105 protein-coding genes, 7 pseudogenes and 4 riboswitches (1 of these 116 running past the window's edge) are annotated in these 113,423 nt (G+C 63.3%); of the genes and pseudogenes, 58 read left to right on the top strand and 54 right to left on the bottom strand.

Features of this window, described 5'->3' with window-relative positions:
- Positions 1-184 precede the first annotated feature (184 nt).
- The gene (locus ABD884_RS00005) at positions 185-1,030 is read left to right on the top strand and encodes a YbdK family carboxylate-amine ligase (protein ID WP_345054306.1); all 846 of its coding nucleotides are present in this window, start codon (positions 185-187) and stop codon (positions 1,028-1,030) included.
- Between the two features lie 198 nt (positions 1,031-1,228).
- On the opposite strand, the gene ABD884_RS00010 is transcribed toward ABD884_RS00005, so the two are convergent.
- The 7 genes from ABD884_RS00010 to ABD884_RS00040 form a co-directional block, all read right to left on the bottom strand.
- Positions 1,229-2,437 (bottom strand): O-succinylhomoserine sulfhydrylase, encoded by a 1,209-nt coding sequence (locus tag ABD884_RS00010; protein WP_028267608.1) that lies wholly within the window; start codon positions 2,435-2,437, stop codon positions 1,229-1,231.
- Positions 2,438-2,857 (bottom strand): rhodanese-like domain-containing protein, encoded by a 420-nt coding sequence (locus ABD884_RS00015; RefSeq protein WP_345033241.1) that lies wholly within the window; start codon positions 2,855-2,857, stop codon positions 2,438-2,440.
- On the bottom strand, positions 2,854-3,111 hold the full coding sequence (locus ABD884_RS00020) for a DUF1737 domain-containing protein (protein ID WP_028267606.1): 258 nt from the start codon (positions 3,109-3,111) through the stop codon (positions 2,854-2,856). Before ABD884_RS00020 ends, ABD884_RS00015 begins: the two co-directional genes overlap by 4 nt.
- Positions 3,112-3,121: 10 nt before the next feature.
- Positions 3,122-3,234, bottom strand: a riboswitch (SAM riboswitch).
- A 165-nt stretch (positions 3,235-3,399) separates the two neighbouring features.
- On the bottom strand, positions 3,400-3,684 hold the full coding sequence (locus ABD884_RS00025) for a hypothetical protein (RefSeq protein WP_345033243.1): 285 nt from the start codon (positions 3,682-3,684) through the stop codon (positions 3,400-3,402).
- Positions 3,685-3,853: 169 nt separating this feature from the next.
- A complete protein-coding gene (locus ABD884_RS00030; protein ID WP_345033245.1) occupies positions 3,854-4,381 on the bottom strand; it encodes a cupin domain-containing protein in 528 nt (175 codons plus the stop codon).
- Positions 4,374-4,727 (bottom strand): PAS domain-containing protein, encoded by a 354-nt coding sequence (locus ABD884_RS00035; protein WP_345033247.1) that lies wholly within the window; start codon positions 4,725-4,727, stop codon positions 4,374-4,376. Before ABD884_RS00035 ends, ABD884_RS00030 begins: the two co-directional genes overlap by 8 nt.
- 46 nt (positions 4,728-4,773) lie before the next feature.
- A complete protein-coding gene (locus tag ABD884_RS00040; protein ID WP_345033249.1) occupies positions 4,774-5,805 on the bottom strand; it encodes a GMC oxidoreductase in 1,032 nt (343 codons plus the stop codon).
- On the opposite strand from ABD884_RS00040, the gene ABD884_RS00045 reads away from it, so the two are divergent.
- Both ABD884_RS00045 and ABD884_RS00050 read left to right on the top strand, forming a co-directional pair.
- Entirely contained in the window at positions 5,783-6,457 is a 675-nt protein-coding gene (locus ABD884_RS00045) for a hypothetical protein (RefSeq protein ID WP_345033251.1), read from the top strand. The genes ABD884_RS00040 and ABD884_RS00045 overlap by 23 nt on opposite strands.
- 247 nt (positions 6,458-6,704) lie before the next feature.
- Positions 6,705-7,079: a mycothiol transferase gene (locus tag ABD884_RS00050; protein ID WP_345033253.1), complete on the top strand. Its 375-nt coding sequence runs from the start codon at positions 6,705-6,707 to the stop codon at positions 7,077-7,079.
- On the opposite strand, the pseudogene ABD884_RS00055 reads toward ABD884_RS00050, so the two are convergent.
- A pseudogene (locus tag ABD884_RS00055) lies at positions 7,051-7,992 on the bottom strand (aminodeoxychorismate lyase). The gene ABD884_RS00050 and the pseudogene ABD884_RS00055 sit on opposite strands and share 29 nt — an antisense overlap.
- Positions 7,993-8,135: 143 nt before the next feature.
- Here ABD884_RS00055 and cls point away from each other — a divergent pair.
- A complete protein-coding gene (gene cls, locus ABD884_RS00060) occupies positions 8,136-9,584 on the top strand; it encodes a cardiolipin synthase (RefSeq protein ID WP_376955202.1) in 1,449 nt (482 codons plus the stop codon).
- Between the two features lie 3 nt (positions 9,585-9,587).
- Here the strand turns inward: cls and ABD884_RS00065 are convergent, their stop codons facing one another.
- The gene (locus ABD884_RS00065) at positions 9,588-10,037 is read right to left on the bottom strand and encodes a MarR family winged helix-turn-helix transcriptional regulator (protein WP_345033256.1); all 450 of its coding nucleotides are present in this window, start codon (positions 10,035-10,037) and stop codon (positions 9,588-9,590) included.
- Positions 10,038-10,161: 124 nt separating this feature from the next.
- Between ABD884_RS00065 and ABD884_RS00070 the strand changes: the two genes are divergently transcribed.
- From ABD884_RS00070 to ABD884_RS00085, 4 genes are all read left to right on the top strand, one after another.
- Positions 10,162-11,259 carry an FAD-dependent oxidoreductase gene (locus ABD884_RS00070; protein WP_345033257.1) on the top strand — a complete coding sequence of 366 codons (1,098 nt, stop codon included), beginning with the start codon at positions 10,162-10,164 and terminating at the stop codon, positions 11,257-11,259.
- A 233-nt stretch (positions 11,260-11,492) separates the two neighbouring features.
- Positions 11,493-11,675, top strand: coding sequence for a hypothetical protein (locus ABD884_RS00075; RefSeq protein WP_345033259.1), 183 nt, complete (start codon positions 11,493-11,495; stop codon positions 11,673-11,675).
- Positions 11,656-13,431 carry a trypsin-like serine protease gene (locus ABD884_RS00080; RefSeq protein WP_345033260.1) on the top strand — a complete coding sequence of 592 codons (1,776 nt, stop codon included), beginning with the start codon at positions 11,656-11,658 and terminating at the stop codon, positions 13,429-13,431. The genes ABD884_RS00075 and ABD884_RS00080 overlap by 20 nt, the downstream gene beginning before the upstream one ends.
- A gap of 216 nt (positions 13,432-13,647) precedes the next feature.
- Positions 13,648-15,228: an NCS1 family nucleobase:cation symporter-1 gene (locus ABD884_RS00085; protein ID WP_345033261.1), complete on the top strand. Its 1,581-nt coding sequence runs from the start codon at positions 13,648-13,650 to the stop codon at positions 15,226-15,228.
- Between the two features lie 4 nt (positions 15,229-15,232).
- Here the strand turns inward: ABD884_RS00085 and ABD884_RS00090 are convergent.
- From ABD884_RS00090 to uriH, 5 genes and pseudogenes are all read right to left on the bottom strand, one after another.
- A pseudogene (locus ABD884_RS00090) lies at positions 15,233-17,300 on the bottom strand (chorismate-binding protein).
- Positions 17,297-17,856, bottom strand: a pseudogene (locus ABD884_RS00095) (low molecular weight protein-tyrosine-phosphatase). Before ABD884_RS00095 ends, ABD884_RS00090 begins: the two co-directional pseudogenes overlap by 4 nt.
- A 180-nt stretch (positions 17,857-18,036) precedes the next feature.
- A pseudogene (locus tag ABD884_RS00100) lies at positions 18,037-18,980 on the bottom strand (ribokinase).
- Complete coding sequence (uriT, locus tag ABD884_RS00105) at positions 18,977-20,404, bottom strand: uridine transporter UriT (protein WP_345033262.1); 1,428 nt, start codon at positions 20,402-20,404, stop codon at positions 18,977-18,979. Before uriT ends, ABD884_RS00100 begins: the two are co-directional and overlap by 4 nt.
- Positions 20,405-21,469: a uridine-preferring nucleoside hydrolase UriH gene (gene uriH, locus ABD884_RS00110; RefSeq protein WP_345033263.1), complete on the bottom strand. Its 1,065-nt coding sequence runs from the start codon at positions 21,467-21,469 to the stop codon at positions 20,405-20,407.
- 162 nt (positions 21,470-21,631) lie between these two features.
- Here uriH and ABD884_RS00115 point away from each other — a divergent pair, with 162 nt between their 5' ends.
- A complete protein-coding gene (locus ABD884_RS00115; RefSeq protein WP_425548235.1) occupies positions 21,632-22,690 on the top strand; it encodes a LacI family DNA-binding transcriptional regulator in 1,059 nt (352 codons plus the stop codon).
- 54 nt (positions 22,691-22,744) lie between these two features.
- Positions 22,745-24,388: an HNH endonuclease gene (locus ABD884_RS00120; RefSeq protein ID WP_345033264.1), complete on the top strand. Its 1,644-nt coding sequence runs from the start codon at positions 22,745-22,747 to the stop codon at positions 24,386-24,388.
- A gap of 79 nt (positions 24,389-24,467) precedes the next feature.
- Here ABD884_RS00120 and ABD884_RS00125 read toward each other — a convergent pair.
- The 10 genes and pseudogenes from ABD884_RS00125 to ABD884_RS00170 all read right to left on the bottom strand — a co-directional run bounded on the left by ABD884_RS00125 (position 24,468) and on the right by ABD884_RS00170 (position 31,389).
- A pseudogene (locus tag ABD884_RS00125) lies at positions 24,468-25,093 on the bottom strand (LysE family transporter).
- Positions 25,094-25,145: 52 nt separating this feature from the next.
- Positions 25,146-25,544: a type II toxin-antitoxin system VapC family toxin gene (locus tag ABD884_RS00130; protein ID WP_345033266.1), complete on the bottom strand. Its 399-nt coding sequence runs from the start codon at positions 25,542-25,544 to the stop codon at positions 25,146-25,148.
- Complete coding sequence (locus tag ABD884_RS00135; RefSeq protein WP_345054314.1) at positions 25,505-25,846, bottom strand: type II toxin-antitoxin system Phd/YefM family antitoxin; 342 nt, start codon at positions 25,844-25,846, stop codon at positions 25,505-25,507. Before ABD884_RS00135 ends, ABD884_RS00130 begins: the two co-directional genes overlap by 40 nt.
- Positions 25,839-25,979: a hypothetical protein gene (locus ABD884_RS00140; protein ID WP_345033267.1), complete on the bottom strand. Its 141-nt coding sequence runs from the start codon at positions 25,977-25,979 to the stop codon at positions 25,839-25,841. The genes ABD884_RS00135 and ABD884_RS00140 overlap by 8 nt, the downstream gene beginning before the upstream one ends.
- A gap of 196 nt (positions 25,980-26,175) precedes the next feature.
- Positions 26,176-27,465: an RNA polymerase sigma factor gene (locus tag ABD884_RS00145; protein ID WP_425548306.1), complete on the bottom strand. Its 1,290-nt coding sequence runs from the start codon at positions 27,463-27,465 to the stop codon at positions 26,176-26,178.
- Positions 27,419-27,823 carry a YciI family protein gene (locus ABD884_RS00150; RefSeq protein WP_345033268.1) on the bottom strand — a complete coding sequence of 135 codons (405 nt, stop codon included), beginning with the start codon at positions 27,821-27,823 and terminating at the stop codon, positions 27,419-27,421. The genes ABD884_RS00145 and ABD884_RS00150 overlap by 47 nt, the downstream gene beginning before the upstream one ends.
- A 65-nt stretch (positions 27,824-27,888) precedes the next feature.
- Positions 27,889-28,704: a methyltransferase domain-containing protein gene (locus tag ABD884_RS00155; RefSeq protein WP_345033269.1), complete on the bottom strand. Its 816-nt coding sequence runs from the start codon at positions 28,702-28,704 to the stop codon at positions 27,889-27,891.
- 139 nt (positions 28,705-28,843) lie between these two features.
- Complete coding sequence (locus ABD884_RS00160; protein WP_345033270.1) at positions 28,844-30,076, bottom strand: pyridoxal phosphate-dependent aminotransferase; 1,233 nt, start codon at positions 30,074-30,076, stop codon at positions 28,844-28,846.
- A 68-nt stretch (positions 30,077-30,144) separates the two neighbouring features.
- Positions 30,145-30,807: a hypothetical protein gene (locus tag ABD884_RS00165; protein WP_345033271.1), complete on the bottom strand. Its 663-nt coding sequence runs from the start codon at positions 30,805-30,807 to the stop codon at positions 30,145-30,147.
- A 45-nt stretch (positions 30,808-30,852) separates the two neighbouring features.
- Entirely contained in the window at positions 30,853-31,389 is a 537-nt protein-coding gene (locus ABD884_RS00170) for a MarR family winged helix-turn-helix transcriptional regulator (RefSeq protein WP_345033273.1), read from the bottom strand.
- A gap of 102 nt (positions 31,390-31,491) precedes the next feature.
- On the opposite strand from ABD884_RS00170, the gene ABD884_RS00175 reads away from it, so the two are divergent.
- Complete coding sequence (locus ABD884_RS00175; RefSeq protein WP_376955197.1) at positions 31,492-33,672, top strand: MMPL family transporter; 2,181 nt, start codon at positions 31,492-31,494, stop codon at positions 33,670-33,672.
- Here ABD884_RS00175 and ABD884_RS00180 read toward each other — a convergent pair.
- Positions 33,648-34,583 (bottom strand): NAD-dependent epimerase/dehydratase family protein, encoded by a 936-nt coding sequence (locus tag ABD884_RS00180; protein ID WP_345033275.1) that lies wholly within the window; start codon positions 34,581-34,583, stop codon positions 33,648-33,650. The genes ABD884_RS00175 and ABD884_RS00180 overlap by 25 nt on opposite strands.
- A 134-nt stretch (positions 34,584-34,717) precedes the next feature.
- Here ABD884_RS00180 and ABD884_RS00185 point away from each other — a divergent pair, with 134 nt between their 5' ends.
- From ABD884_RS00185 to ABD884_RS00215, 7 genes and pseudogenes are all read left to right on the top strand, one after another.
- Positions 34,718-35,446 (top strand): TetR/AcrR family transcriptional regulator, encoded by a 729-nt coding sequence (locus ABD884_RS00185; RefSeq protein ID WP_345033276.1) that lies wholly within the window; start codon positions 34,718-34,720, stop codon positions 35,444-35,446.
- 51 nt (positions 35,447-35,497) lie between these two features.
- Positions 35,498-36,283 (top strand): oxygenase MpaB family protein, encoded by a 786-nt coding sequence (locus ABD884_RS00190; RefSeq protein ID WP_345033277.1) that lies wholly within the window; start codon positions 35,498-35,500, stop codon positions 36,281-36,283.
- On the top strand, positions 36,276-36,797 hold the full coding sequence (locus ABD884_RS00195; RefSeq protein ID WP_345033278.1) for a DUF817 family protein: 522 nt from the start codon (positions 36,276-36,278) through the stop codon (positions 36,795-36,797). The genes ABD884_RS00190 and ABD884_RS00195 overlap by 8 nt, the downstream gene beginning before the upstream one ends.
- A 160-nt stretch (positions 36,798-36,957) precedes the next feature.
- A complete protein-coding gene (gene dnaK, locus ABD884_RS00200; protein WP_028267564.1) occupies positions 36,958-38,829 on the top strand; it encodes a molecular chaperone DnaK in 1,872 nt (623 codons plus the stop codon).
- A 2-nt stretch (positions 38,830-38,831) separates the two neighbouring features.
- Positions 38,832-39,515, top strand: coding sequence for a nucleotide exchange factor GrpE (locus ABD884_RS00205; protein ID WP_345033279.1), 684 nt, complete (start codon positions 38,832-38,834; stop codon positions 39,513-39,515).
- 87 nt (positions 39,516-39,602) lie between these two features.
- Positions 39,603-40,567 (top strand): annotated as a pseudogene (locus ABD884_RS00210) (DnaJ C-terminal domain-containing protein).
- A 29-nt stretch (positions 40,568-40,596) separates the two neighbouring features.
- Positions 40,597-41,019, top strand: coding sequence for a heat shock protein transcriptional repressor HspR (locus tag ABD884_RS00215; RefSeq protein ID WP_345033281.1), 423 nt, complete (start codon positions 40,597-40,599; stop codon positions 41,017-41,019).
- Between the two features lie 4 nt (positions 41,020-41,023).
- Here the strand turns inward: ABD884_RS00215 and ABD884_RS00220 are convergent, their stop codons facing one another.
- Complete coding sequence (locus ABD884_RS00220) at positions 41,024-41,665, bottom strand: CG0192-related protein (RefSeq protein WP_345033283.1); 642 nt, start codon at positions 41,663-41,665, stop codon at positions 41,024-41,026.
- 47 nt (positions 41,666-41,712) lie between these two features.
- Positions 41,713-45,150: a DEAD/DEAH box helicase gene (locus tag ABD884_RS00225; RefSeq protein WP_345033284.1), complete on the bottom strand. Its 3,438-nt coding sequence runs from the start codon at positions 45,148-45,150 to the stop codon at positions 41,713-41,715.
- A gap of 167 nt (positions 45,151-45,317) precedes the next feature.
- On the opposite strand from ABD884_RS00225, the gene ABD884_RS00230 reads away from it, so the two are divergent.
- Positions 45,318-46,160 carry a DMP19 family protein gene (locus ABD884_RS00230; RefSeq protein ID WP_345033285.1) on the top strand — a complete coding sequence of 281 codons (843 nt, stop codon included), beginning with the start codon at positions 45,318-45,320 and terminating at the stop codon, positions 46,158-46,160.
- 144 nt (positions 46,161-46,304) lie between these two features.
- Here ABD884_RS00230 and ABD884_RS00235 read toward each other — a convergent pair whose 3' ends face one another.
- Positions 46,305-46,877 carry a COG4315 family predicted lipoprotein gene (locus tag ABD884_RS00235; RefSeq protein ID WP_345033286.1) on the bottom strand — a complete coding sequence of 191 codons (573 nt, stop codon included), beginning with the start codon at positions 46,875-46,877 and terminating at the stop codon, positions 46,305-46,307.
- Between the two features lie 155 nt (positions 46,878-47,032).
- On the opposite strand from ABD884_RS00235, the gene ABD884_RS00240 reads away from it, so the two are divergent.
- Together ABD884_RS00240 and ABD884_RS00245 are read left to right on the top strand one after the other, a co-directional pair.
- The gene (locus ABD884_RS00240; protein WP_345033288.1) at positions 47,033-47,533 is read left to right on the top strand and encodes a sigma-70 family RNA polymerase sigma factor; all 501 of its coding nucleotides are present in this window, start codon (positions 47,033-47,035) and stop codon (positions 47,531-47,533) included.
- A complete protein-coding gene (locus ABD884_RS00245; protein ID WP_345033289.1) occupies positions 47,530-48,273 on the top strand; it encodes an anti-sigma factor family protein in 744 nt (247 codons plus the stop codon). Before ABD884_RS00240 ends, ABD884_RS00245 begins: the two co-directional genes overlap by 4 nt.
- Positions 48,274-48,312: 39 nt before the next feature.
- Here the strand turns inward: ABD884_RS00245 and ABD884_RS00250 are convergent, their stop codons facing one another.
- From ABD884_RS00250 to trmB, 3 genes are all read right to left on the bottom strand, one after another.
- Complete coding sequence (locus ABD884_RS00250; protein WP_345033291.1) at positions 48,313-49,125, bottom strand: methylenetetrahydrofolate reductase; 813 nt, start codon at positions 49,123-49,125, stop codon at positions 48,313-48,315.
- A 17-nt stretch (positions 49,126-49,142) separates the two neighbouring features.
- The gene (gene lipA / locus ABD884_RS00255) at positions 49,143-50,177 is read right to left on the bottom strand and encodes a lipoyl synthase (RefSeq protein WP_345033293.1); all 1,035 of its coding nucleotides are present in this window, start codon (positions 50,175-50,177) and stop codon (positions 49,143-49,145) included.
- 49 nt (positions 50,178-50,226) lie between these two features.
- Positions 50,227-50,332, bottom strand: a riboswitch (glycine riboswitch).
- A 1-nt stretch (position 50,333) separates the two neighbouring features.
- A riboswitch (glycine riboswitch) is annotated at positions 50,334-50,431 on the bottom strand.
- 122 nt (positions 50,432-50,553) lie between these two features.
- Positions 50,554-51,489, bottom strand: a complete 936-nt coding sequence (gene trmB / locus ABD884_RS00260) for a tRNA (guanosine(46)-N7)-methyltransferase TrmB (RefSeq protein ID WP_345033296.1) — start codon at positions 51,487-51,489, stop codon at positions 50,554-50,556.
- 78 nt (positions 51,490-51,567) lie between these two features.
- On the opposite strand from trmB, the gene ABD884_RS00265 reads away from it, so the two are divergent.
- Positions 51,568-52,854: an MFS transporter gene (locus ABD884_RS00265; RefSeq protein ID WP_345033299.1), complete on the top strand. Its 1,287-nt coding sequence runs from the start codon at positions 51,568-51,570 to the stop codon at positions 52,852-52,854.
- 81 nt (positions 52,855-52,935) lie between these two features.
- Here ABD884_RS00265 and ABD884_RS00270 read toward each other — a convergent pair whose 3' ends face one another.
- Both ABD884_RS00270 and ABD884_RS00275 read right to left on the bottom strand, forming a co-directional pair.
- Positions 52,936-54,228, bottom strand: coding sequence for an MFS transporter (locus tag ABD884_RS00270; protein ID WP_345033300.1), 1,293 nt, complete (start codon positions 54,226-54,228; stop codon positions 52,936-52,938).
- Positions 54,229-54,255: 27 nt separating this feature from the next.
- On the bottom strand, positions 54,256-55,476 hold the full coding sequence (locus ABD884_RS00275) for a M20 metallopeptidase family protein (protein WP_345033301.1): 1,221 nt from the start codon (positions 55,474-55,476) through the stop codon (positions 54,256-54,258).
- A 143-nt stretch (positions 55,477-55,619) separates the two neighbouring features.
- Between ABD884_RS00275 and ABD884_RS00280 the strand changes: the two genes are divergently transcribed.
- The 13 genes from ABD884_RS00280 (at position 55,620) to ABD884_RS00340 (ending at position 66,470) form a co-directional block, all read left to right on the top strand.
- The gene (locus ABD884_RS00280; RefSeq protein WP_345033302.1) at positions 55,620-56,657 is read left to right on the top strand and encodes an Lrp/AsnC family transcriptional regulator; all 1,038 of its coding nucleotides are present in this window, start codon (positions 55,620-55,622) and stop codon (positions 56,655-56,657) included.
- A 205-nt stretch (positions 56,658-56,862) separates the two neighbouring features.
- On the top strand, positions 56,863-57,228 hold the full coding sequence (locus ABD884_RS00285) for a hypothetical protein (protein WP_345033306.1): 366 nt from the start codon (positions 56,863-56,865) through the stop codon (positions 57,226-57,228).
- The gene (locus tag ABD884_RS00290; RefSeq protein ID WP_345033308.1) at positions 57,225-58,151 is read left to right on the top strand and encodes a hypothetical protein; all 927 of its coding nucleotides are present in this window, start codon (positions 57,225-57,227) and stop codon (positions 58,149-58,151) included. The genes ABD884_RS00285 and ABD884_RS00290 overlap by 4 nt, the downstream gene beginning before the upstream one ends.
- Positions 58,138-59,466, top strand: a complete 1,329-nt coding sequence (locus ABD884_RS00295) for a V-type ATPase 116kDa subunit family protein (RefSeq protein WP_345033312.1) — start codon at positions 58,138-58,140, stop codon at positions 59,464-59,466. The genes ABD884_RS00290 and ABD884_RS00295 overlap by 14 nt, the downstream gene beginning before the upstream one ends.
- On the top strand, positions 59,463-59,711 hold the full coding sequence (locus ABD884_RS00300; RefSeq protein WP_345033313.1) for a hypothetical protein: 249 nt from the start codon (positions 59,463-59,465) through the stop codon (positions 59,709-59,711). The genes ABD884_RS00295 and ABD884_RS00300 overlap by 4 nt, the downstream gene beginning before the upstream one ends.
- Positions 59,648-59,905 carry an ATP synthase subunit C gene (locus tag ABD884_RS00305; RefSeq protein ID WP_345033314.1) on the top strand — a complete coding sequence of 86 codons (258 nt, stop codon included), beginning with the start codon at positions 59,648-59,650 and terminating at the stop codon, positions 59,903-59,905. The genes ABD884_RS00300 and ABD884_RS00305 overlap by 64 nt, the downstream gene beginning before the upstream one ends.
- A 16-nt stretch (positions 59,906-59,921) precedes the next feature.
- Entirely contained in the window at positions 59,922-60,146 is a 225-nt protein-coding gene (locus ABD884_RS00310) for a V-type ATP synthase subunit F (protein WP_345033316.1), read from the top strand.
- Positions 60,143-60,664: a hypothetical protein gene (locus ABD884_RS00315; RefSeq protein WP_345033323.1), complete on the top strand. Its 522-nt coding sequence runs from the start codon at positions 60,143-60,145 to the stop codon at positions 60,662-60,664. The genes ABD884_RS00310 and ABD884_RS00315 overlap by 4 nt, the downstream gene beginning before the upstream one ends.
- On the top strand, positions 60,652-62,400 hold the full coding sequence (locus tag ABD884_RS00320) for a V-type ATP synthase subunit A (RefSeq protein WP_345033330.1): 1,749 nt from the start codon (positions 60,652-60,654) through the stop codon (positions 62,398-62,400). The genes ABD884_RS00315 and ABD884_RS00320 overlap by 13 nt, the downstream gene beginning before the upstream one ends.
- On the top strand, positions 62,397-63,842 hold the full coding sequence (locus ABD884_RS00325) for a V-type ATP synthase subunit B (RefSeq protein WP_345033332.1): 1,446 nt from the start codon (positions 62,397-62,399) through the stop codon (positions 63,840-63,842). Before ABD884_RS00320 ends, ABD884_RS00325 begins: the two co-directional genes overlap by 4 nt.
- A complete protein-coding gene (locus ABD884_RS00330; RefSeq protein ID WP_345033334.1) occupies positions 63,839-64,477 on the top strand; it encodes a V-type ATP synthase subunit D in 639 nt (212 codons plus the stop codon). The genes ABD884_RS00325 and ABD884_RS00330 overlap by 4 nt, the downstream gene beginning before the upstream one ends.
- Complete coding sequence (locus ABD884_RS00335) at positions 64,474-64,914, top strand: universal stress protein (RefSeq protein ID WP_345033336.1); 441 nt, start codon at positions 64,474-64,476, stop codon at positions 64,912-64,914. Before ABD884_RS00330 ends, ABD884_RS00335 begins: the two co-directional genes overlap by 4 nt.
- Positions 64,915-65,024: 110 nt before the next feature.
- Positions 65,025-66,470, top strand: coding sequence for an MFS transporter (locus ABD884_RS00340; protein ID WP_345033340.1), 1,446 nt, complete (start codon positions 65,025-65,027; stop codon positions 66,468-66,470).
- 44 nt (positions 66,471-66,514) lie between these two features.
- On the opposite strand, the gene ABD884_RS00345 is transcribed toward ABD884_RS00340, so the two are convergent.
- Both ABD884_RS00345 and ABD884_RS00350 read right to left on the bottom strand, forming a co-directional pair.
- Positions 66,515-67,177 (bottom strand): DUF5134 domain-containing protein, encoded by a 663-nt coding sequence (locus tag ABD884_RS00345; RefSeq protein WP_345033343.1) that lies wholly within the window; start codon positions 67,175-67,177, stop codon positions 66,515-66,517.
- A gap of 161 nt (positions 67,178-67,338) precedes the next feature.
- The gene (locus tag ABD884_RS00350) at positions 67,339-69,279 is read right to left on the bottom strand and encodes a primary-amine oxidase (RefSeq protein ID WP_345033344.1); all 1,941 of its coding nucleotides are present in this window, start codon (positions 69,277-69,279) and stop codon (positions 67,339-67,341) included.
- A gap of 41 nt (positions 69,280-69,320) precedes the next feature.
- Between ABD884_RS00350 and ABD884_RS00355 the strand changes: the two genes are divergently transcribed.
- The 3 genes from ABD884_RS00355 (at position 69,321) to speB (ending at position 72,588) form a co-directional block, all read left to right on the top strand.
- Positions 69,321-69,563 carry a hypothetical protein gene (locus tag ABD884_RS00355; RefSeq protein WP_345033345.1) on the top strand — a complete coding sequence of 81 codons (243 nt, stop codon included), beginning with the start codon at positions 69,321-69,323 and terminating at the stop codon, positions 69,561-69,563.
- A gap of 505 nt (positions 69,564-70,068) precedes the next feature.
- On the top strand, positions 70,069-71,235 hold the full coding sequence (locus ABD884_RS00360; protein ID WP_345033350.1) for a HoxN/HupN/NixA family nickel/cobalt transporter: 1,167 nt from the start codon (positions 70,069-70,071) through the stop codon (positions 71,233-71,235).
- Positions 71,236-71,352: 117 nt separating this feature from the next.
- Complete coding sequence (gene speB, locus ABD884_RS00365; protein WP_345033351.1) at positions 71,353-72,588, top strand: agmatinase; 1,236 nt, start codon at positions 71,353-71,355, stop codon at positions 72,586-72,588.
- A 20-nt stretch (positions 72,589-72,608) separates the two neighbouring features.
- Here the strand turns inward: speB and ABD884_RS00370 are convergent, their stop codons facing one another.
- Complete coding sequence (locus ABD884_RS00370; protein ID WP_345033352.1) at positions 72,609-73,040, bottom strand: hypothetical protein; 432 nt, start codon at positions 73,038-73,040, stop codon at positions 72,609-72,611.
- Between ABD884_RS00370 and ABD884_RS00375 the strand changes: the two genes are divergently transcribed.
- Positions 73,034-74,497, top strand: coding sequence for a purine-cytosine permease family protein (locus tag ABD884_RS00375; RefSeq protein ID WP_345033355.1), 1,464 nt, complete (start codon positions 73,034-73,036; stop codon positions 74,495-74,497). The two genes, ABD884_RS00370 and ABD884_RS00375, sit on opposite strands and share 7 nt — an antisense overlap.
- Positions 74,498-74,571: 74 nt before the next feature.
- Here the strand turns inward: ABD884_RS00375 and ABD884_RS00380 are convergent, their stop codons facing one another.
- The 3 genes from ABD884_RS00380 to ABD884_RS00390 are packed head-to-tail and all read right to left on the bottom strand — an operon-like array spanning position 74,572 to position 76,225.
- On the bottom strand, positions 74,572-75,279 hold the full coding sequence (locus ABD884_RS00380; RefSeq protein ID WP_345033358.1) for a cache domain-containing protein: 708 nt from the start codon (positions 75,277-75,279) through the stop codon (positions 74,572-74,574).
- Positions 75,276-75,467, bottom strand: a complete 192-nt coding sequence (locus ABD884_RS00385; RefSeq protein WP_345033360.1) for a hypothetical protein — start codon at positions 75,465-75,467, stop codon at positions 75,276-75,278. The genes ABD884_RS00380 and ABD884_RS00385 overlap by 4 nt, the downstream gene beginning before the upstream one ends.
- Positions 75,464-76,225: a FadR/GntR family transcriptional regulator gene (locus ABD884_RS00390; RefSeq protein WP_345033361.1), complete on the bottom strand. Its 762-nt coding sequence runs from the start codon at positions 76,223-76,225 to the stop codon at positions 75,464-75,466. Before ABD884_RS00390 ends, ABD884_RS00385 begins: the two co-directional genes overlap by 4 nt.
- A 246-nt stretch (positions 76,226-76,471) precedes the next feature.
- Between ABD884_RS00390 and hxlB the strand changes: the two genes are divergently transcribed.
- The 6 genes from hxlB to ABD884_RS00420 all read left to right on the top strand — a co-directional run bounded on the left by hxlB (position 76,472) and on the right by ABD884_RS00420 (position 81,009).
- Entirely contained in the window at positions 76,472-77,071 is a 600-nt protein-coding gene (hxlB, locus tag ABD884_RS00395) for a 6-phospho-3-hexuloisomerase (protein ID WP_345033365.1), read from the top strand.
- Positions 77,072-77,190: 119 nt separating this feature from the next.
- Entirely contained in the window at positions 77,191-77,814 is a 624-nt protein-coding gene (gene hxlA / locus ABD884_RS00400) for a 3-hexulose-6-phosphate synthase (protein ID WP_345033371.1), read from the top strand.
- 74 nt (positions 77,815-77,888) lie between these two features.
- Positions 77,889-78,131, top strand: coding sequence for a hypothetical protein (locus ABD884_RS00405; protein WP_345033372.1), 243 nt, complete (start codon positions 77,889-77,891; stop codon positions 78,129-78,131).
- Positions 78,132-78,202: 71 nt separating this feature from the next.
- Positions 78,203-78,418, top strand: a complete 216-nt coding sequence (locus ABD884_RS00410) for a hypothetical protein (RefSeq protein ID WP_345033375.1) — start codon at positions 78,203-78,205, stop codon at positions 78,416-78,418.
- Between the two features lie 45 nt (positions 78,419-78,463).
- Positions 78,464-80,020: a glucose-6-phosphate dehydrogenase gene (gene zwf, locus ABD884_RS00415; RefSeq protein WP_345033383.1), complete on the top strand. Its 1,557-nt coding sequence runs from the start codon at positions 78,464-78,466 to the stop codon at positions 80,018-80,020.
- Positions 80,017-81,009, top strand: a complete 993-nt coding sequence (locus ABD884_RS00420; protein ID WP_345033393.1) for a glucose-6-phosphate dehydrogenase assembly protein OpcA — start codon at positions 80,017-80,019, stop codon at positions 81,007-81,009. The genes zwf and ABD884_RS00420 overlap by 4 nt, the downstream gene beginning before the upstream one ends.
- 209 nt (positions 81,010-81,218) lie before the next feature.
- Here ABD884_RS00420 and ABD884_RS00425 read toward each other — a convergent pair whose 3' ends face one another.
- A complete protein-coding gene (locus ABD884_RS00425; protein WP_345033394.1) occupies positions 81,219-81,962 on the bottom strand; it encodes an IclR family transcriptional regulator in 744 nt (247 codons plus the stop codon).
- The gene (locus ABD884_RS00430) at positions 81,959-83,431 is read right to left on the bottom strand and encodes an APC family permease (RefSeq protein ID WP_345033399.1); all 1,473 of its coding nucleotides are present in this window, start codon (positions 83,429-83,431) and stop codon (positions 81,959-81,961) included. The genes ABD884_RS00425 and ABD884_RS00430 overlap by 4 nt, the downstream gene beginning before the upstream one ends.
- 544 nt (positions 83,432-83,975) lie before the next feature.
- On the opposite strand from ABD884_RS00430, the gene ABD884_RS00435 reads away from it, so the two are divergent.
- The 5 genes and pseudogenes from ABD884_RS00435 to gnd all read left to right on the top strand — a co-directional run bounded on the left by ABD884_RS00435 (position 83,976) and on the right by gnd (position 91,859).
- Positions 83,976-85,916, top strand: a complete 1,941-nt coding sequence (locus tag ABD884_RS00435; protein ID WP_345033404.1) for a primary-amine oxidase — start codon at positions 83,976-83,978, stop codon at positions 85,914-85,916.
- The gene (locus tag ABD884_RS00440; RefSeq protein WP_345033409.1) at positions 85,913-87,565 is read left to right on the top strand and encodes an APC family permease; all 1,653 of its coding nucleotides are present in this window, start codon (positions 85,913-85,915) and stop codon (positions 87,563-87,565) included. Before ABD884_RS00435 ends, ABD884_RS00440 begins: the two co-directional genes overlap by 4 nt.
- A gap of 593 nt (positions 87,566-88,158) precedes the next feature.
- Positions 88,159-90,098, top strand: a pseudogene (locus ABD884_RS00445) (primary-amine oxidase).
- Positions 90,099-90,259: 161 nt separating this feature from the next.
- Positions 90,260-90,925 (top strand): DUF5134 domain-containing protein, encoded by a 666-nt coding sequence (locus tag ABD884_RS00450; protein WP_345033415.1) that lies wholly within the window; start codon positions 90,260-90,262, stop codon positions 90,923-90,925.
- A 49-nt stretch (positions 90,926-90,974) separates the two neighbouring features.
- Positions 90,975-91,859: a phosphogluconate dehydrogenase (NAD(+)-dependent, decarboxylating) gene (gene gnd / locus ABD884_RS00455; RefSeq protein ID WP_345033419.1), complete on the top strand. Its 885-nt coding sequence runs from the start codon at positions 90,975-90,977 to the stop codon at positions 91,857-91,859.
- A gap of 83 nt (positions 91,860-91,942) precedes the next feature.
- Here the strand turns inward: gnd and ABD884_RS00460 are convergent, their stop codons facing one another.
- A complete protein-coding gene (locus ABD884_RS00460) occupies positions 91,943-93,262 on the bottom strand; it encodes a helix-turn-helix transcriptional regulator (RefSeq protein ID WP_345033424.1) in 1,320 nt (439 codons plus the stop codon).
- A gap of 163 nt (positions 93,263-93,425) precedes the next feature.
- On the opposite strand from ABD884_RS00460, the gene tkt reads away from it, so the two are divergent.
- The 6 genes from tkt to ABD884_RS00490 all read left to right on the top strand — a co-directional run bounded on the left by tkt (position 93,426) and on the right by ABD884_RS00490 (position 100,252).
- Positions 93,426-95,582: a transketolase gene (tkt, locus tag ABD884_RS00465; protein WP_425548237.1), complete on the top strand. Its 2,157-nt coding sequence runs from the start codon at positions 93,426-93,428 to the stop codon at positions 95,580-95,582.
- 101 nt (positions 95,583-95,683) lie between these two features.
- Positions 95,684-96,805: a transaldolase gene (tal, locus tag ABD884_RS00470; protein ID WP_345033427.1), complete on the top strand. Its 1,122-nt coding sequence runs from the start codon at positions 95,684-95,686 to the stop codon at positions 96,803-96,805.
- Between the two features lie 117 nt (positions 96,806-96,922).
- A complete protein-coding gene (rpe, locus tag ABD884_RS00475) occupies positions 96,923-97,633 on the top strand; it encodes a ribulose-phosphate 3-epimerase (RefSeq protein WP_345033435.1) in 711 nt (236 codons plus the stop codon).
- Between the two features lie 10 nt (positions 97,634-97,643).
- A complete protein-coding gene (locus ABD884_RS00480; RefSeq protein ID WP_345033439.1) occupies positions 97,644-98,117 on the top strand; it encodes a ribose-5-phosphate isomerase in 474 nt (157 codons plus the stop codon).
- 40 nt (positions 98,118-98,157) lie between these two features.
- A complete protein-coding gene (gene fbaA / locus ABD884_RS00485; RefSeq protein ID WP_345054325.1) occupies positions 98,158-99,189 on the top strand; it encodes a class II fructose-bisphosphate aldolase in 1,032 nt (343 codons plus the stop codon).
- A 67-nt stretch (positions 99,190-99,256) separates the two neighbouring features.
- Positions 99,257-100,252 carry a Gfo/Idh/MocA family protein gene (locus ABD884_RS00490; protein WP_345033445.1) on the top strand — a complete coding sequence of 332 codons (996 nt, stop codon included), beginning with the start codon at positions 99,257-99,259 and terminating at the stop codon, positions 100,250-100,252.
- A 588-nt stretch (positions 100,253-100,840) separates the two neighbouring features.
- On the opposite strand, the gene ABD884_RS00495 is transcribed toward ABD884_RS00490, so the two are convergent.
- From ABD884_RS00495 to ABD884_RS00525, 7 genes are all read right to left on the bottom strand, one after another.
- Positions 100,841-101,440 carry a TetR/AcrR family transcriptional regulator gene (locus tag ABD884_RS00495; RefSeq protein ID WP_345033450.1) on the bottom strand — a complete coding sequence of 200 codons (600 nt, stop codon included), beginning with the start codon at positions 101,438-101,440 and terminating at the stop codon, positions 100,841-100,843.
- 97 nt (positions 101,441-101,537) lie between these two features.
- A complete protein-coding gene (locus tag ABD884_RS00500; protein WP_345033460.1) occupies positions 101,538-102,269 on the bottom strand; it encodes an ABC transporter ATP-binding protein in 732 nt (243 codons plus the stop codon).
- Positions 102,266-103,408, bottom strand: coding sequence for an ABC transporter permease (locus ABD884_RS00505; protein WP_345033469.1), 1,143 nt, complete (start codon positions 103,406-103,408; stop codon positions 102,266-102,268). The genes ABD884_RS00500 and ABD884_RS00505 overlap by 4 nt, the downstream gene beginning before the upstream one ends.
- A 250-nt stretch (positions 103,409-103,658) precedes the next feature.
- A complete protein-coding gene (locus ABD884_RS00510) occupies positions 103,659-103,916 on the bottom strand; it encodes a hypothetical protein (protein ID WP_345033472.1) in 258 nt (85 codons plus the stop codon).
- 168 nt (positions 103,917-104,084) lie between these two features.
- Positions 104,085-105,110 carry an ATP-dependent 6-phosphofructokinase gene (locus ABD884_RS00515; RefSeq protein WP_345033475.1) on the bottom strand — a complete coding sequence of 342 codons (1,026 nt, stop codon included), beginning with the start codon at positions 105,108-105,110 and terminating at the stop codon, positions 104,085-104,087.
- 72 nt (positions 105,111-105,182) lie between these two features.
- The gene (locus tag ABD884_RS00520) at positions 105,183-106,640 is read right to left on the bottom strand and encodes a glyceraldehyde-3-phosphate dehydrogenase (RefSeq protein ID WP_345054332.1); all 1,458 of its coding nucleotides are present in this window, start codon (positions 106,638-106,640) and stop codon (positions 105,183-105,185) included.
- Between the two features lie 277 nt (positions 106,641-106,917).
- Positions 106,918-107,589, bottom strand: coding sequence for an SAM-dependent methyltransferase (locus ABD884_RS00525; RefSeq protein WP_345033485.1), 672 nt, complete (start codon positions 107,587-107,589; stop codon positions 106,918-106,920).
- 400 nt (positions 107,590-107,989) lie between these two features.
- Here ABD884_RS00525 and ABD884_RS00530 point away from each other — a divergent pair, with 400 nt between their 5' ends.
- The gene (locus ABD884_RS00530; RefSeq protein ID WP_345033486.1) at positions 107,990-109,714 is read left to right on the top strand and encodes a DEAD/DEAH box helicase; all 1,725 of its coding nucleotides are present in this window, start codon (positions 107,990-107,992) and stop codon (positions 109,712-109,714) included.
- Between the two features lie 145 nt (positions 109,715-109,859).
- Here ABD884_RS00530 and ABD884_RS00535 read toward each other — a convergent pair whose 3' ends face one another.
- The 5 genes from ABD884_RS00535 to ABD884_RS00555 all read right to left on the bottom strand — a co-directional run bounded on the left by ABD884_RS00535 (position 109,860) and on the right by ABD884_RS00555 (position 113,174).
- Entirely contained in the window at positions 109,860-110,510 is a 651-nt protein-coding gene (locus ABD884_RS00535; protein ID WP_345033493.1) for an MBL fold metallo-hydrolase, read from the bottom strand.
- 34 nt (positions 110,511-110,544) lie between these two features.
- Positions 110,545-111,564: an aldo/keto reductase gene (locus ABD884_RS00540; protein WP_345033499.1), complete on the bottom strand. Its 1,020-nt coding sequence runs from the start codon at positions 111,562-111,564 to the stop codon at positions 110,545-110,547.
- A gap of 76 nt (positions 111,565-111,640) precedes the next feature.
- Positions 111,641-112,006 (bottom strand): DMT family transporter, encoded by a 366-nt coding sequence (locus ABD884_RS00545; RefSeq protein WP_345033506.1) that lies wholly within the window; start codon positions 112,004-112,006, stop codon positions 111,641-111,643.
- Between the two features lie 2 nt (positions 112,007-112,008).
- Positions 112,009-112,323: a DMT family transporter gene (locus ABD884_RS00550; RefSeq protein WP_028265531.1), complete on the bottom strand. Its 315-nt coding sequence runs from the start codon at positions 112,321-112,323 to the stop codon at positions 112,009-112,011.
- Positions 112,324-112,333: 10 nt separating this feature from the next.
- A riboswitch (guanidine-III (ykkC-III) riboswitch) is annotated at positions 112,334-112,398 on the bottom strand.
- Between the two features lie 146 nt (positions 112,399-112,544).
- Entirely contained in the window at positions 112,545-113,174 is a 630-nt protein-coding gene (locus ABD884_RS00555; protein WP_345033512.1) for a HutD/Ves family protein, read from the bottom strand.
- Between the two features lie 133 nt (positions 113,175-113,307).
- Between ABD884_RS00555 and ABD884_RS00560 the strand changes: the two genes are divergently transcribed.
- Positions 113,308-113,423, top strand: the 5' end (the start) of a protein-coding gene (locus tag ABD884_RS00560) for a phosphoribosylanthranilate isomerase (RefSeq protein ID WP_345033515.1). 481 nt of this gene lie beyond the right edge of the window; 116 of the gene's 597 nt are visible here — the first part of the coding sequence; it begins with the start codon at positions 113,308-113,310; the stop codon falls past the right edge of the window.

Consider the following 113,423-nt stretch of genomic DNA (forward strand, 5'->3'; position numbering starts at 1 on the left):
TTGGTGTGGAAGAGGAATTGCTGATTGTCGATCCCGTGGACCGGCGAGCCGCTCGCGCTTGCCGACGCGCTCCTTTCGGGCATCGCCGAAACGACCGGGCCCAGGATGAGCCCGGAACGGCTTCCAGCCCTGAGGAGATCGAGGGCCCGAGACCGGCCTCAGCCATGAACTCAAGCTCGAGCAGATCGAGACCCAACCCGGCCGTGCCGCAGCTACGGCGAGCTCTTGCATCAGATCCGCCGGGGCGCGGGGCCTCGCAAGCCACGCTGCGCGGCGCCACGGCGCGAGGATTGCCGCGTTGGCCACCTCGCCCGTGGACGCCGCTTTGCACACCACTCCGGATCCCCGGTATGCCATCATGCTCGAGCGTTTTGGCATCACGGCACACGAACAGCTCACCTGCGGATTCCACGTCCACACCTCCGTCGAGAGCCCCGAAGAAGGTGTGGTGGTCCTGGACCGGATCCGGGACAAGCTCGCTGTCTTCACCGCGATCAGCGCCAATTCTCCCTACTGGCGGGGACTGGCCACGGGTTTTGAGAGCTACCGGACGCAGGCGTGGAACCGATGGCCGTCGTCGGGGCCGTCGGCCATCTTCGGTTCCTTGGCCTCTTACCGGCGTGTTGTCAGGAGGCTCATCGAAACGGGGGTCTTGCTGGACGAGGGGATGGTCTACTTCGATGCCAGGCTGTCCAGGCACGTTCCGACGGTGGAGGTCCGGGTAGCCGATGTCTGCCTCCGAGCCGAGGACGCCGCGCTCATTGCGGTGCTGGTTAGGGCCTTGGTTGAGACTTCTGTACGTGAATACCATGCCGGAATAGAGCCTGCGGCCGTGCCTACGGTTATTCTTTACGGATGGCGTCTTGGCAGGCAAGCAATTTTGGACTGTGCACCGAACTGCTGGACTTCGGAACATTCCGCCCGGAGCCCGCCGCGGACGTCGTCTGGTCGTTGGTGGAGTACCTGGAACCTGTGCTCGCCGAACAGGGTGAATTCGACTTGGTCCAAACCGGCGTGGCAGCCATCCTGAGCCGCGGAACGGCGCCATCGAGCAGCGGGGTGTTGCCGAACGCTGGAGCCAGAACGGGAGCGCGCCCGACGCCGTCGGACTGGCCGCCGTCGTCGAGCACGCCGTTCAGATCACGATGCGCTCGGAGAAGGACGAGGGCGACACAAAGCCGCAGCCCGTCCTCACCTGGGTGCGCCAGGACTGGCGCGAAGCGCCGAGCTAGACCTGCTTGAGGGCCCGTTCCAGATCCCGGACGAGGTCGTCCACATCCTCCAGCCCCACTGAAAGCCGCACGACGCCGTCGCTCAGGCCGATGGCCGCGCGGCCTTCCGGACCCATGGCGCGGTGGGTGGTGGTGGCGGGGTGGGTGATGAGGGACTTGGAGTCGCCTAGGTTGTTCGAGATATCGATGATGGCGAGTCCGTCCAGCAACGCGAAAGCGGCCTCTTTGGCCGATCGCCCGGCGGAAGGGAGCAGCTCGAAGGTCAGGACCGTGCCGCCGGCTTTCATTTGCTTCGCGGCGAGCTCGTACTGGGGGTGGGACTTAAGCAGCGGATACTTGACCCAGCTGATGGCCGGTTGTTCCTCGAGCCATTCTGCGATCCGCAACGCCGACGCCGAGGAGTGGTTTACTCGCAGCGCCATGGTTTCCAGGCCCTTGGTCAGCACCCAGGCGTTGAACGCGGAAAGCGATGGTCCTGTGTGTCGCATGAGTTGCTTGACGGGACCTTCGATGAACTCCTTGGTGCCCAGGATCGCTCCGCCCAGGACCCGGCCTTGGCCATCGATGTGTTTGGTGCCCGAGTAGACAATCACGTCGGCGCCGAGTTCGCCACAACGCTGCAGCAGCGGAGTGGCAAAGACATTGTCGACGACGACGGTAGCGCCCGCGGCGTGGGCCAGCTCGCTCACGGCGGCGATGTCCACGATTTCCTGCATCGGGTTCGACGGCGACTCGAAAAACACTGCGGTGGTGGGTTCGGACAACGCGGCGCGCCACTGATCCAGGTCCGGTCCGTCAACGAAGACCGTCTCGACGCCCCAGCGGGGCAGGATCTCGTTGAGGATGACGAAGCAGGAACCGAACAGCGAACGCGCGGCAACCACACGGTCACCGGCGGCCAGCAACGCACCAAGCGCGGTGAAGACAGCGGACATGCCCGACGCCGTCGCGAAGCATGCTTCGGTGCCTTCGAGCAGGCGGAGCCGCTCCTGGAACGTTGCAACCGAGGGGTTGCCGTAACGAGAGTAGACGAAGCGCTCGTCTTCGCCCGTAAACGCGCGCTCGGCGGCTGCCGCGGATTCGTAGACGAAGCCGGAATTCAGGAAGACAGCTTCGGAGGTCTCCTGGAAATTGGTGCGGTCAAGGCCGCCGCGGACTGCCTGGGTCTCAGGGTTCCAGCCAGCGGCGTCAGGATTGAATGTCACTTAGATCTTCCCCAGATTCGTAGGAAGTCCACGGTTTTTCCAACCATTCACGGTTCGCTCGCCGTAGCGGTCCGGTTCGCCCTCAAAGCCTTCAAGGACGTTGTAGGCGGTGTAGCCGGCCTGTGTTGCGGCACTGGCGGCGGCGATTGATCGCTGTCCGGAACGGCAGAGGAAGACCAGTTCGGTGGCATCCGCCTCCGGGGCCTGTTGCTTGAGCTGCTCGATAAATCCCGAGTTGGGGATCCCGCCGGCAAGGTTCCACTGAATGAACAGGGGATCGTTTCCTTTGTTGTTCGCAGACGCGGTGTCCGGGATGCCGATGTGGGCCCACTCGCCTTCGGTGCGGACGTCCACCAGGATGGCGCCTTGCTCCAGTTTGGCCCAGGCGTCGTGCGGGCTCAGGTCGCCGGCGTAGCTCATGCGTGGCCCTCGCCGTCGAACTCTTCATCAAGCTGGTCCACCGCATTGGCAACCGCGGCATCCGCGCTGGCGATTGCCGCGGGGAGGACGATGGCCTGCGCCACGATCACGTCCGTGCCGTTGAATGTCGCGGCCGGGCTGCCGTGCAACACGTATCCCTCGGCAAGGGCGGTAGAGATCCGCTCACAGAATTCCTTGGTATCAGGACCCGTGATGAGACGGTAGGAGAGTTTTTCTTCAGTGGGTTCAGGCATTGGTGCTCCTCAGTCACGCTTGCAGTTCGAAAGTGTCGATACGCCGAGTAGTCACCTGAGGCACCCCGCCGGAGAGAGGGTTGCCGACCAGCAAGTCAGGGCTTCGCGCTGGTGCTCATTACTCAAGAAGAAAATAACATCCATGACGGCGGCCTGCATTACCGGCAGTCGTCATGTTCCGTAACCGGGCGGCAACGCCGGTGGGTGGTGGGGACTAGGCCTCGGTTTGGTTGGGCAGTTGTTCCAGGCTTGCTTGGAGCCGCTGCGGCAGGGCATCAGTCCGTGGCGCTACTCCCGTGGGGAGCGATGAAACGTGGAGCCTTGATGCTTCCGGATTTCGAGTAACTCGTGGACGGATATCCCGGTGGCTGTCGCCAGCGCGTGCAGCGAGAGGCTGTTGTGATGAGCCAAGGCAAAAACCACGCCGGACAGGGCCTCGAAACCTTCAGTTTCGTAGATTTCCTGCACCAGCTTGGACATGCCGTTCGCATCATCGATTGATCCCGCTGACGCGGCAGTCGCCATGGCGGTCAGCGACCATGCAGCAGAGTCGGGGCTGATGTAGATGCTCATGTCGATACCCTACGGACTCGGGCCCTCTGGGGGAATGGGCGGCGTCTTCCTCATTAACCCAACTGACTCGCAGTTGTTGTCGTTTTGAGCCCTCAGAACGACAACAACTGCGAGTTAGTTGGGGAAGAAGCCTGATGCGCCGGCCCCAGAACCGGCGCATCAGACGTTTCTATCCGGACGCCAAGCGCAGGATCAGCGCTGCATGCCCGGGGAACCTCGAAACGAGGGACTCGATGTCCTTTTCCGTTGGCTTCGCCGAGTCCGATCTCTCGTAACCGGGCGAGAGGCTGCAGCTGACCAAGGCGAACCCCGGACCGGCCAACTCCGCCCCGAACCACGTGGAATGCGGGGCAACTCCTTGCAAGGTCTCGCCGGCCTCCGGGTTGGGACCGAACAGGGTTTCGGAATAGCCGAGTTCGGAATAGCCATTGTCCGGCGAGAAGACATGCAGCCTGAGGGGCGTCCCCAAGTGGAAGAACCACAACTCGTCCTGCTTCAGGGTGTGCAGCTGGAGAATCTCCCCGGTCTGCAGCAGGTACCAGTTGGAACTGTAGAGCGGGTGATCGACGTCGAAGCGCGGAGGCAACGCCGAACCGGTTATGTCCTCGTTGCTTACCAGGGCGGACGCGAACCAGCCGCCCACACTAGCGGGGGACATGTCCAGCCGTTTGATCCAGTCCTCAGCGGATTCAGTCATTGACCGGGTCCTTCAGGGAGAAACAGACCGTGATGCCAATGATTTCCTTGCTGCCCAGGGCGCGCAACAACCCTTTTTGGGTCACGATGTCCACATTCACCATGCCGTCTTCTTTGCTGGGGACGGCGATCGTTTCGTGGAAGTTGAGCAGGGGCTTTCCGCTCGCCATCACTTCCTTGTCGTGGGCAACGTGTTCCGCGCGCGAGTCCTGGTGCCCGATCAGTTCCGCCTTGCTCATGCTCACTAGGTCCGCGAAGTTCTGGTTGACCCACAGGAAGACCGAGTTCGCGTCCTTGACTACCCAGTACACGCCGTCCTGCCGGTCCAGCACATCGGCGACGCTCATGGGCGGAACGGTGGGAAGGAGCGCCGGGTCCAGCGCGGGGCGAAGGTCACGGCGCTGCCGCCGTTCCGCCGTCGGCCGCTAGTCTTTCGGCGAGGTCCTGCGCCAGGGCCACCATGGTCATGGTGGGGTTCCAGGACCCGCCGGTGGGCCAGAGGCTGCCGCCGGTGACGAAGACGTTCTGCACGCCGTTGAGGCGGTAGTCGGTCCCGACGACGGCGTCCTCCTCTTCGCCGATTGGCAAGCTGGAGCTTTCGTGCACCAATCCCGGTACGCGGCGCTCGGGGATTGCGGGACGCTCGGCGCCCCAGCTCCCGGCATCGGGATCCCCGTGCCAGTATTCGACGCGCTCCGCACCGGAAGGGGACAGGACCCGCTCCAGCATTTGGAAGGTTCCCTCGTCCATGGTGTCCCACGTGTCGTCGTCAGTGGCGTTGGCCAGCACCTGCAAGGTGACGTTGCAAGTGGGGTCCGCGCTGCCGGACAAGCGCAAGTGGTTCTCCGGATTGCTCTCGTCCAGTTCGCCGAGGACGGCGCAGACGAACACCAAATAGTCCTCCGATGACCGCAGCTGTGCCAGCGAAGCCGTGGCGACGACGTCGGGGGCGTAGCGTTCGGACTTCTGGGCGTTCTTGTCCGGGAAACGGTCCGAGAGGACCGAGAGTTGCACGTGATACTGCATGCCGGCCGGGCTCTTGCCCGCCAAATAGATGGCCGCCAGTTCCAGCTCGCCGAGCTGTTCGCTGAAATCAAAATCCTTGCGCGGAACCCGGGCCACCACCGAGGTGATGAAGTGGGCGGCGAAGTGCCCCCCGGCCCCTTGAACCTGCGGGAAGGAATTGAGAACCAGGGTCGCCGGGGGAAGCGTGCCCATGGCCAGGACCAGGTTGGCATCGCCGACATTTACCACTCCGCGGTTGGTGTTCAACGCGGTGGCCCGTCCGTCCTGCTGGAGCACACTCAACACCGTGCAGTCCGTGACCACGCGAAGAGCCGCGCCCTTGCCTTGGGCCTCGAGCGCCGCCTGCCGGTCCGACAATTCCAGAAGGACCGCTGGCGTGGAGAACTTCGCGAAGTCCACACCTGAGCGTGCGCCCGTTGCCACAGCGAGCGGGGCCGGCATGCTGGCGGGTGGCGGAATCGATCTTATGCAGGCCTGCCCCGAGCCGTTCCTGGAGGGCTTTCTGCATGATTCCGTAGACGGGCCGGGTGTCGTTAATGAGATCGACGACATCGGCCGACCGTCCGACGTCGATCTGGTCCGCCGAAACCACGTTGAGCAGATCTTCCGCCGACGTGAAGTGCGACTTGGCGGCGTCCATCACCGCCCGCGGCCAGCCCCGCATTTCATCTTCCTCGGGGCGGGGGCACCACGCGCTCCACATGATGCTGCGTCCGCCGTAGAAAGGGACCATGCCGTGCTGCCAGGAAATCTTGCCTGGCGGCTGGTTGGCCGTGGCAGCCGCCAAGGTCCAGGGGAAGGTCTCCGAGAGCCCTCCCAGCGTCTCCTTGTACGGCAACGGCAGGTTCTGGAAATGCTGCGGCAAGAAAAAGGGACCCCGTTCAATGATCAGGATCCGTGCGTGCGGATTGACCGTCAGTGTCCGCTCAGCAAAGGCGTAGGCGCAGAACCCGCTGCCGATGACTATGTGGTCGAATTGTTCTTCTTCGCGGACTTTTTTCCATTCTCCCTCGGAGACGAAGAAGACATGATCCATCACCTTCTGGGGTGAGGGATCCTGGGGACCGGGCGTGGGAAAACCGTGATTGAAATTCTGGGACGAAGAAACTGCACTCACAATGATGCCTTCCATCGACTTGCTGATTCCACGGCACCGTGAAATCAGGTGCCCGCTGGGCCGAAAGGCAGATCACCTTTCCCCAACAAGGTTCACGGAAACTAGTTAACTACCGCGGCGACGGCGGCACAATAGACTTTGGCGGATTGCCGCCGGCCGAGAGACTTGGCATACTCCACGCGTGTCTTCTCTTCCTGTGACGTTTGCCGAGGACGTCATCAATCGGCCTATCAGGATCCAGTTCGAGGCATTCATTGACGAGCACCGCCGTGCGCTCAATGACTCTTTGAACGGGTTGACTGAGGAACAGGTCCGCCGGTCATTGGTGCCGTCCCGGACCACCCTGCTGGGCTTGGTGAAGCACGCGACCTCATCCTTGGGACTCGACGACTTGCTCAACGGCAACCGACGCGGACCGCTCCCGCTACGCTGGGTGTACCTTCACATGCTGCGCGAGCTTGCACAGCACTGCGGGCACGCTGACATCCTGCGGGAGCAGCTACTCAGCCAGGACCGCCGGCAAAGCCCTACTCAATCCCCGCGAACAACTCGTTAAGCTCGGCGGTGAGCTGCTTACGCATTGCCGGGGTGCCGATCTCCCTGCCGTCAACGTGGTTGACCGGAGCGATGAGCCGGATGCTCGAGATCAGCCACACGGCGTCGGCGTCGAACAGGTCCTCCGGGACCAGTGGGCCGTAGCCAAGCTCCCAGCCCGCCGCCTTCGCTTTCGTGAAAAGAGCGTCTTGGGACGTTCCCGGGAGGATGCCGCTGTCCAGTTGCGGAGTGATGAGGCGCTTGACCGAGCGCACGGAGCCGGTGCCGTCGTCGACCGTTTCAACATGCGCCAGCAACACGGTCGACGTCGGGCCCTCCAGGACGCGTCCGTCGGTGGAGGTGAAGATGGCGTCGTCGGCGCCCTGCTTGTGTGCGTACCGCAGCGCGGCCATGTTCACCGCGTAGGAGAGCGTTTTGGCTCCGAGCAGCAGCCAGGGGCGCGCGGTCGCCCGCCTCCGTGTCGAAGCCCCGGTCAAGGAGTACGACGTCGATGCCCGTCTCGCGCTGCCGGCGGCTGCCCGCGGGGGACGGCGAAGCCTGGATCCAGCACGTGGGAGCCGAAGCGCCTTCCACTCCGCGCGTCACCAAGAGCTTGACGACGACCTCGTCCTCGGCGGGGCTTGGCGCCGGGAAGGCGTCGCGGAATTCCTTGATGGCCGTGTCGATCGCGCGGCGCCAGACGTCCTGCTCGGGAATGTTGAGGTCCAGGGCGCGAGCCGAACTCTCAAGCCGGTTCAGGTGCGCTTGAACTTTCCGTGCCCGGCCCCCGACGGCGAGGAGCGACTCGAAGACGCCGTCACCCGGGTGGCGCCCAGGTCGGTTGCCATGAGTTGCGGCTGGCTGGAATCGGCGATGCGGCCGTTTTCGAACGCTGGATCCAGGAAGACGAGGATTGTCGAGGCAGGAAGAGTCATGCTTCCAGCTTAGTGTGGCCCCAGAGGGATGGTCAGGACGAGCGGTCGGGAGCGGTGCGCCAGATAGGCTGGGCTGACTGTTACTTCTTTGACTAGTTCTTTGACTGGGGGGTTGTCGAGTGCCGTTTCCTTTTCCGTTCGGGGTGGAGTGGACCTGGCTCCTCACCGCGTGGGCCATTTTCGAGATCATCTTGCGCATTGTGCTGCTGGGCGTCATCCCGGGAAACCGCCGTCCCACCACGGCCATGGCCTGGCTCCTGGCCGTCTTCCTCGTCCCGTCAGTGGGCTTCGTCTTGTTCCTGCTGTTCGGCAATTTCCGGTTGTCCCGCCGTCGTCGTGAACAGCAGGAGCAAGTCAACGAACGGGTGCGTGCCGGCACGTCGGCGCTCGCCGACGTCGTCAGCACCTACTCCGGTCCCGAATGGGTGACGTCGGCCGCTGAACTGAACCGGCGCCTCGGCTCCCTGCCGATGGTGGACGGCAACTCTGCGGAGTTGATCGCCGGCTATGAGGAATCGCTCAAGGCCATGGCGGAAGCGGTTCGGGGGGCCAAGAGCTTCGTCAATGCGGAGTTTTACATCATGAGCAGTGATTCGGTCACCGACGAGCTCCTCACTGAGTTGGAAAACGCTGCCGACCGGGGTGTCGACGTCCGGCTCCTGTTCGATCACATCGGCACGTTGCGGATCCCCGGTTACCGACGGCTGGTCCGCAGGCTGAAGCGCGGCGGGATCCAGTGGCGCCGCATGTTGCCTTTGCTGCCGATCCACGGCCAGTGGCGCCGCCCGGATCTGCGGAACCACCGGAAGATCCTGGTGATCGACGGCGAAATCGCGTTCACCGGCTCCCAGAACCTGATCGAGCCCTCCTACAACAACCCCAAGCACCGACGCGCCGGCCGCAAGTGGGTGGAACTCATGGTCCGTATGGAGGGGCCGATCGTTGCCACCCTCAACGTCGTCTTCGCCACCGACTGGCTGAGCGAGACCGATGAGTCTCTCGAATACCAGTTGCAGGTCTCCGACAGGGCCACCGCGGGGCCGATCACGGCCCAGGTGGTCCCGAGCGGTCCGGGGTTTGTCACGGAGAACAACCTGCGTCTGTTCAATACACTGATCTACTCGGCTCAGCACCGCATCTCGATCTGCAGTCCGTACTTCGTGCCCGACGATTCGCTGTTGTACGCCATTACGACGGCGGCACAGCGTGGCGTCGACGTGGAGCTTTTCGTCTCCGAGAAGGGCGATCAGTTCCTGGTCCACCACGCACAGCGCTCCTATTACGAAGCGCTCCTGGAGGCCGGGGTGCGGATCTATCTCTACCGCGCACCGTACGTGCTGCACGCGAAGCACTTCACGATCGATGAGGAAGTGGCGGTGCTCGGCTCCAGCAACATGGACATGCGCTCCTTCTCGCTCAACATGGAGGTGTCCGTGATGTTGCTGGGTGCTGAGGCGGTGGACAGCATGCGTTCGGTGGAGTCGGCGTACAGGGCCATGTGCCAAGAGCTGACGTTGAACGATTGGCTGGGCCGGCCGATGCTCGCCAAATACGTGGACAACGTGGCGCGGTTGACGGCCACCCTGCAATAAGGCTCAGTCCTCGGCGCAGGCTTCGTCCGCGGGTTCGGCGTGGATCCGCGAGAGGAGCCCATGAAGCTGCCGGATCTCCTCGGCGGAGAATCCAGCGAAGGCTTCCCGTTCGACGTCGGCCACGGCAATCTCGATCGAAGCGACGGCGCGCTTGCCTTCCGCAGTGATTTCAACGAAATGCCGACGGCGGTCTGCAGGGTCCCGGCGACGGTCGGCCAGCCCTCGGCGTTCGAGATCGTTCAAGACGGCCACGAGGGCGCTGGCGTCGATCGAGAGGATATCGATGAGGCCTTGCTGGCTGATGGGACCGGACTCGTCAAGTCGGCACAGGAGGACCGCATGCCTTGGGCTGAGTCCGGAGGAGTCCAGCGCCTGGCGGAGGCGGGTGTTCATGATGCGCCCGTGGCGCGCCAGGAGGAAACCCAGTTGCTTGCCTGCTGCTGACGGACTCATCGAGAAATCCTATCACTGAGGAAATTATCGGTCCTTAGGAATCGTTGTCATTCATAAACGATCTGCGCGGCGCGGAGCCGGGCAGCGTGAGCTTCTTCGGCCCATTCGATCCAAAGGAGTTGCCATGAATGACCACGCTTCGAACGCCTCTGTAGTAATTGTCGGTGGAGGCTACGGTGGTATCGCCGTAGCCAAAGCACTCGACGCACAGGCGGCCGTCACCTTGGTGGAGCCAAAGGACGCCTTCGTGCACAATATCGCGGCGCTGCGCTCCGTCGTCCAACCCGATTTCCTGCCGCGAATGTTTTTGCCGTATGACCGCCTTCTAGTGCACGGCACCGTGCTCCGGGACCGTGCCGTGAGGGTGGATGGACACACCGTCGAGCTGGCTTCCGGAACCCGGCTGACGCCCGATTACATCGTCTTGGCAAGCGGCTCAAGCTATCCGTTCCCGGCCAAGAGCGATCGTATGGTCACGACCGATGCCATCGCGCGCTACCAAGCCGCACATGATGACCTCAAGCGTGCCAGCAGGGTCATGCTCCTGGGCGCCGGGGCGGTGGGCCTTGAATTTGCCGGCGAGATTGCCGCCGCATGGCCGGACAAGGACGTGGTGCTGGTGGATCTGGCCCCGGACATCCTTCCCGGACCATACGATCCACGGCTGCGCGCCGAGGTCAATCGGCAGCTGGACGGCATCGGCATCCGGCGAATCATGGGCAGCCCCTTGGTGCAGTTGCCTTCGGTTCCCGCCGGGGAATTCGCGACATTCACGGTCAACACCGCAGGTGGCACTGCCATAGAGGCGGACATCTGGTTCCGCTGCTACGGGATAGCCCCGCAGACCGACTATGTTGCAGGGGAGCTGCTCGCCGCCCGGACCGCCGACGGCTATCTGCAAGTCACGCCCGAACTCCGGGTGGCGGGCTTCGAGAATGTCTATGCCCTGGGCGACATCTCGGCGATCGACGTGAATAAGGCCGGCGTCGCTGGACGCGAGGCTGCGGTGGTTGCCAAGAACATCCAGGCCCAATTGGACGGCTCCGCCGGCTTGGACGCCTATACGCCGTCGCGGCCGGTCATCATCCTTCCCTTGGGGCCCTCGGGTGGTTCGGGACAACTGCCCGACGGCGAAATCGCCAGCCCGGAGATGATCTCCCAGATCAAAGGGCAACACATGATGATCGATCGCTTTGTCGAGATGTTGAACCTGGGTTCCTGAGCGTACGTGAGCGGGCCGTCCGTCCGCCTCCGCGCCCCGGATACTGCACGCCATCGCAAACGCAACAATAAAGTCCTTCTTCTGCAGCGACCCCTCAAGGCTTTTACGCCAAGTTAACGCCGCATCTGGTCGAGTCGGACATGCCCCTAGCTAACTGCTGTGCGCCATCCGCGGGGGTAGCCGGCCCGCAGTACAGCCGGCTGGAGCTCTCACTATCGGAAGAAGAGAACACCATGACCCGAAGAAACAATCAGGCCTTGAAACGATGGTGGCCGAACGAGGCCGGGCCGTTAGAGACGATTCAGCCTATCGCGAAGAGCACGCGCGGGCTCCGGAAGCAACTAAGCCTGCTGCGAACGCCAGCCACGGAAATCGATTCCACACCCCGCAGCGTATATGGCGAATTCGTTCTCTAGTGGTGCTTGTCTTGCTCGGGCTCCTTGCCGTTTTGACGGGAGTTTCCCGGCGACGGCGCTCAAGGGGGGTTCTGAATCGACCCAGAAGTATCCGTTCATGGGTTCGTTCCAGCCAGCGTATCCCGCTCCTCCCCGGGCGGACGGGCATGGGTGCGGGGTGATGGTCCTCGCGCCGCAGTGGGTACTGACCGCCAGTCACTGCGCCGGCAAGAACCCCACCATGTCCAAGGCCGGTATCCCGCAAGGCTGGAAAGTACGGGTCGGGTCAGCAGACACCACTTCGGGCGGGGAAGTCGCCGAGGTGGATCACTTCTATCGGCTGGCGATCGAAAAGGGCGGTCTTTGGGGCCGGGACCTGGCCTTGCTCCATCTGAGCACCCCTGTGAAAGCACAACCCGTGAAGATCGCGTCCAACACACCAGCAGAGAATACGTCTACCCGTATCCTGGGCTGGGGCATGACCTGCGATGACAGTAACAACGCCTCGTGCTTTCCTTCACGGCTGAGGGAAGCCGACACCGCCATTCAACCACGTTCAGCCTGTTCGAAAGCTGCGCCCGGAGAATTATGCGTAGGCGCCCTCGATGGAAGCGTCGCGGCAACCAACATGGACTCGGGCGGACCGGCACTGGTCCAGGAGGGCGACCAGTGGGTTGTGGCCGGTGTCCTCAGCGGCCCGGGCGGGGATAACACACCCGTGCTGTATACCGACGTCAGCAAACACGCTGCTTGGATCAACGGAATCATTACCGGCACTAATGTCCCGGCCGATGACCCGGCACCCAACGTTGAGGGTGCCGCGGAATTGCCTGGTTGCGCGGGCTCGGTTGTGCGGGGTCCAGCGTCCCGTCCGGAGGATCCAGCAATGATGCTCACTAACGGCCACTGCGTGAAAGGAGACCGGCCCGCCCCAGGGAAAGCATTGACGGACCAACCCGCCGACTTCGACGTCCCTGTTGCCAACCCGCAAGGCTACCCGCAAGCCACGGCACGGGCCAACCGCCTGATCTACGCAACCATGACAGGCACGGACGTCGCGCTCTACCGGCTGGACAAAAGCTACGCACAACTAGCCCAGGAGAACGCGAAAGTCTTCGAACTCAGCTCCACACCCGCACGTGCAGGCGACTCACTGACCATCGCCTACACCAGCCGGCGATTCGCCTGCACAGCCGAGGCCGTGGTGACAAAGCTGCGAGAAGGCGGCTACGAACAAAACGACTCGATCCGCTACGCCCCCGGCAAGGACTGCAACCCGTACCCCGGAACTTCCGGCTCGGCACTGCTCGCCCCTGACGGTCTCACCGTCATGGGAATCAACAACACGCACAATCGTGACGGCGAACAATGCACCGAGAACAATCCCTGTGAAGTGGCCAACGATGGAACCGTTACAGCCGTGAAGGGCCGTGCCTACGGTCAGCAAATAAACACCGTCACGGCCTGCCTGACCTCGGGTTCCAAACTCGAGCTGACCGGGCAGGGCTGCACCCTCACCGGCGCGGCCACACTTACCCGGACCCGGCAAAGAACCCCACACCACCTGCTACGACCCCGCCACCTGCCCCGGGAACGCCACCTGCCCCGGGAACCGCCCCGGGAAGCAGCGTCACGAACCCCGCAGACCACACCGCATCACCGGCCTCGGAAACCACGCCGGACCCTAGCAAGTCCAGTTCCACCGCTGCGGTTGCGTCGACAGCGGACCAACGGCGTCAGGACCTTGCCGCCACAGGGTTCGAACGCGTCGGCCTGATCACAGCCGCACTGGGACTCCTCGCACTCGGGATCGTCCTCTGGGCCATCAAACGACCCCGCAGGCTCCAATAGAAGCTGCACGATTCGGATCAGACTCAAATGTCCGTAGCCTGCGGAGCCAAACTGTGCCCGCAGGATACGGGGCTTTCCTTCTAGCGGCAATGGGGCGATTCTGTAATTCCAAGCATGTTTGGAAGCGTTGTTCGGAGGCATCATGACGCGGAAGAACCAGTCCCCAGCGGTGCAATCACCGAGCGATCCGGGCGACGAATATCCTGAGAAGGTCCGGATCCTGGCCGAGGGACGATTGGTCAGCGATAGGCTGTGGAACGCCGACCTGGCGCCGGCCCGGCAAAGGAACTGGCGGGTACGCAGCCTCTTCGCCCTGTGGATGTGCGACGTCCACAGCATTGCCGGTTACACCTTCGCGGCCGGTCTCTTCATCACCGGGCTGGTGGGCTGGCAAGTCTTCCTGGCTTTGGTCCTTGGCATCACCTTGGTCTACTTCCTCATGAATTTCGCCGGGACAGCCGGGCAGAAGACCGGTGTCCCATACCCCGTCCTGGCGCGCATGTCCTTCGGCCTCTTCGGCGCCAACCTGGCCGCCCTGATCCGGGCTTTGATCGCCATTGCGTGGTACGGGATCCAGACCTGGCTCGCCTCCGAAGCTGTGCTGGTGCTGCTGTTCTCGGTGTGGCCCCGGCTGACCCCGCTTGACGGTCCCGATGTGCCTCACATCCTTGGCCTGACGCCGCTCGGTTGGGGCGCCTTCCTGGTCCTGTGGGCGGTCCAGTTGCTGGTCATCCGCCGGGGGATGGAGACGGTCCGGAAATTCCAGGACTGGGCAGGTCCTGCCATTTGGGTTGCCATGTTCGCGCTCGCGATCTACATCCTGACGCAAGCGGGCGACAAATTCAGCCTCTCGATCCCCGGCGTCGCGCCCTTGGATGGCCCGGCAGCCTGGACACAGTTCTTCTCGGCAATCGCCTTGACGGTCACCTATTTCGCGGCGTTGCTCCTGAATTTCTGCGATTTCTCCAGGTTCTCACCGGATCGCAAGACCATTCTGCGCGGCAACTTCTGGGGCCTGCCCGTGAACTTCATCGCCTTCGCCCTGGTGACAGTGGTGGTCACAGCGGGCGCAGCGTCCTACTTCACGGCAGAGCAATACCGCGGACAAGACATGTTCAAGGTCATCACGGATCCCGTGGCGATCGTTCAGGCCATCAACAATCCGTGGATCACCATCATCGCTGCGGTCACGTTCGTGGTGGCGACGATCGGCATCAACGTGGTCGCCAATTTCGTTTCGGCCTCCTACGACCTCGCCAACGTGGCCCCGCACCGCATCGACTTCCGCCGCGGCGGCCTCATCAGCGCGGTCATGGCAATCGTGATCCTGCCGTGGAACCTCTTCAGCAGCCCGGTGGTGATCGTGTACTTCCTGGGTGGCCTGGGGGCGCTCCTTGGTCCGCTGTTCGGGGTCATCTTCACGGACTTCTTCCGCATCCGGCACCAGCGCTGCAAGGTGTCGGACCTGTACCACGAAGACGAAAAGGGCCTCTACTTCTACACCAAGGGCTGGAACCTCAAAGCGATCGCCGCCCTGGTTCCGGCCGCCGTCGTCGCGGGTGTCCTGGCGCTGGTCCCGGCCCTGCAGACCTTCCTCCCGGGAGGCTCGGGCCTGGGCCCGTATTCATGGTTCGTAGGGGCGATCCTGGCCAGCACCATTTACTACGCGATCACCCGTAACGACGCGCGAACGGCCCGCGCACGCACCGAAGAGCACGACTGACCGCTTACCCTTCGGGGAACTCCGCCCCTAGGGCCGAGAGCACGCCGAAGGCCTTGGTCCGGACCTCCTCGTATTCCTCGCCGGCATTGGAGTCCGCCGTGATCGCGCCCCCGACGCCGAGACTGAGCGTGCGGCCGCCGTCGCCGTCTGAGCTCATCACCAAAGTCCGGATCACGACGGCGAGATCAGCCGCCGCGTTGAGCGAGAAGTAGCCGATCGCGCCGGAGTAGACCCCACGCGGGCCGGACTCCAGCCCGTCAAGGATGCCCATGGTGCTGATCTTCGGAGCGCCCGTCATGGATCCTGCCGGGAAGGCAGCCGCAACGGCCTCGGCCCGCGGCGCCCCCGGCCGTAGCCGCGCGTCGATAGTGCTCACCATCTGATGCACCGTGGCGTAGCTTTCCACCGCGCACAAGCGGCTGACGGTCATCGATCCGGGCACCGCGAAATGGCTGAGGTCGTTGCGGAGCAAATCCACGATCATGATGTTCTCGGCGCGGTCCTTGAGCGAAGATTCAAGGCCGCGCCGCAGGGCTTCGTCGATTCCGGGATCCGCCGCACGGCCCCTGGTGCCCTTGATCGGCTCAGCCTTCATGCCGCCGTCGGAGGTGATCCGCAGGAAGCGTTCCGGCGAGGTACTGGCGACCGTCAGCTCGCCGAACCGCAAGTAGCTCGCGAACGGCGCGGGGTTGCGCTTGCGCAGCGCAAGGTAGCTCTCCCATGGATCCAGACCGGGATCCGTAGCAGTCACTGTGGTGGTCAGGCAGACTTCGTAGGTATTGCCTTCGGCGATCTGCTCCTGGGCGATGGCGATCTTGCCCTTGTATTCGTCCTCGGTGTCGCGGCTGGAGAACTCAAGCGTTTGATGCCCGACGCCGGGGTCCCCGGCCGGGTGCGCCGGGCCGCCGCTTGCTTGGGGTGCGCCGGCTGCTTGGGCTACCGGGGCCGCGGATTGCACGGCCCCCGCGCGCGCCCGAGCCAATCATCGGCGTCGGGGGCTTCAACGGCGAGCAGCCAGACCGCGGCGTCACGGTGGTCGAGGACCACGGCCCGGCCCGCGAAGAGCAACGCCGCATCCGGAGTGCCGGCCCGGACGTCGCTGCCACCGGTCTCCCGTTTCAGTTCATAGCCGAGGTAGCCCAGCCAGCCGAGCGTGAATTCGCAGTCATAGCCGGCTGGTGGCCTCACGGCCTTCCTGCCCCACACGGTGTCCAGCCAACGGAAGAAGGGGCCGGTAGTCTCCACCGTGGCGCATCCGATGCTGAGCCTGGTGGCCCCGGAACTGTGCATGACCGACTGGCCGAACGAGCCGCCGTCGTCCGCCAGGATGCTGAAGCGGCTGCGCTCGGCAGCCGCGCCGCTGGCAACAGCGGCATTGGAAGAATCGAGCCAAACGGCGTTGGCGGACGTGGCGTAGAGCGCTTGGAACAGGGCCGCCGGGTCCGGCGCGGCAGCGATCCGTTCGGCCTTGAGCTGTAAGCCGCGGCGTGCCGAGAGCTCGGGGGACAGCACCGGGGAGAGCGAAGGGAGATAGTTCAGCGCCTGCAGGACGTCATCCGGGGCATTGCCGTCGGCACGGTTCAGCACCCTGATATCGGTGTGGCCCGGGACATCGTCCGTCTCCAGCCATTTGTCTTCCTGCGCCGCCCAGCCATCCCAGAACGGCTCGTAGCTGCTGCCGTCCCGGGCCATTGCACGGTGCCTGCGTTCGTCGTCGGGAGCGTCCACCCAGACCACGGCGTCCAGCATGGGCCGGGCGTCGCTGGCCGCGGCCCCGACGCCCTCCACGATGACGATTTCGGCGGGCAGGGTCACATTGCTGCGACCGTCGTAGTGCTTTTCAGTCCCAGTGACCACTCGGCGGCGTCACCTTTGCGCAGCGGTGCCAGGACAGTGGTGACGTAGCGCTCGATGCCGGCGGCGAGTCCGTTCCACCCCGGATAAATGTCCTCAAGATGGAACAGCGACACCTTGTGATGCATGCGGAGTCGGGCGGCAAGCTCGACGGCGAGGGTGGTCTTTCCCGCGCCGGAGCGGCCATCGATGGCGATGATCACGGGTGCTGGGGTCATGAAATAGAGCGTACCTGCTGTGGGCCGTAGTCCTGCCCCTGGTGCGCAGCAGCGAGGGCAGCCCGGTGTGGGCGACGATCCCGGGGACCGCAGCCATGATGAGGGTCCACGTGACGTCGAAATCGTGGTGGCCGCCGTACCAAGGGTCCTCGATGCCGAGGTCCAAAGTGCTCCGGCGCGCCACGGAGGGGTCGAAGCTGCGAAGCATCCTGATTTTGGCGAGCGTTTCCGAGTCCGGGGCAGCCTCATGGAGCCAGCCATAGTGGTCTACGTCGAGGGCCAGGATCAGGTCCCGCTCACGGAACCACTCCTGCCGCCAGCTCCTGGCTATGTGCTTCTCGGAAGGGATGCTGTGGGCCGACAGGACACGGGCGGCGCGCGGATCGATGGGGTGCCCGGCCTCGTATGACGTGGTTCCCGCGGAGTCCACAACAACCGCTCCGCCCAGCCCTCCGGCGTCGAACGCTTCGGTCAACATCAGCGCCGCCATGGGTGAGCGGCAGATGTTTCCCGTGCAGACGGTGATGATGCGGTATGGGCTCGACGCTGAGTACATGGAGCAAGCATGGGGGATGTCCCCGACTTGGCTAGTCAAAATTACAGAATTTGTAAAGTCGCTGATGGCGGGGTAAAAGTGCCTCAACTTCCTACCGTTTATGCCCGGAATCGCGGCCGTGGCTGCCGGGATTCCGCGGTCCGGATCCCGAAAACAGGTAGGAAGTTGAGGCAAGCTGAGTCAGGAAATCCGCAAGTGCTCCAGGACTTCCCCGGCGCCAGGGTAGGCGGCTTGAGTGCCCTTCTTGGTGGTGGCGAGCGCCGCGGCAACCGAAGCGAACGCCGCAGCCTCGGCCAGGGTTTCGCCTGCGGCAAGGCGGGCGGCAACGGCGCCGGTGAAAGCGTCCCCCGCGCCGGTGGTATCGACGGCGTTGACCTTGGTGGGTGCGATCCGGGAGATTTGTTCCCCGGAACGGCGAGCGAATCCAACACCACCGAGCCATGTGAGCCGAGGGTAACCAGGACCCGCTCCAAACCGCGCTCGGCGAACTGGCTCCGGACCGGTTCCCAAGCGCTTGCATGCGCGCCGGGGTGGGGCATCTCGGCCTCGCCAAGGAACATCGAAGCCTCGTGGGCGTTGACCAGCAGGACGTCGCTCAAGGCGGCCAAGCTCTGCGGGATTTCGGCGTAAGGCGAGAGGTTCAACAAAACCGTCGCACCGGCGTCGTGCGCTGTTTTGGCAGCCGCCTCTACGGTCTCCAGGCCGACCTCCAGGCAAAGGCAGAGCACCGCGGCGTCGTCGAAGACGTCCGCGGAAATGTCTGCGGGGGCGAGCGTCCCATTGGCCCCGGCCGAAATGATGATGTTGTTCTCGCCGTGAGCGTCCACCGCAATGACCGCGACGCCCGTAGCCACGTCCGAGGAACGGCGGACCCGGGAAACATCCACGCCCGCTCCTTCCGTCGAATCGAGGAGCATGGTGCCGTTCGGGTCATTTCCGACCGCGCCGATCAGGCTCACCGTACCGCCCAATCTGCTCGCTGCGACGGCCTGGTTGGCGCTCTTGCCACCGGGATTGACCGCAAAGCCGTTGCCGTGGACGGTCTCGCCCGGAAGCGGGAGCCGCTCGCAATAGATGGTCAGGTCCGCATTCAAGGACCCGACGACGACGATCCGGCGGGTCACTTTTCAACCTCGGCTTCGAGGGGCTTGGGAATGAGCAGCGACGCCGCGAAGGCGGCAACCGTGATGGCCAGACCGACGACGACGACCGTCAAGTAGGAGGATTTGGCGTCGCCGAGGGCGGAGGTCGCCACAAGGACGGCTGGAAGCACCAGGAAGCTCAGGCCGGCGCCGAGGTTGAATGCGCCGGCGTTCATGCCGGGCAGGAATCCGGGGTTTCCTGCGGGGGAGAGGACAACGCCGAGTCCGTTGAGCATGATGTTGACCGTACCGGCGTACATAATGCCGAGCAAGGCCGTTCCGGCGATCATGAGCGGCAGGCTGCTGAGGCCGAAGAAGGCGATGATGGCCAGGGCCGCGATGCTGCCTACCATGCCGATGCGCAGGACCTTGGTGTAGCCGAGGACGGGGGCGAGCCGGCCCGTGATGGGACCGAATACCCAGCCGAGGAGGGCATACGGGGTGAGGATCATGAGGGACATCTCGGTGGGGCCAACTCCGAATCCCGGTGCGGCGGCCTGGACGTAGGCGGGAACGATGCCGTTGATGACGGCGAAGATACCGGTCATGGCGAGGGTGGTGGTCAGGAGCGGTGCCCAGGTGGAGCGCTGGCGAAGGTGGATGGTTTCCACCATCGGCGCCTTGGAGCGCTTTTCCACCGTCCAGAAAGCCGCGAACGCGACGACGGCGACCACAATCAGCCCGATGGCCAGCATCAGGGTGCCGGACGAGAATGCGCCAACCAGCTTGGAGCCCTCATTGAGGGCCGTCAGGAGCGCGCCCACCGCGATCACGATGAAGAACACGCCGAGCCAGTCCATGGTGGTGCCGGCCGCAGGCTTGCTTTCGCCGGCCAAGAGGGCGATCAGTGCCGTGGCCACGACTGCCAGGCCAACCATGAGCCAGAAGATGCTGCGGAAGCCGAAGTGCTCGGCGAAGTAGCCGCCCACGAAGGAGTCGACGCCGGCCACTCCGCCATTGACTGCGGTGATGAGTCCCATCAAGGCCCCGTATTTGCGCGGGTTGTTGACCGCGGAGCGCAGCATGATGAGGCACAACGGGACGGTGGGTCCGCTGACGCCCTGGATGATGCGGCCCACGAAGAGCCACGTGACATCCGGGGCCATGGCCGCGATGACCGAGCCAACGGCCATCAGGAGCATCATCCCGAGCAGGATCTTCTTGCGTCCCACGATGTCGCTGAGCCGCGGCAGGAAGAGCGAAAACAACGCCGCGGCGGTGAAGAACCAGGTTTGGGAGAGGCCGATGACGGCCTGGTCCGTGTGGAGCTCGTTGCCCATGGTGACCAGGGCGGGGCTGAGCATTGAAGCGTTGAGCTGGAAGGCCACGCAGGCGGCCAGCAAGGCGACCATGAGGGCCGTGACGTTGCCGCGGCTGGTCTTGGTTTCGTTGATAAGGGTGGTCATTTACTTGGCCTCTCCTGCGATGCTGCCGGCTCCGGCGATGGCGGGCTCGTGCGGTTCGACGGCGGCGGGAGCGTGCGGTTCGACGGCGGCGGCCGCATTGCCGGGTTCGCCGATGCGGACCAGCGCGTCCGTGACGAGGTTCCAGAACTTCTCGTGGTCGAGGTCGACCGCGACGGAAGTGTTGCAGTCAGCGGGTGCGGGGGCGCGGAAATCGGCCACGGTCATGCCGAGGGTGAGCTTGCCCTGCAGTTCGATGTCGACGGGTACCTTGCGGGTGCTCACGACGCTCGGATCGATCACGTAGGCCACGGCGCAGGGATCGTGGACCGGTGGATAGTCGAAACCTTGGGCGTCCTTGTAGGTCTTGGTGAAGAACTCCATCAGTTCCATCACGAATTTGGCAGGCTTGGTGCCCACGGCAGCGATCTTCTCGACAACCTCCGGAGTGGCCAGCGCCTGGTGCGTGAGGTCCAGGCCGACCATGACCACGGGCCATTTTTCGTTGAACACGATGTGGGCGGCTTCGGGGTCGATGATGATGTTGAATTCGGCCACCGCGCTCCAATTTCCTACATGGTAGCCGCCGCCCATGAGGACCACTTCCTTGACGCGTTCAACGATGCGCGGTTCCTTGCGGGCCGCCATGGCGATGTTCGTGAGTCCCGCGGTGGGGACCAGGGTCACGGTGCCCGGTTCGTGCGCCATGATCGTCTCAATGATGAGGTCGACGGCGTGGCGCGGGTCGAGCTCGATCGTGGACTGGGGCTGTTCGGGGCCGTCCATGCCGGTTTCGCCGTGGATGTCCGGCGCAGTTTCGATGGACCGGACCAGGGGACGGTCGCAGCCGGCGGCAAAGGGAACGCCTGTGATGCCGGCGATGGTGCCTACCGACAGGGCGTTGCGGGTGACCTTTTCGAGGGTCTGGTTGCCAACCACCGTAGTGACGGCCAGCAGCTCGATGTCCGGGTTGCCGTGAGCCAACAGCAGGGCTACGGCATCGTCATGGCCGGGATCGCAATCCAGGATGATCTTCTTGCGTTCACGGGTCATGGTGTTGGGGTCCATGTTCATCTCCACGTCATTGGGGCCTGCGCAGGCAGGGCGCTAAAGCATTCAGAGAAATTCTGGCACTGGTGCAGGGGTTACGTCAAGCGCTTAACGTTCGTGGTGTCAAGCGCTTGATGCCTTGCCGCGGGGAAAGGTCCGATTCACCGCTACGATCGATGTATGGAATCCGCCAATCGAGTTCACCAAGCCCCAAACCGGGTTCAACGCGTCACCGCGGCGATGGTGGCCTCGCTGGCAGGGGTTTCCACGGCGACGGTTTCCCTGGTCGCCAACGGCAAAACCCAAGGCAGGGTCTCCGAAGACAACATTTCGCGCGTCCGCAAGGCCATTGCCGAGCTTGGCTACGTGGTAGATGGAATCGGCAGTTCCCTGGCCAAAGGCGTGAGCTCGATTGTGATCCTCGTGGCGCCGGATATCTCCAACCCGTTTTTCGCCAAGGTCATCGCCGGGGTCCGGGAATCGCTCGGCTCCGATTACCAGCTGCTGCTCTCCGTGACCGACGCCGGTGAGTTCCCCCGCGCTGACGATGTCCGGAGGCTCTTGGCCCTCCGCCCTGCCGGCCTCTTGGTGGATGCACCCAGCGCAGCCTTCCTGGAGGAGCTTTCCGTTGCCGGGCCGCTGGTCCTTCTCGATGCCCCGGGCCTCGAGTCCTACGCCCCGTCCGTCAATCTCGATGTCGCGCACGGTGCCCGTGAATTGGCAGCACATCTTGCCGACTCGGGGCACAAGCGGGTTGCCTACATGGACAGCGTGACCGGAACGGCAACGTTCGAGGTGCGCCGGGCGGCGTTCTTGGACGAGGCCCACGCGCGCGGGATTTCCGTGGCCGACGCGCACATCATCAGTACCACCATCGACGTCGGCGCTGCCGCGGCCGCCTTTGCCGCCTGGCCGGACTGGCAACGCGCCGGGGTCACCGCCGTCGTCTGCGGGACCGATACCCACGCCTACGGTGTGCTGCAGGAAGCCCGTGTGGCCGGCGTCCGGATTCCGGAGGAACTGGCAGTAGCCGGCTTCGACGACCTGCCATATTCGGCCACGAGCAACCCGAGCCTGACAGTGTGTGTGCATTTGCCGGCCACTCCACTCGGACTCAAAGCGGGCAAGCAACTGCGCGGGCTCATGGAAGGCCGCGAGTTGGAGCAGCCGCAATTGACGCTGGAGAGCTCGTTGGTGGTGCGGGGCTCCACTGGGGTAGGGAGCGGGCTGGTTTGGTGAGGTCCATCGAACTGCCGAGCTAAAAATGTCAGGGGTCCCTGAAATGCTTTAGTTATGGCCGGAAATCGGGAAATCCAGTGGGCGGGGAAGGCCGTGGCATCCGGCCGTGCGGTTCCGGATGACGTGGTTCCGGATGACGCGGTTTTGGATGACGCGGTTTTGGATGACGCGGTTTTGGATGACGCGGTTTTGGATGACGCGGTTTTGGATGACGCAGTCCCGTGCCTCCGTTTGCAGGATCTGATCCATGCCGTGAACTCACTCCGGCCAGGCCTGGCGAACGGCACGGCATCGGCCGGCAGTACCGAACTGACCGACCGCGCCGAATTGATCGACCGCGCCGAATTGACCGACCGCGCCGAATTGATCGACCAGCTGCGGGCCCTAGAGGATTTGAAGTCCGCTGTCGCGGGCGCGCAGGCCCGGATCACCGTCGCGTTCGATGCCGCCCAGCGCAGCGCGGAGTCAGATCTGGGTGTCCCGGTCGCAGAACAGGGGCGCGGCGTCGGAGCACAAATTGCCTTGGCCCGGCGGGAATCCCCGGCCCGCGGATCCCGGCTCCTGGGACTCGCGAAAGCCCTGGTGACCGAAATGCCCCGTACCCTGGCCGCACTGGACACCGGGCAGCTGAACGAGTGGCGCGCCACCCTGCTCGTGAAGGAAACAGCGTGCCTGGCCGCCGAAGACCGCTGCGCCGTGGACGAAGAGCTCGCCGCCGACACGGGGATCTTTGACGGCGCCGGAGACCGGGCCATCATCGCCGCGGCCCTGACCGCGGCCTACCGGCGGGACCCGCGCTCCGTCACGCAGCGCGCCAGCCACGCCGCCACCGAACGGCACGTCAGCCTGCGCCCGGCCCCGGACACCATGACCTACCTGACCGCCCTGCTTCCCGTCGCCCAAGGCGTGGCCGTGCACGCGGCCCTGAGCCGGCACGCCGACACCCTCCGCCCGGCAGGGGACACTCGCAGCCGCGGCCAGATCATGGCCGACGCCCTCGTCGAACGCACCACCGGCACCCCCGCGGGGATTTGCGGCGTCGAAGTCCAGCTCGTCATGACCGACCGCACCCTGTTCCAGGGCGACAGCGAACCCGCCCGTCTGCCCGGCTACGGCATCGTCCCCGCCGGTTGGGCAAGGACAATGCTCGCCGGGAACCACCAAGCCGGGCAGCACCGGGATCTGAAGGTCTGGCTCCGGCGTCTCTTCACCGCCCCCGGATCCGGGGAGCTTGTCGGCGTGGATTCCCGGGCACGCTTCTTCCCGGCGGGTTTGCGGCGCTTCATCCAAGCCCGCGACGACACCTGCCGTACCCCGTACTGCGACGCGCCCATCCGGCATTTCGACCACATCGTCCCCCGGCACGGCGGAGGACCCACCAGCCTGAGCAACGGGGCGGGCTTGTGCGAAGCCTGCAACCACACCAAAGAACTCAACGGCTGGGCAGCACGAACCGGCATGGGGAGACGGCATGTCTTCGACATCCGCACCCCCACCGGCCACCGCTACCAATCAACAGCCCCGCCACTTCCGGGTGCCCATCCGAAAGCCACCGACGAACCCGGCATTGACTTGCCCGGCGCCCAGCTGGCCGGGGCGTCCCAATCCGGAGGCCACCGACGCTGGCTCCGAGCACAAGCCAAAGCCCTTAAATACGGCCGCGCCATCGAACTCCGCACTAGGCTGAATGCCGCTTAGGTCTTAGGCCTGGACACCCTAGGATCGCCGCTGCTATCTGTCCCGCTGCTCGCAGCTGCTAGAACCTAAGAAACGCGCCCTAGTGGATGACGGCCAGCAGGACGCCCACCGACATGAACAGCACCCGAAAGTGCGGTTGAGGACCTTCTGGCCATGTTCGTTGTGCGTGAATCGTTGGAAGGAACGGGCTGCCAAAGCGAAGAAGAACCACATGACGCAGATGTCGATGAAGACGATCGTGGTGCTGAGGATCAGGTATTGCGGAATCAAAGGCTGCTCGGGGCGGGTGAACTGCGGCATGAAGGCCAGGAAGAAAACGATCGCCTTGGGGTTGAGCAGGTTCACCCAAACGCCACGCTGGAACATGGACCAAGCCGGCTCATTCCGCCGCGCCTCGACCTTTTCCTTGTCCAGGTCGGGCCGGTGCAGGAACTGCCGGATGCCCATGTAGACCAGATAGGCCGCTCCCGTGTAGCGGATTACGTTGTTGAAGACCACCGGCGAGCTGGAGACCAGAACGCCCACGCCGAGGGCCACGATCAGGATGTGGACGATCAATGCCGCCTGTTGTCCCAGAACTCCCCAGATGGAGCGGCGGAATCCCGAGGTGAGCGAATTGCTCATGGTGGAGATGGCGCCAGCGCCGGGAGTGAAACTGATCAGGGTGCCGGCGCCTACCAGGGCCAGCCAAAGTGAAATCTCCACCGATCCAGCTTATGCCCGTAGGATGCGGTGCCCGGATGCGCGGCTGGTGCGGCTACCAAAGCGTTTCGACCAGAGGAAACTTATGAAACTCCTGGTCGGCCGTTATGACCACCATGGATTCCACGATTGCCTGCGCAGCGATCAGCCTGTCGAACGGGTCCCGATGTTCCCAATCGAGGTATCCGGCCGCGAGCGCATGCACGCTTCGGATGGGCAGTTCCTCGTTGCACAGTTCGGCGACGTGCCGGGCGTAACCCAGAAGAAGTCCGTCAAGGCCCTGAAGCTTGCCCAATTTGTGTTTATAGCCGAGCTCGTAGGCGCTGGCTGACGACGCCAAGAGACGGTTGTCGAATGACTGAATAACGCGCCTCGCCTTGGACGAGAGCTTTCGAGGTTCGGTGAGGGCCCAGATCAGGGCGTGCGTGTCGAGGAGGTAAGGGGTGCTTCCCACAGCGCACGTTCCTCCTCATCCAGGGGCTCAAGAAAATTGTCCGGAAGTTGTCCTTTGACGAATCCGAGGCGGCGTGTGGTGGGACGCTCGATCATCACCAGCCGGGCAACGGGCGTACCGGCTTTGGCGATAACCACCTCTTCGCCCCGTTCAACCATGTGGAGGAGTTCAGACAGGCGGGTCTTTGCTTCCTGGACGTTGTATTGTGCCAGGTTGACCAAGTCTAGTTGGTCAACCTCAGTCTGGTAAGGCTCCGTGGCGCGGTGGACGCCCGCAACCCGTAGCCGGGGAAGCTCACTCACAATTGCCAAACTTCGAATGTACCCAGTGAGTCATGGTGTCCGGGAGATCATGTCCCGATGCATATTGGTCAAAGTAGGAGTGCGGCCCGGCGGACATGTAACCGGTTTCGTCGAGGCCAAAAGGGCCGATCATGTGGAGTCCTCGCTCTGCGGCTACCTCTGACAGAAGCTTCGCTTCCGATCACCACGAGCCTCGGGCAGAGCTTTCCTTCTTGGACGATAAGCGGACGGGCGAGAAGCTCAAGGTCAAAGCCTGCTTGAAAAATCATGTTTTGAGGCTATTCGCGGCCATGAACCGCAGACAGAGGCCACTTTGCCTATGTGGACAACTACCCCAGACTCGCCGCTTTCACCAAGAGGTACTGCCGCTCCTGGAGGCTCTTGGTCTTCTTTGCTGCGCCAAGGAAGCACTCCCGGGCCCGCATGCGATCCCCGGACATTTCGAGCAAGTGCCCGCGGACGGCGTCGAGCCTGTGCCAGTCTTTCAGCTCTGCCTCAAGGCCGTCCAGTAGCTCAAGGGCGGCCTGCGGCCCATCCACCATTGCCACGGCAACGGTGCGATTGAGTGTTACGACCGGGCTCGGGGCCATGGCCTCGAGAACCGTGTACAACGCCAGGATCTGCGGCCAATCGGTCTGGTCCGCGGTGGTCGCCTCGGCATGGACCGCGGCAATGGCGGCCTGTAATTGATAAGGCCCGGGATGCCCCACGCCGAGCACTGATGACAGAAGTTCCAAGCCCTCGGCAATCTGCGCCGAGTCCCACAACCTGCGATCCTGCTCCGCGAGCGGCACGAGCACCCCGTCCGGCAGGGATCTGGCCCGGCGTCGGGCATCAGTGAGAAGCATCAGAGCAAGCAGTCCGCCCACCTCGTGTTCGGCCGGGACCAGTCTCCGGAGGAGCCGCGCAAGGCGGATCGCCTCCCGGGTGAGCTCTTCGCGCTGCATGGATGGCCCGGAACTCGCCGCGTAGCCCTCGTTGAAGATCAGGTACAGGACATGGAGCACGACGCCGAGCCGCGCCTTTCGCTCCCCGGCTTCCGGGAGCTCGAAATGGGCTCCCGCCTTTCTGATGCTCTGCTTCGCCCTGCTGATCCTCTGCCCCATCGTGGCTTCCGGGACCAGGAACGCACTGGCGATTTCCGCCGTCGTGAGCCCTCCGACCGCCCTTAAAGTCAGTGCGAGCTGCGAGGGTGCTGAAAGAGCTGGGTGGCAGCACAGGAAAAGGAGGGCGAGGGTATCTTCTGCAAACCCGCCCGTGTCCCTCGTCGAATAAGGCGCTTCGCTGGGCGGCGGTTCCAACGCTGCCGCCCGCTTTTCGCGCTCTTGCCGGGAACTTTCGCTGCGCCAGTGGTCCACCAAACGGCGAGTGGCGACGGTGAGCAGCCACGCCCGGGGGTTGTCCGGAACGCCGGAATCGGGCCATTGCAATGCGGCCTCAAGCAGCGCTTCCTGGACGGCGTCCTCGCATTCGGCGAATTGGCCGTGCCTGCGCACGAGCACGCCGAGGACCTGCGGCGCGAGGGTGCAGCAGGCCCTCGAGCATGGACTCCCGGGAAGGCTTGGCCAAAGGCTAGACCTCCGGCGGCTCGTCCTGGACGCGGCGGAGCTCCACGACAGGCGCGTATTTCACGATGCTGGAGCAGATTTCCACTGCCCGTTCCTCGCTGGCCACGTCCACCACCCAGTAGCCGATGAGGGATTCCTTGGCCTCGGCGAAGGGCCCGTCGGTGGTGATGACACCGTTGTCCGTCTGCTTGACGAGTTTGGCGGTGCCAGGATCGGCCAGGCCCGCGTTGAAGACCATCTCGCCGGAATCGCTGAGATCCTTGTCGATCTGGATCATGAAGCCGATCATTTCCCTGATCCATTCGGGATCGGCGGTTTCCATCATGCCTTCCGCGGAACCAAACATCATGATCATGTATTTCATCTCGAACTCCTTATGTGGGCGCCCCGTGCGGACGCTTTCGTTCATGGGTCGGAACTGCATGACGCTTTTCGACATGGCTAAGGGAATTTCCCGCGGGTTTTTGGCAGGCGCTAGGCCCGCGCGATGACCTCTCCATTCGGAATCAGGAAAAAGCCATCATCCGTGGAGCCCCAGCGGTGCCAACCGGCGGCAATCCGGGCCAGATCTGCCTCGTTGGCGAGCCCGTATTCCAGCGCCTGCTCGGCAAAGGCGGAGTGCAGGACGCGTTCACTCCACACCCGCGATTGCCAGCGGCGCTGCTGGGCGGTCGCGTACAGCCAGTTGCTGCTGGAGGGCGCGACGTCGGTAAAGCCCGCCTGCTGCGCCCAGGACACGAGTCGCCGCCCGGCGTCGGGTTCTGCTCCGTTGCGTCGGGCGATCTTTTGGTAGAGCTCCATCCAGTCGTCGAGCTCGGGGACCTCCGGGTACCAGCTCATGCCGTGGAAATCGGCGTCGCGCACCGCAACGATGGCACCGGGCTTGGCTACGCGCCGCATTTCGCGCAATGCGGCCACGGGGTCGGTCAGGTGCTGCAGGACCTGGTGCGCATGGACGAGGTCGAAGGTCTCGTCCTCGAAGTCCAGATCGTAGATGTTGCCGGTCACGAATTCCACGTTTTCCACGCCGCGCCCGGACGCCAGCGACGCAGCCTGGGCCACGATCTCAGGGGACCGGTCCAGCCCGACTGCCTTTGCGGGGGCCACCAGCTCCGCGAAGTCGCACGTGATGCTCCCAGGTCCGCATCCGACGTCGAGCACTGATGTTCCGGCGGTGAGATGCGGGATGACGAACGCGGCAGAATTCTCGGCCGTCCGGGAGGCGTGGGCGCGTACGACGGATTCGTGATGGCCGTGTGTGTAGACGTCTTCGGGCTTCTGCTCGTTCATAGGGAAACGCTACCCCACAGACTCGAAAGCGGGCGGAACTGCCCAACTAGCTCGCATTTGTTGTCGCTATGAGGCGTCATAACGGCAACAAATGCGAGCTAGTTGGTGCCCGCGCCGCCAGGGTTCCTCGGCGTGGGGACTAGCTGGGGTCCTCAGGCCGGCTTCGATACGCGGCCAGGAACGTCGAAACCCTACGCACGGCTTCCTCGATTTCCCGGACCGACGGCAGGATGACGAAGCGGAAGTGGTCCGGGGTGGGCCAGTTGAAGGCCGTGCCGTGGGAGACCAGGATCTTCTGGTCCTGCAAGAGGTCCAGGACGAACTTCTCGTCGCTCTCGATCGGGTAAACCTCGGGATCCAGCCGTGGGAACAGGTACATGGCCCCGGCTGCGGGGACACAACTCACGCCGGGGATCGCAGTGAGGAGCTTCAAGGCAAGATCCCGTTGTTCGCGGAGCCGGCCCCCTGGCTTGATGAGTTCCTCGATGCTCTGGTAGCCGCCCAAACAGGTCTGGATGGCGTGCTGCGCAGGAACATTGGAACACAAACGGAGGGAGGCCAGGAGCTCCAGTGCTTCACGGTATTCGGCGGTGGCGGCATGCGGGCCGGTCAAGGCTACCCACCCGGCACGGTAGCCCGGCATGCGGTAGGCCTTGGAAAGGCCGCTGAAAGTCAGGACGCAAATGTCGTCCGCCACGGACGCGGTGTGGATGTGCTGGGCGTCCTCGTAGCGGATCTTTTCGTAGATCTCGTCTGAAAACAGGACAAGATCATGCTTGCGGGCTAATGCCGCGAACTGCTCCAGGATGTGGCGTGGGTAGACCGCGCCCGTGGGGTTGTTCGGGTTGATGATGACGATGGCCTTGGTGCGCTTGGTGATCTTCGCTTCGACGTCGGACATGTCCGGCCACCAGTTCTGGCCCTCATCGCAGAGGTAGTGCACGGGCTTGCCGCCCGTGAGGGTGACTGTTGCGGTCCACAGCGGATAGTCCGGCGCGGGAATCAGGACCTCGTCGCCGTTCTCCAAGAATGCCTGCAGCGTCATGGAGATCAGTTCGCTGACGCCGTTGCCGATGAAGATATCCTCGACGCCGATATTCATCAGGTTCTTGGTCTGGTAATACTGCGAAATCGCGGTCCGCGCCGTGAAGATCCCTTTCGAGTCGCTGTACCCCTGGGCACCGCGGATGTGGTGGATCATGTCCACCACAACCGACTCCGGCGCCTCCAGTCCGAACGGTGCGGTGTCCCCGAGATTCATCTTGAGGATGCGGTGCCCTTCGGCCTCCATTGTCTTGGCGGCTTGCAGGATGGGACCGCGGAGCTCGTAACGGACGTTCTGTAGTTTGCTGGAGTGCTGCATCGGGCGCATGGTTGATCATTTCATGTCTGGCGTCTGACCGCCCGGTGATGACGTTTTGCTGGAGTTTTGCTTCCTTTTCACTCCCACCGGATGATGACCGGCAGGCTGCTCGTGTTGGCTGGGACTTCACGCTCAGTGCCGCGGACCGCGACGACAAAGTGCTGGAGGTCGTCCGCCGAGGCAAGTACCTCGAAATGGCCCGTGGGATCGCTCACGACGGCGGTGGCTGACGAATGCGCTCGGATGTAGGCATCTGGGATGCCTTTGTTGTGGACATCGACCAGCCGGCCGTGGATCCGGCGGGACACCGTGGTGGTCGCGACGAGTGGTTTAGCGGCTGGAGGGTCGGAAGGCTCCTCGAAGCGGATCCCGACGGGAATGCGGACCAGGAAACCGAGGCCCTGGCGGATGCCTGCATCGTATTCGTCTGGCTGGAACTCGCCGCTGGAGACCACGGAGTACTGGTTGTGATGCTCGACGGCCAGAAGGAGCTTCTCCATGTTGTCCAATTGGGTGGGGCCATGGCATTCCACGGCTACCTTCAATTCAAGGTCCAGCAAGGGGCCTTCCCGCCGGGATCGGCCCACCCTGTTCATGGCGACGGTGTGGACGGTGACAGGTGCATCGGTGGGTTGGCTGGCGAGGGGTTCGGAGCCGTCGTCGAAGCGGACACGCTCTGGCGAAACGGCGTCGGAAAGTATCCCGAGGAGTTCGGTCAACGATGATCGCACAACACCCACGGTGTCACCCCACCAAGTGGTCCAGCACAGCCGATGTGGTCAAGGTTACTCTTGCACCGCCCTGTGAGTCACCGGAACATCGGGCGTAACTCCAGTCGATGGTTCATGGCTTGGCGTGACGTCTTTGCGGGCCGCCACGGTGGCCTCGATGACGCCCTGCAGGAAAGTCATCACGGTGTGAAGTTCTTCCGGTGAAAGTGCGCCGATGACCGGGCCGATGGCGCTTGCCAGGGGAGAGAACAGTTGACTTCCTGTGGCGCGTGCCGACTCCGTCATTTCCAGATGAACCTGTCGCCGGTCCTTTTCGCTGCGGTGGCGCGCGAGATGGCCCGCCCGGTCCAGCCGGTCCACGAGCGCAGTTGTTGCCGGCGAGCTCAGGTTGAGCGCTGTTCGGAGGGCGCCGGGGGTCATGGTCCTGCCTTCCCGGGCAGCGGCGACCATGGCAGCCAACGCATTCAGGTCTGTGCGATGGAGATCGTGACTGCTGCTGACGGCCTCTACGTAGCGATCGGTTTCGACCGTGAATTGTTGGAGTAGCCCGAGGAGCGCTGCAGCGGACGGAACGTGCTGATTGTCATCCATGAGGCCTCCTTCAGCCTCAAATTATCCCACTGATGTGCCATTGACCAATTATCTCCATCATAGATATATTTCATCGTGGAAGTAATTGGAAAGGGTGTGGGGATGATGGACAAAAAACCAGGAGCCGGCAATCGAGGCCGCTCGCGGTGGTGGATAGGAGTGGCTGTGCTTTCGCTGATCGCATGGATGGCGGTCGGTGGAATGGGCGGACCAACTTTTGGAAAGCTCAGCGAGGTATCCAGCAACGACCAAGCCTCGTTCCTGCCAGCCAGCGCTGAATCCACGGAAGCCCGTGAATGGCAAAGCAAATTCACTTCCGGCGGGAGCGTTCCAGCGGTGGTGTTGATCGAGTCGCCGGAGAAGCTCTCACCCCATCAACTGGCTGGCCTGGCGTCCCTTGGCGCCCAACTGACGGCTGTCAACGGAGTCAGCCCTTCGGCGTCGGTTGCTGGGCCGATTCCGTCCGCGGATGGGAACGCTGCGCAATTCATCGTCCCGGTTGAGCAAGGAAACGGAGTCAAAGGGAGTATCCAGTCGCTTCGAGCAAAGGTGGCAGGCTATGTGGCGGAGGCCGGTCTTCCCGCCGGGACGGCCACCTACGTGACGGGACCGGCAGGCTTCCTCGCGGACTTGGTCAACGCCTTTGGTGGCATCGACGGGATACTTCTCTTCGCGGCCTTGGGTGCAGTCCTGGTGATCCTGCTGGCCGTTTATCGATCCGTAGTGCTGCCCTTTGTGGTCCTGCTGACCGCTGTCTTCGCGCTGTGTGGCTCCATTCTGGTGGTCTTTGCCTTGGCGAAGGCAGGCGTGGTCCAGTTGACGGGCCAGAGCCAAGGGATCCTGTCCATCTTGGTGGTAGGTTCGGCTACCGACTACGCCCTTCTATTTGTGGCCCGATACCGGGAGGCCTTGGCCTACCTGCCCAACAAATGGTCGGCAGTAGGACGCGCGTACAAGGGTAGCTTCGAGGCCATCCTGGCATCGGGAACAACCGTCGCCTTGGCGTTGCTCTGCTTGCTCTTCTCGGAATTGAACTCGAACCGTGGGCTCGGGCCAATCGGCGCGATCGGAATCGGCTTTTCAATGTTGGCCAGCCTGACGCTGCTTCCTGCGGCCCTTGGCTTGCTTGGCAGGTCCGCCTTTTGGCCGCGTACACCGAGGAAGAATCCGGCCAACTCCGACATCCCGCGCGTCTGGAGGCTTTTGTCCAACACCATCAGCAAGCGGCCCAGGGCCGTGTGGGTGGGCGCGGCTGCCATTCTGGTGGTGTGCGCCTCGGGCCTCCTCCAACTCCAAGCCAGCGGGGTTCCGCAATCGGATCTCATCCTGAGCAAATCGGAAGCAGTGGACGGTCAGGCGGCGCTCGGCCGGCATTATCCCGCCGGGGCAGGAAGTCCGGTGGTGGTTGTCGCCGACGAAAAGGCTGCGGATGCGGTCCTTGCGGCTGTCGTAGGCCAGGAAGGCATCTCGGATGCCGCCATGGTGGGCGCTCAGGCCGGTGCGAGCCAGCGCCCGCCGGGCCAACCCCAGTCGAACAATGCGCCCTTGGTGCGGGACGGCCGGGTGCTGATCAACGCCACGCTGTCCTCGGAGGCGGATTCGGCGAAGGCTGAACAGACCATCGCAACGCTCCGGCAGAAACTGCATGACGTGGCGCCCGGGACGTTGGTGGGAGGAACGACGGCCACCGCGGCGGATACCAATGCCAGTGCGCAGGCCGACTTGTGGCGGATTATTCCGATCGTCCTGGCCGTCATCCTGTTGGTGCTGATGGCGTTGCTGCGGGCCGTTCTGGCGCCACTATTGCTGATCGGCACCGTTGTGCTTTCCTATGCGGCAGCGTTGGGGGTCTCGGCTTGGGTTTTCAACCATGTGTTTGGATTCCCCGGCGCGGATGCCTCGGTTCCCCTTTTTGGCTTTGTGTTCCTTGTGGCCCTTGGAGTTGACTACAACATCTTCCTCATGACCCGTGTCCGGGAAGAGTCGCTGGGGGCCGGAACCCGGCCCGGTATCTTGAAGGGGCTCGGTGCGACCGGCGGTGTGATTACTTCCGCGGGGATTGTCCTTGCCGCAACGTTTGCCGCCCTCGGGGTCATCCCGATCCTCTTCCTGGCGCAGATCTCCTTCATTGTGGCGTTCGGCGTGCTGCTCGACACCACCATCGTTCGCTCGCTCCTGGTGCCCGCCCTGTCTTATGACATCGGCCGGCGGATTTGGTGGCCCGGGCGTCTCGGCACGGTTCCCGCGGTAAAAGAGATTCAGCGGGCAACCGCGGCTTCCTGATCCCGCCACCAAGCGACCGTTGCCGCCATCGCGTCTGCAAACGGTGTCGGCTCCAGTTCCAGCATTGCCTGGCTCGCCGTGGAGTCCATGATGAACGGCCGCTCGAATTGATACAGCATTTCGGCCAGCTCGCGCATGTCGATCGAGAACAGGCCGAGGGTCCGGAGCAGCCAGCTCGGAACCACGCTCAGCTTCGGTTCTGGAGCGCCGGCCGAGCGGGCGACGTTTCGCGCGATGCCGCGCATCGTCATGGCCGGTCCCGTGGGGGCGTGCAGCACCGAGTTCCAGAGCTCCGGCTTGTGCGCGGCAGCGATCATGGCCGCGGCGAGATCCGGGACGTAGGTGAAGGAGTGGGGCTGGTCGGCGCTTGCGAGGACTTGGACGGTTTTGCCCCCAAGGACCAGCGGCACCATGCGCTCGCCGGCGTGCGCCATGCGGACCAGGGGTCCGAAGAAGTCGCCGGCCACCACGCTGACGGTGTTCGCCGCGTGGCCTTCGCGTGCCTTCAGCAGGGCGGAGCGGATCCCGCGTTTGCCTCCGGCAGCTTCGCGCGGGCTGCCTTCGGTCATGATCTTGTCCGGCTCGCTATAGGAGTAAAGGCTCTCGGGGAAGACGACGACGGCGCCTGCCGCCACAGCGGCGTCCATCACCACTTGCTCTGCTTGTGGAAGCTCGGCTGCCCAGGCTTTGGCGCGGTAGGCCGAGCCGTGGATGCAATGAAAAACGCCTGTGGCGCCCTCCAAGGCTTGAGCCACTTTGGCCGGATCCGAGACGTCCACACGGCGTTTCTCGATCAGCGCGTGCTCCGGGCCACTGCCGGAGCGCGTCAGGATGCGCACCCGCTCGCCGCGTTGGGCAAGTTGCTGGGCTATGGTCCATCCGACAGGTCCTGCTCCGGTGACGACGTACATGGTGGTGCTCGCTTTCTGCTGGGGAATCCATTCAGAGAGCAGTGCTCTCTGAATTCAGGATGAACCTTCCTGGACTGCATGTCAAGAGCGCTGCTCACATTTGTTGCCTATGCTCTCCCTTATGGCATTCTGGGGTGCATGAACCTCCCTCCCGCCGCAGAGGCCAAACGATCGACTCCCGGGAGCGTGCCCGGGCCCAAACCGTGGCTGACATCATCCGCTTGGGCCGTGAGCACCTTGCGCTGCACGGAGCGGCGGCACTGTCGCTGCGCGCCGTTGCGCGGGATCTTGGCGTGGTGTCTTCGGCTGTCTACCGCTACGTGGAGAGCCGTGACGAACTGCTGACCCTCCTGCTGATCGACGCCTATGGCGAGCTCGGCGACGAAGTGGATGCCGCCGTCGACGCCCTCCCGGCCGACGATTACCGCGGCAGGTTCCTGGCGCTCGGGCTGGCCGTTCGTCAGTGGGCCCTGCGCGAGCCAGCCAGCTATGCCCTCCTGTTCGGCAGCCCGGTGCCCGGATACCAAGCGCCCGCAGAGCGCACCGCCCAACCTGGAACTCGAGTGATCTACCGGATGGTGGGGATCTTCGACGCCGCCCACCGCGCAGGCGCCCTGGCCGCCGACGTGGCGCCCGCCGTCGTCGTACCTCCTGCCCTTGCGGCAGACTTTGCGGCCATCCGGGCCGAACTGGGCGTTGCCGTTCCGGACTCCACGCTGGCGCGGGGGGTGCTGGTATGGACGTCGGTTTTCGGCGCGGTCAGCTTCGAAGTGTTCGGCCAATACGGGGCCGACACCTTCGTTGCGCGGGACGAGTTATTTGAGCATCAACTTGAGGTCTTGCTGGGGATCGTGGGGCTGTAGCCGCTCCCGCAACACGCGTGAATGACAGTGCCCGAAAGGTACAGTGACCTCATGGCCCGTGGACTTGCTGACATTGGAGCGGAGGGCGTCTTGCTCGCCGGGGCAGGCCGCGCCATCCTGATGCAGATCGCGAATCCGGCGGTGGGGCACGGCGTCGCGGAGCACAGCAACTTCGCCGAGCGGCCCCTGGAGCGACTGCGGGCCACGATGACATACGTCTATGCGGTGGTCTACGGCTCGGAGGAGCAATTGGCCCAGGTACGGCGGTCCGTGAACCGTGCCCACGCCCCTGTCCGCCGGGCGGCGGACGACGCGTCCAAGGGGTACAACGCCTTCGACGCGCAATCCCAGCTCTGGGTCGTTGCAACCCTGTATGACACTGCCGTCACCGTCTACGAAAAGGTCCACGGAGCCCTCGACGACGACACTGCGGATCGCATCTATAGCGAGTATGCGCGGATCGGTACAGCCCTGCAGCTCCCTCCGGAACTTTGGCCCGCCGACCGCTCCGCGTTTGCGCGCTACTGGGACGAATCGTTGCGGAACCTGGAACCGGATGCCGCCGCTTTGCGGGTTGCCCGCGAGCTCTTGTATCCCACGGGCGGCCCGTTTTTATTGCGCCTCACCATGCCGTTGGCCCGGTTGCTCACGGCGGGTCTGCTGCCTTCGCAGCTCCGCGAGGGATTCGGACTGCCCTGGAACGCGCGGCATCGGCGCGGCTTTGACGGCACCATGCGTCTTCTGGCCGCGGCCTATCCGAAGCTGCCGCAGGGGGTCCGGCACTGGCCGAAGAATTACTATCTTGGCCAGCTCGGCGAGCGACGGGCCGATGCGTGAACTCACCGCGATAGAGGAACTTATCGACGGGAGCGCAGCCCGTTTCGTAGGCCATTCCCCTGCCCAAGGACTTCGATCCAGGCTCACTGAGTTCACCGTCTTCGGCCTCAAGCAGGCGTGGGCGTGCGTCTTCGGCGCTTCGCTCCTTGCCGTCATCTTTGCTGCCCACCTTTGGTATCCCGCCGACGCCGCCCTGGCCAGAAACGATTTCATGACGATCGCCGCCGTCGTCATCCAAATCGTGATGGTCGCCACGAAGCCGGTGCGTTATGTACTTTCGGGTGTTTCGGCGTCGGCTCCGGATGCCGCTGCTCCTGTCGTTCCAGCTGGATGGCTGGCGCTTGGTGTCGTCGGAACGCTGCGGGGTCGCCGGAACGCTGCGGGGTCGTCGGAGCCTTCCGGCGAGCCGGCACCGTTCCCACGAGTTCGACGCCGGCCGGCGTTCTCCCACGGCGAAATCGAGCAAAATTCCCAGGGTTTCCGCGGTTTCTCGACCCCAGATAGGCAAAGTTGAGCGTAACCGACTCAACTTTAGATTGACATTCGAGAGGGTCTGAGTACAGTTGAGTGCAGAACGCTCAACTAACCGAAGGTTGAGTGCTCCCCGGCTCCACACCCTCCACGGGGGTTGCCGGGTGAAATCTCGATCGTCGGCCATTGAAAGGAAGCAACATATGTCACGCGCTGTAGGTATCGACCTCGGAACCACTAACTCCGTCGTCTCTGTTCTCGAAGGTGGCGAGCCCACCGTCATTGCCAACGCCGAGGGTGGCCGCACCACGCCGTCGGTGGTTGCATTCTCCAAGTCCGGTGAAGTTCTGGTCGGTGAAATCGCCAAGCGCCAGGCCGTCAACAACATCGACCGCACCATCGCTTCCGTGAAGCGCCACATGGGCACCGACTGGTCGGTCGCCATTGACGACAAGAAGTACACGCCGCAGGAAATCTCCGCGCGCATCCTCATGAAGTTGAAGAACGACGCCGAGTCCTACTTGGGCGAAAAGGTCACCGACGCTGTCATCACCGTCCCGGCCTACTTCAACGACGCCGAGCGCCAGGCCACCAAGGAAGCCGGTGAAATCGCCGGCATGAACGTTCTTCGTATCGTCAACGAGCCCACGGCCGCTGCACTTGCCTACGGCCTTGACAAGGGCAAGGAAGACGAACTCATCCTGGTCTTCGACCTCGGCGGCGGAACGTTCGACGTCTCCCTGCTGGAAGTCGGCAAGGACGAAGACGGCTTCTCCACCATTCAGGTCCGCGCCACTGCCGGTGACAACCGCCTCGGCGGCGACGACTGGGACCAGCGCGTCGTTGACTACCTTCTGAACCAGCTCAAGGTCAAGGGCATCGATCTTTCCAAGGACAAGATCGCCCTGCAGCGCCTGCGCGAAGCTTCGGAGCAGGCCAAGAAGGAACTCTCCTCCTCCACCAGCACCAACGTTTCCCTCCAGTACCTCTCCGTCACCCCCGACGGCCCGGTCCACCTGGACGAGCAGCTGACCCGCGCCAAGTTCCAGGACCTCACCAAGGACCTGCTGGAGCGCACCAAGAAGCCGTTCCACGACGTCATCGCCGAGACCGGCATCAAGCTCTCCGAAATCGACCACATCGTACTGGTGGGCGGTTCCACCCGTATGCCTGCTGTCTACGACCTCGTCAAGGAACTCGCCGGTGGCAAGGAGCCCAACAAGGGCGTCAACCCGGACGAAGTTGTTGCCGTTGGTGCCGCACTCCAGGCTGGTGTGCTGAAGGGTGAGCGCAAGGACGTCCTACTGATCGACGTCACCCCGCTGTCCCTCGGCATCGAAACCAAGGGTGGTGTCATGACGCACCTGATCGAGCGCAACACGGCCATCCCCACCAAGCGTTCCGAGACCTTCACCACCGCTGACGACAACCAGCCGTCCGTGGCCATCCAGGTCTTCCAGGGCGAGCGTGAATTCACCCGCGACAACAAGCCGCTGGGCACGTTCGAACTGACCGGCATCGCTCCGGCACCGCGCGGCGTCCCCCAGGTCGAGGTCACCTTCGACATCGACGCCAACGGCATCGTCCACGTCTCTGCCAAGGACAAGGGCACCGGCAAGGAACAGTCGATGACCATCACCGGCGGTACCGCGCTCTCCAAAGAAGACATCGACCGCATGGTCCGTGAAGCCGAGGAGCACGCAGCCGAGGACAAGGCCCGCCGCGAGGCTACCGACACCCGCAACACTGCCGAGCAGCTCGCCTACTCCGTGGACAAGCTCATCGCCGAAAACGAAGACAAGCTGCCTGAAGAGGTCAAGACCGAGGTCAAGGCCGACGTCGACGCACTCAAGAAGGCCCTCGAAGGCGCCGACGACGCAGCAGTGAAGACCGCTTTCGAGAAGCTGCAGCACTCGCAGTCGAAGCTCGGCGAAGCGATCTACTCGCAGGCCGGTTCCCCGGATGGCGCAAGCAGCGCTGCCGGTGCTGAGGGAGCTCACGCTGGCGCCAAGGCTGGTTCTTCGGATGAAGATATCGTCGACGCCGAGATCATTGACGAAGACGAAAAGAAGTAACCATGCCTCACCACGGCAATGACGCAGAGCACTCACCTTCCAACAACGAGGGCAAGCACGACGAGCGTGAAGGAGCCGGTCAGCAGAAGCCAATTATTCGTGACAACCGCAAGGTTGACCCGGAGACCGGGGCCGCGCGGCACCCCCAAGGATCGGCAGCTGATTCCAACGCCGCTGCCGCCGGGGGCGACGCCCTGTCCCAAGCTGAGGAAATCCTCAACGGCGTACAGGTTCCGGCTGAAGAGTCGGTAGCCCCCGGTGCCGCTGCGGAAGCAGAGGCCGCGGAACTCCGCAATGACCTCTTGCGCCTGCAGGCTGAGTACGTCAACTACCGCAAGCGGGTCGAACGCGACCGCGCCGTCGCAGGGGAAATGGCCGTGATCGGCGTCCTGAATTCTCTGCTGCCGGTGCTCGACGACATCGACGCCGCCCGCCAGCACGGCGACCTCGTGGACGGCCCGTTCGCCGCGATCGCCGCCAAGCTGGAGACCGCGCTCAAGACGTACGGCCTGGAACGCATCGCGGAAACCGGAGTCGAGTTCGACCCCACGATCCACGAAGCACTCATCCAGCAACCGGGCGAAGACATCGACGTGGACACCGTCAGCCAAGTGCTGCGCTCCGGTTACCGTTCCGGCGGCCGCGTCCTGCGTGCCGCACAGGTAATCGTGGCTGTGCCTGCTTAGCATTCTTCGACATGGCAGTTCGCGGCAGTGATTCGCTAGGACATTGTCGCGAACTGCCATTGTGGTACACAACGAAAGGAAACGCCCTTGGCCAGCCAGGACTGGGTTGAGAAGGATTTTTACGCCATCCTTGGTGTCGCCAAGGACGCCCCTGACGCTGACATCAAGAAGGCGTACCGCAAGCTTGCGCGAAAGTACCATCCGGATACCAATTCCGGTGACGTTACCGCGGAGAAGAAATTCAAGGACATCTCCGAGGCCTATTCGGTGCTCTCGGATGCCGAGGAACGTCAGCAGTACGATGCCATTCGTGCCATGGGCGGGGCACGATTTGCCCCTGGTGCCGGCCGCGGCGGACCTGCCAATGGCGGGTTCGAGGACCTCTTTGGCGGGCTTTTCGGCGGCGGTGTACGTCAGCCGGCCGGAGCCGGTGGCATCCCTCCCGAGTTCGCTGACCTGTTCGGTGGCGGCTTCGGCGGCGGACAGACCGGCTTCCAGCGCGCCCCACAGAAAGGCAGCGACCGCACGGCATCCACTTCGATATCCTTCGCGGGATCCATCCATGGCACCACGGTGAGCTTGCGCGAAAGCAACGGCAACGTCATCGACGTCAAGATTCCCCGGGCATCAGGGACGGCCAGAAGGTACGTCAGCGCGGCAAAGGCAATCCCGGCACCGCGGGCAACGGAGACCTCATCATCACGGTGAACGTCAAGTCCCACGATTTCTTTCACCGCGACGGCGACAATATCCGCATCCACGTGCCGGTCACCTTCGCGGAGGCCGCCTTGGGTGCCAACATCCATGTGCCAACGCTCGACGGCGACACGGTCACCGTCCGCGTCCCGGCCGGCACCCCCTCGGGCCGCACGCTCCGAGTCAAGGGCCGCGGCGTCAAGACGTCGAAGGGCACCGGCGATCTGCTGGTGACGATCGACGTCGCCGTCCCGCAGAACCTCAACAAAGAGGCCGAGGAAGCTGTCAAGGCATTTGCCGCTGCCACTTCCGACGCCGATCCCCGTCACGACCTGGCCACCAAGGCCCGCTTGTAGCGGGAGCAGCACGCGGGAGGGACCTAGCCATGGGCATCGATACCAACGAGCCGATCTTCGTCATCTCCGTCGCGGCCGAACTGGCGGACATGCACCCGCAGACCCTGCGCCAATACGACCGCCTCGGCATCGTGTCGCCGAGCCGTGCCCCGGGCAAGTCCCGGCGCTACTCCCAGCGCGATATCGACCGCTTGCGCGAGGTTCAACGGCTCTCCCAAGAGGGCGTTTCCCTCGAAGGCATCAAGCGCATCCTCGAGCTCGAAAACCAAGTGGCAGCGCTGCAATTCCGCGTGGCGGAGCTGAACGAGGAACTAGAACGCCGGCGGAGCCCCATGGAGGCCCGCATTTTTGCGGCCGGAGCAGCGGGCGACGTCGTCAGCCTGGCCCGTGGGCAGCGGCCCCGGGCGCGGTCCCAAGCAGTGGTGGTGTGGCAGCCGCGTCCGGGGGAGTAGTCCCCTAAGCCAGTGACAGGGTCGCCAGAAGGACGGGGCTGCCTTGATCCGCCCAGGTACCGCTCAAAGTTTCCTTGCCGTTGAGAGGCCCGCGCTGGGCCCCTGGATCCAGAATGCGGTGCACCAGCAACGTGAGTTCGCCGGCGTCGATGCTGGTGATGCCGTCTTCGGTTCTCGGGACTGCCGGACTCAGGACCGGGACGTCGGTGCCGGATGCTCCACTGCCCTGGACCTTGACGGAGCTGGTGCGCGGCTCCAAAGCGCCGTCCACCTCCACAAACTGTTTGGCTTCCCGTTGGCCCGTAAGGATGGCGGTTGCCAAGGCAGCGACGTAAACGGGATCGGCGCAAGCGTCGTACACCCACCTCCTGCCCAGCACGGAGTGTTCCATGGTGCCCAGCAGCGAGTCTCCCGCGCCGACCAATTCCGAACCGCGGTAGCTCAGCGGAATCTGGTAGACCTTGCCGCCGTGGGAGAGCAGATGGGTTTCAAGTCCGACTTCGCCGTCCGGATCCTCGAACCTGTAGGCGCCGAGGAGCTCGGGCTGCGCGGAACCATCCTTGGTGAACCACGGCTGCTGGGGCAGGTACTTCTCGATGAGTTCCAGTTTGCTCGGACGCAGGGTTGCTCGATGGATAATAGCCATGCGGTCCAGCCTAAGCCACCTCGAAGCAGTTGCTTCAGGCACCCCCCCTACTCCGCGAACAAGCCCGCCAGGTCCTCCGCCGTCAGGGCGCCACCAGTCAGGGCATCGCCTTCCATGACGTCCGCGAACAACTGCGACTTCTTGGCCTTGAGCGCCATGACCTTTTCCTCGATGGTGTCCTTGGCCACGAGGCGGTAGACCATGACGTTCCTTGCCTGTCCGATCCTGTGGGTGCGGTCCACGGCCTGTGCCTCCGAGGCCGGGTTCCACCACGGATCAAGGAGGAACACGTAGTCGGCCTCGGTCAGGTTCAGGCCGAAGCCCCCGGCCTTCAAGGAAATGAGGAACAAAGGTGCCGCGCCGTTCTTGAATTCGCTGACGACGTCGGCCCGGTTCCGGGTGCTGCCATCGAGATAGCAGAACTCGGTACCCTCTTCCTCAAGACGCTGGCGGACCTTGCCCAGGAATCCCGTGAACTGGCTGAAAATGAGCGCCCTGTGCCCTTCGGCAACAATGTCTTCGAGCTGCTCGAACAGCACATCCAGCTTGGACGAACGCACCGCGGACAGGGACTCATCCACCAGTGAGACATCCAAGCTGAGCTGCCGCAAAAGCGTGAGCGATTGGAAGATGGTGAAGCGGTTTTTATTGACGTCGTCAATGAGTCCCAGGATCTTCTGCCGTTCACGTTGCAAGTGCGTCTGGTAAACCTTCTGATGCCGCGGATTGAGCACCACTTCGAGCACTTGCTCCTGCTTGGGCGGCAGGTCCTTGATGACTTGCTCTTTGGTGCGGCGCATCATGAGGGGACGGACCCGACGTCGGAGCTTGGCGAGCTGGGCCTTGTCGCCGTTCTTTTCGACCGGCTTCTGGTAGTACTCCGCGAAGCGCCGTGGGCTCGAGAACAGCCCGGGGGCCACGATCGAGGTCAACGCCCAGAACTCCATGAGGTTGTTCTCCAAGGGCGTTCCCGTGATGGCCAGCTTGAAGGATGCCGGGAGTTTCCGGGCGCATTGGTAGGCCTTGGACTGGTGGTTCTTCACGAACTGGGCCTCGTCCAGCATCAGCCCGGCCCATTCCTTGGCGGCGTAAGCCTCGTAGTCGATCCGGAACAAAGCATAGGAGGTGATGACGACGTCGGCCTCCGCCATCGCTTCGAGCGGATCCGCGCCGCTCTTGGCAAAAGTCTCGCCGATGGTCCTCACGGCCAGCCCGGGAGCGAAGCGCTGCACCTCGGCCGCCCAGTTTCCCACGACACTGGTGGGCGCCACTACTAGAAAAGGGGCATACGGGGCGTGGCGGTGCCCGGTGCCAGCGCCACCGGCGTCCCCGGCACTTGAAACGGCCTCCTTCGCGGCGCACATCAAGGCAATTGCCTGCACCGTCTTGCCGAGGCCCATGTCGTCTGCCAGGACCCCGCCCAGGCTATGCCGGTACAGGAAACTCAGCCAGTTGAAGCCCTCCAGCTGGTACGGGCGGAGCTCGGCGTTAAGCGAGCCCGGCAGCGGCAGCCCGGTCACGCCGTCGTCGAGCAAGCCGCCTACGGCCTCGCGCCATGCGGCAGCCTGCTCATCCACGATTCCCAATTGCGCGAGCTCGTCCCAGAGACCGGCCTGGAAACGGCTGATCTGCAAGGTGCCGTGCCGGTCCGGGTTGTCCTGCAGGGACCGCGCTTCGTCAATGAGCGCGCGGAGCTGGTGTAGCTCGGGCAGGTCCAGGGAGAAGTAGGCGCCGCTGGGCAGCAACATGCGGCTCTGACCTGCCGCGAGCGCAGAAAACACGGCAGCAAAGGACACCGGTTCGCCCTCGAGGGTGATGACGATGCCGAGATCGAACCAGTCGCGGCTGTCCGTGGCCTTGGTGGAAATGGAGACCACGGGAGCTTCGGTGGCTTCGCGGTAATCGGCGATGTCGCCGGAGGTCTCCACCACGACGTCGGCCAGCTCGCGGAGCCGGGGGAGGACCTCTTCAGTGAACGCCAGGGTGTCCAGGCCGTCGAGCTCCACCGAGTCGGCAAGTCGCGGGGCTCCCCATCCGCCGCTGGAGGATTCGCCGAGCGCCGGGACCACATCCCAAGGCCGGCCCAGGGACTCCAGGATCCGGGCTTCCTCGGCGTCGTCGCGGTAGCCGTGATCGTCAGGGTACCGCCAGAGGGGTTGGGCCGTCACGAGCTTGCCGGCCTTGTAGTGCCATTCCCAGTGCAACCGGACCCGGTGGTCGGCGCCGTAGTTCGCCAGCAGGGACAGCGTGGGCACAGCGAGGACCGGCAGCTCCACTGAATGGTCCGCTGCCGTGACCCGGGTGGACTGCTTAAGCTTCGGATAGAACGCCGTGAGGAATCGCTCTTCGTCCTTCGCCGGAATCTGGAGCCGGGACGCGCTCATAACGAAGTCCAGCAGTTCCTGGGACTCGCCGCCCTCCAAGGGGGCCAGGGTAATGAGGTTCCCGGGGGCCGGAACACCGGGCAGCGGACCCTCGTCGGGGCCAGTGAAGAACAAGCCATGCGCCGGGCGGCCGATCAAGCCCAAGGCGGCCGGATCGAGGGCGTCCCCGCCCAGGGTCACTGACGGCGCCAGCTGGAGTCCGTCGTCGGGCTGGCCACTGTTTGAAGGGTCGATGCCCAAGCGGCTGAGGTCAAGCCCGACGACGGCGGGCTCCGCGGCAATGCGGACCGGCTCGGTCCCGCCGGAGTGGATGAGCGATACCCCGATTTTCGAGGCCTCAGCCAGCAGGCTCCACAGGTTCTTGCCAGCGAATTCGTTGAGCAGCATCCACATGCTGGACGTGAGCTGCCGGTAGTCCGTGGTGGAATGCGCGGCGAGGAAGTTCTGCATCCACTCGATGTGGGCTTCGTTGAACTCGCGCTTGTAGCCGAGGTAGTTCAAGTTGGTCCAGGAGACATCGCCGCGGATCCACTTGCCTTTGGCGCCCATCATCACGGGGCGGGCTTTGAGTTGGCGCACGCTCCGGAGGGGATCCCGGCGGCCGGTGTAGGAGAAGTGCGCAGCCGGTTCTTCCACCTCGAAGGCCAGCGCCAAGGGCAGGCCTTGGCCCTGCGGGGTGTTTCCCGGAGTGGCGATGAGCTTGCTGAGGGTCTGCTCCCAGGCGGGCCGTTGCACGATTCCGCCGTGCTGGGCCGTCTGTCCGGCAGCAGGAGCGCTGAGTAGCTGCGCCCGCACTGTGGGAAGGTCTTCGGCGGCGAAGAGCAGGGCAGCAACATGTTTGCAGTCCTTGCGGACCGGACAGCTGCACACTCCGACGGTGCAACTCCAGCCACCGGGTTTACGGACCAGTTTGGCCGAGGTCGAATACGGTGACGGGCCGCTGCCCCGGACCTTCCCCATCATCAAGCCGGTGGAGGAGTCGAAGGTGACGCTGCCGACCCGGCTTCCCATGGCGTAGGCGAGTCCGGCCGCCAAGGAGCGGTCGTTGATGGCGGGTGTCTGAATCGCCAGTTCCCAAGAGTCGTCTGAGCGGGAAGGCATTCGTTGGGGCTACTTTCGGCAGGAGGCTATCTATGAATCCTAGCCAGCCGGGAGCGGCCCTGAAACTTTGCCGGACGTTCACCTCGGCCTAGCCTGCCCGGCTGCCGCCCCCGCGTACGTTGAAAGGGTCCGGAGCAGCACAAGCTTCTTAGCAGTGAGGAAATCCCATGACGAGCAATGAGACCATCTTCAGGAACGTGACAGTTCTGACGAAGGACAGCATCGACGCCGCCGACGCAGACGTTGTGGACGCGAACGTCACCGTGGTCAACGAGATGTACGAGGAGCTCCTCAACCATGAGGAAATCGCCACCAACGCGCTGCGCAGCTACTTTGTGGACTACTACCTGACCCAGGCACTCGCAGGCGGCTTCGCCCAGTACGTGTTCACTGTCCCGGAGCGCGAAGAGGTGGACGTGTTTGTCCGCGAAGGACTCGAAGGAATGGGCGCAACCGGCCACCTTGAGCTGTTCAACCGCACCGCTGCAGCCTTCGATTCCCTCTCCGAGGACGACGTCGAAACTTACTTGGATGGCGACCTTGACGAGTCCGAGGAGGCGCCGGAGGCCGTAGCCGAACTCGAGGCCCTCGACGGCGAGTTCGAGTCGCTCCTGGAAATCGAGGACATCATTGCCCTCAACGCGGCCTGGCTCCGCGGCCAGGACGGCGTGCTCTACCTGGACGAGGAGCAGCTCAAGGCCCACATCGCCGAGCGCGTGGCCCTCATTCCCAACCTTGAAGAGCGCCAGGCCGAGGCGGCCGAGGCCGAACTCGAGAACGCCCCTGAATTCGAGCTCATCATCCGTGAACTGTGCGACGTTGCAGGCTACACGCTGGAAAAGATCACCATGGGTGATCCCAACTACGAACACGACGGCGAGACCATCCTCGCCTGGCACTTCACCACCGACCAGGGCAAATTCATCATGATCGAGGAGGAAGAGGAAGCCTTCATGATCCACCCGGAGACAAAGGAAATCATCGCTGCTGTTGAGTTCGAAGACGCCTAAGACGCTCGCTCACCTATAGGCCTCCCCGGGCAGACGCTCGCTCACCTATAGGCCTCCCGGGCAAACGCTCCTTCAGATCTGCCGGCCGGCCCGGAAAGACCTGAAGGAGCGTTTGCCTTTTGGTGTGGAAAAGTGAGGGAGGGTTTAATAGCCCATGCTGCTGCTCGGGGTCACCATGGAGCCGGACGGGCTGACCAAGGACCAGACACCACCGACGCCCTGGCCCTTGATGTCGCCGGGAGCCTTGTCCTGCCCGAAGAAGTAGAGGGGCATGCCGTTAAGGGTGATCTGCATCTTGCCGTCTGCCGTGGGGATAGTGCCGAGAGTTCCGGTCACGTCCTCAGCCGCAGGCTTGCTCGAGGTCGTAGTCACGGCTGGCCACGAAGCGGCGCAACCGCCGGTGCAGGCACTCTTCCCGGAGTCCTTGACGTCCTTGGTGAAGACATACACGCTCATGCCGTTCGCAGCTACCACGATCTGGCCGGCGCTCGACGTCGCGGTCTCCAGATCATAGGCGGCGGAAGCGCTCGACGACGGTGCCGGGCTCATCGCCGTCGGGCTCGGAGCGCTTGAACTCGATGCCGCCGGGCTGGATGCAGTAGGACTGGGACTGGCGGCGCTTGAGGACGTGGAGGACGCGCCGGGGCTTCCTCCGCAGGCAGCCAGGGCGATGGCCAGAGCAAGGACGCCGAGACCGGTGCTGAGTTGTTTCTTCATGGGGTGCTCTCCTTTGCTGCGCCGGCCATGGACGTGCCGGAAACTAACCCCTACGACGCTGCGGGGTGAAGAATGGTTCACGGGGCTGAACCTTTTTCGTGGCGGGCACGTCGTATCGCAGGAGAAGGGGAAGCTGAAGCACACAGGAGGCGCCAATGCCGCTCGACGAGGACGTGGTGGCCGCAATCTACCGCGACCACGGCACAGCCTTGCGCCGCTTCGTGCTGAGCTGCACGCCCGACGCGCACTTGGCTGACGACGTGGTGCAGGAAACCATCCTCCGCGTGTGGCAGCACGCCCCGCAGATCACCGGGAGCCTGCGCAGCTACCTTTTCCGTACAGCCCGAAACGTCATCATCGACAACTACCGCAAGGCCCAGCGGCGCCCGGCCGAAGCCTCCGAACGCGACATGGCGGATCCGGAAGAAGCCACCGAACGCGTAGACGAGCTCCTCAACAGGGTCCTCATGGAAGAAGCGCTCCTGCGGCTCAGCACCGAACACCGGGAGGTCCTGGTAGCACTACACTACGAACGTTTCACGGTCAACGAAGCCGCACTCAGGCTCAACATCCCCAGCGGAACCGTGAAGTCGCGGGCCTTCTACGCCGTCAGGGCGCTTCGCACGATTCTGGATGAAATGGGGGTGCAGCGATGAACGAGACGGAACGTCACCAATTGCTGGGCGCCTACCTGCTCGGCGGCTTGGAGCCCTCCGAAGCCCGAGCCTTCGAGGCGCACCTGGAAGCCTGCACGGATTGCAGGGGCGAGCTGGCCGAGCTGGAGAGCCTCCCGGCGCTCCTCGATGCCGTCCCCGTGCCCGACGCCGTCGCGCTCGCCGCCGGGCGCAGCGCCCTCGAGCCCCCTGCCGCGGCGCAATCCGCTGCACAGCCCTCCTGGTCGACGCCGGCCCCCTCCGACGCTCGCTCACTTTTGGGGGCCTTTTCCGAAACGCTCCCGCAGCCGATCGTTCTGAAAATGGCCGCGCGACGCCGGAAATCCCGACGCCGGTGGATCGCCCTGGTGAGTGGGGTGGCCGCCGCGTGCCTTGGCTTGGGCATCCTGGCCGGGCCGGCGCTGAACCAGCCACCCAAGCCTGACGCCAGCTACTCCGTGCAGACCGACAACGGCTTGGAACTCTCAGTGGGGCTCGTCAGGAAATCGTGGGGAACCGAGTTGCAGCTGGAAGGCCGCAGCATGCCGTTGCAAGGCACGATGTACCTGTGGGTCAAGGGCCGCGATGGCACGGAGGAGATGGCTTGCGGCTGGACCGCGACGTCCAGCGGACACATCAAGGTGACGGGCGCGACGCCGGTCCAGCTCGCCGGGATCTCGGGTGTGGAACTCCGTGACGATGCCCAAAAGACGGTCGCCGTCATTTCGGTCCCGGGAAGCTAGGGGTTCCCGGGACCTGGTCGGCCGGCGGCTCCCAGCCGGCTACGAGGGTGCTGCTCCGCTGGCAGCCGGATCGGGCAGATCGCTTCGCTCCCAGGCGGGCATGTCCAGTCGGTTGAAGCTATAGAGATGGATTCCCGAGATACCTTCAGGCTGCGCCATGAGCTCGGAAACCAGGCTTCCCGGTGAGTACCTGTCCCCGCTCAGCAGCTTGCGGGCAAGAGTTCCTTTGCTGCTGAGGAACTTCAGGGAGGTCCCAACGCCGATCTGGGTTGCCAGGGCCAGCAGTTTGGTCCGCGGAACGGCTCCGGGCACCCCTGCCCACACCGGCAGTTTCACGCCCTCGCGACGCAAGAGTGCTGCGTAGTCGAGGATTTTCGGGGCGGAAAAGCACATCTGCGTGACCACGTGGGTGGCCAAGTGTTGTTTGGTCAACAAGGCATCCAGCAGGTCCAGCCCGCTCACTGAAGGGTGGCCCTCCGGGTAGCCGGCAATGCCCGCCGTGATCCTACCGCCGGAATGTTCCGCGATGTCCTCCAACAGGGGGAGGGAGGACGCATAAGGGCCGGCGCCTTGCTGTCCGTCTCCGCCGATGGCAAAGACCTCAGTGATCCCGGCAGCCTCGCAGTCCCGGAGGATGCCTGAAAGCTGAGCCCGGTCCACCAGCCGCCGTGCCGCGAGGTGCGGAATCACGTTGTAGCCGAGCAAACCGAGCCGGACCGCTGTCGCCATGGTCTGTGCGATCCCGTGATGGGGCAAGCACGTAATGGTGAGCGTTGTGGAAAGCGGCACCTCGGCCTGGACTTTCTCGACGATTCCGTCTGAGGGAATGATTTCAATCCGCGTGGGGAACATGCTGGGGTCCTTACGGATCAGGCCGTCGCATGGTGTGCGAGGAGGGTGCGGGCTTCCTGGCGGGTGGTGCCGGAGTCCTGGATGCCTTCGGCGATGTGGGCAATGTGCTCTAAGTGCACCGGGATCTCGCGGCCTTTCTTGCGCATCGCGGTGGCCCAGAGGCGGCCGGCGCGGTAGGAGGAGCGGACCAGGGGGCCGGACATGACGCCGAGGAAGCCGATTTCCTCGGCTTCGGTGGCGAGGTCGACGAATTCCTGGGGTTTGACCCAGCGGTCCACGGGCAGGTGCCGTTCGGAGGGGCGCAGGTATTGGGTGATGGTGATCAGGTCGCAGCCCGCGGCGTGCAGGTCTGCCAGGGCTTCGGAGATTTCTTCGCGGGTTTCGCCCATGCCCAGGATCAGGTTGGATTTGGTGACCATGCCGCGGGCCCGGCCCTGGGTGATGACGTCCAGGGAGCGGTCGTAGCGGAACGCGGGGCGGATGCGTTTGAAGATCCGGGGCACGGTTTCGACGTTGTGCGCGAAGACTTCCGGGTTCGAGTCGCAGATCGCGTTGATGTGTTCGGGTTTGCCGGAGAAGTCCGGAATGAGCAGTTCGACGCCGGTGCCGGGGTTCAGTTCGTGGATCTTGCGGACGGTTTCGGCGTAGAGCCAGACGCCTTCGTCGGCGAGGTCGTCGCGGGCCACGCCGGTCACGGTGGCGTAGCGCAGGGCCATGGACTGGACGGAGCGGGCGACCTTGGTGGGTTCGAACATGTCCACCGGTGAGGGTTTGCCGGTGTCGATCTGGCAGAAGTCGCAGCGGCGGGTGCATTCGGAGCCGCCGATCAGGAAGGTCGCTTCCTTGTCTTCCCAGCATTCGAAGATGTTAGGGCAGCCGGCTTCCTCGCAGACGGTGTGCAGGCCTTCCTTTTTCACGAGGTTCTTCAGGCCCACGAATTCCGGGCCCATCTGGACCTTGGCCTTGATCCATTCGGGCTTGCGTTCGACCGGGACGGCTTTATTGCGCTGTTCAACGCGCAGCAGCTTACGGCCTTCAGGTGCCAGGGTCATGAGGAACTCCATAATTCAGGTGGCGCGGACGCACCACGATGATTCGGTCCCTCCCCGCTCTGTCTTGGACCTGAGAGATTCCGCGTCCGCTGCTTTCGCAGCCGCCCGCTTGCACCGTCGGTGAGTCCGGTTGCCCGGCCTGCTTTCCAGAGTTGCCTTGCCGCGGCGGTACGTGGGCCTGAGAGATTCCTGGGGAGGATTTGCTCCTACGGCGCCTGCTGAACGTACCGGCAGGACTCTCCCGCCGCAGATCATAAGCACGTGCCACCCTTCGGTGACACGTCTCACATGGTATCCGGTGCCCGGACGGCACGCAATGAGGGGGACCGAGGGTGACCAGACTGCGTGCTCGCGACTAGCCCGCATCGTGTTGTGACTAGATCTTGCGGTAGCTGAGGTCGAAGATCATGCGTCCGGCCTCGTGGGCCTTGTTTTCGAAGCTGGTGCGGATCCGGCCATCGAAACGCGGAGCCCACCCACCCACGTGATCCACACCCTCATTGGGGCCCGTATGTTCGGTGCTGACCGGTGCGCGGCCTTCCTTGACGGGGGCCCCTCCCACCATGGATTCGACGCCGGATTCCCAGACCTGGGTAAGGGGGCTTTCCGCGCCGGTCCGCTCGCCGTCGTGCAGGTTCTCAAACTCAGTGGAGCCGGCGAGGACTTCGCGGACGTGAACGGCGTAGTTGGACCAGTCGGTGGCGATCCGCCACAGGCCACCCTTTTTGAGGGACCGTGCCGCGAGTTCGGCGAACGCCGGTTGGATGAGGCGGCGTTTGTGGTGCCGCGACTTGTGCCACGGGTCCGGGAAAAAGACCCACAGCTCGCTGACCGAGCCCGCCGGGAGCATGGTGGCCAGGACCTCCGGGGCGTTGGCTTCGACCACCCTCACGTTGCTGAGGCCACGGCTGTTGATCTTGATCATGGTGTTGGCTAGTCCGGGCGTGTAGACCTCCACGGCGAGGAAATCCTTGTCCGGGTTTTCCTCTGCTGCATGGCACACGGCGTCGCCAAGTCCCGAGCCGATTTCGACGATCAGCGGCGCCTCGCGCCCGAACTCCGCTTCGGCGTCGAACACGTAATCCGGGTGCACCGAGGTGTTGGCGACATGCCGTGGAACCTGGACGGCCCAGCGGTCCGAGTGCTCTTCCCACGCGGCCTGGCGGCGGCCCTGAAGGCGCGTCCCGCGGCGCACAAAACTGACCGGCCGGCCGCCATAGGTGCCGAAGGAGGCTTGGGTGCCAGGGGTCACAGGGCGCGAGGACTGCGGTGTTTCGTGGGAAGTTTCGGGGGAATCTGGGGTTTCACTCATCCACTCCAGAATACCGTCGCCGGGAGAAGGGCCGGCGGGCGGAACCTGCGTATGTGGACAAACTGCCAGAATGGGGTAGTGACCCCTGCTTCAAGCGCCCCCAAGAACACCAGCCAGCACTTCGGCGTCGCCGAGATCCTCGTCGACGCCGAGATTGACGATCTTCCCGCCGCGGAGCCCACCCGGGTCACGGCGCGCCGCGGACCGGTCCTCCTGGGCATCTGCCTCGTGCTCATCGGGTTGAACTTGCGGACGGTGTTTTCGAGCTTCTCGGCGGTCCTTCCGGAAGTCACTGCCGACGCCGGACTGCCGGGCTGGGCCGTGGTGGTCCTCACTACCGTACCGGTGACTTTGTTGGGGGTCTTCGCGCCGTTGGCTCCAATCCTGGCCCGTCGTTTCGGTGCCGAGAGGGTCTTGCTCGGTGCGATGGCCGTGCTGACCGGCGGGCTGCTCCTGCGTCCAGTGGACCTCGCCGGACTCGGGCATTTGCCGGCTCTGCTCGCGGGAACGGCCGCGTGCGGTGCTGCGATTTCCTTGTGCAACGTGTTGCTCCCCGGGGTGGTCAAACGCGATTTCCCGCACCGGCTGGGGCTCATGGGCGGCCTGTATACGACGGCGATCTGCGCTTCCGCCGCATTGGGCGCCGGTTTCACCTACCCCGTCTTCACGGCAGCCGGGCACTGGACCTCGGCGCTGTGGTTCTGGGCGCTGCCCGCCGTCGTCGTGCTTTTGCTTTTCCTGCCGCTGGCAATTCGCCAGCATCCCGTCCGGCACAACGCGGCCGACGGCGGTGCGAACGTCTGGCGTTCCGCCGTCGCCTGGCAGGTCACCGTCTTCATGGTGTTGCAGTCGATGATGTCCTTCAGCGTGTTTGCCTGGTTGGCGCCGATTCTGCGCGAACGCGGGATCGACGGCGGAACGGCCGGCCTGATTGTGTCCGTGTCGATCGTGCTGCAGATGCTGGGATCATTCATTGCCCCGGGGCTCGCGGCCCGGTTCAAGGATCAACGCGTCATCAACACTGTCGTGGCACTCATGACCGGTGGCGGCTTCGCCCTGAGCATCTTCGGCCCGACGCAACTGATCTGGGTGTGGACCGGTCTGTTGGGTCTGGGGCAGGGGAGTCTCACGGCCGCGGCGCTGACCATGATCATGCTGCGCACCCGCGATTCCCACACCGCGGCGCACCTTTCCGGGATGATGCAGGGCGTCGGTTACGGGCTGGGCTCCACTGGAACGCTGATGGTCGGCCAGTTGCACCAAGCGACGGGTGGCTTCGCCGCGGCCGGCATCCTGTTCCTCGTGGTGGGATCCTTGGCGGCCTTCTTCGGCTTCCGCGCCGGGCGGAACCGCTACGTCGGCTAGCCCAACTAGCTCGCAGTTGTTGTCGTTCTCCGGGCTCTAAACGACGTTAACTGCGAGTTAGTTGGGCCCGGGTCCGGGGAGTTAGTGGGTGAGGTCCTTGCCTTTGGTTTCCGGGATCATGAAGGCGAACGCGATTCCGATCGCCAGCAGGATCACGGCGTAGACGTTGAACATGTTCGCCTGGCCGATGCTGCCGAGCCATGTCTGCAGGTACGGAGCAGTCCCGCCGAAGACCGCTACGCAGATCGAGTACGGGACGCCGACACCCACGGTGCGGATCTTGGTCGGGAACAGCTCGGCGTACACGGCCGGGACAATCGCGGCGCTGCCGGCGATGAAGAACAACATTACGGACATCGATACGGCCAGCTGCCAGGGGGAGTCCTTCAGGAGCCACGTCATCGGGAAGTGCAGCAACGCCGCACCTGCGGAGCTAACGATCAGGACTGGCTTGCGGCCGATACGGTCGGACAGCTTGCCCCAGAACGGCAGCGAAGCGATGAACGCAATATTGCCGATGACGCCCGCCCACAGGGCTGCTCCGCGGTCCATCTTGAGGGTGGATGCCGCATAGCTCGGCGCCACGACGCCCCAGATGTAGTAGACAACGGTGAGGCCGACGGTCAGGCCGATCACTTGCAGGGCCTGCTTGCGGTACTTGACGATCTGCGGCCACATGGGCTCGCGCTTTTCCTTCGGCGCCTCGGCTTCGAATGCCTCGGTTTCCTTCATCTTGGCCCGCATGACCAAGGCGTAGATACCCAAGGCGCCGCCCACCAAGAACGGAACGCGCCAGCCCCAGGCGTTCATGTCGGCCTTGCTCAGCACTCCGGTGAGGATGGCGCCGAGCAGGGTTCCGGCGAGGATGCCGGCGGTGCCGGAAGTGTAGATGAGGGTGGCCCAGAAGCCGCGCTTTTCCTTGGGCGCCATTTCGGAGAGGTACGTTTGCGACGACGGCAGCTCGCCACCGTGGGCGAGGCCCTGGATGAGGCGGGCCACGAGGAGCATGACGGAAGCGAAGGCGCCGACGGCTTGGAAGGTGGGCGCGATGCCGATCAGCAGGCTGCCGACAGCTGCGAGGCCGACGGCGAAGGTCATGGACGTCTTGCGGCCGATCCTGTCGCCGATCCAGCCGAAGACAAAGCCGCCGAACGGCCGGGCGACGAATCCGACGGCGAAGATCGCCAGGGTGGAGAGGACCGCGGAGGTGGGGTCGGCGCTGCTGAAGAGGGCGCTGGCAATGAAGGGCGAGAACGTGGCGTAGATAGCCCAGTCGTACCATTCGACGGCGTTGCCGATGCCGGTGCCGATGAGTGTCCGCAGATGGGACTTGTGAATCTGAACGGTGGCTGAAGCGCCTACGGTAGCGGTCATGTCTTGCTCCAAGGTATGGGGTGGTGGTTAGTTGCCGGCGGCGAGCGTGGCGATGCGGGAGAGAGCGAGCTCGGCGTAGAGTGCCGCGCCGTCGGCCAGGACGCCGTCGTCGAAGGTGGCGTAGGGGGAGTGATTGAACGGTGAGGTGGCGTGGTCCACACCTCGTGGCACTGCGCTGAGGCCCACGAAGGTTCCGGGTACTTCGGCCAGGACGCGGGAGAAGTCTTCCGAGCCGCTGAGAGGCGTGGCCCAGCGGGAGAGCCTGGAATCGCCGACCATGCCCGAGATGACGTTCTCGGCCGTGTGCGTCTCGTCCTCGTCGGTAACAGTCATCGGGTATTCGGCGCGGTAATCGACGTCCACCTCGAGTCCGTGGGCTGCGGCGATGCCCTTGAGGAGCTGCGGAATCGAGGTCATCATCCGGTCGCGGGAGGCTTCGGAGAAGGTACGGATGGTTGCTTCGAAACGGGCAGATTCGGGAATGACATTCCGCTTGGTGCCGGCTTGCAGCACACCAACGGTCAGGACTACGGGATCGAACATGTTGAACTGCCGCGTGATCATGACCTGCAGTGCCGTGACCATTTCGGCGGCCGCCGTGACGGGGTCCTTGGCCGCATGCGGTGCCGAACCGTGGCCGCCGGCCCCCAGGATCGTCACGAAGAGACCATCCGAGGCGCTCATCATCACGCCCGGCTTGGTGCAGAACTGGCCATACGGTTCCAAGGACGAGAAGACGTGCATGCCATATGCGGCGTTCACGCGCCGGCCCGCGGCGTCCAGGACACCTTCGCGGATCATGTGGCCCGCGCCGTCGAAGCCTTCTTCGCCCGGCTGGAACATGAGGACGACGTCGCCGGCTAGCTGGTGGCGACGTTCGGCCAGGAGGGTTGCGGCTCCGGCGAGCATGGCGGTGTGGAGGTCGTGGCCGCAGGCGTGCATCGCGCCGTCGATCTTCGAGGAGAACCCGACGCCGGTGCGCTCCTGGACCGGGAGCCCGTCCATGTCGGCGCGCAGCAGCACCACGGGCTTGTCCGCCGAGGCGTAAGGGGCGCCCCCGCGCAAGACTGCGGTAACCGACGTCGTGCTCTCACCGAGGGTGATGTCGTAGGGAAGTCCGTCGAGCGCCTTGAGTACCTTTTCCTGGGTGCGTGGGAGGTCCAAGCCGATTTCCGGTTCCTGGTGAAGCTCGTGACGGAACCGGGCGATTTCTCCCTGCATCTCTTGGGCGTCTGCGGCGATCGACATCTGTTCTCCTGTTTCCTGAACGATTGGTAAGTATCCATAGCCATTGTGGAGTGATTCGACTCACAATCTTCCAAAGCCATGGAAAAATTCAGAAGCATGCCAGAATTAACAGGATCCACGCATCACCTAGGAGAGGATCGCTGATGGAACTCAGTGAAGAGGACCTCCGCCTGATCAATGCCCTCCAGATCTCGCCACGGATCAGTTGGTCCGATGCCGCCGACGTCCTGAACGTCCATGCCACCACCTTGGCCGCGCGTTGGGACCGTCTTCGCGAGTCCGGAGCCGCATGGACAACCGCCCACCTCATGGGCCATCCCAAGAACGCATGCCTGGCCCTCCTGGACGTCGACTGCGAAATGCACCTCAGGCCCGAAGTCACGGCTGCCCTCGCGGCAATTCCCGAGATCATCACGGTCGAGGAGGCCGCCAGCAACCGGGACCTGATGCTCACGGTCATCACCCGGGACCTCGGCGAGTTCAGCAGCCGGCTCTTGCCGCAACTGAAGGAAATCCGGGGCCTCACCAAGTACCGGACCTCGCTCTGCACCCGGATCCACACGAGCGGCTACGCATGGCGGCTCAACGTGCTGAGCCGGGCCGAGCAGCAAGCGCTGCGCGCCCTCGCCGGGCCGGAAACGGCCAATCCGTACGCCCCCGAGCAGATCGTCATCCCGCCGCCGGAGAGCCACCTGGCACTCCTTCCCTTCCTCGCCCGGGATGGAAGAGCCTCTGCCGCGGAGATCGCCCGCGCCCTGGGGCGACACCCTGCCACCGTGCAGCGGCAGCTCGGCCGGGTGCTCGCGAGCCGAATGCTGTCCTTCCGGTGCGAAATTGCCCAGCAATTCTCCGGGTACCCCATCACGTGCCAATGGTTCGCGAATGTTCCGGCCGGCCAACACAGCTTTGCAGCGGCCGAACTGCGGACCATCAGGAACATCAGGTTCACGGCCTCCACCACCGGGAGCACCAACTTTGTGATCATCATGTGGCTGCGTTCGCTGGCCGAGGTCATGGAAATGGAACTCGCCATCCAACAGCGCATCCCTAGGATTGAACTGGTTGAAAGCGTCGTCATGTTAAGCACGGCCAAGCGGGTCGGCTGGATGCTGAACCCGGACTCGACGGCGACTGGCGCCGTCGTGCCGACGGCTGCGGGTGAGTTGCTCCCCGTAATCTAGGGCGGACGACGGCGGGCCCACGGCTTGGGGGAGCGACCCACGGATTTGCTCACGCGGCCGGATCCTTCCACGGCTCGTCAGACGGGAAACCGCAGGCCTAGACTGTGGCTCTGAGGACGTCTCCGAGATGGGTGCCATGGCGCGATTGAGTTTTCTTGACAGATTCAGGCCAGTCGGTGCTCCGGGGCCCGCTGGCCCCGCCGGCGTGCCGTCCGCTGATGCCCAGGGGCCGGCCGCGGAACTGGGAGCCGTATTCGCCGCATTGGCCGGCGACGTCGCATCGTGCGCGGCACTTGTTGAGGAAGCACGCAAGAGTGCGGAACAGGACGTGCTCCGGGCCCGCCGGCAAGCGGCTGCGCTTTTGTCCCAGGCGCGGCTCGAGGCCGGTGCCGAGCGAGCCAACGCCGCCGCGCGGGCCGGACGGTCAGCATCGGAGAGGGACGCACAGCTTCTGGAACAGGCTCGACATGAGGCCGCGGCCGTGGAAGAGACCGGCCTGGCACTCATTCCAGGCGTCGTTACCGAGGTCATGGACAGCCTGTTGGCTCCGCAAGGCGCTGGACACGAATGAAGGCCGACTGGGTGGCTGCGTCTGTGCGTTCCCGAGCCATGGCGGAGCGCCGCGTTGGTGCCGGCAGCAGCCGGGAAATGGCTGCCCAACCGACCTTGGACCATGCCTTGGCATTGCTTCAGGAGTCAAGCTACGCGGAACGGCTCAGGGGAAATCCAGGACTTCTGGCAGCTGAGCGTGCCATCCACGAGTCGGTCCTCTGGCAACTGCGGGTCCTCGCCGGATGGCTTCCGGCGTCGGGCACCTCGCTTGCGCGAGCAGCCGCGGGAATTTTTGAAATTGAAAACGTCATGGCTTTGGCCCGCCGGCTTGCTGGCGGGGCAGAGGCACCCGAGCCCTATCACTTGGGAGCCCTTGCGACCGCTTGGCCCCGCCTGCAGTCGGCCGGATCCAGCGAAGAATTGGCCGCGGCCTTGCACGCATCAGCCTGGGGGGACGTCGGTGTTGCGCGTCCAGGCGACCTTAAGGATGCTTTGACCGTTGTGTGGGCACGGCGATTGGCCGCTGTGGCGCCCGCCGCACGGCCGTGGTGTGGAGCGGCATGCGTCCTGGTGGCAGCCAGGATCCTGACTGTCGACGGTGCGACGACGCCGGCCCCCGTCCTTCGCTTATTGGGGCCGGTCATCGGCCGGTCGTGGCAAGACGCCAAGGGGCTCGCCGAGTTCTCGTCGGCGCTCCCGCCGGGACTGCGGAACGTGGTCGTTGGTATTGAGTCACCGACAGATTTGTGGCGCGCCGAGGCCCGGGCGCGTGTCGTGGTGGAGCGGGACGCTTTCCAGTTGCTTCGTCGTCCGATGCCCGGACCCGACGTCGTGCTAGGCGCCATCGCGGTGCTGTTCACCGATGCGTGGCGGATCCGTGCCGCGCTGACTGCCGCAGCGGCGGGCGCCGGATCGAGCGAGGTGCTCGATGAGGCGGCGTGAGTCGGCGGCCCCTGTTCGGATGGCGCGGGTAGCGTTGCTGGCACCGGAGCGGAATCGGCGACGTGTGCTCGTCGAACTCGCCCGCCTGGGCATGGTCGAGTTGGACCTCCCGTACGTGCCGGGCAACGGCGCTGAGGAACTGGACAAGGCATCGGCCGCTGCCATCGTCTCCGGGCCGCTGGCGGGTCTCGTGGGCTGGGTGCCCCGGCGAGACATTCCGGACCTCTCGGCAGCCCTGGATCCGCTAGGGGCTGCGGTAGTTCCGTTGCCCCAGCCACAGTGGATCCAACCGCCCACAATGCTCGGTGGTCAGGGCCAAGCCCGCGCTTCCCGGACACTGGTGGACACCTACGGGACCGTTCCGTATGCCGACGTGGATCCTTCGCGCCTTGCAGGTATTGCCTACGTCCTGATGTTCGGGATGATGTTCGGCGATGTGGGACACGGAGCGATTCTCTTGGCCGCCGGTCTCCTGTTACGTGGTGGCCGCATCAAGAAGCTGGCCAAACTGCAAAGGGCGTGGCTTTTCGTGAGTGGAGCAGGTCTGGCCGCCATGCTCTTCGGAGCGCTCTATGGGGAGGCGTTCGGCCCCACCGGCCTGGTGCCGGTCCTGTGGTTGGAACCGCTTTCGAATCCGGTTCCGCTCCTGGTGGCCGGATTGGGGGTCGGAGCGTTCCTGCTTGCCGGCGCCTATGCCATCGGCACCATCAACCGCGTCCGGGAAGGCGGATGGGGATTTGCCCTGTACGCCCGCTCCGGCGTCGCGGGATCCCTGCTGTTCCTTGCAATCGGGCTGCTCGTTTGGGGCCTCGGCACGGGTACAGGGCTGCTGACCGCGGCGGCGGTCCTCCTCGCGTTCGGCTCGCTGGTCATTATCTTCATCGGCCTCTTTGTTGAGGCCGGAGGAGGTGCCGCCGCGATCTTCCAGGCCGTCGTCGAACTTGTTGATACGGTCATCCGCCTGGGCTCGAATCTTGTTTCTTTCGCCCGTCTTGCCGCTTTCGGATTGACCCACGCCGCGCTGCTGATGGTGGTCTGGAACGGCACGACGGCGTTATGGGCGCCGGATTGGCGCGCTGCTGCGGCGGTCCTCCTGTTCCTCGTGGGCAATGTGGTGACCTTCGCGCTTGAAGCGCTCGTAGCCGGAATCCAGGCTTTGCGCCTCGAATACTACGAACTGTTTTCACGAATTTTCCAGTCCGAGGGCCGCCGGTTCAGGCCATGGTCACCGGAACTGGCGCCCACGCCGACAGATGCGGCCACCGCTCTCCCAGTCATCCCCCTTGGCACCCCGGCTGAAAGGCAACTACCGTGAACCTCTGGTTCGGCACCGTTCCTGTTTTCCTCATCGCTGCAACGGGGGCCATCCTGCTCCTCAGGCGCTGGCGAAAGCCCGCGTTCAAAATCCTGGCGGCCCTCAACATCGCGGTGATGGCCGGATCGTTGGCGCTGCTGGCAGGGGCGCTGACCGCAGCACCGGCAGCCGCCTCCGGGGAGTGGCTCCAGCGCTTGCCGCGGCAGCCACCGATTCGCCACCCGGGGCCGGCGGCTCCGCGCTGATCGCAGCGGCCATCGCCGTCGCCGGTTCCTCGATTGGGGCCGCATTCGCCGTTGCCTATACCGGATCTGCCGCCCTCGCGGCGATGAGTGAACGTCCGGAAATCTTCGGCCGGGCGATGGTTGTGGTCGGGCTGGCGGAAGGGATCGCGATCTATGGCCTCATCATCGCCATCATCCTCATCGGCAAGGCCTGAGCAGGTGGTTGGAACGATGTCCCACACCATTGCCGCGATCGGTGAACAGGCTCTGCTGGACGGATTCCTGCTTGCGGGGGTCAGCGTCTTCGCAGGCTCCACCGATGAAGAAATCCTCCATGCGTGGAGGGCGCTCCCCGAGGGAACTGCGGTGGTGGTGCTCACGCCCGCCGCTGCGCGCTCACTGGACCAATTCCTGGCTGATCCCCGCTCGCCCATGAGCGTGGTGCTTCCCTCGTGACCGGGTTGGGCCCGGAATCCGAAAGCGCCCTGCAACCAGTGCGGAAGGCGCTGCGCGCTGCGGCCGAGGAACTGGCCTCCGGGATCCGCGGCGATGCTGCCAGGGAGGCCGCAGGCCTGTTGGATGCCGCGCGCGCCGAAGCTGCAGGCATCCTCGCAGGGGCGGCCAAAGAGGGCGAGTCTGCGGCTCGCTTGGAGGCGGCAATGCGTTCAGCGCGGGTGCGCCGCCAGGCGCACGAACTTGTCTTGGCACAGCGGAATTCCCTCCGTGTGGAACTCCATCGCCGGGTACGGGAAGCTGCGGCGGGACTCACCTCCGATTCCCGGTACGCGGGGATGATGATCCGGCTCACGTCGCAATGCAAGGAGCTACTCGGCCCGGATGCGAGCGTATCCGAGAGCCCTGAAGGCGGTGTCATCGCCCATGCAGGCTCACGCCGTCTGGACCTTTCCCTTCCGGTGCTGGCCGAGATGGCCCTGGACTCCATGCCCGGGGCGCGTGAGCTGTGGAACCGGTAGCGGCACGGAAGGACGGCACCGTGGTGCACGTCAGCGGACCCCTCGTCGAGATCGAGGGAGTTGATGGGTTGTCCATGCTTGAGCTGATCGCCGTCGGCCCTCGCCGCATCAGCGCCGAAACGGTGGCCATAACCGGGACCCGGGCAACCCTGCAGGCCTATGAATACACCGGCGGCCTGAAAGCCGGCGACGTTGCTGCCCCTACCGGTGGCGAACTTTCCGGACTGATGGGGCCTGGTTTGCTCGGGCAGGTGTTCGACGGGCTCATGCGGCCGCTTTCCTCGGCACCGATGTGGCTGACGCCCGAACGGTCGGGATCCGCGGAAGACCCGACGTCGTTGGCCCGCGAGTGGACCTTCCAACCGGAGGCGGTGCCCGGGACGAGTGTCTCCTCCGGCGATGTCTTGGGCACTGTGCCGGATTCGGGATCGGTGGTACACCGGGTTCTGGTGCCGGCGGGCGTATCGGGCAAGCTCGGCTGGCTGGCTCCAAAGAGCAGGGTTCACCTGTTCGACACCGTAGCTGTGGTCGGAGACCACGAGGTGACCCTTGCCGAACGCTGTCCGGTGCGCCGCCCGCGGCCGTTCAGGACCAGGCACACAAGCACGGAGCCCCTGCATACGGGCCAGAGAGTCCTTGACCTGATGTTTCCGGTGGCGCGGGGAACGGCTGCGGCGGTTCCGGGCGGATTCGGGACCGGCAAGACCATGATGCTGCAGCAGATAGCGAAGTGGAGCGACGCCGACGTCATTGTCTATGTGGGCTGCGGGGAGCGCGGCAACGAAATGGCTGATGTCCTGGACGGACTCTCGCAGCTTGAGGACGGACGCACGGGGGGAAAGCTGATTGACCGTACCGTCATTATCGCCAATACCTCGAATATGCCCATGATGGCGCGTGAGGCAAGCATCTTCAGCGGGATCACGGTTGCCGAGTATTACCGGGACATGGGTTATGACGTCGTCGTGATCGCGGATTCGACCTCCCGCTGGGCAGAGGCCTTGCGCGAATTCGCCAACCGGAACGGTGACCTACCCGCCGAGGAGGGTTACCCGGCGAATCTCGCCTCGGAACTGGCCTCCTTCTACGAGCGGGCCGGCACTGTAACGACGCTCGGCGGGAAGACAGCCTCCGTCACGGTGATCGGGGCCGTTTCCCCGCCCGGGGGCGACATGACGGAGCCGGTCACTACGGACTCCCAGCGGTTTGTTCGGTCCTTGTGGATGTTGGACCGGGATCTGGCCTACTCAAGGCACTATCCCGCAGTGAGCTGGACAAGCTCCTTCGCCCGCGACGCGGAAGCCCTCGGCACTTGGCATGAGGCCAACGGGCAGTCCGGTTGGGCGGCCCGTCGGGCCCGCGCAGCCACCCTGCTGGCCCAGGCGGACCAGCTCGCCGAATTGGCGGAGATCATCGGGACCTCCTCGCTGCCAGGCCACGAACGGATGGTGCTGCTAGGTGGTCGCCTGTTACGTGACGGAGTGCTGATGCAAAACGCGCTTAGCGCCAATGACGGATTCTGTTCCCCGGAAAAAGGCGCCGCATTGCTCGACCTCGTGCTCGACGTCGTCGACGCTTGCCAGAGGCTTGTGGAACGGGGGGTTGCAGCCACCACCATCGAGCGAGCCGATCTCGGACTGGTTCTTCGGGCACGTGAAGAAACGGGGCCCGCGGACGCGGCGGCTGTCAAAGCCCGCAGCAGTGAGATGCTCAAGGCATTGGAGGCTTTGCAATGATCCATTCACAAGCCGCGGAGCCCCGCGAAGCCGGCCCGTTGCCGCTACCCCCGGCCTTCGCCGCGCAGATCTCCCACGGCGATGTTCGGGAGCTCCGTGGACCACTGCTCATCGCCGGCGGGATAGAAGGAGTCGGCTGGGATGAATTCGCCACGATCGATATGGACGGCGGTGAGCGCCGGCACGGCCTGGTCCTCGAAGTGGACCAGGACCTCGCCACTTTGCAGGTACTTGAAAGCACCGACGGCATGTCGCTGGGCGGCATCAGGATCCGTTTCGAGGGACGTCCCTTGCACATCGAAGTGGGAACCGAATGGCTGGGACGTGTCTGCAACGGACGCGGTGAACCGCTCGACGGCGGGCCCCCCGTTTCGGGGACGGCAACGCTTCCTGTCAGTGGTTGGCCGCTGAACCCCGTCTACCGGGAACCCCCGCAAGAACCTGTGTTGACCGGCATTTCCGTGATCGATGGATTGACCACCTTGGTCAGGGGACAAAAACTCCCCATCTTCTCCGTGCCCGGTCTTGCGCACTTGACGCTGGCTACCCAGATTGCAGCCCAAGCGACCTCGAGCGGTCAGTCCTTCCGAGTGGTGTTCGCCGCGATGGGCCTGACCCACGCTGATATCGCATACGTCAGGGACCGCCTTGAAGGACGATCTGCCGAGGGAGAATTGGTGCTCCTCCTCAATGCGGCCGACGATCCGGTCATTGAACGGATACTCACACCCCGGATCGCCCTCACCATTGCCGAACACCTTGCATATACCGAGGGCCACGACGTTCTCGTGATCATGTCAGACATGACCAGTTATGCCGAGGCGGTCCGTGAGGTTTCTGCTGCGCGACGGGAAATTCCGGCGCGAAGGGCCTACCCCGGTTACTTGTACAGCGACCTTGCCACCCTTTATGAGCGCTGTGGGCGGGTCAAGGGTCACGATGGCTCCGTCACGATCATCCCAGTGCTGACGATGCCGGGCGGCGACATGACCCACCCGGTTCCGGACCTGACCGGCTACATCACCGAGGGACAAATTGTCCTTGCCCCCGAAATAGCATCCCGTGGCATCTACCCGCCAGTCGACGTCCTGTCCTCCCTGTCGCGGCTGATGCGCAGCGGTGCTGGTAAAGACCGGACGCGCGAAGACCACCTCGACGTTGCCGCCCAGGTTCTCGCCGCCATGGCGCGGGCGCGGCAAGCCACCGAATTGGCCGAGCTGGTCGGCGCGGCGGCGCTGAGTGAAACCGACCGCAGTTACATCGAGTTCCAGACTCTGGTGGAAAACGGCCTCTTCAACCAGGGCCGCGACGAAATCCGTACCTTGGACGATACATTGGCACGGGCCTGGGCTGCGCTGGCTGCGCTACCGGAACAAGAGCTGACAATGGTGTCCACCGATTTCCTGAAGCGCTATCTGCCCCACCGGGATGGCAATCCGTGAGTGGCACGGGACGGGCAGCGAAGGTCCGGATTGAGCGGCGGCTGGTCACAGCCCGCCACGGCGCACGCTTGTTGGACCGGAAACAGCACATTTTGGCGGACGAGCTGGAACGGTTCCAGCTGCGCGAAGAACTGACCCGTTCGGAGTGGGAAGCGCTGGCAAGGGAAGCTGCGCTCTGGCTGCGCCGGGCTGCCGCTTTGGACGGAACCGGGCAGATCGAGGCGGCTGCACCGTCGGAAGCCGCCGAGGTGCAGATGCGGTGGGCCAGCGCCATGGGTGTGCCATACCCCGAAGATCCGGAGTGTCAGCTCCCGGCGGCGCCAAACGCGGGCGGAAGCTCGGCGCTCTCCTACGCCGCGGTCGTTCATCGCAAGGCACTCGAAGCCGGCGTTCGCTTCGCCGCCGTCCAGCGTGCGGAAATGCTGCTGACCGCGGAACTCGCTGCCACCAGAATCCGCCAGCGTGCAGTTGAGAACCGCTGGATTCCGAAACTGGAAAACGAATTGCTGGCCATCCGGCGTCAGCTCGAAGCGCAGGAACTTGAAGAAAGCCTGCGCCTGCGCTGGGCGGCGGACCGGTCGGTGGCGAACCGGGGGCGACCCGTGCCGGATTCCGATGCGGGGAGGGACTCATGAGCGACGTGATCCTGGTGGCTGTGAATGACTCACGGGCAGCCTTCCGGGCCGCCGAAGTGGCGGTTGACTATGCCCGTCGGCTCAATGCGAGCCTGAGGGTCCTGACCGTCCAGGATGCGAGGGCGCTGGAGAGGCATCCCGGCAGCATCGATCCCACCGCCATGGCGAGAAGTTCGGACCTCGCTGCCGACGCGGCCCTCCGGCATGTCGCCGCGCTCGCAACCGCGGCAGGAGTGGAGGTCTCACCCGCCCATCGCTCGGGCCGGGTCGCAGCCGAAATCCTCGCCGAGGCCCGTGACGTCGGGGCGGCCCTGATAGTAGTTGCCCTTGTGGACCGTCCGGGCAGCGCAACACCATATATCGGAAGCCATACCCTGCGGGTTTTGGAGTTTTCGGGCGTCCCCGTGTTGGTGGTGCCGTTGCGTGGAGCATCCTGAGGACGGTCTCGGCCCGCAAGCATGTTCGGGGACCTCCCCCGGGACCGTTGTCGTGGGCGGCGCGCACTGGCTCCGTGGCCCCAACCCGTCTGGGCTTCTAGGCTGGAGGGATGAGCGACGACGCAACAGCCGGCATACTGCAACGCCCCTATCTTCTAGCGACGGCGGGTGCCTGCGCGTTGGTCTTTCTGGCAGCGTTTGAATCGATGGCCGTCACCACCATCATGCCGCTGGTGAGTCGCGAGCTGGATGGTGCCGGGCTCTATGCACTGGCCTTCGCCGGGCCTCTCGCCACGGGCGTTATCGGGATGGTCGTCGCGGGGAACTGGGCGGACCGTCGCGGCCCGGCCGCCCCGTTGTACGCGTCCGTGGCCTTGTTCGCGGCAGGGTTGTTGATCGCCGGTACCGCGGTTTCCATGCCGATGCTCGTGGCGGGACGGCTCGTCCAGGGCCTTGGCGGTGGCGCGATGACGGTGGCGCTCTACGTGGTGATCGCCCGGGTCTACCCTGCAAGGCTCCACGCCCAGGTCTTCGCCGCGTTCTCGGCTGCCTGGGTCATTCCATCGATGATCGGTCCTTTCGCCGCGGGTGTCGTTGCCCAGTTGAGCAGCTGGCACTGGGTATTCCTGGGCGTGGTCGGCCTCGTGGTCCCGGCGTTGGCGATGATCCTCCCCGCCATGCGGGGCATGCGCTCCGCGCGAGGCCCAGGGGAGGCGTCTGAAGCCGCCGTTGCGCCTTGGGCGATCGGCCGCATGGGATGGGCCGCGCTCGCAGCCCTCGCCGTCCTCGGCCTGAACCTGTCCGGCCAGGTGCCCGGAGTCGCTTGGGTGATAGCCGCCGTCGCGCTCGCCGTTGCCATGCTGGCCGTGCGGCCGTTGGTTCCCCGCGGCACGCTCCGCGCGCACCGTGGATTGCCGAGCGTCATCCTGATGCGCGGATTCGCCTCCGCAGCCTTTTTCGGTGCTGAGGTGTACGTGCCGTACCTCCTCACGGATCGATACTCCTTCACGCCAGCGTTCGCCGGGCTCGCTTTGACGGGATCGGCGCTCGCCTGGGCCGGTGCCTCCGCCGTCCAAGGACGGCCGGGATCCAGGCTCGGCAGCCCCCTGGCGGTCCGGATCGGTTCCGCGTTGGTGCTCGGTGCCATCGCCGTCCTCCTCGTGACTACGGTGTCCGGGTGGCCGGCAGGGGTGGCGATTGCGGGCTGGCTGTTCGCGGGCGCCGGCATGGGCTTGATGTACCCGCGGCTGAGCGTCATGACCCTGGCTCTCTCCACGCCCGAGGACCAGGGCTTCAACAGTTCGGCAATGTCCATCGCCGATTCCCTCGGGGGTGCCCTCTCGCTCGCCGTGACGGGACTCGTCTTCAGTGCCATGACGACGGCGGCGGCCTCCTTCGCCGCGTCCTTCTCTGGCGTGTTCGCACTGACTGCGGGAATCGCCGTCATCGGACTTCTCATTGCGCCGCGGATTGCAGGGCGGCCGTCCTCGGGTGCTGAAAGCGTGCGGGGCGCCGAGGCGCGCCGAGCCAGCGAGGCGGACGACGTACGGGCCTAGGCCTTTCGGGTGGCCTGTGGCCTTGGCGGCCTGGCGACGGTTGTTTATGACATGGTGGCGAACATGAGGGCCATGGTGGTGGCGCCGAGGGCTTCGAGTCCGTGGTTTGTGCGGGTGTGGGGTGGTGGGGTTGTTTTGGGGTGGTGGGTGGTTTTTTGTCGTCGGGCACGCAGTAGGAGGATGAGGAATATTACTGCTGCGGCTGTGAAGAATGTTGCCGGGAGGATCGCCAGTGCCGGTGAGTGATCGAGTGGTGGGGTTGCCGGGCTGTGGGGCGTTGCTGTCATGGTGTGGTGGGTGGCTGGCATGGGCATTGTCATTGTCTGTGCGGGGGTGGTTCCCGGGGCGGGGGTGGTTCCTTGACTCATCATGGCGATCATGAGGGCTGCGCCGGCCATGGTGAGGGCGTGGTAGGCGCATTTGAGCTGGCCTTGGGCGGTGGTGCAGAGTGTTTTGAATTCGGGGCGGGCGACGGCTTGGATGGTGAACCAGAGGGCGGCGGCGGCCAGGACGGCGATCTGGGCCAGCATGGTGGTGGGGGCGAGGTTCCAGAGCATGGCGGCCATCAGGATGTTCATGAGGGCGTGGAGGATGTTGTTGACCCGGTCCGTGTGTTGGCGGGACCGTGCCGCTTGCAGGGCGTGGTAGCTTCCGCCCAGGAGCAGGGCGGCGGTGAGGGTCCAGGTAATTGCGGGGATGTTGAACACGCGGATCACGCTCTCGCTGCTGGGTTTGGGTGGGGTATGGGTTCAGTCCCCGGTGCGGATGCGGACAGCACCGGGGACTGAAGATCGGGGTGGAAAAAGGGGTGTGGTCCCCGGTGCGGATGCGGACGGCACCGGGGACCACGGTTAGTGCTTGCTTGCCTTTATTGTTCGTTTCCTGTGCTGCAGTGCCCGCCGTTGGTGCCCCGGGTTTCGGTGGGGAGGTTCAGGGTGGGGTTTTGGTTGAAGAAGCCGTGGGGTTCGAGCATGAAGCCGATGTTCTGGCGGGGCATGACGGGCCAGTCTTCGAGACGGACGACGTGGTGCATGCCGAAGGTGTACCAGACCACGAGGTCCTGGTCCACGATGTTCCGGTCCTTTTCGGTCCAGACGTGCAGGCCGTCATCGGCGCCGGTGGACTGGTTCGGGAACTCCCCGGCGGCGAAGCGCTCGGTCCGGTCGTAAGCGGTGACCCAGAGGTTGTTCCGGGCGAACTGGGCACGTTTGGAGACGTAGGACTCGTCCCCGGCCGCGAGCTGGATACCATCGGTGGGGATCAACCGGTACGCGACCGGTTCATCCACGATGTTCCTGCTCTCGTGGTTGACGACCTTCCAGAACCGGTGCTTGCCCGAATCGGTCTTACGGATCGCGGCTTTCTCGGTCTCCAGCAAACGATCCACGGCCATGAACGCGGTATGGGTGGGGTTCTCCCGGGGGATTTCCATGTCCACTTCGTAAACGGCGTTCTTCAGACCATCAAGCTCGAAGTCCATCCGGACGTTGAACATGTGCTGGTGGATCGGGGCGTACAGGCCATCGTTGTTCAGGGACTGACCGTACGGGCTCTTCTCACCAGGCTTCTGCCCGGCAGTGGAAAGAATACCGGTGGCCTTGACCAGGAACTCGATGCTCCCGTCAAGGAAAAGGTGCCAGTAGAACGCGTACTCATAGTTCGCGACCGTAGCAATGAAGGAAATCACCAGCTTCCGGCTGCGCCGGGTCTCGGTGGTGCCCTCACGGAAATCGAAGTGCTTCCACAAAATGGAATCGTCTTCCTCATGCATGCAGATCGCGTTCTCGATCGTCCACGGGTTACCGAGGCTGTCCACGCTATGACCATCGAAGTACTTGATCTCACCCAGGCAGTCACAACCCAACGTCAGGGAGTTGGCCATGTTACCGATGTTGTACTCACCGGAATCAAACGCGTTCTTCTTCGCCTGCACCGGGGCCGTATCACCATAAGGAACAACCATTTCCGACAACGAAGCCCGGTTGATCACCGAACGCTCAACACCCTGATCCCGGAACTTGAGCTGGTGCAGGACCAGACCCTCACGCGGGGTGAAACCAACCCGGAAAGACCAATCAGCCCACTGCACATGATTACCCGTCACCGCGAACGACGCACCCTCGGGCTGGGTGATCTCAATGGGTTTGAGGTCCGTACGGGCCGGACCGACGTACTTGGGCAGGTAATTACCCGAAGCGGCCGGAACCGGGATCGCCTGGTCATCCTCAAGCTTGACGACCTCCCCGGAATTCAAGTCCACGATCACAATGAAATTCTCGATCGGGTGCGCGTACGGGCTATCGTCCGCCTCGTCCCGAACAAAAACCAGGGCACGCATCAAACGCCGGCCCTCATCATCCTCACCGAAATAACCCACGGACCACGGCTCGAAACACACCAAGGACATATCCGTGATCCCGCGCTTGGCCAAAGCAGCCTGAACCTCGGGATTCTTCCGGCAACTCTCCTCACCCTCGGCGAACTCATCCACCATGAACGGCGGCTGAACACCGGCAGCAAGCTGCCTCCACGCATCCACCGTGCCCGTCTCAAGACTCACGACCGCCTCGAACGCACGCCCCTGAGCCCGGTCCACCAGAACCGCGTCCGCCTCACGCGCCACCTGCACACCATTACGCAAATCCGCCTTGGACGGCTCACGCAACTCAACACTGATAAAACGGAACGACTCCCCCGCAGCCGGGCCCTCCTTCAAAATCGAAACCGCACGGGAAATCTCCACCCGCGACAACGGATCCAACGGATGCGCCGTCCCAACAACGGCTTGAGCTTCACTGCTGATAGTCATGATTATCTCCTTGATTGGTCCTGTTCAGGATGAGGATCCCCATGGCCCGGGCAGCCGAATACGGCCCGCGGCATGAGTGGTGTTCGGCGGACGCTGTGGCAGACCCTCTTGTCCTTGGAACTCGTTTAAGGGACACCGAGCCCGGGCTCGCTGCAGCTGACTTGCAAGTGTCCGGTCTGCGCAAACCCGGCATCCCTCACGTCACGAAGGGTCAGCGGAGCTCTGAACTCTACTGGCGTGACGCCGGTCACGTGGTTCCCATGCAGCAAAGCTACGGCAAATAAAACATTTAGTCCAGCCTTTTTTGTGATGATTCGCAGATCAAGCGTCATCAGGAACGCATCGCATGCCGCCGAAGGGTGTTCCGCGGTGCGATCTGCTCCCGACCGGAAGGTTTGATCCTGCGGGGTGGGGTTTGGGCCGACTCCTAGTGCTATCGGAGCGCATCGGATTCCGCGGCTGGGTAGATCAATGAAGCCTGACCCGCAAGACAAGGTGGATGTGATGGTCGCAAGTCCCATAGTTTTAGATCTAATTGAATCGCAGAAAAAAGGGCTGGACTAAATGTTTTATTTGCCGTAGCTTTGCTGCATGAGAACCAAGTGACTCGCATCACGTCAGCGGAGTTCGGAACTGCGATGGCCCTTCGCCAAAGGGTTGCCGGGGTTGCACAGACCGGGCGCATGAAGGTCCGCGCCCAACATCTGCCTAACCCTCTTCAGGCCACGGGCACTTCAACCGCCCAGGCCTCAGGGATCCTCATCCTGAACAAAGAACCAAGGAGAAACCATGGCTCTCAACACAGAAGCCGAGACGCTGGTAGAGGTAGCGCATCCCCCGACCCGACCTCACGTGCCAAGCTCTCCCGGGGGGTCGTCCCCACGAAAAGGATTGAAGTCGGGGCACCCGGCTCCGGGAGAAACCGCGGGGTTCCGTTTCGTCACGGTGTATCGGGATCGGGAAAAGTTATCCCTGCGGACCAGGCTGCTGTTCACGTTTAGTGCGGTCGCCGCTTTGCACGTTGCCTTCTTTGTACTTTGGTTGTCTGGTTCTGCAGGTGCCGCGCAGCCGCTGGGGCTCGGGCTGGTTGTCACCGCGTATGTCGCCGGTATCAAGCACAGTTACGACTGGGACCACCTTGCCGCGATCGACAATTCCACGCGCAAGTTCGTGGCGCAGCATAGGGACCCCGTGAGCGTGGGGTTCGCGTTCAGCCTGGGCCACAGTTCAGTGGTGACCCTCGCCGGGCTGTTGCTGGTGGCTGGAACTGCGTCGATCGGGCAGTTCATGGAGGACGGCACCATGGGGAATAAGGTGCTGGGCTTGGTCGGTAGCGGCGTCTCCGGGCTCTTCCTGCTTGCGATGGGTTTGTTCAACGGCTCGGCATTCGTCCGCGCTACGCAGGTCTATCGGAATGTGCGGGCCGGGGGTGAGCTCCGCGATGAAGACCTTGAGGCTAAAGGCCTCGTTGCGCGACTTCTCGCCAAACCGCTGTCCAAAGTGGAGCGGCCACGGAACATCTATGTCATCGGATTCCTGTTCGGGCTGGGGTTCGATACCGCCACGACCATCGGACTTCTGGTCATCACAGCGACGGCGTCGCTCGCCGGCGTCTCACCGCTCACCTTGATGGCCCTTCCGCTCGCGTTTACCGCTGCCATGACCCTGTGCGACTCCGTCAACGGCGTGGCGATGATGAAGATGTATAAATCTGCCATCCACAACCCGCAGCGCAAGCTCGGCTTCAACGCCGTGATCACTGGCATTTCGGCTGTCTCGGCGCTGTTCATATCTGTGACCACCCTCGGTGGTTTCGTCAACGCGGCGTTCGAGCTCAAGGATCCCGTCACCACATGGTTGGGGCGAATTGACCTCGGCGATGCCGGACTCATCCTGGTGGGACTCTTTGTGCTGGTGTGGGCCGTGTCCGCGTGGCGGGGCAGACGACTTCGCTAGCAATTGCGAGCTCCAAGAGTTTCTTCCAGCAATCCCTAATATCCCGATTTTAACTAGAACTTCCTTCATCCAATCATTCTTCAAAATCGAAGACCCCACCCAAATTAAGGAAAGATAATGAACACAACCCCCGATGAACCGTCGAAAGTTGAAGGGTTCGACCGCCGCTCCCTTCAAGGAGTAGCCAACCTTGATCTCTTGGCAGAGATTCCGACAGACGTTCATGAGAAATCGAGCGCCCGCAGCCTCAAATTAGGACTTGAAGCAGCCGATTCGATCGAAGATCGTACTATTACCACTTTTAGCAGGGGACCGCAACCAGCCTTTGCGGGTATCAAGACCTTTCTCAAAGCTCCCTATTGCGAAGACATCTCTGAGGTTGACCAGTTCGACGTGGCATTTTTGGGGATCCCCTTCGACACCGGAACGACATATCGTCCGGGAACCCGATTCGGACCCCAGTCCGTGAGAAACATTTCCGCCTTGTATGACGGATATAACCTTGACCTTGCAGTAGATCTACAACAAGAAATTAGCATGTGTGATGCTGGGGACGTTTTCGTTATCCCAGGCAACATTGAAAAGACCTTTGATCAGATCGACAAAGCGGTCTCGTACATCATGCAAAAGGGAACATTTCCGGTAATTGTCGGTGGTGATCACTCCATTGGATACCCTACTGTTAGGGGTATCGCGAAGAATTTTGACGGCAACATTGGCATCGTTCATTTTGATCGGCACATCGATATCATGGAAAAAGATATGGATGAACGCATGCACACCACTCATTATTACCATGCCACCAATATTCCGAACGTACGGCCCGAAAACTTGGTCCAGATAGGCATTGGTGGATGGTACGGCGCGCGCCACGGACTCAAAGTGGCAAGGGAACGCGACACAACAGTAATTACGATCGGTGACCTCGAGAATATGGGAATCGACAAGGCCGTTGAGGCGGCCCTGGAAATTGCTTGGAAGGGTTGCGACGCCGTCTATCTTTCTTTCGACATCGATGTCGTCGATGGCGGAATCGCTCCCGGTACAGGCTCTCCGGAACCAGGTGGCCTCATTCCCCGCGAAGCGCTCAAAGCCTTGCGGCAGGTGGCCGCAGAGGGGATTATCGGCATGGAAGTCGTCGAAATCTCGCCTCCGTACGATACATCCGAGTCGACAGCGCAACTCGGATGCAGGGCGATCCTGGACGTTCTTGGAACCATGGTAAAGACTGAGCAGATCGGCTCCCGTTCCGCTAAAGGCAAGCGACCCGGAACCCAGGGCATTCACGGCGAGCCACTCGGCGGTTGGGATCCGAAGAGCATTCTCGACCCAGAGGCCACCCGACGTGGGTAAGGGTTAGAAACTGATGCGTGTCACGAGGGCGGGGTAGGGAGTGAGGCCTCCAGAATAGGGGTGCTTACTCCCACCGCCCTCGGAGGCCGCGACTTGTCCCACGCTAGCTGCACCTGCGCGCCGGCGCGCACGCCTTTCGAGCTGCCCGCTGCCCAGATGCCCGTGATTGAGCGCAGCAGCTCCTTCAGCGAGGTCAACGATCTGGCCGCCCCTCGGGCGAAGCCCACCATTGCGCGATCGTCTGGGCCCCTGCCCAGTTGTGCGCCCACAACATCGCTGTGTTCGCGACTCCCGGCAAGAATGCTCGGGACGCCCAGCGAATTACGTCTCCAAGCACTTGGATTACTTGCTTCCCGCCAAACATTCGCACCCAACGGCGAGGATTCAACTTCCCAACACCACGCTGCTAGCATCGCCGCTGACAGCACTGCCCGAAGGATTCGGCATGACAATACACAACCGAAGCAATCCCGCTGCCCGGACCGAAGTGCCCCGGCTCGAGGACAAGACCATCCAGCCAATCCCGCTGAACGAACGCCATGGAACGGCCCGGGATCTCTTTACCATCTGGTTTGGCTCCAACATCATGATCATGACCATGGTGACCGGCGGCCTCGCCACCACCGTGTTCGGGCTCGGCTTTGTGCCCGCCATCGTCGGAATCATCCTTGGAAACGCCGTCGGTGCCATCTTCATGGCCCTGCACGCGGCCCAGGGACCGCAGCTGGGTGTGGCGCAGATGATCCAGACCCGCGGCCAGTTCGGTTCCTACGGGGCGTTGCTGATCGTCGTGCTCGTGGTGGTCATGTACCTCGGGTTTTTCGCCGCGAACCTCGTCTTCGGCGGCGAAGCGCTAGCCGCAGTCAGCCCGGGCATCAGTGATGATGCGGGCATCGTTGTCATTGGGGTGGTGAGTGTTGTTGCCACGATTTTCGGCTACCGAATCATCCACGCCTATGCACGCTTCTTGAGCATCGTGGCCGGGTTGGCGCTGGTCCTGGCCTTCGTCTGGATCCTTTTTGTCCACGGATTGCCCTCCACCTTCCTTAGCGAGGGCAACTTTACCTGGGCTGGCTTCATGGGCACCGTCTCCGTTGCCGCCCTCTGGCAACTCGCGTACGCTCCGTACGTTTCGGACTACTCCCGCTATTTGCCTCAAGGCACCGGCTCGACTCCGGCTTTCTGGGCATCCTATTCCGGTTGCGTCTTGGGATCGCTCTTCCCGATGATCCTCGGCGCCTTGGTGGGAACTCTCGCGGTCACTATGGGGGCCGACGCAGCCAACGTCCAGATCCCAGGCAGCATGGGCGCCTTGCTCCAGCCATGGACCATGGTAGTCATGGGGATCTTTTGCCTCGGAGTCGCAGCGCAAAATTCCATTAATCTCTACTGCGGAGTCTTGTGCAGCCTCACGATTGGGCAGACGTTCAAGCCGAGCTGGTTGCCTCGCGCCAAGACCCGAAGCGTTGCGGCAATTCTCCTGTTCACCGTCGCTCTCATGGTCTCGCTTTTCGCACGCGACAACTTCATCCTCTTCTACACGAACTTCCTCTCCTTCCTGATGTACGTACTGGTCCCTTGGACAGCCATCAACCTGGTGGACTACTACCTCCTCCGGCACGGCGACTACAAGGTTGAAGACTTCTTCAAGCGCGACGGCGGAGTCTACGGGAGGTTCAACTGGGTTGCGATCGGTGCCTACCTGGCCGGCGCCCTCATCCAGGTTCCGTTCTCGGCAACGGCGGTCTACACCGGACCCGTCGCGGCAGCCATGGGCGGAGTGGACATCTCCTGGATCGTCGGGCTGGGCGTGGTGTCACCGCTCTACTACGTCGCGGCACGGGTGTTCCGGAAGAAGCCAGTGACATCGTCCCTCGAGGCCCTTTCACTCGAAAGCGACCTGGTCTGACCCAAATTTACGTTGGTCTCCTGCCCGGATTCGCGGAGTTTCCGGGCAGGAGGCCTCTTTTTATCTGCTGAGGGCTACGTGGTGTACAGCAGCGAGAGTCCCAAGTGGGGAACGTCCAGAGCCACTCTGTGCTGGTTTGGAGCTCCAGACTTGATCCGCTCGCCCACCAGGTACTTCCCGGAGTTGCCGAGAATGACGCGGTTGCTGGCGTTGATGAGGGCGGCATCCCTTGGGATCGCGCGCAAGTTTGGCATGATGAGGGGTTCTAAGTCCTTGATCCGAATGTCGCATCCCGCAACCCCTGTGAAGTTTCCATGGACGAAAAACGGTTCCGTGAACGAGAGAATGTATTCCTCGAAGCCGAGATAGTCCAGATACGGGCCCCAGAGAGTCTGCTCACCTGTGGAAGCTGCGGTCGAGAAGAACGGTAGCTTCTCATAGTCGTAATATCGGTCACTGCCCGGGGTCCGGTCAGCGTCCAGCCTTTCCATGCCATCGGAGTTCTTGCGGAACCACCATTCGAAGGCTCTGCCACCCGCCTCAACGGATTCCGCGGCGAAAAATGTCCCGGCGCCCACAGCAAAAGAGTTCCTCGCCAAAAACTCCCGCGCGACTTCTTCGAGTCCTACCCGTGCAGCCTTATCGACTTTGGACTTGCCGGCGAGATTCTGCTCAAGGAGCGAGGCAACGTTCCTGACGAGTTCCGTGGTCTCCGTCGAGACGCCGTTTATCCACGCACTGAGGACATTAGCAGCATGTGCGACTTCATAGTCGGTGTTCATTGGCCATCCTGAATTGTTTCGGCGTAACACGAGGTGAGTTTCCTGATCAGGTGGAGGGTGTTTCGTCTGATGTTCTCAAACGCGAGTTTCTGGGCTTTCTCGGGTTGGCCGTAGTTAAACGGCCAGGCCAGTCCCAAGTGTTCAACGGTTTCCGCATCCGGATCAAAATGCTGTGGCGAGGGGTTCATTGGCCACCCTGACTTGATGCAGCGTAACTCAGGGTGAGTTTCGTGTCGATGAGGTGGAAGATATTCCGCTTGATGTGCTCAAGTATCAGTTTCTGGGCTTTCTCGGGTTGGTCCTGGGCTATTGCCCGGACCAATTCCAAATGTTCGGCGGTTGCCAACTCCGGATCAAATGCCACAGTGAGTGGGGTCCAGAGCTGTTGAACTGTTTCTTCCTGAAGCCGGATTTCGGCATTCGCAAGCCTCGGTGATTGCGCGGCTACGGCCAACTCAATGTGGAAGCGGCTGTCAGCAGGTGCTCGCGCTTCCGGAGTCGCGGCCAGAACCAATGCTCGCGCAAGTTCCTGAAGACGATCGACGTCGTGTGCTTCCGCGCGCTCGCATGCCAGACGGACGGTCGTGGCGGAAATAGCGGAATGCTCGTCTCCAATGTCGCGTATTTCCGAAATAGATGTCGAAAGAAACCAATCCCGTATGGTGTCGGTCTGGGCTGGAGGCTGGTTCACGACGAAGGTTCCTCCACTGCGGCCTCTCCGGGTCTCGACGACACCCTGTTCGCGAAGCTCCGCCAAAGCTTCGCGAAGGGTGGCGCCGCCAACTCCGAACATGTCAGAGAGTGTCGCTTCGGGGGGCAGCCGTTCACCTACTTTGAGCAGACCTAGCCCGATCGCCTTGGAAATCCTTTCGACTATCGCGTCGGCCCTCTCGATTTCCGGCAGGGAGCGGTATATCTGCGACTGGAAAGAGGTTTGCGAGGCCAAAAGTCTGCGCTCCGAAAGTGGGCTACGGGATGTGTCAATACTAACTAACTAATAGCAAACTGCAGCGGCGTTCGCTGGTACCCAGACGACGGGTCTCAGGCTGTTCCGCGTACCCCAATCCTTAAGGGTAGTTAGAACCGTCAGAAAATAGCGTTACCCCTGCAGGTTTGCTTCGAGATCATGGATATCAATCAGAAGGACCCATTCGGCCTTTATGGCCGTTTGCCGAATCGAAGGGACCAAATCGTGAATCCGACAGCTAACGCGACGCGTGCGGTGTATAGCACTACGAGTGATATTGTGCGTAATTTGGCGCTTGTCAGGGATGAGGTCGCGGACACGGCGGCCAAGATTGATGTGCAGGAGTTGGCTGGTCTTGCGGGGCATCTTGGCCAGCCGGGCCGGGTGTTCGTCGCCGGGGCGGGCCGGAGCGGTCTGGTGTTGCGCATGGCCGGGATGAGGCTGATGCATTTGGGTTTGACGGTCCATATTGCCGGGGATACCACTACTCCGGCAATCGCGTCCGGGGACCTGCTCTTGGTGGCTTCGGGGTCGGGAACGACCTCGGGTGTGGTCAAGTCCGCGGAAACCGCGGCGAAGGCCGGGGCGCGTATTGCCGCGTTCACCACCAATCGGGAATCGCCGCTGGCCGGGCTGGCCGACGCGTTGGTGATCATTCCCGCCGCGCAGAAGACCGATCACGGTTCGAGTGTTTCGCGCCAGTACTCCGGTTCCCTGTTCGAGCAGGTGTTGTTCCTGGCTACCGAGGCTTTGTTCCAGTCGCTGTGGGAAAACGCCGACGAACCGGCTGAACAGCTGTGGCTCAGGCACGCCAACCTCGAATAACCACCCCCGGGTTACCGGCCCCGGTCTGGCTGGCCCCGGGTTACTGGTCCCTGGTTTAGCGGGGCCCCCGTTTTTTCCATCACCATCTCTGCAGTTCCCTACAGAAAGATAAAATCATCATGAAACTCCAAGTTGCCGTGGACCTCCTCACGACCGAAGACGCTCTCGAACTGGCCGGCAAGGTTGCCGAGTACGTGGACATCATTGAGTTGGGTACCCCGTTGATCAAGGCTGCCGGGCTTGCTGTCGTCACTGCTGTGAAGGAAGCCCACCCGGACAAGATCGTTTTCGCTGACATGAAGACCATGGACGCGGGGGAGCTTGAAGCCGATATCGCTTTCAAGGCCGGCGCGGACCTGGTTACGGTGCTGGGTAGCGCTGATGACTCCACCATTGCCGGTGCGGTCAAGGCAGCCAAGGCCCACAACAAGGGCATCGTGGTTGACCTTATCGGTGTGGCCGACAAGGTTAGCCGTGCGAAGGAAGTCCGTGCGCTGGGTGCGAAGTTCGTCGAGATGCACGCGGGCCTGGACGAGCAGGCTCAGCCCGGTTACGACCTGAACGGTCTGCTCAGTGCCGGAGCCGAAGCGCGTGTTCCGTTCTCCGTGGCCGGTGGCGTGAACCTGTCCACCATCGCCGCCGTGCAGCAGGCCGGCGCTGATGTCGCCGTCGCCGGTGGCGCGATCTACGGTGCGGCCGACCCGGCCCTGGCAGCCAAGGCACTGCGCGCCGCGATCGTCTAGGCATCCGAGTTACGGTGGCGTCCCGCGGCCTCAGGGCTGCGGGACGCCACCACCTCTGGGCGTAAGGGCCAGGCATGATTCAGACACTTAAGACAGCCGGAGGAAGGCGCAGGGTACCCAAGCAGCAGCCTGTCCAGGAATGGGCTTCCCTGCAGCGCGGGAATTGTGTCGAGGTCTGGTCCGATGGTTCGTTCCTGTACATAGCCTTCGTCGATGACCGTGCCGAGGACGGCCACCTGCTCTGGGTCATCGAGAACGGCACCGGCTCCCGCCGTCTTTTTGTTCGTGATGATCCCATCACGCTGTATTCGATCTAAGACACACCACACCCGCATATGAGGGGTGGCACATTTGGGGGGACCCTGGTCCCTGGGAAGGAAGCTGTAGCATGCGTGGTCAGACCGCGGAGCATTTGGAAGTCCTCGTTACCGAGCCTGCTCGGCTTGAGGAGTTGCTCGACGATGCAGAAGCCATGCTCCGGCAAGTAGCGCTACCCCAAAAAATTCGAGGCATCCTGGTCACCCGCCATGATCCTCATCGATATACGCTCGCGCTCAGCGACACGGTTCCCTTTGGTGAGACCCGCGAGCAGATCCTCTCGTGACCGTCGGTCGATGGCCGCACCGCTCGTAAAAGCTAGAAGGCAACAATGTCTGTTACTTACCTTGATGCGGGTGTCAGGTCCGGGCATAACCCCCTCCGGGACCCGAGGGACCGCCGTCTGAACCGCATCGCCGGGCCGTCATCGCTGGTGCTCTTCGGAGTCACCGGTGATCTTGCCCGTAAGAAACTCCTGCCCGCCGTGTACGACCTCGCCAACCGGGGGCTGTTGCCGCCAAGCTTCACGCTGGTCGGATTCGCCCGGCAGAACCGGGAGAATGAGGATTTTGCGGCTGGGCTAAAGGAAGCCGTCAAAGCGTATTCCCGGACGCCGTTTGATGAGGTGGTGTGGGGCCAGCTTGCCGAGGGTATCCGTTTCGTGCAGGGGGAGTTCGACGACGACGACGCTTTTAGGCGGCTTGCCGAGACTCTGGATGAGCTGGATGAGACCCGCGGGACGCGGGGGAATCATGCGTTCTATCTCTCGATTCCGCCCAAGGCCTTCGAGCAGGTCTGCCGGCAGCTTTCCCGCCACGGTCTGGCGCGGGCCGGGGACGGGCAGTGGCGGCGGGTGGTGATCGAGAAGCCCTTCGGTCATGACCTGGAATCCGCCCGGCAGCTGAACGATATTGTGGAGTCCGTGTTCCCGCCGGACGCGGTGTTCCGCATCGATCATTACCTGGGCAAGGAAACGGTGCAGAACATCCTGGCGCTGCGTTTCGCGAACCAGCTCTTCGAGCCGCTCTGGAACGCGAACTATGTGGACCATGTCCAGATCACGATGGCCGAGGACATCGGCACGGGGGGCCGTGCAGGGTATTACGACGGCGTCGGGGCGGCACGGGACGTGATCCAGAACCACCTTTTGCAGTTGCTCGCGTTGACGGCCATGGAAGAGCCGATTTCCTTCAACGCCGATGACCTGCGGGCCGAGAAGGAAAAGGTCCTGGCCGCGGTCAGGCTGCCCGAGGACCTGTCCACCCACTCGGCCCGGGGCCAGTTCACCGGCGGCTGGCAAGGCGGGGAACTGGTCCAGGGGTATTTGGACGAGGACGGCATCCCGGCCGATTCGAAGACCGAAACCTTCGCCGCGATCCGCCTGGATATCCATACCCGGCGCTGGGCCGGGGCACCGTTTTACCTGCGTGCCGGTAAACGCCTCGGGCGCCGGGTCACGGAGATCGCCGTGGTGTTCAAACGCGCACCGAACCTGCTCTTCCGCGGGCACGGGGAGGATGACTTCGGTCAGAACGCCGTGGTGATCCGGGTCCAGCCCGACGAGGGCGCCACGATCCGGTTCGGGTCCAAGGTCCCGGGCACGCAGATGGAAGTCCGCGACGTGACCATGGACTTCGGCTACGGGCACTCCTTCACCGAGTCCAGCCCCGAAGCGTACGAACGGCTCATCCTGGACGTGCTCCTGGGCGAACCCCCGCTGTTCCCGCGGCACGCCGAAGTCGAGGAGTCCTGGAAGATCCTTGACCCGTTCGAGGACTACTGGGCATCCCTGGACGAACAGCCCGAACCCTACGCTCCCGGCAGCTGGGGCCCGGCCTCGGCCGATGAGCTGCTTGCCCGCGACGGACGAACCTGGAGAAGGCCATGATCGTAGACCTGCCGGACACCACCACCTCCAAGATCTCCAAGAAGATCACCTCCCTGCGCGAGCAAGGAGGCGTGATCGCCCTCGGACGCGTCCTGACCCTGGTGGTCGTGACCACATCCGGGCTGGAAGAAGAAGCCATCGAGGCAGCCAACGACGCCAGCCGCGAACACCCCTGCCGCATCATCGTCCTCGCGGACGCCGGCGCCCAGGCACCGACCCGCCTCGACGCCCAGATCCGGGTCGGCGGGGACGCCGGGGCCTCGGAAGTCATCGTGCTGCGCGGCTACGGGGAACTCGCCAAGGAAAGCGAATCCCTCGTCGCGGCCCTGCTCCTGCCCGACGCACCCATCGTGGCCTGGTGGCCGAACGGCGCCCCCGAGAACGCCTGCGAGACCTCCATCGGACGCATCGCGCACCGCCGGATCACCGACTCCGCCAACGAACCCGACCCCGCAGCAGCACTGGCCCGGATCCGGGAAACCTACCGGGCAGGAGACACCGACCTCGCCTGGACACGCCTGAGCAACTGGCGCATCCAACTCGCCGCCGCCCTGGACCAAGTAGATGCATGGTCCGTCACGGCGATCGAGGTCGAGGGCGCCTCCGATTCACCCAGCACCATGCTGCTGGCCGCCTGGCTCCACCGGGCCCTGGACGCCCCCGTCACGATCGTCGCGGACCCCACCAACCACGGGATCAGAGGCGTCCGCCTGTCCCTGGCCTCCGGCGACATCCGGCTGCACCGCCCAGGCCTGACCATCGCCGAACTCACCCAACCAGGCCAGCCCGCCCAACGGATCTCCCTCCCACACCGCAGCCTGCGGGACTGCCTCGCCGAAGAACTACGCCGCCTCCACCCCGACGACGTCTTCGGCGAAACCATACGCAGCCTAGACACTTCAAAACAGCACCAAGAAAACCGCATAACACTGACCGGCAGCACGGAACCACGCAGCAACCACGACCAATTGACACTGATCGCCGTCTAAGCGCCGGCCAGGTTCTGGCATCAGTAACGACCGGAACTACAAGCACGTTCGCAGACTATCTCGACGGACGTGCCCCTTACGCGCGGACCTCGAAGCAGGGGATTATTTCCCGACGAACCACGAAAGAGCCCCGGTGGGGGGCCCGCGCCGACGCCTTCGGCCATCATTTCATGGTGTCTGGAGCCTGATAGCTAGGTTCCGATCTTCAATCAGAACAGGAGAGGTGCTAGTCGAGACGACAGTTCGCGGGCCGCTTCCGCATGTTCACAGATAGCAGGGAACCGTTCCGAGGGGCCCGAGAGGCAGAAGGCTGCGCCGACCGACCCGTCCGGCAGTCTCACTGGAAGTGCCAGGCTGGCGGTTCCCTGTGCTAATTCGTTGATTTCCGATGCCTCGCCTGTGAACCGTATTTCCGCGAGTTGCTCTTCCAGTTGCCCCCTGTCTGTGATCGTGTGCTGCGTCAGCTTCATCAATGGCTCCCCCCGGGGAGGGGAGGTCGAATCGCCGAGTTCAGCGAGCATCAGTTTCCCTGCGGCGGAAGCGTGTGGATACCGGAGCATTTCGAATGCTGGTTGGAGCGGGTAATCCGGATCTTCATCTGCGATTCTGAGGGAACCGTTCCGGAACATGATGAGGTGCACTGCGAAGCGGTTTCCATGGCGGAATTCAGCTATGACGGCGCGGGCCGCCGTGGTAACGGTGGGCGGGGTCGCAGCCGTAATCAGGCCTGAAATTGCGTGTCCGAGTGCGAATCCGCGGAGGTCGGAGGTGCGGGCCAGGTATTCGTCCGCGACGAGCGCATTCAAAACCCGGTAGGCGGTCGCCGGGGGCATTTGCAGAGCATCAGTGATCTCTTTCGCGGTAGTCCCGGTGCCGAACCGTGCCACGATCTCCAGAATCCTGAGCGGGTTTGATGCTGTGCTGGGCTTGGAACGTGTGGGCCTGTAGTTCATGGGGTGGGCCCGCCTTGAAACAAGTCCAATTCCCGCGTCTCGTCGTAGATACCGACGGACGCCAGACGCCCAGGCAAGCGAACGCGCAGAAACAGCGCATAAAGGATGCTGGCGAGGAGGACACCGCCGTAGATGACGGCCTGCAGGCTACCTGTGTGAATTGATACCGCCGCAGCCGTCCAGAACACTGCCCCGAGCGTCAGGGAGGTTGCGGCTCCCAGTATCCAACTGGCGTAGGTGTTCTCTCCTATCCGGCGCAGGAAGAAGGGCAGGGAAGCGCTGGCAAGCAAATAGGAACCCAAATATCCGTAGGCGCCCAGCATGAAGAGGTTTACGAGGCTCTGATCAGGACTGGCATCGGAGATGACCACCGCGATGGGAACGAGGGCAACCACCGGCATGACGACCATGATTGCCATTGAAGGAGTTCGAAAGACGGGATGGGTCCGCCCGACCATTCGTGGTGCAACGCCTTCTCTGCCCATACAGAAAAATATCCGGGCGAGGGCATTCACGGAGGCGATCGCACACGCAAACCACGACGCTGCGATTCCCAGGTCAAGGACTGCAGCGGATACCGGAGAAGTCTGTGAAAAAAGGGCTGACAACGGAGTTGAGCTGGCTGCGATGTTCACTGGTGCCCCTTTAAGGGCGACGTCCTGGGCGGTCACCGCAATAAGACAAAGCACGCCCATCAGGATGGGGGTCCACGTGATGGCCCGTGGGACGGTGACGAAGGGGCGGTGAGCCTCGCCTCCCAGAGTGGTCGGGCTTTCGAAACCGACGAAGGCGCTTATGGCCACGACGATTCCGATCGGTAACGAGTCAAAATTTCCGTTCCAGGCAAGCACGCTCCCGAGACTGACCTTCGGCGCGTTGACGGCGAAGTAGACAATCATGAGGACGGCGAGGACTCCGATCGAAACGGACTCCATCAACAGCGTGAACCACGCCGATATTCGGATCCCCCTCACCATGAGGAGGCAGGCGGCGGCAGCGGCGGCAAGAATGACCAGCACTGCGAACACCTTCGGATTCCCGACGGGGAGTCCGAGATTGAGGAATAACTGACTGACATATATGCCCACAAGCAGCAAGCTGGCCATGGCAACGAGGCCGTAACCGAACATGGCCGACCAGCCAGCGGTGATTGCCGTCCGTTGGCCAAGTCCCTTGGCTGTGTAGCTGTAGAGGCCGCTGACGGCAGCCATGCGCTTTGCCATCGGTCTCAGACAGAAGGAAACCAGGACCATGACCGCCATGGCCGCCCCGAATGTCAGCACAAGGTTCGGTCCGGTTGATCCAAAGACAAGACCCGGAAACACAAGAGCCGGAATGACGGACATTGCACCCGCCGGCGCCACCCCGGCTACGGCCTGCGCGAAGACGGGCAAGAAGGAAAGCTTACGGCGCCTCAGGCCCTCTACCGGGGAGCGGGGAGTAATGAAGCGGTCACCGCGGGCAGACACTATTTACCAACTTTCCGTCCGATGGGCACGCTCGTGTTGCTTCTGAGGGGACGCAAGTAATCGGCCCGAGGTGCAGAACATTAGCATTCCCGGGCCGTCTGCGATAGCCGCTGTCATGTTTCCGAATGTTTCCAACATGTTAACTGCAGTGGGAAAACGTGGTCCGGAATTTCTCAGTGAAATCTTTATGAATGACTCGCCTAAATGAATTCACTGCCGTAGTTTTGCTACGTGAAAGGAAGCGGTGACCGGCATCACATCGGCAGGGCTCGGAGCAGAGCCCGGTCGACGCTCTAGAAGAGGATGCCGGATTTGCGGAGGGTCCCCCTCCGGCCCCACCTGGGTTTCCCGGGGGGATCTTCAGCACAGCCACATTTGCACCAAGGATGAGCGCTTCTAACAAAGACGGACATTCCTGAGAATCCACGGACATTTGTGCCTATTGCCCCCTACGGGAATACATGCGTATGACGCGGGGCGGTGTTTGATGACGCCCGGGCCTTGGGGATCCTCATCCTGAACAGGACCAATCAAGGAGATAATCATGACTATCAGCAGTGAAGCTCAAGCCGTTGTTGGGACGGCGCATCCGTTGGATCCGTTGTCGCGGGTGGAGATTTCCCGTGCGGTTTCGATTTTGAAGGAGGGCCCGGCTGCGGGGGAGTCGTTCCGTTTTATCAGTGTTGAGTTGCGTGAGCCGTCCAAGGCGGATTTGCGTAATGGTGTGCAGGTGGCGCGTGAGGCGGACGCGGTTCTGGTGGACCGGGCTCAGGGGCGTGCGTTCGAGGCGGTCGTGAGTCTTGAGACGGGCACGGTGGATGCGTGGAGGCAGCTTGCTGCCGGTGTTCAGCCGCCGTTCATGGTGGATGAGTTCGCCGAGGGTGAGGAGAGTTGCCGGAAGAATCCCGAGGTTCAGGCTGCTTTGGCCAAGCGCGGGATCACGGATATGTCCTTGGTGTGTTTCGAGCCGTGGTCCGTGGGTTATTTCGGTGAGGATGATGAGGGCCGGCGTTTGATGCGTGCCCTGGTTTTTGTTCGGGACGAGGCGGACGATAGCCCGTACGCGCACCCGATCGAGAATTTCATTGTGATCGTGGACTTGAATTCCGGGGAGGTCGTCAAGCTTGAGGATGACCAGGCGATCCCGGTTCCGGCCGCTTCGGGTAATTACCTGCCCAAGTACGTCGGTCCGGCCCGTACGGACCTCAAACCCATTGAGATCACCCAGCCCGAGGGTGCGTCGTTCACGGTGACGGGTAATCATGTGCAGTGGGCTGATTGGTCTTTCCGGGTTGGTTTCACCCCGCGTGAGGGTCTGGTCCTGCACCAGCTCAAGTTCCGGGATCAGGGTGTTGAGCGTCCGGTGATCAACCGGGCTTCGTTGTCGGAAATGGTTGTTCCTTATGGTGATACGGCCCCGGTGCAGGCGAAGAAGAACGCGTTTGATTCCGGTGAGTACAACATCGGTAACATGGCCAACTCCCTGACGTTGGGTTGTGACTGCCTGGGTGAGATCAAGTACTTCGATGGTCATAGCGTGGACAGCCTCGGTAACCCGTGGACGATCGAGAACGCGATCTGCATGCATGAGGAAGACGATTCCATTTTGTGGAAGCACTTCGATTTCCGTGAGGGCACCACCGAGACCCGGCGCAGCCGGAAGCTGGTGATTTCCTTCATTGCTACGGTCGCGAACTATGAGTACGCGTTCTACTGGCACCTTTTCCTTGACGGGAGCATCGAGTTCCTGGTCAAGGCCACCGGTATTCTTTCCACTGCCGGGCAGAAGCCTGGTGAGAAGAGCCCGTACGGTCAGTCCCTGAACAACGATGGCCTGTACGCCCCGATCCACCAGCACATGTTCAACGTCCGGATGGACTTCGAGCTTGATGGTCTGAAGAACGCCGTTTACGAAGTGGACATGGAAATCCCCCGGGAGAACCCCACCCATACCGCGTTCATGGCCGTGGATCGTTTGCTGGAGACCGAGAAAGCCGCGATCCGTAAGACCGATTCGGGCAAGCACCGGTTCTGGAAGGTCGTCAACCACGAGAGCAGGAACATCGTGGATGAACCGGTCGCGTACCGGTTGATCCCCACCGATGGTATCCAGCTCGCGGCCGGGGACGAGTCCTACGTCTCCAAACGTGCCCAGTTCGCCCGGAACAACCTCTGGGTCACCGCTTACGACCGGACCGAGCGCTTCGCCGCCGGGGAGTTCCCGAACCAGTCCACCGGCGCCGATGACGGCCTGCACGTCTGGACCGAAAAGGACCGGAACATCGTGGACCAGGACCTCGTGGTCTGGTACACCTTCGGCATGCACCACGTCGTCCGTCTCGAAGACTGGCCCGTCATGCCCCGCCAGAACATCGGCTTCATGCTCGAACCCCACGGCTTCTTCAACCAAAACCCCACCCTGAACCTCCCCACCGAAACCCGGGGCACCAACGGCGGGCACTGCAGCACAGGAAACGAACAATGAGCCGGCAGAGCTCCGTGGGGAACGCTCCTTCCCGGTCGGGTTCCCAGCCGGGTAAGTTGAAGGCCAACACCCTGGGGTTGTGGGATGTTGTTTTCATGGCTGTCGCGACGTCTGCACCGATTACGGTCATGAGCGGTAACGTTCCGATTTCGGTGGGTTATGGCGTCGGAACCGGGACTCCGGCAACGTACATCTGGGCGACGGTGATCTTGTCGGTTTTTGCGGTCGCGTATGTCACGATGGCCCGTTACGTGACGTCGACGGCGGCGTTTTACGGATTTATTTCCCGTGGGTTGGGGCGTGTGTTTGGTCTGGGGACCGGTTATATGGTCACTTTCAGCTACATCGTCTTTGAGGCCAGCATCATCGGTATTTTCGCTTACTTCGGTCAGTTGGCTTTCAAGGATCAACTGGGGCTGGATGTGAATTGGGTGGTCATTGCGCTGTCCGGTCTGATCCTGATCGGAGTGCTGACTTACTTTGAGATCAGCATGGCAGCGAAAATCCTGACGTTGCTGCTGGCTACCGAGATCGGGATTCTGGCCGTCATGGCCTTCGGTGTGCTCTTCCACGGCGGAGGCCCTGACGGGCTGATGCCTCAGACGCTGAACCCGGTAAATGTGTTCCTGCCAGGCGGCCTGTCGGTCGCCGCACCGGGACTGGCGATGTTCATCGCGTTCTGGTCCTGGACCGGGTTTGAATCGACGGTGATGTACGGGGAGGAATCCAAGAACCCGAAGAAGATCATCCCTATCGCCACGATGATCGCGGTCACCGGTGTCGGTGTCTTCTACACGTTTGTCTCCTGGATGTCTGTTGCCGGTAACGGTGGCGCGCAAGCCATTGCCTTGGCGCAAAGCGCCAATCCCCTGGACATGTTCTTCCACCCCACGGACGTCTTTGTCGGCCACGGGTGGGTTCTGGCCATGGAATGGCTGATGATGACCGGATCCTTCGCTTGCGCCATGGCTTTCCATAACGCCGCGGCACGGTACATGTATTCGCTGGGACGGGAAGGAGTGCTGCCCGGCGTCTTTGGCAAGACCCATGCGAAGCACGGGTCCCCGCACGTCGCGTCGTTTGTCCAGACAGGCATTGCAATCACGTGGATCCTTGGGTTCTTCTTCTTGAATCAGGACCCCTACGCGGATCTGTTTACCATTCTGGCTGTCCTCGGGACCTTCTCGCTCCTGATTGTGCAGACCCTCACCATGGCCGCCGTGTTCAACTACTTCCGACACCATCACCCGGAAGAAAAGATGTGGCGCACCAAGATCGCTCCGATACTTGGTGGAGCGGGAATGGTGTGTGTTGTCATCATGATGATCACGAACCTGGATACCGCTGCCGGGCCTGCGGCCTCGACCTTGCTCTTCAAGCTCATCCCTTACATCACCGTCGGGCTCTTCGTCGTGGGTGCAGGCCAGGCCCTTTACCTGCGGAAAACCAACCCGGTCAAGTACGAAACCATCGGCCACGTTGCCCTCGCTGACGACCACGGCCTGGTCCTGGATGAAGAAGACGTCACGCATCTTAGCCCGGTCGAGCTCGGTGTCGCCAAGGCCCTTCAGGAGACCCGCGGGAAGCTCACCCTGAGCGATGAACTCGAACTCGAACGCGAACTCGAACGGGAGGACGACCTGCGCTAGAGAAACAGCCGGTCCCCGGTGCGGCCCGCAACCGCACCGGGAACCGAACCCCTACCCAACCCTCAATCCGGCAGTGAGTGGGTGATCCGCATATTACGGTCCCCGTAATTACCGAACCCGCCACTACCCTTAGCATTCCCGGGCCGTCTGCGATAGCCGCTGTCATGTTTCCGAATGTTTCCAACATGTTAACTGCAGTGGGAAAACGTGGTCCGGAATTTCTCAGTGAAATCTTTATGAATGACTCGCCTAAATGAATTCACTGCCGTAGTTTTGCTACGTGAAAGGAAGCGGTGACCGGCATCACATCGGCAGGGCTCGGAGCAGAGCCCGGTCGACGCTCTAGAAGAGGATGCCGGATTTGCGGAGGGTCCCCCTCCGGCCCCACCTGGGTTTCCCGGGGGGATCTTCAGCACAGCCACATTTGCACCAAGGATGAGCGCTTCTAACAAAGACGGACATTCCTGAGAATCCACGGACATTTGTGCCTATTGCCCCCTACGGGAATACATGCGTATGACGCGGGGCGGTGTTTGATGACGCCCGGGCCTTGGGGATCCTCATCCTGAACAGGACCAATCAAGGAGATAATCATGACTATCAGCAGTGAAGCTCAAGCCGTTGTTGGGACGGCGCATCCGTTGGATCCGTTGTCGCGGGTGGAGATTTCCCGTGCGGTTTCGATTTTGAAGGAGGGCCCGGCTGCGGGGGAGTCGTTCCGTTTTATCAGTGTTGAGTTGCGTGAGCCGTCCAAGGCGGATTTGCGTAATGGTGTGCAGGTGGCGCGTGAGGCGGACGCGGTTCTGGTGGACCGGGCTCAGGGGCGTGCGTTCGAGGCGGTCGTGAGTCTTGAGACGGGCACGGTGGATGCGTGGAGGCAGCTTGCTGCCGGTGTTCAGCCGCCGTTCATGGTGGATGAGTTCGCCGAGGGTGAGGAGAGTTGCCGGAAGAATCCCGAGGTTCAGGCTGCTTTGGCCAAGCGCGGGATCACGGATATGTCCTTGGTGTGTTTCGAGCCGTGGTCCGTGGGTTATTTCGGTGAGGATGATGAGGGCCGGCGTTTGATGCGTGCCCTGGTTTTTGTTCGGGACGAGGCGGACGATAGCCCGTACGCGCACCCGATCGAGAATTTCATTGTGATCGTGGACTTGAATTCCGGGGAGGTCGTCAAGCTTGAGGATGACCAGGCGATCCCGGTTCCGGCCGCTTCGGGTAATTACCTGCCCAAGTACGTCGGTCCGGCCCGTACGGACCTCAAACCCATTGAGATCACCCAGCCCGAGGGTGCGTCGTTCACGGTGACGGGTAATCATGTGCAGTGGGCTGATTGGTCTTTCCGGGTTGGTTTCACCCCGCGTGAGGGTCTGGTCCTGCACCAGCTCAAGTTCCGGGATCAGGGTGTTGAGCGTCCGGTGATCAACCGGGCTTCGTTGTCGGAAATGGTTGTTCCTTATGGTGATACGGCCCCGGTGCAGGCGAAGAAGAACGCGTTTGATTCCGGTGAGTACAACATCGGTAACATGGCCAACTCCCTGACGTTGGGTTGTGACTGCCTGGGTGAGATCAAGTACTTCGATGGTCATAGCGTGGACAGCCTCGGTAACCCGTGGACGATCGAGAACGCGATCTGCATGCATGAGGAAGACGATTCCATTTTGTGGAAGCACTTCGATTTCCGTGAGGGCACCACCGAGACCCGGCGCAGCCGGAAGCTGGTGATTTCCTTCATTGCTACGGTCGCGAACTATGAGTACGCGTTCTACTGGCACCTTTTCCTTGACGGGAGCATCGAGTTCCTGGTCAAGGCCACCGGTATTCTTTCCACTGCCGGGCAGAAGCCTGGTGAGAAGAGCCCGTACGGTCAGTCCCTGAACAACGATGGCCTGTACGCCCCGATCCACCAGCACATGTTCAACGTCCGGATGGACTTCGAGCTTGATGGTCTGAAGAACGCCGTTTACGAAGTGGACATGGAAATCCCCCGGAGAACCCCACCCATACCGCGTTCATGGCCGTGGATCGTTTGCTGGAGACCGAGAAAGCCGCGATCCGTAAGACCGATTCGGGCAAGCACCGGTTCTGGAAGGTCGTCAACCACGAGAGCAGGAACATCGTGGATGAACCGGTCGCGTACCGGTTGATCCCCACCGATGGTATCCAGCTCGCGGCCGGGGACGAGTCCTACGTCTCCAAACGTGCCCAGTTCGCCCGGAACAACCTCTGGGTCACCGCTTACGACCGGACCGAGCGCTTCGCCGCCGGGGAGTTCCCGAACCAGTCCACCGGCGCCGATGACGGCCTGCACGTCTGGACCGAAAAGGACCGGAACATCGTGGACCAGGACCTCGTGGTCTGGTACACCTTCGGCATGCACCACGTCGTCCGTCTCGAAGACTGGCCCGTCATGCCCCGCCAGAACATCGGCTTCATGCTCGAACCCCACGGCTTCTTCAACCAAAACCCCACCCTGAACCTCCCCACCGAAACCCGGGGCACCAACGGCGGGCACTGCAGCACAGGAAACGAACAATAAAGGCAAGCAAGCAATAACCGTGGTCCCCGGTGCCGTCCGCATCCGCACCGGGGACCACACCCCTTTTTCCACCCCGATCTTCAGTCCCCGGTGCTGTCCACATCCGCACCGGGGACTGAACCCATACCCCACCCAAACCCAGCAGCGAGAGCGTGATCCGCGTGTTCAACATCCCCGCAATTACCTGGACCCTCACCGCCGCCCTGCTCCTGGGCGGAAGCTACCACGCCCTGCAAGCGGCACGGTCCCGCCAACACACGGACCGGGTCAACAACATCCTCCACGCCCTCATGAACATCCTGATGGCCGCCATGCTCTGGAACCTCGCCCCCACCACCATGCTGGCCCAGATCGCCGTCCTGGCCGCCGCAGCCCTCTGGTTCGCCATACAAGCCGTCGCCCGGCCCGAATTCAAAACACTCTGCACCACCGCCCAAGGCCAGCTCAAATGCGCCTACCACGCCCTCACCATGGCCGGCGCAGCCCTCATGATCGCCATGATGAGCCAAGGAACCACCCCCGCCCCGGGAACCACCCCCGCACAGACAATGACAATGCCCATGCCAGCCACCCACCACACCATGACAGCAACGCCCCACAGCCCGGCAACCCCAACACTCGATCACTCACCGGCACTGGCGATCCTCCCGGCAACATTCTTCACAGCCGCAGCAGTAATATTCCTCATCCTCCTACTGCGTGCCCGACGACAAAAAACCACCCACCACCCCAAAACAACCCCACCACCCCACACCCGCACAAACCACGGACTCGAAGCCCTCGGCGCCACCACCATGGCCCTCATGTTCGCCACCATGTCCGCATGATCTCCCGACCATGGAGCCGTGCCCCTAGAGCTACAAGAAGGAGTCCCCGATGCACATCGGACTGATCGGCCTTGGAAAAATGGGTTTCAACATGCGCGAAAGGCTGCGCAAGGGTGGAGTGGGAGTTACCGGCTACGACCGCAACTCGGAGGTCACCGATGTAGCCTCGATCGACAGACTCCTGGACAAAGTGCCCGCGCCCCGGATTATCTGGGTCATGGTCCCTGCCGGTAGCACCGCCAGCGCTGTCATTACCGAGCTTGGTGAAAAACTTGAGCCCGGCGACCTCGTGATCGACGGCGGCAACTCCCGGTTCACTGAGGACCAGAAGCACAGTGAACTGCTGACGGCCAAGGGGATCCGCTTCGTGGACTGCGGTGTGTCCGGTGGAGTCTGGGGCCTACAGAACGGCTACGGCCTGATGGTCGGGGGCGAAGCTGCGGACATCGAACGCGCCCTTCCGATCTTTGATGCGCTGCGCCCGGATGGTGAGCGGGCGGACAGCTTCGTCCATGTTGGCGGAGTCGGGGCAGGCCATTACGCCAAAATGGTGCATAACGGCATCGAGTATGGCCTCATGCAAGCCTACGCCGAGGGCTACCAGCTGCTCGCCTCCAAAGACATCATCACTGAGGTGTTCGGCACCTTCCGTGCCTGGCAAAAGGGGACTGTGGTGCGGTCCTGGCTTCTCGACTTGATGGTCAGGGCTTTGGAAGAGGATCCGGGGCTGCAAAACATCGACGACTACGTTGAGGATTCTGGTGAAGGCCGGTGGACTGTGGAAGAAGCGATTGCCAACGCCATTCCTGCGCCCGCAATCACAGCCTCGCTCTTCGCCCGCTTCGCGTCGCGTGAGGACAGCTCACCAGCGATGAAGATGGTATCTGCGCTTCGCCACCAGTTCGGTGGCCACGCAATCCGTCCCGCCGAATAGCCACCCACCGGCTACTCCGGCGATTCCCAGATTGCCAAAATCCGCACGCACCGGGTTCCCCGGTCCTGTCGGGCGTTAGCCCGTCATCGGAGTCCGTGGCTGTGTGCCAGGGCGATCGCCTCGGTGCGTGAGCCGACGTCGAGCTTCCTGAAAAGGTTCCGTACATGGAATTTGACCGTATTCTCGCTGATGCCCAGGGATAAGGCGATGGTGCGGTTGCGGTGACCGGCGACTAGGTGCTGGAGGACTTCGAGTTCCCGGGCGGCAAGGTTCCATCCGGCGACATCTCCGGCCGGGCGGACTGGCAGGTCCAGTGGGAGCGTGACGAAGACGTCTGCGCCCCAGCCTGGCATGACGTCGATCCGCAGGCGGCCATTGAGCGCCTGGACCCGGCGGTCCAGGCGGCTGATGCTCGGTGCGTCGGCGGTGAGTGCGCCGCGGCCGTCGTCGCGTACGTTGATCAGCAGGTTTTCGCCGTCGCAGTCCCACTGCGTCCGGACTCTGCTGACCTCTGGTTGTTCCATCATGGCAAGCGCAAGTCCGCGGACGATGGCCCGTGCCGCGTGGGCAACTTCCCCAGGCAGCGCACGTCCATTCAGGGGCGGTTCGATGAATTCGACCTCAATGCCGCTGAAGCGCGTGAGAGGTCGCAGGTCCTCCCGCAGGCGTTCGAAAGCGTTGGCGACGGGCTCTTCCACCAGGTCGGTTGTGCGGTCGCTGAGGATGCGGAGCCCCACCAAGGCCTTGGCAGTGAGGTCAGTGACGGTTGAGCGGGCTGCCGCATCGTCCAAGGAAGATGAGCGCAGGGCCGCCAGAAGGGTTTCCAAGGTTGTGGAGTGCAGATCGGTCAGTTCCGCCGTCACGCGGACGCGTTCAGCTGAGGCTGCCCGCGATTCCAAAAGGTACGACGGCGGCGCGTCGGCCACTTTTTCCTGGATCCGCCGGGCGGCGATGCGCCACAGATATGTCACCACATCCAGCCGGTCCGTTTGCGCGGGATCTTTCTGGCCCGGTGCCGCCTGCGGATCCGTGAGGACAAGGAGAGCGTGGCTGGGGGCGTACGTCACGGCGAGCACGGGGCGGGGTTTGCCGCCGATCTCGGCTTCTCCGAACCAGGGTGTCTCATCCGAAAGGGCGGCGCGAAGCGCGTCAAGCTCGGCGATCGAGACCCGGGAAATGATGTCTTCCTCGCCCGCTTTCTTCTGTGGCCGGCCCGTGCAGTCTTCGGTGAAGATGACCAGCGCGCTGCTTCCCAGGTAGGGGAGGGTGGCATCACGTAGTCGATCCGCTATCTGGGTGAGGGGCGCGTCGGCCAATTCTGCTAGGGCCTGCAAAAGCGGCCACGGCAGGTCTGAAACGGAGGTGGTGAAGTCGTTCAACGGTTGGTCGGTTGCTGCGCTCATCTGGGCAGTCTATCGGGGTGAAATCATCCATTCAATACTTAAGTGTAGTAATAACCGTCAGAAATCAGTGTTTCGCCTACCCGTTTGATTCGGGATTATGGGTATCAATAGAAGCATCCGTTCGGCCGTTACGGGCCGGTGAGCCAATCGAAAGGGATTAATCGTGAATCCGACAGCAAATGCGGTGCGTGGCTTGTTAGATCCTGAGGCAGGGACGCTTGACTGGACGTCCGAGGACCGGCTTGCGGTGGATACCGCCCGGGTTTTGGCTGCTGATGCGGTGGAGAAGGTCGGTAATGGTCATCCGGGCACGGCGATGAGCTTGGCGCCGGCTGCGTATCTTCTTTTCCAGAAGTTGATGCGTCATGACCCGCGTGATCCTGCTTGGCTGGGTCGTGACCGGTTCATTCTGTCTCCGGGGCACTCGTCGTTGACTTTGTATATTCAGTTGTTTCTTTCCGGTTATGGTCTGGAGCTGGATGATCTTAAGGCGTTGCGTACGTGGGGTTCGTTGACTCCGGGGCACCCGGAATACAAGCACACCGCGGGTGTGGAGATCACTACGGGTCCGTTGGGTCAGGGTCTGGCGTCCTCGGTGGGCTTTGCGTATTCCCAGCGCCGGATGCGGGGTTTGTTCGATGCCGATGCTCCTGCCGGTGAGAGCCCGTTCGACCACACGATCTGGGTCATTGCTTCCGATGGCGATATTCAGGAAGGCGTGACTTCGGAGGCTTCTTCCCTGGCCGGGCACCAGGAGCTGGGCAATCTTGTGGTGGTTTACGACGAGAACCACATTTCGATCGAGGATGACACGGACATCGCGTTCACCGAGGACGTGCTCAAGCGTTACGAGGCGTATGGCTGGCACACGCAGCGGGTGGACTGGACCCGGACGGGTGAATACGTCGAGGATGTCCAGGAGCTGTACTCGGCTTTGCTGGCCGCGAAGGCGGAGACTTCCAAGCCCTCGATCATTTCGCTGCGGACCATTATCGGTTACCCGGCGCCGAAGAAGCAGAACACGGGCAAGATCCACGGTTCGGCCCTGGGTGCCGAGGAAGTCGCGGCCCTGAAGGAGGTTCTGGGCTTTGACCCGGCCAGGTCCTTCGAGGTTGACCAGGACGTCCTGGCACACGCCCGTAAGGTTGTTGAGCGCGGCGCGGCTGTTCGTGGGCAGTGGGATGAGGCTTTCAGTGCGTGGCAGACCGCGAACCCCGAGGGTGCTGCGTTGCTGGAGCGGATCGAGGCTAAGAAGCTTCCGGTCGGGCTCGATGCCGCGCTGCCGGTGTTCGAAGCGGGCAAGGATGTCTCGACCCGGGCCGCGTCCGGGAAGGTCCTGAACGCGATCGGTCCGGTTCTTCCGGAGCTGTGGGGCGGTTCGGCGGACCTTGCCGAGTCCAACAACACCACGATCGAGGGTTCGCCGTCGTTCATTCCGGCTTCCCGTTCCACGGGAGCGTGGAAGGGCAACCCGTACGGGCGGGTGCTGCACTTCGGTATCCGCGAGCATGCTGCGGCCTCGATCGTGAACGGCATCTCCCTGCATGGCCGGACGCGGGCGTTCTCGGGTACGTTCCTGATCTTCTCCGATTACCAGAAGCCGGCGATCCGTCTCGGTGCCCTGATGGGTGTCCCGTCGATCTATGTGTGGTCCCATGATTCGATCGGTCTGGGCGAGGACGGCCCGACCCACCAGCCGGTGGAACAGCTCGCTACCCTGCGCGCTATTCCGGGCCTGGACGTGGTCCGTCCCGGTGACGCGAACGAGGTGGGTGTAGCGTGGAAGACCATGTTGGAGAACCACGAGAACCCGGCCGGTATCGTGTTGACCCGTCAGAACATCCCCACCTATGCCCGCGGCGAAGGAGCCGCGAACGGTGACACGTTCGGCTCCCCGGCCGGGGTCGCGAAGGGCGGGTACGTCCTGGCCGAGGCATCCAGGGATGGTGCCACGGTCCCGGCGCAGGTGCTGCTGATCGCCACGGGTTCGGAGGTCCAGCTCGCTGTGAAGGCCCGCGAAGCGCTTCAGGGCGAGGGTATCGCTGCCCGTGTTGTCTCCATGCCGTGTGTGGAGTGGTTCAACAAGCAGGACGCCGCGTACCGTGAGTCGGTGCTCCCGGCCGCTGTGAAGGCCCGTGTCTCGGTCGAGGCAGGCCTTGCCCTGGGCTGGAAGGAATTCGTCGGTGACGCCGGCCGTTCCGTCAGCCTGGAGCACTTCGGTGCCTCGGCGGACTACCAGCGCCTGTTCCAGGAGTTCGGCATCACGGCAGAAGCAGTCGCTGCCGCCGCGAAGGACTCCCTCGCCGCGGCAGGCAACTAACACCCCCCCACTGCACGGCGTCCGGCGCCGCGGAGTGCCCGAAAGGCATTCCGCGGCGCCATCGCAAGCTGCCATCAATTTCGAAGGAAGAAACAGAAGCCATGACCGATGCAACACCCACCGCACAGCTTTCCGCCGCCGGCGTGTCCATCTGGTTGGATGACCTTTCACGGGAACGTCTTTCCAGCGGCAGCCTGCAGAAGCTCATCGACGAGAAGAACGTTGTCGGCGTGACCACCAACCCGTCGATTTTCCAGGCCGCGATCACTTCCGGCAGCGACTACGACGCCGTGATCGCCGGGCTCGCCGCGAAGGGTGCCGGCGTCGAGGAGACGATCTTCGAGATCACCACCACCGATGTTGCCGATGCCTGCGATCTGTTCGCCCCGGTCGCCGCCGCGACCAAGGGCGTGGACGGCCGGGTCTCCATCGAGGTGGATCCCCGCCTGGCGTGGGACACCGAAGGCACCATCGCCGAGGCCAAGGAGCTTTACAAGAAGGTCGAGAAGGACAATGTCCTGATCAAGATCCCGGCAACCCTGGAAGGCCTCCAGGCCATCACCGCGGTCCTGGCCGAGGGCATCAGCGTCAACGTGACCCTGATCTTCTCCCTGGAACGCTACCGGGCCGTCATCAACGCTTTCCAGTCCGGCCTGAAGCTGGCGAAGGAAAACGGGTACGATCTCTCCCGGATCCACTCCGTGGCGTCCTTCTTCGTCTCCCGCGTGGATTCCGAGATCGACAAGCGCCTGGACGCCCTGGGCACCGAGGAAGCCAAGGCCCTCAAGGGCAAGGCAGGCGTGGCCAACGCCCGGCTCGCGTACCAGGTCTACGAAGAGCTGTTCTCCACCGAACGCTGGGCCGTCCTGGCCGAAGCCGGTGCGCTCCCGCAGCGTCCGCTGTGGGCCTCCACGGGTGTGAAGGACCCGGCCTACCCCGACACCCTGTACGTGACCGGGCTGGTCGCCGCCGACGTCGTGAACACCATGCCGGAAAAGACCCTCGACGCGACCTTCGATCACGGCGTGGTCACCGGGGACACCATCACGGGCACCTACGAGGAAGCAAACAGCGTCCTGAACGCACTGGAGGGCCTGGGTATTTCCTACAACGACGTCGTCGCCCAGCTGGAGTCCGAGGGCCTGGAGAAGTTCGTGGCCAGCTGGAAGGAACTCCTGGCCGACGTCGAAGGCGCCCTCGCCGCCGCCCGGAAGGCCGACTGACCGGCGGGTGTCGTTCAGGCGCTGCTGCGCCCGCCACCCCGCCCCGAGGCATGGAGACTCTTCGGAGTCTCCATGCCCTCATCTGCAAGCTCTGACCGCTACCGAAAGGCAGACACCATGTCCAGTTCACCCCGGAATTGCTGTATCAACCCCAGCATCCTCTCGGCTGACTTCGTCAACCTCGAAGCCGAGCTTGCCCGCATCGGCAACGCCGATGCCGTTCACGTGGATGTCATGGACAACCACTTCGTGCCGAACCTCACGATCGGGCTGCCCGTCGTGGAGCGGCTGCAAAAAGTCAGTCCCGTTCCGCTGGATGCCCACTTGATGATTTCCAATGTCGACCGTTGGGCGCCCCAGTTCGCCGACGCCGGCCTGCACTCGGTCACGTTCCACGTCGAGGCGTCCGATGCCCCCATCAAACTCGCCCGTGAGCTACGCGCACGAGGAGCCAAGGCAGGCATGGCACTGCGCCCGGCCACCCCGGTCGAACCGTACCTGGACATGCTCCCCGAACTGGACATGCTGCTGATCATGACCGTAGAACCTGGTTTCGGCGGCCAGGCATTCCTGGACGTCATGCTCCCCAAGATCCGCCGCGCCCGCGCCGCGGTCGAGGGCTCCGGGGTGAACGTCGCCATCCAAGTTGATGGCGGCATCACCGAGGAAACCATCACCCGCGCCGCCGAGGCCGGCGCCAACGTCTTCGTGGCCGGATCAGCCGTCTACGGCAAACCCTCACCCGCCGACGCCATCGAGGCACTCCGGGCCAAGGGCCAACTCGCCTTCGCCTCCAAAACAACCACCCCCGAACCCCGGAAAGCCTGAAGGACAACCCATGCGCGTTCACATCGCAACCGACCACGCAGGTATGGAACTAAGCTCGCACCTCATCACCACACTCTCCGCCCACGGCTACGAAATGGTGGACCACGGACCCGCAGCCTACGACGCCGAAGACGACTACCCGGCCTTCTGCATTAACGCCGCTACTGCCGTCGTGGCCGACCAAGCCGCGGGCGTGGACGCCCTCGGCATAGTACTCGGCGGCTCAGGCAACGGCGAGCAAATCGCCGCGAACAAAGTCAAAGGCGTCCGCGCGGCCCTGGCCTGGAACCTGGACACCGCCAAACTCGCCCGCCAACACAACAACGCCAACGTCGTCGCAGTCGGCGGACGCCAACACACAGTCCACGAAGCCACCGAACTGATCAAAGCATTCCTGACCGAACCATTCACCAACGCCGAACGCCACGAACGCCGCATCGGCCAGATCGCCACCTACGAAACCACCGGCGAAATCACCAACTAAACCAGCGCTCCACCCAGGTCAGCAAAGACGAAAAATCAGCATAGGAGTCAGTATGCCCATCGCAACCCCAGAGATTTACTCCGAGATGATCGACCGTGCGAAGGTCGGTGGTTTCGCGTTTCCGGCCGTGAATGTGACCTCGTCGCAGACCCTGAACGCGGCGATCCGTGGTTTTGCTGAGGCTGAGTCGGATGGCATCATTCAGGTTTCGACTGGTGGCGCGGCTTATTGGTCCGGTGCTTCGGTCAAGAACATGGTTGTCGGTTCCTTGGGTTTTGCTGCTTTCGCCCGTGAGGTCGCGAAGAACTACAACGTGAATATTGCCCTGCATACGGATCACTGCCCGCAGGACAAGCTGGCTGATTTTGTGTTGCCGTTGCTGGCTGCTTCGGAGGAAGCGGTGAAGGCCGGCAAGGACCCCATTTTCAACTCGCATATGTGGGATGGCTCGCATGAGACTTTGTCCGAGAATCTGCGGATTGGCCGGGAGCTTCTGGAGCGTGCGGCTGCGGCCAGGATCATCCTCGAGGTTGAGATCGGTACGGTCGGCGGCGAGGAAGACGGTGTTGAGAACGAGATCAACGAGAAGCTCTACACCACCACCGAAGACGCCTTGGCCACGATCGAGGCGTTGGGTGCGGGGGAGAACGGTCGGTATCTGACGGCGTTGACGTTCGGGAACGTCCATGGCGTGTACAAGCCGGGCAACGTCAAGCTCCGTCCGGAGCTCCTCAAGCAGATCCAGGCGGAGGTCGGTGCCAAAATCGGCAAGGACAACCCGTTTGATCTGGTGTTCCACGGTGGTTCGGGTTCCACGGAGCAGGAGATCGCGGATGCTGTTTCCTATGGTGTCATCAAGATGAACATCGACACCGATGTCCAGTATGCGTTCACCCGTCCGGTTGCCGGACACATGTTCTCGAACTACGACGGTGTCTTGAAGGTCGACGGCGAGATGGGCAATAAGAAGGCCTATGATCCGCGTGTCTGGGGTGCTTCGGCGGAGGCCGGCATGGCTGCCCGGATCGTGGAAGCCGCAAAGCAGCTCGGATCGGTAGGCAAGACCTTCTAATGTTGGAACCCATAGAGGAGGGGCAGAGCCTTTCTCGGGGCAGATAGCCTGCAAGAAGGAGTGTTTAATGAGCGAGAAACTGCGTTGGGGCGTCCTGGGCACCGCCCGAGTTGTCCGAAAGACAATTCCTGCGTTGCAGGAAACGAAAAATGGTGAGGTCGTAGGCATCGCGTCCCGCACCGAGGAAAGGGCCAGGGAGTACGCCGACAAGCACGGTATCCCACAGGCGTTTGGCTCTTATGACGCGCTGCTCGCTTCCCCGGACATCGACGCTGTCTACATCGCCCTTCCCAATGCCCTGCACCTCGAATGGATTCTAAAATCCTTGGACGCAGGCAAACACGTCCTCTGTGAAAAACCTTTGGCCATGAGCGCCGACGAGTGCGAGGAGATTACGAGCAAGGCCGAGGAGACCGGGCTCAAAGTCTTAGAAGGTTTTATGTACCGGTTTCACCCGCGTTTTGAGAAGCTACAAGAGCTGCTCGCGGCCCGCACGGTCGGCAAATTGACTTTCGTCCACGTCGGTCACTCTTTCGATGCGGGCGGGGACGACAACATCCGCTGGTATGCCGGGCTCGGCGGCGGCGCACTTTTCGATACCGGGTGCTACTGCGTCAACATGAGCCGGATGGTCACGGACCAGGAGCCGGCTCGAGTCGCCGCCTTTGGCAACTACCGTGACGCCATCGACGGAGGTCGGGTCGACACCAGCATTGCCGGCATGCTGCGCTTTCCCGGCGGTGCGACCGCGCTGTTTGATACCGGAGTGAATCTTGAGCGCCGCAACTTCTTGGAACTCACGGGCACCGAAGGCCGGCTCTACCTCGACAATCCGTTTGGGCTCCTGGAGGAGGATTCGGTCCTGGAGGAGCATCACTTCGGGCAGGACACGATCTATCACGAGGTCAAGGGCGAAAACCACTTCGTACGGATGGGCGAACACTTCGCCGACAGCGTCCTCAACGGAACGCCGCTCCGCTACGACCTCACGGACGCGGCAAACAACGCGCGGGCGTTGGAAGCTCTCGACAGGGCAGCGCGGAAACAAGAGGCGGGCGTCTGAACCGCTTCGTCGTAGCGGTTCTGCGGAACGACTTTTAGCTTGCCCAGGGCGTCCTCGAAGCCCACGTATTCGATTTCCGTTCCTTTGAGCGCTGTCATGGGCCGCGCTGGATGTGGCCCAGTCAGCCGTTGGACGGAACGGATTCGCCAGTTCGATCATCTCGCAAGCCCACTGGTGAATACGGGTGAATTTGGTCAACTTGGATTCATGCCTTGGGCTTGTCCGCAATCGCCGCTTTCGGGCTCCAGGTTAGCGGTCGTTCGAGTCAGAGGACGGTGGCTGAAAGGCACTCGTCTACACCGCCGACGAGAAACCCGACACCACCTCCGTCGCCTCCACCGCTAACCAGACAGGAACCCGGCACTACACAGCCGACGGCACCATTGCCGGCATCAAGTATTTTTCTTTTCTTTTTTGCTGCTGTCCGGTGGCTTCTACGTGTCCGCTCCGCCGGGCACAGCTACGCGATGCTCCGCCAGCAGCCAAAAAGCAACGGCAGGAATGGGAGCTGGCCGGGCACCTGAGCCGCCCCGGCCACCGAATTCTCGGCAAGGATACAAGAATCCATGAGGGTGCGGTCGAAGATACCTAAATCCTGGTGTCTTCGACGTTTTGGTGTGCTGTCACGAAAGGACCGAGGAGCGTGCTGAGGTGGGAGTGGACCTGTTCCAGCGTTTGCCCGGATTCGAGCATGCGGGTGCCCGCGTGGACGACGGAGTTGATCATCTCTGCCAGCGACTCGGGGTCCGCAACCCCGAGCTCTGTGAGCGTCTCTATGAGCGGTTCCTGGAGCTGGCGGTGCATCCGAGTGGCTTGCTCGTCTAGTTCGGCTCCCGGGGCCAGCGCGGCCAGCGCCGAACCCACGGCGTGTGCTCCTTCAGCGACGAGGTCCACGTTGGCTGTGGCGTAGGCCAAGATACGGTCGGCGTTGTTGGGGGCAGCCGCCATGGCCCCGGTGACTCGCTCGGTCCAGCGCGGAAAGATGTCGCGGACTAGCGCCTGGAGGAGGTCCTGGCGGGAGCCGAAGTACTGGTAGACGCTGGGACGTGACAGTCCGGCCCGCTCGGCCACGGCGGCCATGGTAGGCGCTTCGGAGGTCTCCTGCAATAGTTCGTGGGCAGCGTCCAATAGTGCGCGTTCTTGTGCGGCGCGGTGTTCCGCGACGGTGGGGGCACTGATTCTGGGCATTGCGGGATCCTTTGACACTGACTTACGTACGCATCAAGAGTACGGCGCGCGACGGCGGCCTGCTGAGCGGGCCGCCGTCGCGCGCTTGGGATCGGGCTTAGCGGATCGGGGCTGGGGCCCCTAAGCGGCCGTCCACCATTTCAGCGACGCGGTCGCAGTAGCCGAGGACGTCGTGGTCGTGGGTAACCATGACGGTTGCGACGCCGTGGTCATGGCTTTGGTGTGCGAGGAGTTCCACGACTTCGCGGCTGCGAGCACGGTCCAGGGACGCGGTCGGTTCATCCACGAGAAGGAGTTTCGCTCCGGTGACAAGTGCCCGCGCGATGCCCACGCGCTGGCGTTCGCCGCCGGAGAGCTGGCCCGGACGGTTGCTCGCACGGTGGGCCATGCCGACGGATTCCAGCAGGGGCATCGGGTCGAAGGTCTTCGTGCCGCCCGCGAGCCGGTTGGCCAGCCGGAGCTGGTCCGCCGCGGTCAGTGAGGGGATGAGGTTGCCGGACTGGAAGACGAAGCCGATGTTGGACAGCCGGAACGCAGCGCGTTTGCCCTGGCTCAGTTGTGAAAGGTCCTGGCCGTTGACCGTGACCGTTCCGGAATCCGGGGATACCAGGGCGCCGGCGACGGCGAGCAGTGAGGATTTGCCGGAACCGGACGGCCCGACGATGGCCAGGAACTCGCCTGGGGAAACATCGAGGCTGACGTCCTCCAGGGCTGTCACCCGGGTGTTGCCGTCGCCGAGTTCCATCACCGCATGGCGGATGGACAGGCCGGTGGTTTGGGGCGTGTAGGCGCGTCTTGCCCGTGCTGCCGGGAACGTGGGATTGGTCATCGCTGTCCTCCAAGGGCGTTGAGCGGGTCGATCCGGGAAATGCGCACCACGGCCACGGCGGCACCGATCAGGCCCAGACCGATGGTGAGAGCCGTGGCGATGGCGATCGGTGCGGCCTCGAGAGCGAACGGCATGGCACCCGGCATGGCGGCGCCCAATCCCAGGCCGGCGGCCACGCCCAGCGCGGTGAATCCCACCAACAGGATGGCGGCCTGGGCCAGTCCATCCCGCAGCAGGTAGCCGGTTGAGGCGCCGATGGCCCGCAGGACGGAGATTTCGTGTTTGCGTTGGATGGTCCACACGGTGAAGAACGCGCCGACCACCAGGGCGCAGATCGCGTAGAGGAAGACCTGGATCATGCTCAGGGTCATGGTCTCGGCCTCATAGCCAGGAGATGCGTTGAAGGCAGCGGACAGGGACTTGCTGGTCGTTCCGGCGGCAGCGTCGCCGGCGGCAAGGTCCAGCTTGGCGCCGGGCTTGGCCTGGACGGCCACCACGCTGGCGGTGTCGAAATGGAGTGCGGACAGTTGCACGGCGGTCGGGGCTCCGGCGGCGGCCTGGCCGGACGCGATCAGCTGCCAGGTTTTCAGCGGCAGGTAGGCCACGTCGACGTGTCCGAACGTGGCCTGCCCCTCGGTGAAGCCAACAACTTTAAGCTTCGTGCCGATCCGGTCCAGCGTCACGACCGTGCCGAGATTAATGCCTTCAGCCTTTGCGGTGGAGGACACGACGATGCCGTCAGTCTCGCCGAGGCCGGTGCCTGCCGAGCGGGACGGTTCAAGGAAGGATCCAGGCTCGATGCCGAAAAGCGTGAGGTCAACCTGCTTGCCGGAATCGGTGGTGGCATTGGCCATGCCGACGCCCATCTTCTCGGCGGCGGCCACGCCCTCGACGCCGCGCCAGGCGTCGAGCTGCTGGTCATCGATCGCGGAGCGGGAGAAGGCGTTGTCGGTCTTGGTTCCCTGATCAAAGGCAAACGCGGTCACGGGCATCGATTTGAGGCCTGACACGCCATCGTTGACAAGGCCCGAGGAAAGGCCGGAGAGCATCACCATCAGGACGGCAATGAGGGCTATGACACCGCCCATCAGGCTGAAGCGACCACGCGCGAAGATCAGTTCGCGGAGTGCAAGGAACATTGGCAGTCCTAGTTTCGGAGGAGGATGAATTTAGTTACTGACAAGATGTCGACATCTTTCCGACAGCTTGTCAGGAAAATGTATTTGTTTCAAATCTAGGACCGGTCGCGTGGCGCGACAACCCGCTTGCGGTGCGGACCCACATCCAACGAGGTAAATGCTTAAGCGGCCAACTCGACCATGCGAAGGTCAAGCTTCCGAAAGATAGGGCAGCAGTACTTGCTACGTGGTCCCATGCCAGAAGGCATCGTCATTCCCGGGCGGCCGGGACGGGAGACGGCCGGGAATGCTGCCAGCGCGGCGGCCTGATGGTCTGTGTGCCGAGTCCCTGGCGGCGGGACCCGTCGGCGACTTCCAGGAAGTCAATCTCCAGCCCGTTGCTCGCTTGGCGGACCCCGTTGCCGGAATCCATCTCGGGGTCCGAGGGGAAAGCGGTAGTGACTTCATTGGCCTGCCAGCTGGCCTGTGTGCGGTCCTCCGATGACTCAAATGGCGAGAAAACGGGCACAATTACGCGATGCTCCGCCAGCAGGCACGTGCAGCTGCGGCCCGGATTGTGGAAGGCGCCAATTAGCTCGGCACGGTCGGCAAGACGGTCTAGTGTCCGAGCAATTCCAATGACCGTTGTCCCGGGAGGGCCTCGGGGACCCCTCAGCCCGACAGGCTGGCCGGGGGCTCAGCCGAACAGGACTGCGGCTTCGTCGTAGCGGTTCTGCGGAACGACTTTTAGCTTGTCCAGGGCGTCCTCGAAAGCCACTCGTTCGATTTCCGTGCCTTTGAGGGCCACCATGGTTCCCCAGCGGCCTTCGACGACGGAGTCGATGGCGGCCATGCCCAGGCGGGTGGCCAGGACCCTGTCGAAGGCTGAGGGCACGCCGCCGCGCTGGATGTGGCCCAGGATGGTGGCACGGGTTTCGATGCCGGTCAGGGCTTCGATTTCCGGGGTGAGTTGGTCCGCGATGCCACCGAGCCGGGGACGGCCGAAGGTGTCTAGCCCGCGTTCGGAGTGCGGGGATTCCATGTGGTCCGGGACGAACCCTTCGGCCACCACTACCAGTGGGGCGCGGCCACGGGTGTGGGCTTCCTTGACCCACTGGGCTATCTGCTCGATGCTGACTTTCTGCTCGGGGATCAGGATGGCGTGCGCGCCGGCTGCCATCCCGGCGTGCAGGGCGATCCAGCCCACGTGCCGGCCCATGACCTCCACGATCATGCAGCGGTGGTGCGATTCTCCGGTGGTGCGTAGCCGGTCCAGGGCCTCGGTGGCGATTTGGACGGCGGTGTCGAAACCGAAGGTGTAGTCCGTGGCGTCAAGGTCGTTGTCCACTGTCTTGGGAACGCCGACGATCTTGAGTCCTGCGTCGGTCAGGCGCTTGGCCGCGGCCAGGGTTCCCTCACCGCCGATGGCAATGATCGCCTCGATGCCAAGACGGTCCATGTGGGCCGTGATGACCTCGGGGCCGCCGCCGTTCTCGAACGGGTTGGTGCGGGAGGTGCCAAGGATGGTTCCGCCTTGTTTGGCGATGCCCCGGACCATGGTGCGGGGAATCTCGATGATGTCGCCCTCAACCACACCACGCCAGCCGTCCCGGAAGCCCACGAATTCGTGACCATGGATGGCAATGCCCTTGAGCACGGCGCCACGGATAACGGCGTTTAGACCGGGACAGTCGCCACCGCTGGTGAGGATTCCAATTTTCATGTTTCGGCTCAAATCTAAGAAGGTTTGCGGGCATGGGTTCCGCCCGGTGACATGAGTGGTGGAGGGCGGACGCTAGGCCGATCCCAGGGCGGCAAGCACCGGCATGGCTTCCTCAACGACATCCCTCGCCGGGAACGACGGCCGCTTCACGCCGGCCATTTCTTCCATGACGCGCACTACCTGGCAGGAGTAGCCGAATTCGTTGTCGTACCAGACATAGACCACGAGGTTCTTGTCGTTGGCGATGGTGGCCAGGCCATCCACGATGCCCGCACGGCGGGAGCCCACGAAGTCCGTGGAGACAACCTCGGGCGAATCGATGAAGTCGATCTGCTTGCGTAGCTCCGAGTGCAATGACATCTCGCGAAGGTAGTTGTTCACTTCCTCCTTCGTGGTCCCCGTCTCCAGGCTCAGGTTCAAAATGGCCATCGACACATCCGGGGTCGGTACCCGGATCGCGTTGCCGGTCAGCTTGCCCTGCAGCTCGGGCAGGGCCTTGGCCACGGCCTTGGCCGCACCCGTTTCGGTGATGACCATGTTCAGGGCCGCCGAACGCCCGCGCCGGTCGCCCTTGTGGAAGTTATCGATCAGGTTCTGATCGTTCGTGAACGAGTGCACGGTCTCCACGTGCCCGTGGATGACGCCGAACTTGTCGTTGAGTGCCTTCAGCACCGGGGTGATCGCGTTCGTGGTGCACGACGCCGCGGTGACGATCCTGTCCGAGTCCAGAATCGAGGAATGGTTGATGCCATGAACGATGTTTTTCAGCTCACCCTTGCCCGGAGCCGTGAGCAACACCCGTGCCACGCCCTTGCTGCGCAGGTGCTGGGACAGGCCCTCGGCATCGCGCCACCGGCCCGTGTTATCCACCACCAAAGCATCCTTGATGCCGTAGGCCGTGTAATCGACAGTGGAAGGGTTCTCCGAGTAGATAACCTGGATCTGCACCCCGTTGGCCGTGATCGTGTTGGCGGCCTCGTCCACGCGGATGGTGCCTTCGAAGGAACCATGCACCGAATCCCGGCGCAGCAGGCTCGCGCGCTTGACGAGATCGTTCTCGGCGCCCTTGCGCACCACGATCGCGCGCAGGCGCAGGCCATGCCCGCCGCCGGCCTTCTCAATCAGGAGCCGGGCCAGGAGCCGGCCGATGCGCCCGAAACCATACAGCACCACATCCGTACTGCTCCGGTCGTCCGCGCCCCGACGCCCGAGAACCCCGGCCAGCTCGGCCCGGAGGAATTCCTCCAAAGCCAGGCCACCGCCGTCGAACTTGAACTTCTCGTTCAACCGCGCAATATCAATCGCCGCGGCCCCGAGCTCCAGCCCCGCCAGGATGTTCAACAACGGCGCCGTCTCCTCGAGCAGCAGCTCTTCCTTGCTGATCCGACGCGCGAAACGGTGCGCCTTCAAGATGCTCATCGTGGACATGTTGACCAGGCTGCGCCCATGGATGCTCGTCACCACATTGTTTTCCCGGTACAACCGGCCAATCACCGGAATCATGGCCTCAGCCAACGCTTCCCGGCCCATCCACATAAGACGAGAAGCTGAAGTCTCTAGCATCGGACTGCCTTTCTAAAAGCGGATCGTGTGCCGCCGGTCTCGTTGTCTTGGCATCCATCGTCCTGTCATTTGCGGGTAGGCGAAACGCTGATTCGGGATGGTTTAAACCATCCGTTTGGGTGGTCGCGCATGAAAATCCTCCGCTGGGCTTCAAGATTCCTCGGTCGACTGCTTCCTGAGGGCATGCGGAATGCCGGCGACTGGCTGGCCAGTCGCCCCTAGCTTGGCACCGAAGCGACTTGGATCAGTGGCTTCGGGTGGCCCGGAGCACGCTGTCGATGGTGGCGGTTTGTTGGCCCTCAGGGCCGGTAACCACTCGCTCCCGCGAATCGGCAACGTTGATCCGCCAAGTCCCCGGACCGTTCGTGAGCGTCGCTACCAAGTCCTCGGGCGTAAAGAACTTGTCCTTCATTTCCTTGTGTCCGCTCCACGGAGTCAGGCCTTCCGGGTGATGCCCGACCACCAGCAGGGTGCCGCCGGAAGCCACGGCGGATGCGGCAGAGACAAGGAAATCCGGCCACGGGACCAGCGGAGAATGGAGGAATTGGGAGGACACCAAGTCGAAGTTCTCTTCCGGATGCCATGAGGCGAAGTCCCGCTGCTGCCAAGCGATGCGGTCCTGCAACCCGGCTTCGACCGCATGGGTTGCTGCGCGTTCAAGCGCGACGGCGGAGACATCCACCGCGGTCACCGTCCAGCCGTGCTGGGCGAGCCAGATGGCGTCTGCCCCCTCTCCGCAGCCCAAGTCCAGGGCGGTGCCGGGGGCAAGGCCCGTGGCTTCCGCGATCAGCTGCGGATTGGGATGCCCGCTCCACTTCTTCGCCTTTTCGAGGTAGACACCATCCCAGAACTGAGCCGGGTCGGCGTCGGGGGCTTCGCTGGAAAGGTGGGTTCCGCCGTCGTGATGGTGCGTCATGGCTCAAGCCTGCCCTGAGAGGCACCGCGAGGCAACGCCCGCCCCACCCAACTAACTCGCAGTTGTTGTCGTTTTGAAGGCTCATAGCGACAACAACTGCGAGTTAGTTGGGCAAGGGGACAGTCGTGCGAAGGGGAGTCGCTCGCAGATGCTAGAATAGATCTACTTGATGTGCAGTGATGCCCGCTTAGTCCCCGAATTTGGATTAGTTCCAAACTTGGGAAGTGGGCTTTTTTCATGTGAGAGGCACATCCTGCGTCGATGAACGCGTTTTCTCTGGTCCCGGCCACGGCTTATTGCCCACCGGTCGATCACTGACTTTTTCCTCGGCGAACCCTTGGCCCAACCGGCGTCGGGGGACGATGTCCGTTGGACACCGCCAGAAAGACCCTTGAAACACATGACTACTTTTGCTGCCCTTGGCACGCCCAAGGCCATCGCCGAGTCCCTCGCCGCAGATGGAATTGAAGAAGCCTTCCCTATCCAGGTCAAGACCCTCCCGGACACGCTCGCAGGCCGCGACGTCCTGGGCCGCGGACGCACTGGCTCCGGTAAGACCATCGCTTTCGCTATCCCGCTTGTGGCGCGTCTCGCCGAGCGCGAAGCCAAGCACTTCCGCAAGCCCGGCCGCCCCATGGGCCTGGTCCTCGCACCAACCCGTGAGCTCGCCACCCAGATCAACGCCACTATTGAACCGTTGGCCAAAGCCATGGGCCTGAACACCACCGTCATCTACGGTGGGATCTCCCAGGCCCGCCAAGAAAAGGCCCTCCGCGCCGGCGTCGATATTGTTATCGCCTGCCCGGGCCGCCTCGAGGACCTCATCCGCCAGCGCATCCTGACCTTGGAAGCTGTCGAGATCACGGTGCTGGACGAGGCCGACCATATGGCCGATCTCGGCTTCCTCCCGGTCGTCAAGAAACTCATGGACATGACCCCCACCCAGGGCCAGCGCCTGCTCTTCTCCGCGACGCTGGACAACGGTGTTGACAAGCTGGTCAACCGTTACCTGTCCAACCCGCTGACCCACTCCGTTGATGACCCACAGGCTGCGGTCACCACCATGGAGCACCACGTCCTGGTGGTCAACGACCAGACCGTGAAGAAGCAACTGATCGTCGAGCTCGCGTCTGGCGCCGGCCGCCGCGTCCTTTTCATGCGGACCAAGCATCACGCCCGCAAATTGGCCAAGACCCTGACCGATTGCGGCATCCCCGCCGTCGATCTCCACGGAAACCTGTCGCAGAACGCCCGTGACCGCAACCTCGCCGAGTTCTCCAGCGGCGAGGTCCGTGTCCTGGTGGCCACCGACGTCGCCGCCCGCGGTGTACACGTCGACGACGTCGAACTCGTCATCCACGTCGACCCACCCACCGAGCACAAGGCTTACCTGCACCGCTCCGGCCGTACGGCCCGCGCAGGTTCCGACGGCACTGTGGTCACATTGACGCTCCCCGAGCAGCAGTCCGACGTCAAGAAGCTTATGAAGGCCGCCGGCGTCGACGTCTCCTTCGAACGCGTCACAGCCAACTCACCACTGGTTGCCAAGCTCGTGGGCGACGTTGCGGACAAGGTTGATCCGCGTACTCGGGCGGCATTGCTCGCCGCGAAGACCCAGCAGCCGGGCGGCGGCACCTCCACCGGTGCCAATGCCCAGCGCAAGCGCAGCCGCCGCACCACCCAAGCTGCACCCACTGCGGGTGGTCGTGGTGGTCGCGGTGGACGTGGCAAGGTTGCGGCCGAGCCCGTCCGCACCGACATCAACCGTGCGGAGCGCCGCGCTGCTGCGAACGACGACGTCGCCCGCAGCTCGCGTGGACGCGGCAACGCTGGCTCCACTCACCGCAACGACGTTCCAGGCGCACAGGGCCAGGGTGGCCGCAGCGGCCGTCCGGCAACCGGCCAGCGTGCATCTGGCGGTAACCGCTCGGCGTCGGCTCCGCGCACGGAATCTGCCACGTCCACGCGCAGCACTGGCAACAAGGCTGTATGGTCCTCGAACACGGGCGGCAACTCCGGCGGCTCATACGGCTCCGGCTCGGGCAACTCCGGTTCGGGCCGCCCGACGCGCAGCGGCCCGCGCCGTGCTTCTGCTCCGGCGTCGAACGAGCGCCGCGGCCGCTAGGCAGCCTGGGGTCCAAGGCAGTCCCGCTAGGTAGCCCGGCTCGCCAGGCCACCACGGATGGACATGCTCAACGTGGGCAACAAGGAGTGGACATATTCCTGATATGTCCACTCCTGAGCTCAAAGAATGAGCATGTGCCTGCGGGTTACCAGCCGCGCTCGCGCCATTCAGCCAAGTGAGGCCGTTCCGCACCGAGTGTGGTCGGATCTCCATGGCCAGGATGAACCACGGTGTCGTCCGGGTAAACCTCGAACAGCCGTTCCGTCACGTCGTTCAAAAGCGATGTGAAGCGGGCGGCATCGTTCTGGGTGTTGCCAACGCCTCCCGGGAACAAGGAGTCGCCACTGAAAATGTGCGTCGGTCCTTCCGGATCTTGGTACACGTAGGCAATTGAACCCGGAGTGTGTCCGCGCAAGTGCACCGCGGTGATGTCGAAACCGTCGAAGTTTCCAACATCGCCATGGCGCAACGGCACGTCCACAGGCACCGGCAGCGCGTCAGCGTCGTCCGCGCCGGCAGAGGTCTTGGCGCCCGTGACTTCCACTAAACCAGGAAGCGCCCGGACGTGGTCCCAGTGCTGGTGCGTCGTGGCGATCAGGGCCAGCCTCGGTGTGGCCGTAGTGTCCGCGGCCGAGGCCCCGATCATTTGCTGGATCGCTGGAAGGTCGTCGGCGGCGTCGATCAGGATCTGCGCACCACTTCCCTTAGCGGTGAGCAGGTACACGTTGTTGTTCATCTCGCTGACCGAGATACGCCGGACGGTGATGTCACGCAGTGAATGAATGAGTGAGTCCATTCGTCCACTTTACGGAACCAGCGCGGCTTAGCGATTATTCGCGGCCCTGCGAAACCCAGGTGGGATCCGCGGACCGTGAGCCGACGACGGCGTCCGCAGCGCCGTCGAGCACGTCCAGTTGGGCGGCACTCATCACGAGCGACAGGGCGCCCAGGTTCTCGTCGATCCGGTGCGCCTTGCGCGTGCCGGGGATGGGGACCACGCTGAGCTTAAGGCGGTGGCCCTGGGCGAAAAGCCACGCCAAAGCCACCTGGGCGGGAGTTGCATCCCGGCCAGTGCTCTGCGACAGCTCAGCGGCCACGGAGCGCACGGCGGCAACAACCGCCTGGTTCGCGTCAAGGGCTCCGTCGGCAAAACGGGGGATGCGGTGCCGGAAGTCGTTCTCGCCGAGTTGCTCGGCGTTGACGGTCCCGGTCAGAAACCCCCGGCCAAGCGGCGAATAGGGCACGAAGCCCACTCCCAACTCGGCTGCAGCCGGGACGACGTTGCGTTCAACGTCCCGGCTCCAGATTGACCATTCGCTCTGCACGGCGGCGATCGGGTGCACCGCGTTGGCTTCCCTTAGCTCCTCGGCCGTCACTTCCGACAAGCCCAGGTGCCGGACCTTGCCCGCCCGGACAAGCTTCGCCATGGCCTCCACGGTTTCCACAATCGGAACGCGGAGGTCGCGGCGGTGCATGTAGTAGAGGTCGATGACATCAGTGCCCAGGCGGCGGAGGCTCGCTTCCGCCGCCTGGGTCACGTAGGCGGTATCTCCGCGGACATCGGTGTAGCCATCCCGCGGATTGCCCACGATTCCGAACTTGGTAGCCAGCTGGACCTCGTCGCGGCGATCTTTCAACAGTTTGGCGATCAGTTCCTCGTTCTCGCCCGCGCCGTAAATATCCGCCGTATCGATGAAGCTGATGCCGGCGTCTACGGCATGATGCAGTGTCCTGAGGGATTCGGCGGGGTCCACCTCGCCGTACACGGGGGTCAACGCCATTCCGCCGAATCCGAGGGGGCTCACGGTCAGGCCGTCGCCGAGGTGTGCCGTCGTGGTTTCCGGGCTCATGGTTGTCTCCTTCGCCGAGTGGTCATCTCATTGCTGGCAACTCCGCGGGGCGGGGGAGTATTCCGCACGCCCCGGCTCAAAGCTCGGCTGGCTCGGCCACTTCATCATGCTTCTCCGAGGGAAGCACCTTCAATCCTGCTGCGCAACCCACGATTCCCGCGATGAAGAGCAGCTTGAGCGGGCTGGGGGGTTCGACGCCGGTGGCCATCGCCCAGCCGACCGTGAGCGCAGCGCCGATCCCCACCCAAACGGCGTAGGCCGTGCCAAGGGGAATGCGCCCGACTGCGATACTGAGGCCGATCATGCTGAGGGTCGCCGTGACGGCGAAGACGGCGGTGGGGATAGCTTGGCTGAATCCGTTGGACAGGCCGAGGGCCGTCGCCCACACCGCTTCGAGCACGGAGGAGGCCAATAAAACGGCCCATGCGAACTTGGCGGACATTGCTACGCCACCACTTTCAAGCCGACCACGCACACACCGATACCCGCGAGCAGCAGCAGGCGGGCCGCCGTCGGGCGCTCAACTTTGGCGATCATCGCGTAAACGGCCGTGAGGACGACGCCGACCCCCACCCACACTGCGTAAGCGGTGCCAGTGGGGATGGATTGCATGGCGAAGGCCAGTCCCGCGGTGCTCGCAACCACGGTGACGAGAAAGACGGCGGAAGGCAATGGCCTGCGGAAGCCTTGGGAACGGTGGAGTGCGGCCGCCCAGACGGCTTCGAGTCCACCGGAGAGGATGAGGATTAACCACGACATGACATATCCTTTGGCCAGTCTTGTCGCGTGCCGGGTACTGAGCCGTCGTCCGGAGGTCCCTGTGCTGGCCTTTCTTCGAGGCTAGCAAGCTCGACGCCGGGGGGCGAGTTTTCGTGGCGAGCCTCACCAGAGGACATGCCCAGCCGCGAGCACCACCAAGGGACATGTCCAGTGCTGGGGTGTGCGGGTGTGCATGTTGGCATTATGTCCAGCGCCCGGACCTAGGAGTGCGCATGCTCCACGCGGTCGATGGAGATAACGGCCAAGAATCCACGGCCCAGGATTTCCGGACTGCGGGTGTCCGATCCGACTACCGCGTCGTAGCGAGCGAGGTCCACAGGTTCCGTCGTCGCGGCTTCACCGTCTGGTGCCTCCGCGCTTTCCGCAGTCTGCGCGCCGGAAGTGACGGAAGCCTTGCCCTCCAAGAGGACCGCCAACTGGCCCTCGAACACGGGGTGTGCACGCTTCTTGGAGAGTTCGATGATGGACGTGTAGCCCTTGAATTCGCCGGCGCGGGCGATCACGTTGAGATCCCGGATGTCGCCGGTAGGGAGCGCGCTGGAAGAGGCTGCTTCTCCGGAAAACCGGAAGGGCCGGTACTTTTCCAAGGGGTGCTCTTCACCGTCCACCGTGAGCAGCAGCAACTCGCCGTCGATCACCGTGATGACGCGCTCCATACCGGGGAACATCGAGAAATCGCCGGCCGATACGACGTCGGCGATGCTGACGCGCCAGTCCCACGCCCCGTCTTGCGCCGACGCCGCTTCCGGATGGCTCGCCAGTTCGCGGGTCACCCCGCCGCCGTTGCGCCACGGTTGAGGCTTGAGCTCGGCAAAACGGATGATCTCCATGCGCTCCAGCCTAGCCCGAGCCTGCCTTCACCCGGCTGAACGCTCCCGTAACATCGGCGCAAACTTGGCTCGGTTCATCAATCCCTGATGCCCTTGCTAACGTCGTAGGGAGGTAAACGGTTGGAGGCCCGGAATGTTCGTCAAAGTGTGCGGCCTGAGCACGCCTGAATCAGTGCAGGCCGCCGTCGAGTCCTGCGCAGACGCCGTGGGTTTCGTGCTGACCAAGAGTCCGCGCCAGGTATCGCCAGA

Source organism: Arthrobacter methylotrophus, from assembly GCF_039539965.1.
GTDB classification, from domain to species: Bacteria; Actinomycetota; Actinomycetes; order Actinomycetales; family Micrococcaceae; genus Arthrobacter; species Arthrobacter methylotrophus.

Excerpts from the sequence above, each read along its gene's own strand:
- speB (WP_345033351.1), top strand. The coding sequence starts at position 71,353 with ATGAACACAACCCCCGATGAACCGTCGAAAGTTGAAGGGTTCGACCGC.
- ABD884_RS00245 (WP_345033289.1), top strand. The coding sequence starts at position 47,530 with ATGAACGAGACGGAACGTCACCAATTGCTGGGCGCCTACCTGCTCGGC.
- ABD884_RS00540 (WP_345033499.1), bottom strand. The coding sequence starts at position 111,564 with ATGAGCCCGGAAACCACGACGGCACACCTCGGCGACGGCCTGACCGTG.
- ABD884_RS00525 (WP_345033485.1), bottom strand. The coding sequence starts at position 107,589 with ATGACGCACCATCACGACGGCGGAACCCACCTTTCCAGCGAAGCCCCC.
- ABD884_RS00085 (WP_345033261.1), top strand. The coding sequence starts at position 13,648 with ATGACGCGGAAGAACCAGTCCCCAGCGGTGCAATCACCGAGCGATCCG.
- ABD884_RS00025 (WP_345033243.1), bottom strand. The coding sequence starts at position 3,684 with ATGAGCATCTACATCAGCCCCGACTCTGCTGCATGGTCGCTGACCGCC.
- ABD884_RS00480 (WP_345033439.1), top strand. The coding sequence starts at position 97,644 with ATGCGCGTTCACATCGCAACCGACCACGCAGGTATGGAACTAAGCTCG.
- ABD884_RS00220 (WP_345033283.1), bottom strand. The coding sequence starts at position 41,665 with ATGGCTATTATCCATCGAGCAACCCTGCGTCCGAGCAAACTGGAACTC.
- ABD884_RS00425 (WP_345033394.1), bottom strand. The coding sequence starts at position 81,962 with ATGAACTACAGGCCCACACGTTCCAAGCCCAGCACAGCATCAAACCCG.
- ABD884_RS00235 (WP_345033286.1), bottom strand. The coding sequence starts at position 46,877 with ATGAAGAAACAACTCAGCACCGGTCTCGGCGTCCTTGCTCTGGCCATC.
- ABD884_RS00140 (WP_345033267.1), bottom strand. The coding sequence starts at position 25,979 with ATGATCGGCCCTTTTGGCCTCGACGAAACCGGTTACATGTCCGCCGGG.
- ABD884_RS00375 (WP_345033355.1), top strand. The coding sequence starts at position 73,034 with ATGACAATACACAACCGAAGCAATCCCGCTGCCCGGACCGAAGTGCCC.
- ABD884_RS00555 (WP_345033512.1), bottom strand. The coding sequence starts at position 113,174 with ATGGAGATCATCCGTTTTGCCGAGCTCAAGCCTCAACCGTGGCGCAAC.
- ABD884_RS00070 (WP_345033257.1), top strand. The coding sequence starts at position 10,162 with ATGAATGACCACGCTTCGAACGCCTCTGTAGTAATTGTCGGTGGAGGC.
- ABD884_RS00015 (WP_345033241.1), bottom strand. The coding sequence starts at position 2,857 with ATGAGCTACGCCGGCGACCTGAGCCCGCACGACGCCTGGGCCAAACTG.
- ABD884_RS00530 (WP_345033486.1), top strand. The coding sequence starts at position 107,990 with ATGACTACTTTTGCTGCCCTTGGCACGCCCAAGGCCATCGCCGAGTCC.
- ABD884_RS00035 (WP_345033247.1), bottom strand. The coding sequence starts at position 4,727 with ATGAGCGTCGCCGATGTGCTGGACCGGCAGGACGGCGTGTACTGGGTA.
- ABD884_RS00495 (WP_345033450.1), bottom strand. The coding sequence starts at position 101,440 with ATGCCCAGAATCAGTGCCCCCACCGTCGCGGAACACCGCGCCGCACAA.
- ABD884_RS00080 (WP_345033260.1), top strand. The coding sequence starts at position 11,656 with ATGGCGAATTCGTTCTCTAGTGGTGCTTGTCTTGCTCGGGCTCCTTGC.
- ABD884_RS00225 (WP_345033284.1), bottom strand. The coding sequence starts at position 45,150 with ATGCCTTCCCGCTCAGACGACTCTTGGGAACTGGCGATTCAGACACCC.
- uriT (WP_345033262.1), bottom strand. The coding sequence starts at position 20,404 with ATGACCACCCTTATCAACGAAACCAAGACCAGCCGCGGCAACGTCACG.
- dnaK (WP_028267564.1), top strand. The coding sequence starts at position 36,958 with ATGTCACGCGCTGTAGGTATCGACCTCGGAACCACTAACTCCGTCGTC.
- ABD884_RS00505 (WP_345033469.1), bottom strand. The coding sequence starts at position 103,408 with ATGTTCCTTGCACTCCGCGAACTGATCTTCGCGCGTGGTCGCTTCAGC.
- ABD884_RS00020 (WP_028267606.1), bottom strand. The coding sequence starts at position 3,111 with ATGCCTGAACCCACTGAAGAAAAACTCTCCTACCGTCTCATCACGGGT.
- ABD884_RS00180 (WP_345033275.1), bottom strand. The coding sequence starts at position 34,583 with ATGTACGTCGTCACCGGAGCAGGACCTGTCGGATGGACCATAGCCCAG.
- ABD884_RS00535 (WP_345033493.1), bottom strand. The coding sequence starts at position 110,510 with ATGGACTCACTCATTCATTCACTGCGTGACATCACCGTCCGGCGTATC.
- ABD884_RS00230 (WP_345033285.1), top strand. The coding sequence starts at position 45,318 with ATGACGAGCAATGAGACCATCTTCAGGAACGTGACAGTTCTGACGAAG.
- ABD884_RS00275 (WP_345033301.1), bottom strand. The coding sequence starts at position 55,476 with ATGTCGATCGCCGCAGACGCCCAAGAGATGCAGGGAGAAATCGCCCGG.
- ABD884_RS00280 (WP_345033302.1), top strand. The coding sequence starts at position 55,620 with ATGGAACTCAGTGAAGAGGACCTCCGCCTGATCAATGCCCTCCAGATC.
- ABD884_RS00520 (WP_345054332.1), bottom strand. The coding sequence starts at position 106,640 with ATGGGCCGGGAAGCGTTGGCTGAGGCCATGATTCCGGTGATTGGCCGG.
- ABD884_RS00420 (WP_345033393.1), top strand. The coding sequence starts at position 80,017 with ATGATCGTAGACCTGCCGGACACCACCACCTCCAAGATCTCCAAGAAG.
- ABD884_RS00150 (WP_345033268.1), bottom strand. The coding sequence starts at position 27,823 with ATGAACGAAAGCGTCCGCACGGGGCGCCCACATAAGGAGTTCGAGATG.
- hxlA (WP_345033371.1), top strand. The coding sequence starts at position 77,191 with ATGAAACTCCAAGTTGCCGTGGACCTCCTCACGACCGAAGACGCTCTC.
- ABD884_RS00155 (WP_345033269.1), bottom strand. The coding sequence starts at position 28,704 with ATGAACGAGCAGAAGCCCGAAGACGTCTACACACACGGCCATCACGAA.
- ABD884_RS00195 (WP_345033278.1), top strand. The coding sequence starts at position 36,276 with ATGCGTGAACTCACCGCGATAGAGGAACTTATCGACGGGAGCGCAGCC.
- ABD884_RS00115 (WP_425548235.1), top strand. The coding sequence starts at position 21,632 with ATGGAATCCGCCAATCGAGTTCACCAAGCCCCAAACCGGGTTCAACGC.
- ABD884_RS00335 (WP_345033336.1), top strand. The coding sequence starts at position 64,474 with ATGAGCGACGTGATCCTGGTGGCTGTGAATGACTCACGGGCAGCCTTC.
- ABD884_RS00350 (WP_345033344.1), bottom strand. The coding sequence starts at position 69,279 with ATGACTATCAGCAGTGAAGCTCAAGCCGTTGTTGGGACGGCGCATCCG.
- rpe (WP_345033435.1), top strand. The coding sequence starts at position 96,923 with ATGTCCAGTTCACCCCGGAATTGCTGTATCAACCCCAGCATCCTCTCG.
- ABD884_RS00460 (WP_345033424.1), bottom strand. The coding sequence starts at position 93,262 with ATGAGCGCAGCAACCGACCAACCGTTGAACGACTTCACCACCTCCGTT.
- lipA (WP_345033293.1), bottom strand. The coding sequence starts at position 50,177 with ATGACCCTGGCACCTGAAGGCCGTAAGCTGCTGCGCGTTGAACAGCGC.
- ABD884_RS00545 (WP_345033506.1), bottom strand. The coding sequence starts at position 112,006 with ATGTCCGCCAAGTTCGCATGGGCCGTTTTATTGGCCTCCTCCGTGCTC.
- ABD884_RS00355 (WP_345033345.1), top strand. The coding sequence starts at position 69,321 with ATGGCCCGGGCAGCCGAATACGGCCCGCGGCATGAGTGGTGTTCGGCG.
- ABD884_RS00435 (WP_345033404.1), top strand. The coding sequence starts at position 83,976 with ATGACTATCAGCAGTGAAGCTCAAGCCGTTGTTGGGACGGCGCATCCG.
- ABD884_RS00385 (WP_345033360.1), bottom strand. The coding sequence starts at position 75,467 with ATGAACCCCTCGCCACAGCATTTTGATCCGGATGCGGAAACCGTTGAA.
- ABD884_RS00490 (WP_345033445.1), top strand. The coding sequence starts at position 99,257 with ATGAGCGAGAAACTGCGTTGGGGCGTCCTGGGCACCGCCCGAGTTGTC.
- ABD884_RS00440 (WP_345033409.1), top strand. The coding sequence starts at position 85,913 with ATGAGCCGGCAGAGCTCCGTGGGGAACGCTCCTTCCCGGTCGGGTTCC.
- ABD884_RS00065 (WP_345033256.1), bottom strand. The coding sequence starts at position 10,037 with ATGAGTCCGTCAGCAGCAGGCAAGCAACTGGGTTTCCTCCTGGCGCGC.
- tal (WP_345033427.1), top strand. The coding sequence starts at position 95,684 with ATGACCGATGCAACACCCACCGCACAGCTTTCCGCCGCCGGCGTGTCC.
- ABD884_RS00170 (WP_345033273.1), bottom strand. The coding sequence starts at position 31,389 with ATGGATGACAATCAGCACGTTCCGTCCGCTGCAGCGCTCCTCGGGCTA.
- ABD884_RS00500 (WP_345033460.1), bottom strand. The coding sequence starts at position 102,269 with ATGACCAATCCCACGTTCCCGGCAGCACGGGCAAGACGCGCCTACACG.
- ABD884_RS00075 (WP_345033259.1), top strand. The coding sequence starts at position 11,493 with ATGACCCGAAGAAACAATCAGGCCTTGAAACGATGGTGGCCGAACGAG.
- ABD884_RS00030 (WP_345033245.1), bottom strand. The coding sequence starts at position 4,381 with ATGACTGAATCCGCTGAGGACTGGATCAAACGGCTGGACATGTCCCCC.
- gnd (WP_345033419.1), top strand. The coding sequence starts at position 90,975 with ATGCACATCGGACTGATCGGCCTTGGAAAAATGGGTTTCAACATGCGC.
- ABD884_RS00250 (WP_345033291.1), bottom strand. The coding sequence starts at position 49,125 with ATGTTCCCCACGCGGATTGAAATCATTCCCTCAGACGGAATCGTCGAG.
- ABD884_RS00160 (WP_345033270.1), bottom strand. The coding sequence starts at position 30,076 with ATGCGCCCGATGCAGCACTCCAGCAAACTACAGAACGTCCGTTACGAG.
- ABD884_RS00120 (WP_345033264.1), top strand. The coding sequence starts at position 22,745 with ATGGCCGGAAATCGGGAAATCCAGTGGGCGGGGAAGGCCGTGGCATCC.
- ABD884_RS00290 (WP_345033308.1), top strand. The coding sequence starts at position 57,225 with ATGAAGGCCGACTGGGTGGCTGCGTCTGTGCGTTCCCGAGCCATGGCG.
- ABD884_RS00360 (WP_345033350.1), top strand. The coding sequence starts at position 70,069 with ATGGCTCTCAACACAGAAGCCGAGACGCTGGTAGAGGTAGCGCATCCC.
- ABD884_RS00295 (WP_345033312.1), top strand. The coding sequence starts at position 58,138 with ATGAGGCGGCGTGAGTCGGCGGCCCCTGTTCGGATGGCGCGGGTAGCG.
- ABD884_RS00205 (WP_345033279.1), top strand. The coding sequence starts at position 38,832 with ATGCCTCACCACGGCAATGACGCAGAGCACTCACCTTCCAACAACGAG.
- zwf (WP_345033383.1), top strand. The coding sequence starts at position 78,464 with ATGTCTGTTACTTACCTTGATGCGGGTGTCAGGTCCGGGCATAACCCC.
- uriH (WP_345033263.1), bottom strand. The coding sequence starts at position 21,469 with ATGGACCCCAACACCATGACCCGTGAACGCAAGAAGATCATCCTGGAT.
- ABD884_RS00380 (WP_345033358.1), bottom strand. The coding sequence starts at position 75,279 with ATGAACACCGACTATGAAGTCGCACATGCTGCTAATGTCCTCAGTGCG.
- ABD884_RS00310 (WP_345033316.1), top strand. The coding sequence starts at position 59,922 with ATGTCCCACACCATTGCCGCGATCGGTGAACAGGCTCTGCTGGACGGA.
- ABD884_RS00325 (WP_345033332.1), top strand. The coding sequence starts at position 62,397 with ATGATCCATTCACAAGCCGCGGAGCCCCGCGAAGCCGGCCCGTTGCCG.
- ABD884_RS00270 (WP_345033300.1), bottom strand. The coding sequence starts at position 54,228 with ATGACCGCTACCGTAGGCGCTTCAGCCACCGTTCAGATTCACAAGTCC.
- ABD884_RS00190 (WP_345033277.1), top strand. The coding sequence starts at position 35,498 with ATGGCCCGTGGACTTGCTGACATTGGAGCGGAGGGCGTCTTGCTCGCC.
- ABD884_RS00340 (WP_345033340.1), top strand. The coding sequence starts at position 65,025 with ATGAGCGACGACGCAACAGCCGGCATACTGCAACGCCCCTATCTTCTA.
- trmB (WP_345033296.1), bottom strand. The coding sequence starts at position 51,489 with ATGAGTGAAACCCCAGATTCCCCCGAAACTTCCCACGAAACACCGCAG.
- ABD884_RS00215 (WP_345033281.1), top strand. The coding sequence starts at position 40,597 with ATGGGCATCGATACCAACGAGCCGATCTTCGTCATCTCCGTCGCGGCC.
- ABD884_RS00410 (WP_345033375.1), top strand. The coding sequence starts at position 78,203 with ATGCGTGGTCAGACCGCGGAGCATTTGGAAGTCCTCGTTACCGAGCCT.
- ABD884_RS00240 (WP_345033288.1), top strand. The coding sequence starts at position 47,033 with ATGCCGCTCGACGAGGACGTGGTGGCCGCAATCTACCGCGACCACGGC.
- ABD884_RS00405 (WP_345033372.1), top strand. The coding sequence starts at position 77,889 with ATGATTCAGACACTTAAGACAGCCGGAGGAAGGCGCAGGGTACCCAAG.
- ABD884_RS00175 (WP_376955197.1), top strand. The coding sequence starts at position 31,492 with ATGATGGACAAAAAACCAGGAGCCGGCAATCGAGGCCGCTCGCGGTGG.
- ABD884_RS00515 (WP_345033475.1), bottom strand. The coding sequence starts at position 105,110 with ATGAAAATTGGAATCCTCACCAGCGGTGGCGACTGTCCCGGTCTAAAC.
- ABD884_RS00550 (WP_028265531.1), bottom strand. The coding sequence starts at position 112,323 with ATGTCGTGGTTAATCCTCATCCTCTCCGGTGGACTCGAAGCCGTCTGG.